99 protein-coding genes and 1 tRNA gene (2 of these 100 cut by a window edge) are annotated in these 115,343 nt (G+C 66.0%); 28 read left to right on the plus strand and 72 right to left on the minus strand.

Going from position 1 to position 115,343, the window contains the following annotated elements:
- Positions 1 to 826, plus strand: partial view of a murein biosynthesis integral membrane protein MurJ gene (gene murJ, locus FHW83_RS22560; RefSeq protein WP_176648610.1) — the 3' portion only. The gene continues 713 nt to the left of window position 1, outside the view; the window shows 826 of its 1,539 coding nt (coding positions 714-1,539); the start codon falls outside the window, past its left edge; the stop codon is at positions 824 to 826.
- Positions 827 to 886: 60 nt separating this feature from the next.
- On the opposite strand, the gene FHW83_RS22565 is transcribed toward murJ, so the two are convergent.
- The 12 genes from FHW83_RS22565 to gspG form a co-directional block, all read right to left on the minus strand.
- Positions 887 to 1,390, minus strand: a complete 504-nt coding sequence (locus FHW83_RS22565) for an FxDxF family PEP-CTERM protein (protein ID WP_176648611.1) — start codon at positions 1,388 to 1,390, stop codon at positions 887 to 889.
- A 230-nt stretch (positions 1,391 to 1,620) separates the two neighbouring features.
- Positions 1,621 to 2,343 (minus strand): type II secretion system protein, encoded by a 723-nt coding sequence (locus FHW83_RS22570; protein WP_176648612.1) that lies wholly within the window; start codon positions 2,341 to 2,343, stop codon positions 1,621 to 1,623.
- A 1-nt stretch (position 2,344) separates the two neighbouring features.
- Positions 2,345 to 2,716 carry a type II secretion system protein gene (locus FHW83_RS22575; RefSeq protein WP_218106408.1) on the minus strand — a complete coding sequence of 124 codons (372 nt, stop codon included), beginning with the start codon at positions 2,714 to 2,716 and terminating at the stop codon, positions 2,345 to 2,347.
- A 2-nt stretch (positions 2,717 to 2,718) separates the two neighbouring features.
- Complete coding sequence (locus FHW83_RS22580; protein WP_176648614.1) at positions 2,719 to 3,189, minus strand: type II secretion system protein; 471 nt, start codon at positions 3,187 to 3,189, stop codon at positions 2,719 to 2,721.
- Between the two features lie 13 nt (positions 3,190 to 3,202).
- Positions 3,203 to 5,206, minus strand: coding sequence for a secretin N-terminal domain-containing protein (locus FHW83_RS22585; protein WP_176648740.1), 2,004 nt, complete (start codon positions 5,204 to 5,206; stop codon positions 3,203 to 3,205).
- Positions 5,206 to 5,766, minus strand: a complete 561-nt coding sequence (locus FHW83_RS22590; RefSeq protein ID WP_176648615.1) for a hypothetical protein — start codon at positions 5,764 to 5,766, stop codon at positions 5,206 to 5,208. Before FHW83_RS22590 ends, FHW83_RS22585 begins: the two co-directional genes overlap by 1 nt.
- Complete coding sequence (locus FHW83_RS22595; protein WP_229224316.1) at positions 5,763 to 6,326, minus strand: hypothetical protein; 564 nt, start codon at positions 6,324 to 6,326, stop codon at positions 5,763 to 5,765. Before FHW83_RS22595 ends, FHW83_RS22590 begins: the two co-directional genes overlap by 4 nt.
- The gene (locus FHW83_RS22600) at positions 6,311 to 6,859 is read right to left on the minus strand and encodes a hypothetical protein (RefSeq protein WP_176648616.1); all 549 of its coding nucleotides are present in this window, start codon (positions 6,857 to 6,859) and stop codon (positions 6,311 to 6,313) included. The genes FHW83_RS22595 and FHW83_RS22600 overlap by 16 nt, the downstream gene beginning before the upstream one ends.
- A complete protein-coding gene (locus tag FHW83_RS22605) occupies positions 6,856 to 7,650 on the minus strand; it encodes a hypothetical protein (protein ID WP_176648617.1) in 795 nt (264 codons plus the stop codon). The genes FHW83_RS22600 and FHW83_RS22605 overlap by 4 nt, the downstream gene beginning before the upstream one ends.
- Positions 7,643 to 9,313: a GspE/PulE family protein gene (locus FHW83_RS22610; protein ID WP_176648618.1), complete on the minus strand. Its 1,671-nt coding sequence runs from the start codon at positions 9,311 to 9,313 to the stop codon at positions 7,643 to 7,645. Before FHW83_RS22610 ends, FHW83_RS22605 begins: the two co-directional genes overlap by 8 nt.
- Positions 9,310 to 10,506: a type II secretion system F family protein gene (locus FHW83_RS22615; protein ID WP_176648619.1), complete on the minus strand. Its 1,197-nt coding sequence runs from the start codon at positions 10,504 to 10,506 to the stop codon at positions 9,310 to 9,312. Before FHW83_RS22615 ends, FHW83_RS22610 begins: the two co-directional genes overlap by 4 nt.
- A 12-nt stretch (positions 10,507 to 10,518) precedes the next feature.
- Entirely contained in the window at positions 10,519 to 10,950 is a 432-nt protein-coding gene (gspG, locus tag FHW83_RS22620; RefSeq protein ID WP_176648620.1) for a type II secretion system major pseudopilin GspG, read from the minus strand.
- A 323-nt stretch (positions 10,951 to 11,273) separates the two neighbouring features.
- Between gspG and FHW83_RS22625 the strand changes: the two genes are divergently transcribed.
- Positions 11,274 to 11,990 carry an NF038120 family PEP-CTERM protein gene (locus tag FHW83_RS22625; RefSeq protein WP_218106409.1) on the plus strand — a complete coding sequence of 239 codons (717 nt, stop codon included), beginning with the start codon at positions 11,274 to 11,276 and terminating at the stop codon, positions 11,988 to 11,990.
- A 24-nt stretch (positions 11,991 to 12,014) separates the two neighbouring features.
- A complete protein-coding gene (locus tag FHW83_RS22630; protein ID WP_176648621.1) occupies positions 12,015 to 15,179 on the plus strand; it encodes a S8 family peptidase in 3,165 nt (1,054 codons plus the stop codon).
- Between the two features lie 14 nt (positions 15,180 to 15,193).
- Here FHW83_RS22630 and epsA read toward each other — a convergent pair whose 3' ends face one another.
- From epsA to FHW83_RS22650, 4 genes are all read right to left on the minus strand, one after another.
- Entirely contained in the window at positions 15,194 to 15,994 is an 801-nt protein-coding gene (epsA, locus tag FHW83_RS22635; RefSeq protein ID WP_176648622.1) for an XrtB/PEP-CTERM-associated transcriptional regulator EpsA, read from the minus strand.
- Between the two features lie 2 nt (positions 15,995 to 15,996).
- The gene (locus tag FHW83_RS22640) at positions 15,997 to 16,695 is read right to left on the minus strand and encodes a winged helix-turn-helix domain-containing protein (protein ID WP_176648623.1); all 699 of its coding nucleotides are present in this window, start codon (positions 16,693 to 16,695) and stop codon (positions 15,997 to 15,999) included.
- 110 nt (positions 16,696 to 16,805) lie between these two features.
- On the minus strand, positions 16,806 to 17,450 hold the full coding sequence (locus FHW83_RS22645) for an NF038129 family PEP-CTERM protein (protein WP_176648624.1): 645 nt from the start codon (positions 17,448 to 17,450) through the stop codon (positions 16,806 to 16,808).
- A 15-nt stretch (positions 17,451 to 17,465) separates the two neighbouring features.
- Positions 17,466 to 20,456 carry an ExeM/NucH family extracellular endonuclease gene (locus tag FHW83_RS22650; protein ID WP_176648625.1) on the minus strand — a complete coding sequence of 997 codons (2,991 nt, stop codon included), beginning with the start codon at positions 20,454 to 20,456 and terminating at the stop codon, positions 17,466 to 17,468.
- Positions 20,457 to 20,644: 188 nt separating this feature from the next.
- On the opposite strand from FHW83_RS22650, the gene FHW83_RS22655 reads away from it, so the two are divergent.
- Complete coding sequence (locus FHW83_RS22655; protein ID WP_176648626.1) at positions 20,645 to 21,247, plus strand: hypothetical protein; 603 nt, start codon at positions 20,645 to 20,647, stop codon at positions 21,245 to 21,247.
- Here the strand turns inward: FHW83_RS22655 and FHW83_RS22660 are convergent.
- From FHW83_RS22660 to FHW83_RS22670, 3 genes are all read right to left on the minus strand, one after another.
- On the minus strand, positions 21,210 to 22,232 hold the full coding sequence (locus FHW83_RS22660) for a TIGR03790 family protein (protein WP_229224317.1): 1,023 nt from the start codon (positions 22,230 to 22,232) through the stop codon (positions 21,210 to 21,212). The genes FHW83_RS22655 and FHW83_RS22660 overlap by 38 nt on opposite strands.
- A 171-nt stretch (positions 22,233 to 22,403) precedes the next feature.
- On the minus strand, positions 22,404 to 23,819 hold the full coding sequence (locus tag FHW83_RS22665; protein ID WP_176648627.1) for a mannose-1-phosphate guanylyltransferase/mannose-6-phosphate isomerase: 1,416 nt from the start codon (positions 23,817 to 23,819) through the stop codon (positions 22,404 to 22,406).
- Positions 23,816 to 24,985: a sugar phosphate nucleotidyltransferase gene (locus FHW83_RS22670; protein ID WP_176648628.1), complete on the minus strand. Its 1,170-nt coding sequence runs from the start codon at positions 24,983 to 24,985 to the stop codon at positions 23,816 to 23,818. The genes FHW83_RS22665 and FHW83_RS22670 overlap by 4 nt, the downstream gene beginning before the upstream one ends.
- Positions 24,986 to 25,255: 270 nt before the next feature.
- On the opposite strand from FHW83_RS22670, the gene FHW83_RS22675 reads away from it, so the two are divergent.
- Entirely contained in the window at positions 25,256 to 27,136 is a 1,881-nt protein-coding gene (locus FHW83_RS22675) for an acyltransferase family protein (protein ID WP_176648629.1), read from the plus strand.
- A gap of 61 nt (positions 27,137 to 27,197) precedes the next feature.
- On the opposite strand, the gene FHW83_RS22680 is transcribed toward FHW83_RS22675, so the two are convergent.
- The 21 genes from FHW83_RS22680 to FHW83_RS22780 all read right to left on the minus strand — a co-directional run bounded on the left by FHW83_RS22680 (position 27,198) and on the right by FHW83_RS22780 (position 53,736).
- Positions 27,198 to 28,343, minus strand: a complete 1,146-nt coding sequence (locus FHW83_RS22680; protein ID WP_176648630.1) for a sugar phosphate nucleotidyltransferase — start codon at positions 28,341 to 28,343, stop codon at positions 27,198 to 27,200.
- A gap of 91 nt (positions 28,344 to 28,434) precedes the next feature.
- A complete protein-coding gene (locus tag FHW83_RS22685) occupies positions 28,435 to 29,916 on the minus strand; it encodes a hypothetical protein (RefSeq protein ID WP_176648631.1) in 1,482 nt (493 codons plus the stop codon).
- The gene (locus FHW83_RS22690) at positions 29,900 to 30,877 is read right to left on the minus strand and encodes a glycosyltransferase family 2 protein (RefSeq protein ID WP_176648632.1); all 978 of its coding nucleotides are present in this window, start codon (positions 30,875 to 30,877) and stop codon (positions 29,900 to 29,902) included. Before FHW83_RS22690 ends, FHW83_RS22685 begins: the two co-directional genes overlap by 17 nt.
- Before the next feature lie 36 nt (positions 30,878 to 30,913).
- Positions 30,914 to 31,912 carry a UDP-glucose 4-epimerase GalE gene (gene galE / locus FHW83_RS22695; RefSeq protein WP_176648633.1) on the minus strand — a complete coding sequence of 333 codons (999 nt, stop codon included), beginning with the start codon at positions 31,910 to 31,912 and terminating at the stop codon, positions 30,914 to 30,916.
- Positions 31,909 to 33,057, minus strand: coding sequence for a glycosyltransferase family 4 protein (locus tag FHW83_RS22700; protein ID WP_218106410.1), 1,149 nt, complete (start codon positions 33,055 to 33,057; stop codon positions 31,909 to 31,911). The genes galE and FHW83_RS22700 overlap by 4 nt, the downstream gene beginning before the upstream one ends.
- Complete coding sequence (locus tag FHW83_RS22705) at positions 33,057 to 34,079, minus strand: polysaccharide pyruvyl transferase family protein (RefSeq protein ID WP_218106411.1); 1,023 nt, start codon at positions 34,077 to 34,079, stop codon at positions 33,057 to 33,059. The genes FHW83_RS22700 and FHW83_RS22705 overlap by 1 nt, the downstream gene beginning before the upstream one ends.
- A gap of 466 nt (positions 34,080 to 34,545) precedes the next feature.
- Positions 34,546 to 36,801, minus strand: a complete 2,256-nt coding sequence (locus tag FHW83_RS22710) for a hypothetical protein (protein WP_176648636.1) — start codon at positions 36,799 to 36,801, stop codon at positions 34,546 to 34,548.
- A gap of 309 nt (positions 36,802 to 37,110) precedes the next feature.
- Positions 37,111 to 38,241 (minus strand): glycosyltransferase family 4 protein, encoded by a 1,131-nt coding sequence (locus tag FHW83_RS22715; RefSeq protein ID WP_218106412.1) that lies wholly within the window; start codon positions 38,239 to 38,241, stop codon positions 37,111 to 37,113.
- Positions 38,238 to 39,353 (minus strand): glycosyltransferase family 4 protein, encoded by a 1,116-nt coding sequence (locus FHW83_RS22720; protein ID WP_176648637.1) that lies wholly within the window; start codon positions 39,351 to 39,353, stop codon positions 38,238 to 38,240. Before FHW83_RS22720 ends, FHW83_RS22715 begins: the two co-directional genes overlap by 4 nt.
- Before the next feature lie 6 nt (positions 39,354 to 39,359).
- Entirely contained in the window at positions 39,360 to 41,651 is a 2,292-nt protein-coding gene (locus FHW83_RS22725; RefSeq protein WP_176648638.1) for a hypothetical protein, read from the minus strand.
- The gene (locus FHW83_RS22730; RefSeq protein WP_218106413.1) at positions 41,648 to 42,883 is read right to left on the minus strand and encodes a glycosyltransferase family 4 protein; all 1,236 of its coding nucleotides are present in this window, start codon (positions 42,881 to 42,883) and stop codon (positions 41,648 to 41,650) included. The genes FHW83_RS22725 and FHW83_RS22730 overlap by 4 nt, the downstream gene beginning before the upstream one ends.
- A complete protein-coding gene (locus tag FHW83_RS22735) occupies positions 42,876 to 44,378 on the minus strand; it encodes a hypothetical protein (RefSeq protein ID WP_176648639.1) in 1,503 nt (500 codons plus the stop codon). The genes FHW83_RS22730 and FHW83_RS22735 overlap by 8 nt, the downstream gene beginning before the upstream one ends.
- Before the next feature lie 54 nt (positions 44,379 to 44,432).
- Entirely contained in the window at positions 44,433 to 45,122 is a 690-nt protein-coding gene (gene epsI, locus FHW83_RS22740; protein WP_176648640.1) for an exosortase-associated protein EpsI, B-type, read from the minus strand.
- Positions 45,119 to 46,018 carry an exosortase B gene (gene xrtB, locus FHW83_RS22745; protein WP_176648641.1) on the minus strand — a complete coding sequence of 300 codons (900 nt, stop codon included), beginning with the start codon at positions 46,016 to 46,018 and terminating at the stop codon, positions 45,119 to 45,121. The genes epsI and xrtB overlap by 4 nt, the downstream gene beginning before the upstream one ends.
- Before the next feature lie 13 nt (positions 46,019 to 46,031).
- The gene (gene epsG, locus FHW83_RS22750; RefSeq protein ID WP_176648642.1) at positions 46,032 to 46,898 is read right to left on the minus strand and encodes a chain length determinant protein tyrosine kinase EpsG; all 867 of its coding nucleotides are present in this window, start codon (positions 46,896 to 46,898) and stop codon (positions 46,032 to 46,034) included.
- A gap of 14 nt (positions 46,899 to 46,912) precedes the next feature.
- Complete coding sequence (gene epsF / locus FHW83_RS22755; RefSeq protein ID WP_176648643.1) at positions 46,913 to 48,319, minus strand: chain length determinant protein EpsF; 1,407 nt, start codon at positions 48,317 to 48,319, stop codon at positions 46,913 to 46,915.
- A 60-nt stretch (positions 48,320 to 48,379) separates the two neighbouring features.
- Positions 48,380 to 49,168, minus strand: coding sequence for a polysaccharide export protein EpsE (gene epsE, locus FHW83_RS22760; protein ID WP_176648644.1), 789 nt, complete (start codon positions 49,166 to 49,168; stop codon positions 48,380 to 48,382).
- A 35-nt stretch (positions 49,169 to 49,203) separates the two neighbouring features.
- Positions 49,204 to 50,166, minus strand: a complete 963-nt coding sequence (locus FHW83_RS22765; RefSeq protein WP_176648645.1) for an EpsD family peptidyl-prolyl cis-trans isomerase — start codon at positions 50,164 to 50,166, stop codon at positions 49,204 to 49,206.
- Positions 50,167 to 50,428: 262 nt separating this feature from the next.
- Positions 50,429 to 51,796: an undecaprenyl-phosphate glucose phosphotransferase gene (locus tag FHW83_RS22770; RefSeq protein ID WP_229224318.1), complete on the minus strand. Its 1,368-nt coding sequence runs from the start codon at positions 51,794 to 51,796 to the stop codon at positions 50,429 to 50,431.
- A gap of 11 nt (positions 51,797 to 51,807) precedes the next feature.
- Positions 51,808 to 53,040, minus strand: coding sequence for an XrtB/PEP-CTERM-associated polysaccharide biosynthesis outer membrane protein EpsL (epsL, locus tag FHW83_RS22775; protein WP_229224319.1), 1,233 nt, complete (start codon positions 53,038 to 53,040; stop codon positions 51,808 to 51,810).
- Positions 53,041 to 53,079: 39 nt separating this feature from the next.
- On the minus strand, positions 53,080 to 53,736 hold the full coding sequence (locus FHW83_RS22780) for a CAAX prenyl protease-related protein (protein ID WP_176648646.1): 657 nt from the start codon (positions 53,734 to 53,736) through the stop codon (positions 53,080 to 53,082).
- Positions 53,737 to 53,939: 203 nt separating this feature from the next.
- On the opposite strand from FHW83_RS22780, the gene FHW83_RS22785 reads away from it, so the two are divergent.
- The 4 genes from FHW83_RS22785 to FHW83_RS22805 all read left to right on the plus strand — a co-directional run bounded on the left by FHW83_RS22785 (position 53,940) and on the right by FHW83_RS22805 (position 57,946).
- Positions 53,940 to 55,847 carry an ATP-binding cassette domain-containing protein gene (locus FHW83_RS22785; protein ID WP_176648647.1) on the plus strand — a complete coding sequence of 636 codons (1,908 nt, stop codon included), beginning with the start codon at positions 53,940 to 53,942 and terminating at the stop codon, positions 55,845 to 55,847.
- A 4-nt stretch (positions 55,848 to 55,851) separates the two neighbouring features.
- Positions 55,852 to 56,580 (plus strand): hypothetical protein, encoded by a 729-nt coding sequence (locus FHW83_RS22790; RefSeq protein ID WP_176648648.1) that lies wholly within the window; start codon positions 55,852 to 55,854, stop codon positions 56,578 to 56,580.
- 43 nt (positions 56,581 to 56,623) lie between these two features.
- A tRNA-Arg gene (locus tag FHW83_RS22795) sits at positions 56,624 to 56,698 on the plus strand.
- Between the two features lie 393 nt (positions 56,699 to 57,091).
- The gene (locus FHW83_RS22805) at positions 57,092 to 57,946 is read left to right on the plus strand and encodes a hypothetical protein (protein ID WP_176648650.1); all 855 of its coding nucleotides are present in this window, start codon (positions 57,092 to 57,094) and stop codon (positions 57,944 to 57,946) included.
- A 56-nt stretch (positions 57,947 to 58,002) separates the two neighbouring features.
- Here the strand turns inward: FHW83_RS22805 and FHW83_RS22810 are convergent, their stop codons facing one another.
- The 22 genes from FHW83_RS22810 to FHW83_RS22915 all read right to left on the minus strand — a co-directional run bounded on the left by FHW83_RS22810 (position 58,003) and on the right by FHW83_RS22915 (position 83,735).
- Positions 58,003 to 59,406: an oligosaccharide flippase family protein gene (locus tag FHW83_RS22810; RefSeq protein WP_255490502.1), complete on the minus strand. Its 1,404-nt coding sequence runs from the start codon at positions 59,404 to 59,406 to the stop codon at positions 58,003 to 58,005.
- Positions 59,407 to 59,557: 151 nt separating this feature from the next.
- Positions 59,558 to 59,947 (minus strand): RidA family protein, encoded by a 390-nt coding sequence (locus tag FHW83_RS22815; protein WP_176648748.1) that lies wholly within the window; start codon positions 59,945 to 59,947, stop codon positions 59,558 to 59,560.
- The gene (locus tag FHW83_RS22820; protein WP_176648652.1) at positions 59,947 to 61,107 is read right to left on the minus strand and encodes an acyl-CoA dehydrogenase family protein; all 1,161 of its coding nucleotides are present in this window, start codon (positions 61,105 to 61,107) and stop codon (positions 59,947 to 59,949) included. The genes FHW83_RS22815 and FHW83_RS22820 overlap by 1 nt, the downstream gene beginning before the upstream one ends.
- Positions 61,107 to 61,907: an enoyl-CoA hydratase family protein gene (locus tag FHW83_RS22825; RefSeq protein ID WP_373997253.1), complete on the minus strand. Its 801-nt coding sequence runs from the start codon at positions 61,905 to 61,907 to the stop codon at positions 61,107 to 61,109. Before FHW83_RS22825 ends, FHW83_RS22820 begins: the two co-directional genes overlap by 1 nt.
- Positions 61,908 to 61,916: 9 nt before the next feature.
- On the minus strand, positions 61,917 to 62,393 hold the full coding sequence (locus FHW83_RS22830) for a MarR family winged helix-turn-helix transcriptional regulator (RefSeq protein ID WP_176648654.1): 477 nt from the start codon (positions 62,391 to 62,393) through the stop codon (positions 61,917 to 61,919).
- Entirely contained in the window at positions 62,383 to 64,698 is a 2,316-nt protein-coding gene (locus tag FHW83_RS22835) for a bifunctional salicylyl-CoA 5-hydroxylase/oxidoreductase (protein ID WP_176648655.1), read from the minus strand. Before FHW83_RS22835 ends, FHW83_RS22830 begins: the two co-directional genes overlap by 11 nt.
- Position 64,699: 1 nt before the next feature.
- Complete coding sequence (locus tag FHW83_RS22840) at positions 64,700 to 66,313, minus strand: AMP-binding protein (protein ID WP_176648656.1); 1,614 nt, start codon at positions 66,311 to 66,313, stop codon at positions 64,700 to 64,702.
- Between the two features lie 94 nt (positions 66,314 to 66,407).
- Positions 66,408 to 67,121 (minus strand): response regulator, encoded by a 714-nt coding sequence (locus tag FHW83_RS22845; RefSeq protein WP_176648657.1) that lies wholly within the window; start codon positions 67,119 to 67,121, stop codon positions 66,408 to 66,410.
- 78 nt (positions 67,122 to 67,199) lie between these two features.
- On the minus strand, positions 67,200 to 72,137 hold the full coding sequence (locus tag FHW83_RS22850; RefSeq protein WP_176648658.1) for a two-component regulator propeller domain-containing protein: 4,938 nt from the start codon (positions 72,135 to 72,137) through the stop codon (positions 67,200 to 67,202).
- A gap of 3 nt (positions 72,138 to 72,140) precedes the next feature.
- Positions 72,141 to 73,316 (minus strand): patatin-like phospholipase family protein, encoded by a 1,176-nt coding sequence (locus FHW83_RS22855; protein WP_176648659.1) that lies wholly within the window; start codon positions 73,314 to 73,316, stop codon positions 72,141 to 72,143.
- Between the two features lie 39 nt (positions 73,317 to 73,355).
- Positions 73,356 to 75,134 (minus strand): gamma-glutamyltransferase, encoded by a 1,779-nt coding sequence (ggt, locus tag FHW83_RS22860; protein ID WP_176648660.1) that lies wholly within the window; start codon positions 75,132 to 75,134, stop codon positions 73,356 to 73,358.
- Between the two features lie 14 nt (positions 75,135 to 75,148).
- Positions 75,149 to 75,493 (minus strand): SMR family transporter, encoded by a 345-nt coding sequence (locus FHW83_RS22865; RefSeq protein WP_176648661.1) that lies wholly within the window; start codon positions 75,491 to 75,493, stop codon positions 75,149 to 75,151.
- 26 nt (positions 75,494 to 75,519) lie between these two features.
- Positions 75,520 to 76,278, minus strand: coding sequence for an SDR family NAD(P)-dependent oxidoreductase (locus FHW83_RS22870; RefSeq protein WP_176648662.1), 759 nt, complete (start codon positions 76,276 to 76,278; stop codon positions 75,520 to 75,522).
- 46 nt (positions 76,279 to 76,324) lie between these two features.
- Entirely contained in the window at positions 76,325 to 77,011 is a 687-nt protein-coding gene (locus FHW83_RS22875) for a YjjG family noncanonical pyrimidine nucleotidase (RefSeq protein ID WP_176648663.1), read from the minus strand.
- Positions 77,012 to 77,113: 102 nt separating this feature from the next.
- A complete protein-coding gene (locus tag FHW83_RS22880; RefSeq protein WP_176648664.1) occupies positions 77,114 to 77,551 on the minus strand; it encodes a hypothetical protein in 438 nt (145 codons plus the stop codon).
- A gap of 71 nt (positions 77,552 to 77,622) precedes the next feature.
- On the minus strand, positions 77,623 to 79,761 hold the full coding sequence (locus FHW83_RS22885; protein WP_176648665.1) for a sodium-translocating pyrophosphatase: 2,139 nt from the start codon (positions 79,759 to 79,761) through the stop codon (positions 77,623 to 77,625).
- A 127-nt stretch (positions 79,762 to 79,888) separates the two neighbouring features.
- Positions 79,889 to 80,545 (minus strand): adenylate kinase, encoded by a 657-nt coding sequence (adk, locus tag FHW83_RS22890; RefSeq protein ID WP_176648666.1) that lies wholly within the window; start codon positions 80,543 to 80,545, stop codon positions 79,889 to 79,891.
- 175 nt (positions 80,546 to 80,720) lie between these two features.
- Positions 80,721 to 81,467, minus strand: a complete 747-nt coding sequence (gene kdsB / locus FHW83_RS22895; RefSeq protein ID WP_176648667.1) for a 3-deoxy-manno-octulosonate cytidylyltransferase — start codon at positions 81,465 to 81,467, stop codon at positions 80,721 to 80,723.
- A 4-nt stretch (positions 81,468 to 81,471) separates the two neighbouring features.
- Positions 81,472 to 81,648, minus strand: coding sequence for a Trm112 family protein (locus tag FHW83_RS22900; protein WP_008446346.1), 177 nt, complete (start codon positions 81,646 to 81,648; stop codon positions 81,472 to 81,474).
- A complete protein-coding gene (lpxK, locus tag FHW83_RS22905; protein ID WP_176648668.1) occupies positions 81,629 to 82,699 on the minus strand; it encodes a tetraacyldisaccharide 4'-kinase in 1,071 nt (356 codons plus the stop codon). Before lpxK ends, FHW83_RS22900 begins: the two co-directional genes overlap by 20 nt.
- The gene (locus FHW83_RS22910) at positions 82,686 to 83,120 is read right to left on the minus strand and encodes a biopolymer transporter ExbD (protein WP_176648669.1); all 435 of its coding nucleotides are present in this window, start codon (positions 83,118 to 83,120) and stop codon (positions 82,686 to 82,688) included. The genes lpxK and FHW83_RS22910 overlap by 14 nt, the downstream gene beginning before the upstream one ends.
- Positions 83,121 to 83,129: 9 nt before the next feature.
- A complete protein-coding gene (locus tag FHW83_RS22915; RefSeq protein ID WP_176648670.1) occupies positions 83,130 to 83,735 on the minus strand; it encodes a MotA/TolQ/ExbB proton channel family protein in 606 nt (201 codons plus the stop codon).
- A 1,088-nt stretch (positions 83,736 to 84,823) separates the two neighbouring features.
- Between FHW83_RS22915 and xseA the strand changes: the two genes are divergently transcribed.
- Entirely contained in the window at positions 84,824 to 86,161 is a 1,338-nt protein-coding gene (gene xseA, locus FHW83_RS22920; RefSeq protein ID WP_176648671.1) for an exodeoxyribonuclease VII large subunit, read from the plus strand.
- 113 nt (positions 86,162 to 86,274) lie between these two features.
- On the opposite strand, the gene glk is transcribed toward xseA, so the two are convergent.
- Entirely contained in the window at positions 86,275 to 87,270 is a 996-nt protein-coding gene (glk, locus tag FHW83_RS22925; protein ID WP_176648672.1) for a glucokinase, read from the minus strand.
- Positions 87,271 to 87,495: 225 nt separating this feature from the next.
- On the opposite strand from glk, the gene FHW83_RS22930 reads away from it, so the two are divergent.
- From FHW83_RS22930 to FHW83_RS22945, 4 genes are all read left to right on the plus strand, one after another.
- Positions 87,496 to 88,476 carry a LacI family DNA-binding transcriptional regulator gene (locus FHW83_RS22930; RefSeq protein WP_176648749.1) on the plus strand — a complete coding sequence of 327 codons (981 nt, stop codon included), beginning with the start codon at positions 87,496 to 87,498 and terminating at the stop codon, positions 88,474 to 88,476.
- A gap of 108 nt (positions 88,477 to 88,584) precedes the next feature.
- Entirely contained in the window at positions 88,585 to 89,163 is a 579-nt protein-coding gene (sodB, locus tag FHW83_RS22935) for a superoxide dismutase [Fe] (protein ID WP_176648673.1), read from the plus strand.
- 77 nt (positions 89,164 to 89,240) lie between these two features.
- Positions 89,241 to 90,281 carry an L-glyceraldehyde 3-phosphate reductase gene (gene mgrA / locus FHW83_RS22940; RefSeq protein ID WP_176648674.1) on the plus strand — a complete coding sequence of 347 codons (1,041 nt, stop codon included), beginning with the start codon at positions 89,241 to 89,243 and terminating at the stop codon, positions 90,279 to 90,281.
- Complete coding sequence (locus FHW83_RS22945; RefSeq protein ID WP_176648675.1) at positions 90,281 to 91,183, plus strand: LysR family transcriptional regulator; 903 nt, start codon at positions 90,281 to 90,283, stop codon at positions 91,181 to 91,183. The genes mgrA and FHW83_RS22945 overlap by 1 nt, the downstream gene beginning before the upstream one ends.
- On the opposite strand, the gene FHW83_RS22950 is transcribed toward FHW83_RS22945, so the two are convergent.
- Positions 91,176 to 91,412, minus strand: a complete 237-nt coding sequence (locus FHW83_RS22950) for a hypothetical protein (protein ID WP_176648676.1) — start codon at positions 91,410 to 91,412, stop codon at positions 91,176 to 91,178. The two genes, FHW83_RS22945 and FHW83_RS22950, sit on opposite strands and share 8 nt — an antisense overlap.
- A 152-nt stretch (positions 91,413 to 91,564) precedes the next feature.
- Between FHW83_RS22950 and FHW83_RS22955 the strand changes: the two genes are divergently transcribed.
- The 7 genes from FHW83_RS22955 to FHW83_RS22985 are packed head-to-tail and all read left to right on the plus strand — an operon-like array spanning position 91,565 to position 97,978.
- Positions 91,565 to 91,882: a DUF4148 domain-containing protein gene (locus tag FHW83_RS22955; RefSeq protein WP_176648677.1), complete on the plus strand. Its 318-nt coding sequence runs from the start codon at positions 91,565 to 91,567 to the stop codon at positions 91,880 to 91,882.
- A gap of 3 nt (positions 91,883 to 91,885) precedes the next feature.
- Positions 91,886 to 93,313, plus strand: coding sequence for an efflux transporter outer membrane subunit (locus FHW83_RS22960; RefSeq protein ID WP_373997254.1), 1,428 nt, complete (start codon positions 91,886 to 91,888; stop codon positions 93,311 to 93,313).
- A gap of 48 nt (positions 93,314 to 93,361) precedes the next feature.
- The gene (locus FHW83_RS22965; RefSeq protein ID WP_176648678.1) at positions 93,362 to 93,859 is read left to right on the plus strand and encodes a MarR family winged helix-turn-helix transcriptional regulator; all 498 of its coding nucleotides are present in this window, start codon (positions 93,362 to 93,364) and stop codon (positions 93,857 to 93,859) included.
- 10 nt (positions 93,860 to 93,869) lie between these two features.
- Entirely contained in the window at positions 93,870 to 96,011 is a 2,142-nt protein-coding gene (locus tag FHW83_RS22970) for an FUSC family protein (protein ID WP_176648679.1), read from the plus strand.
- On the plus strand, positions 95,989 to 96,201 hold the full coding sequence (locus tag FHW83_RS22975) for a DUF1656 domain-containing protein (protein WP_308936765.1): 213 nt from the start codon (positions 95,989 to 95,991) through the stop codon (positions 96,199 to 96,201). The genes FHW83_RS22970 and FHW83_RS22975 overlap by 23 nt, the downstream gene beginning before the upstream one ends.
- Before the next feature lie 24 nt (positions 96,202 to 96,225).
- Entirely contained in the window at positions 96,226 to 97,086 is an 861-nt protein-coding gene (locus FHW83_RS22980) for an efflux RND transporter periplasmic adaptor subunit (RefSeq protein ID WP_373997255.1), read from the plus strand.
- Positions 97,079 to 97,978, plus strand: coding sequence for a LysR family transcriptional regulator (locus FHW83_RS22985; protein WP_176648680.1), 900 nt, complete (start codon positions 97,079 to 97,081; stop codon positions 97,976 to 97,978). Before FHW83_RS22980 ends, FHW83_RS22985 begins: the two co-directional genes overlap by 8 nt.
- Here the strand turns inward: FHW83_RS22985 and FHW83_RS22990 are convergent.
- The 6 genes from FHW83_RS22990 to FHW83_RS23015 form a co-directional block, all read right to left on the minus strand.
- On the minus strand, positions 97,938 to 98,420 hold the full coding sequence (locus tag FHW83_RS22990; RefSeq protein WP_176648681.1) for an ester cyclase: 483 nt from the start codon (positions 98,418 to 98,420) through the stop codon (positions 97,938 to 97,940). The two genes, FHW83_RS22985 and FHW83_RS22990, sit on opposite strands and share 41 nt — an antisense overlap.
- Positions 98,421 to 98,531: 111 nt before the next feature.
- Positions 98,532 to 99,278 carry an SDR family oxidoreductase gene (locus tag FHW83_RS22995; RefSeq protein WP_176648682.1) on the minus strand — a complete coding sequence of 249 codons (747 nt, stop codon included), beginning with the start codon at positions 99,276 to 99,278 and terminating at the stop codon, positions 98,532 to 98,534.
- Entirely contained in the window at positions 99,278 to 99,610 is a 333-nt protein-coding gene (locus FHW83_RS23000) for a hypothetical protein (protein ID WP_176648683.1), read from the minus strand. Before FHW83_RS23000 ends, FHW83_RS22995 begins: the two co-directional genes overlap by 1 nt.
- Before the next feature lie 22 nt (positions 99,611 to 99,632).
- On the minus strand, positions 99,633 to 100,289 hold the full coding sequence (locus tag FHW83_RS23005) for a thiol:disulfide interchange protein DsbA/DsbL (RefSeq protein WP_176648684.1): 657 nt from the start codon (positions 100,287 to 100,289) through the stop codon (positions 99,633 to 99,635).
- Positions 100,290 to 100,370: 81 nt separating this feature from the next.
- On the minus strand, positions 100,371 to 101,252 hold the full coding sequence (locus FHW83_RS23010) for a cobalamin-binding protein (RefSeq protein WP_176648685.1): 882 nt from the start codon (positions 101,250 to 101,252) through the stop codon (positions 100,371 to 100,373).
- The gene (locus tag FHW83_RS23015) at positions 101,252 to 103,186 is read right to left on the minus strand and encodes a TonB-dependent receptor (RefSeq protein WP_176648686.1); all 1,935 of its coding nucleotides are present in this window, start codon (positions 103,184 to 103,186) and stop codon (positions 101,252 to 101,254) included. Before FHW83_RS23015 ends, FHW83_RS23010 begins: the two co-directional genes overlap by 1 nt.
- A gap of 137 nt (positions 103,187 to 103,323) precedes the next feature.
- On the opposite strand from FHW83_RS23015, the gene FHW83_RS23020 reads away from it, so the two are divergent.
- A complete protein-coding gene (locus tag FHW83_RS23020) occupies positions 103,324 to 104,118 on the plus strand; it encodes a class III extradiol ring-cleavage dioxygenase (RefSeq protein WP_176648687.1) in 795 nt (264 codons plus the stop codon).
- A gap of 146 nt (positions 104,119 to 104,264) precedes the next feature.
- Here the strand turns inward: FHW83_RS23020 and ylqF are convergent, their stop codons facing one another.
- Positions 104,265 to 105,188, minus strand: coding sequence for a ribosome biogenesis GTPase YlqF (ylqF, locus tag FHW83_RS23025; RefSeq protein WP_229224324.1), 924 nt, complete (start codon positions 105,186 to 105,188; stop codon positions 104,265 to 104,267).
- Between the two features lie 127 nt (positions 105,189 to 105,315).
- On the opposite strand from ylqF, the gene FHW83_RS23030 reads away from it, so the two are divergent.
- Complete coding sequence (locus FHW83_RS23030) at positions 105,316 to 107,304, plus strand: OPT family oligopeptide transporter (RefSeq protein ID WP_176648689.1); 1,989 nt, start codon at positions 105,316 to 105,318, stop codon at positions 107,302 to 107,304.
- A gap of 53 nt (positions 107,305 to 107,357) precedes the next feature.
- A complete protein-coding gene (locus tag FHW83_RS23035) occupies positions 107,358 to 109,328 on the plus strand; it encodes a S9 family peptidase (protein WP_176648690.1) in 1,971 nt (656 codons plus the stop codon).
- On the opposite strand, the gene FHW83_RS23040 is transcribed toward FHW83_RS23035, so the two are convergent.
- Positions 109,325 to 110,251: a histone deacetylase family protein gene (locus tag FHW83_RS23040; protein ID WP_176648691.1), complete on the minus strand. Its 927-nt coding sequence runs from the start codon at positions 110,249 to 110,251 to the stop codon at positions 109,325 to 109,327. The genes FHW83_RS23035 and FHW83_RS23040 overlap by 4 nt on opposite strands.
- A gap of 67 nt (positions 110,252 to 110,318) precedes the next feature.
- Here FHW83_RS23040 and FHW83_RS23045 point away from each other — a divergent pair, with 67 nt between their 5' ends.
- The 4 genes in view from FHW83_RS23045 to mltB are tightly spaced (at most 6 nt apart) and all read left to right on the plus strand, a layout consistent with a single transcriptional unit that may run on beyond the window.
- A complete protein-coding gene (locus FHW83_RS23045) occupies positions 110,319 to 111,239 on the plus strand; it encodes a MoxR family ATPase (RefSeq protein ID WP_176648692.1) in 921 nt (306 codons plus the stop codon).
- Positions 111,240 to 111,245: 6 nt separating this feature from the next.
- Entirely contained in the window at positions 111,246 to 112,253 is a 1,008-nt protein-coding gene (locus FHW83_RS23050) for a DUF58 domain-containing protein (RefSeq protein WP_176648693.1), read from the plus strand.
- Entirely contained in the window at positions 112,250 to 114,274 is a 2,025-nt protein-coding gene (locus FHW83_RS23055) for a DUF3488 and transglutaminase-like domain-containing protein (RefSeq protein ID WP_176648694.1), read from the plus strand. Before FHW83_RS23050 ends, FHW83_RS23055 begins: the two co-directional genes overlap by 4 nt.
- Positions 114,265 to 115,343, plus strand: partial view of a lytic murein transglycosylase B gene (gene mltB / locus FHW83_RS23060; protein ID WP_176648695.1) — the 5' portion only. The gene runs 67 nt beyond the window's last position; 1,079 of the gene's 1,146 nt are visible here — the first part of the coding sequence; it begins with the start codon at positions 114,265 to 114,267; its stop codon lies off the right edge, out of view. The genes FHW83_RS23055 and mltB overlap by 10 nt, the downstream gene beginning before the upstream one ends.

Genomic DNA, 115,343 nt, shown 5'->3' on the forward strand with positions numbered 1-115,343 from the left:
CGCGGTCTCGGCCGCGCAGATCAGCCTGATGATCAACACCAGCATCGCCTCGCGCCTGGTCGACGGCAGCATTTCATGGCTGTCCTACGCCGACCGCCTGATGGAATTCCCCACCGCCCTGCTGGGCGTGGCGCTGGGCACCATCCTGCTGCCCAGCCTGTCCAAGGCCCAGGCCGACGACGACAAGCAGGAATACTCGGAACTGCTGGACTGGGGCCTGCGCCTGACCTTCCTGCTGGCGCTGCCGGCGGCGGTCGGCATGGCGGTGCTGGCCGAGCCGATGATCGCCACCCTGTTCCACTACGGCGCCTTCAGCGACGAAGCCACCACGCAATCGGCGCGGCCGCTGATCGCCTACTGCGTCGGCCTGCTGGGCATCATCCTGGTGAAGACGCTGGCGCCGGCGTTTTACGCGCAGCAGGACATCCGCACGCCGGTGCGCATCGCGCTGATGGTGCTGGTGGCCACCCAACTGATGAATTTACTGTTCGTGCCCTATCTGCAGGTCTCGGGCCTGGCGCTGTCGATCGGCATGGGCGCCTGCCTGAACGCGGCCTTCCTGTACACCGGCCTGCGCAAGCGCGACATCTACCGCCCGCGGCCGGGCTGGCCGCTGTTCTGCGTCAAGCTGGTGATCGGTTGCGGCCTGATGGGCGCGGCCGCCTGGCTGGGCGCGCGCCAGATCGACTGGATCGGCCTGCAGCACCACGCCTTCCTGCGCGCCGGCGCCCTGCTGCTGCTGGTGGGCGTGTGCGCGGCGGTGTACTTCGGCGCGCTGCTGGCGATGGGCTTCCGGCTGCGCGACTTCAAGCGCATCGCGCGCTGAACACCAGACCGCAGGACGAAAAAAAACCCGCCGAGGCGGGTTTTTTAACGCGAGCCTGACTTAGGCTTTTTTGCGGCGAGCAGCAACAGCACCAACCAGTGCCAGGCCGCCCAGCATCATGCCGTAGGTGGTTGGCTCTGGAACTGGCAGGGCCGACACGGTAGCGGTGTAGGTGGTGTTTTTCAGCACGGTCGTGCCCCAGATGTGCACGGTGTAGGTGCCAGCGCCCAGCGAACCAGCCCACGACAGGTTCTGGGTCGAACCGGTGGTGACTGCTGGGCCGAAGGTGCCGACGCCAACCAGTTCACCGCCGAAGCCGGTGATCGCGCCAGCTGGAGCAGCGAAGGTTTGCTGCGCGCCGAACGAGGTGGCCGATGGCACGTCGATGGTGAAGGTCCAGGTGTCCAGGAAGCTAACATTGGCGCCGTACTTGGCCGAACCTTCCGACACGGAGTCAAAGCCGGTCGAATCCAAGGTGCCCAGATCCTTGGTGGTGCCTGCTGCGAATGCGCCGAACGAAGCGACTGCCAGCACTGCGCCAGCTGCGAAAGATTTCAATTTCATAAGGTTATCCTTAATCAAACGAATTGTGACTGTGCTTGCGCCAGCCACTTGTGGGTTAATAGGAGTGCTGCTAGGACGAACAATAACATAAAAACATTAATTACGATTGTAAATATTCTACTTTTAATTCCTTTTTTGCAATTTCTTTCGCATCGCAAAAAAAATCTATCCGCAGCGCACCATTTTGGCAATGCCTGCGTCCACTTTTTGGTGAGAAAGTTGACTTTTACTCATATATCTTGCGGCTCGGCAGGGGGTGTTTCGGGGGGCGTTGGTATAACGTTTTCATAGGGAGAGGCGGGCTCTTCCTTAGGGGGCGGGGCCTCTTTTTCGGGCTCGGGCTGGTCCGTTTTGGGGGGCGATATTGGTGCGGGTAAATTTTGTTGTCGCGAGCCCAAACCTTGTTGTAAATCAGATACAGGCTTGATAGTTTGTGCTTGATTTTCCCCTTTGGGACTGTCGGCCGCCATGGCGAATTTCCATTCGGAAATTCGAGTCTTGCCCTCAAACCCAGAATATCGTACAGGAAAGTTGCTTATTTTCACGGGTTTTGCATCGGACAGGCTGTAGACCGCCAACACCCCCACTTTGTCTCCCAGGTAGACGATGCCCCACTCCGCCTTGCGGGTCATCGGATCGACAAAAATCTTGCGCAGATGCCGGCGCGTGCCCGGGAAGCGCGGATCCTTGAGCAATTCCTTCAACGAGGGCGGCTGCGTCGGCTGGCCTTGCGGCGTGGCGTCCGCGTAGCTCTTCAGGGCGTCGCTAAAGGCGCCGCCGATATCGAGCAATTCCTGCTCCGCCTTGCTGCGCTGCAGCACCGAACCCAGTTTAATGGCCGACGCCGTTATCAAAGCGATAATGGCAACCAGGATAATCAGGCTCAGATAGGTGAAGCCGCGCGCGTTCCCGATGCGCCGCGCCCCATTCGGCAATGTTGACGCTTCGGCCATATCACCAGTCGGCGTAAGGCTTGCCGGTGCGGTCGTTGCCGGCGGCGCCGCTGCGGATGTTGTAGACGCCGCCCTTGCTGCTGTCCTCCGGCGGCACGATGATCCAGCTGCTGTCGCTTTCGGTGATCGGGTCGTAGGGCAAGGCGCGCAGGTAGCGTTTTTCCACCAGTTGGTCGAGCGAGTCCGGATAGCGGCCGGTGTCGCCGTAATATTGGTCCAGCACCTGGCGCACGTTGCGCAGGTTGTCGGCCAGCACCACCTCCTTCGACTTGTCGATGCTGGGGAAGTAGCGCGGCACGGCCAGCGTCAGCATCAGGGCCACGATGCCTAGCACCACCAGCAATTCGATCAGTGTGAATCCTTTGCGCTTCATGCTCACCACTTCTTGTAAGGTACGCCGTTCAGGCCGGTCTTCTCGCTGAGGCTGTAGACGTCGTAGACGTCCTCGCCCTCCTTCGGCTGGTCGGCCTCGCTGGCGTAGCTGCGTTTGCCCCAGGTCTGGGCGTCGCTCAGCATGCCGTCGGGATTGAACGGGTCGCGCGGCACGCGGCGCAGGAAGAATATCTTGGCATGCTTGGGGTTTTGCAGGTCCGGCACGCCCTCCACCAGCGTTTCCAGCGTCTTGGGATAGCCGCTGGCGCCCAGCGTCTTGGCGATGCGGCCCTGGTCGTAGGCCAGCTTGTAGGCGTCCAGCGCGTGGCGGATCTCGCGCAGCGACTCGCGCAGATCCTGCTCCTGCCGCCGCTGCACCACCACTTGCGCGGTCGGGATCACCAGGGCGCTGAGCAGGCCAAGGATGGCCAGCGTCACCAGCAGCTCGATCAAGGTGAAACCGCGCGTGCGCATCGTCAGGCCCGGATTACTGCTGCACCGGCGGCGCGGCTTCGGTGGCAGGCGATGGCTCGGTGGCGGGCGGCTGCACGGCCTGCGGCTGCGCGCCCTGGGTGGCCGGCAGCGGCGCGGGCTGCGACTGCGACAGCGGTGTGGCCTGCACCGGCGAAGGCTGCGGCGCGGCCGGCACGCCGCCGGATGGCGCGCCCGCTGGCGCTGGCGCTGGCGCGGGACGGGCCGGCGCCGAAGCTGGCAGCGGCACGGTGGCGCGCGGCGTCAGGTCCGGGCGGCGGCGGAAGCTGGCCTCGGTGCCGGCCGAGAATTCCGAAGCCGAAGCTTCCGGACGCTGCACGTTGCGGATCAGGTGCGGTGTGATCGACAACACGATCTCGGTTTTCTGGTTGTCGTCGCGCTGGCTGCCGAACAGGCGGCTGACGATCGGCAACTCGCTGAAGCCCGGAACCTTGTTGGACGAGTTGCGCTCCTCGTTGTTGATCAGGCCCGCCAGCACCTGGTTCTCGCCGTCCTTCAGCTGCAGCATGGTGGAGGCCTGGCGCGTGCCCAGTTGATACGCGGTGGTGCCGTTCTTGGTGGTGATGGTGCTGACCAGGTTACTGACCTCCAGCTGCATGCGGATCGCCACCTCGTTATTGAGGTAGATGGTCGGCTCGGCGTTCAGGGTCAGGCCGACGTCCACGTAGGTGACCGAGTCGCTGGCGAAGCCGCCCACGCCGGAGGACACGGTGGAGGTAATCACCGGCAGCTTGTCGCCGATGACGATCTTGGCCTTCTCCTTGTTGCGCACGCGGATGCGCGGGTTGGCCAGCAGGTTGGAGTCCGAGTCGTTCTTGTTGGCGTTGATCGACAACTGCGCGCCGGTGACGCCGATGGTGCGCTGGTTCAGGTTATTCAGGTCGCGGATGGTGATGCCGGTGCCGCCCGAGGTGGACAGGGGCGCGAAGCCCAGCGTGGTCGGCCACACCACGCCCAGGTCCATCAGGCGCGAGCGCTTCACCTCGAGGATCTCCACCTCCAGCATCACCTCCGCTTCCGGCGCGTCCTGCAGCGTGATCAAACGCTCGGCCAGGCGGATCGCCTCGGGCGTGTCGCGCACGATGATGAGGTTCAGCTTTTCATCCACCACCACGTCGCGCGACTTGAGGATGGTCTTGAGCGTGTTGGCCACCAGCTTGGCCTCGGCGTTGGCCAGGAAGAAGGTCTTGACCGTCATCTCCTGATATTCCTTCAGCTTGGCCGCGACGTTGGGGTAGATCAGGATGGTGTTGGCGTCCATGACCTGCTGCTCCAGCTGATTGGTGAGCAGCAGGAAGTAGATCGCCGATTCCACCGTGCTGTTCTTCAGCAGCACCGTGGTTTTCTGGTCGGTCTTCACGTCCTTGTCGAACACGAAGTTCAGGCCCGAACGGCGCGAGATCACTTCAAACACCTGCTTCAGCGGCGCGTCGCGGAACTCGATGGTGATCGGCTGCTTGTAGGCTTTCGACAGGCCCGACTCCACCGCCGGCGGCGCGGTCTTCTCGGCCACCTCGCGCAGCATGGCGCGCGCCTTGTCGTTGGTCGGCGATTCGGTCAGGATGGCGTTGAGCTTTTGTTTGGCCAGTTCGTATTCGCCCTTGTTGAAATGCTGGATGGCGGCTTCCATCAAGTTGGCCTGGCGCCCGTCGCGCTCCAGCGCTCGCAGGCCGGCGACGGCGCGCTCGTTCTGCGCGTCGAGACCCAGCACGCGGCGATAGCCCTGCTCCGCCTGCGCGGTCCGTCCCTCGGCCTGGTCGCGCTCCGCCGCCTCGAGGATGCGCTGGGTGGCGCGCTCCCGTGCGCTCAGGTAGGCGCTGCGATACTGCGCATTGGTCGGATCGGCCTGCACGGCCTCCTGGTACTTGGCGAGGCCGGCTTCGACCTGGTTCTTCGCGATCAGGTCATTGCCGTCGCGGTAGGCCATTTGCGCGGCGCAGCCGCTCAGCAGGATCGCCAGCGCAGCGCAGCTGCCGAGTTTCTTCAGAGGGCTAGCCATCACTCAAGAGCTCCAATATTCATCTGTTGTTGCTGATTCAAAGGCAGGTAGGTCAGGGACATCATTGGCGGCGCAATCTTCTCCACGCGATAAGTGCCATCGATGACGGTCTGGTTGCGCACCGAGTAGGTCTTGTCGCCGCGCGCCAGGAACACCTCCCACGCGCCATCGGCCAGCGCCTTGCCGATGTAGGTGAACGGCACCGGCGGCGCCATCGGCGGTGGCGGCGGCGCGTTCGATGGCGGCGGCGGTGGCGGTGGCGGCGGATTCCAGTTCTGGCCCATGAACACGCCCTCGCCCGCCGCGAAGGTGGCGTCGCCGGCCTCCCCCACCAGCTGCGCGCGCGGGATCAGCGCGAGGATAGCGGTGTCGCCCGCCGGCGTGGCGTCCTTGCCGGCGGCGCGCGGCGTGGTGGACTCCGGCGCGGGGGAAGGTGCGCCGGCGCGCCCGGCGCGCGCCACCGGTTCGGCGATGCCGCCGGATGGCGAGTTATCGCCAAACAGCACCAGCCCTGCCGCGCCCACCAGCGCCAGCGCCATCACGATCTGATATGGCTTCATGGCTCGGCGTCCTTCAGGTACAACGTGAAGCGCAGGCGCGCCTCCACGGTGGGATCGGCGATGGTATCGCGGCGGAAGCCCACTTCATCCAGCGAGGCATACGGCATCGCGCGCAGTCCCTGCATGGCGAACTGCCAGATCGATTGATACGGCCCTTTCACAGGCAGGATGATCTGGTAGGTGCTGACGCGGCTGGCCTTGTCGTAGCCGGCCTTGTACTCGCCCTGGTTCAGCGTCAGGCTGGATTTGGCGGCCAGGTCGAACAGCACTTTCACCTGCTGTTCGGCGTAGCGTTTTTCGCCCAGGGTGTCATAGAAGGCGGCCAGGTTCTGATTGGCCGACGGCGGTGGCGGCGGCGTCACCAGCGTGGACGGCGCGGGCAAAGGCTGGGCCATCACCCGCGCCTGCGCCGCCCGTTGCGGCAGCAGCCATGCCCACGCCGCCGCGCCGGCCACGCACAAGACGATCGCCACGCAGGCCGGCACGCCGAGGCGCAGCACGGCGATGCGGGCGCGCAGCAGCAACGCCGGGACGTTCACATTGTTCATCGCGCCAGCCATGTGGCCTCCAGCTGGAAACGCAGCGGGCGGTTCGGGTCCGCGTCGTTGATTTCATGACGCGTCAGCACCACGCCGCTGAAACTCTCCTGCTCCTTCAGGGCGGCGACATAGTCGACCATATCGTCGCTGGTTTTGGTCTCGGCGGTGATCTTGAGGATGCGCTTGCGCGGATCGGGCTCCATCGCCACCAGCGCCACGGTGCGCGGCGTGGCGGCCAGCACGGCGTCCTGCAGCTCGCGCCACGGCAGGTTCAATTGCAGGATGGCGCCGTTGACGAAATTGGCCTGCGCCTCCGGAATGGCCACGCGTGCCACCTCCGCCGCAGGACGCGCCGACAGCGCGTTCACGCGTTCCCGCAAATGCTGCAGCTGATGCTGGCGCTCGCGCTGTTGCTCGACCAGTTGCCAGCCGCCGAAAGCGGCGCCGGCGCACAGCAGCACACCGGCGCCGGCCAGCGCCAGCACGGCCGGATGGATGTGGAACAAGGTGCGGCGCGCGCTGCGCGGCGCGAAATCGATCTTCATGGCTTTCATGCGGCGCCGCCTTCCAGCGCGCGGCAGGGGATGTGCGCCGCGCTACCCACCGGCTGAGTCCACGCGGCCGGCGCGCCGCCGTTCACTTGCAGCAGCGACGGCGCTTCCATGTCCAGCAGCAGCGCCTCGCGTTGCAGGGTTTGCGTCAGCCAGTGTTGATCGGCGCCTTGCGGAATCGGCAGCGCGCGGATGGCGCGCAGCTTGCGGCCATCGGCTTCGGCGGCGGCCAGCGTCAACAAGTCTTCGTGCACATGGCCGAACCATGCGCCCGGCTTCAGCCCGCGACGGCCGCGGTTCCACGCGCTGACAAAGCGCGGCTCGATGGCGACGATGGACAACTTGCAGTCCCGCGCCACCACGTCCAGCTCCGCCAGCAAGGTGCGCGGCACGGCGGCGGCGAAGAACGGCTGCGCCGCGTCCCAGTCGGCCGCCACCCGCCACGCCGAGGGCGGCTCGCCGTACAGCGACTGGAAGCGCAGCGCGGCGGCGGCCTCCAGGTCGGCCATGCGCGCGGCGCCGGCCGGCGGCGTCACGCGCCACATGCGTGTCAGGTCGTCGGCCAGCACAAAGCTGACCGGCCAGCCGTCCACCGACAACTCGCCCAGCACCGCGCGCAAGGCGTTGGCGATGGCGTCGAACGGATGCTCGGCCGATGGCGCGATGGGCTGCGCCGCCAGCGTTTCCGGCGCGGCGGCGGCGCGCCCCGGCAAGCGCCATCCGCCCACGCGCTGCACCTTGACCGCGTGCGGGGCGACGTCGATGCGCAGCGATTGTCCGATGGCTCTACGCATGCAGGGTCACCCGTTTAATCTCGGTCAGCGTGGTGGCGCCACGCTTGACCACCTCCAGCGCGGCCTGGCGCAGGCTGCGCGTGCCGTTGTCGTAGGCGGCCTGCTTGATCTGGCGGATCGGCCGCTTGTCGACGATCAGTTCGCGGATCTCGTCGTTCAGCGTAAGGATCTCCGCGATCGAGCGGCGGCCCTTGTAGCCGGTGCCGCGGCAGTCGCCGCAGCCCTTGCCCTGCATGAAGCGGTAATCGCGGACGTCGGCGCGCGTCATGCCGACGCTGGCCAGTTCGTGATCGTCCGGCGTGTATTCGGTGGCGCAGTGCGGGCAGTTGGTGCGGATCAGGCGCTGGGCCCAGATGCCGTTCAGCGCCGACACGAAGGCGTAAGGATCGATGCCCATGTGGGTGAAGCGGCCGAACACGTCGAACACATTATTCGCGTGCACGGTGGTCAGCACCAGGTGGCCGGTCAGCGCCGACTGCACGGCGATTTCCGCCGTCTCACGGTCGCGGATTTCACCGACCATGATCTTGTCCGGGTCGTGGCGCAGGATGGAGCGCAGACCCTTGGCGAAGGTCAGGCCCTTCTTCTCGTTGACCGGGATTTGCAGGATGCCGGGCAGTTGGTATTCCACCGGATCCTCGATGGTGATGATTTTCTCGCGGCCGTTGTGGATCTCGGTCAGCGCCGCGTACAGCGTGGTGGTCTTGCCAGAGCCGGTCGGTCCCGTCACCAGCAGCATGCCGTAGGCTTCCTGCGCCAGCGTGCGCAGCGTCGACAGCGACGGCGCGTCGAAGCCCAGCGCCTCCAGCGTCAGCGAGCCGTAGGCCTCGATCATGGCGCGCTTGTCGAGGATACGGATCACCGCGTCCTCGCCGTGGATGCTCGGCATGATGGAGACGCGCAGATCGATCTCGCGGCCATTGGCCTCGACGCGGAAGCTGCCGTCCTGCGGCACGCGGCGTTCCGCGATGTCCAGCTCCGCCAGCACCTTCAGGCGCGAGATGATTTGCTCGGCCACGTCCACGCCGTTGACGGCGGTGGCGTGATCGAGCACGCCGTCCACGCGGTACTTGACCGCCAGGCCGCCGGCCGTGCTTTCCAAGTGGATGTCGGAGGCGCCGGCCTTCAGCGCGTCGTACAAGGTCGAATTCACCAGCCGGACCGCCGGGCTGGCGCCTTCCGAGACCGAGGCGAACGACAGCACCGCCGCCGTCTTGCCATCGCGCCGGCCTTCGCTGGCGCCGGGCAGCAACGAGTCGGTGGCGCGCGCGGACTCCTCCTGCTTGGACAGGTAGGCCTGGATGTCGGCCTGCAGCGCCAGCCGCGTGGCCAGCGGCGCGGCCGGCGTGGCGCGCGCCTGCGTGCCCAGCCAGGTCTGCAGGTCGAGGTCGAACGGATCGGCGATCACGCCGATCACGCCCTCCTGCCCGCGCAGCAGCACGCAGTGGCGCGCCATCGCCTGCGACAGCGGCAGCAGGTCCCAGGCCGGCTCGTAGGACAGCATGTCGACCGTCTCCAGCACCGTCATGCCGAACGGCTGCGCCAGGTCACGCACCAGCAGGCGCGGTTCGGTGCCGGTCAATGCCTCCAGTTCTTCCACCAGGGTGCGCTTGGACTGCTGGCGCAAGTGGCGGGCGCGCGCCAGTAACGTGGTATCGATCATGACATGTCTCCCGCCAGATCGAAGATCGGCATGTACAACAACACCACGATGGCGCCGACCACCAGGCCGATGGCCGCCATCAGCAGCGGTTCGAAGGTGCGGGTGAAGCGCTCGATCCAGCGGCTGATTTCACCGTCGTAGAACGCCGCCGACTGCGTCAGCATCGGCCCCATGTCGCCGGTGCGCTCGCCCACGCGCAGCATGCGCAGCGAGATCGGCGTGGTCAAATGCGCGGCCTCGAACGCGGTCGACAGCGGCAGGCCCGATTCCACCGCCGCGCGCGCCGCCTGCAGGTTGCCGCGCATCGCCGGCGACACCATGCCCTGCACCGTCTCGATCGCGTGCACGATGGTGATGCCGCCCTCGCTCAGCATGCCGAGCGTGAGATACAGGCGCGATAATTCATAGATGCGTACCCGCTCGCCGATGCCCGGCAGTTTGCCCAGCAGGCGCGCGACGCCGCCATTGGCGATCATTTGGCGCACGCCCAGCACCAGCGCGGCCAGCACGGCGGCGATGCCGGCCAACAGCAGCGTGGTGTGGGCGCCGGCGAACTGGCCCCAGTTGAGCATCTGCTGCGACAGCCACGGCAGGTTGCGGCCGGCGCCCTGGTACACCTCGGCGAAGCGCGGCACCACGTAGCCGATCAGGAACAGGCTGACGCCGCCGCCGACCAGCAGCAGGATGCAGGGATAAATCGCCGCCGACACCAGCTTGGCGCGCACCAGGTCGATGCGCTGCTGGTAATCGATGAAGCGCGACAGCGAGCGCGGCAGGTCGGAGGTGCCCTCGGCCGCCTTGACGATGCCGACGTACAGCGGCGGGAACAGGTCCGGCTGCTCGGCCAGCACGGCGGAAAAGCGCTGGCCCTCGCGCAGGCCGCCCAGCAGGCGCTCCAGCACGCCGCGCGTGGCCGGGTTGGTTTCCTTTTCCAGCAGCGCCTCCAGCCCCTCGACGATGCCGAGGCCGGCGGTCAGCAGCGCCAGCAGCTCCTGGCTGAACAGGACCAGCGAGAGCGCGCGGCGCTTGCCGCCGCGGCCCGGCAGGCCAAGCCGACCCTGCACCGGCGCGATCGAACTGACGAACAGCCCGCGCGCCTCGACCTGGCGGCGCGCGTCCGCCTCATCGCGGCCATCGACCACCATGTGGGAGATGACCATATCGGCGGACAAGGTGCGGACGTCGAACTGCATGGAAGGGAGGGATCAGCGCGAGGTGATGTCGGCGTCTTCGCCAGTGCCGCCCGGCTGGCCGTCGCGGCCTTCCGAGGTGATGATGAATTCCGCGCCGGCCTCCGGCCCCTTGTACTTGTACTGGTGGCCCCATGGATCGGGCGGAATGCCCTTCTTCAGGTAGGGGCCGTTCCATTTGGCGCCGGCGGTGGCGGGCGCCGTCACCAGCGCGCCCAGGCCCTCCTCGGTGGTCGGATAGCGGCCGACGTCGAGCCGATAGGTGTCGAGCGCCTTCTCAAACGCCTCGATCTGCGCCTTGGCGATGGTCACTTCCGATTTGCCCAGTTGGGCGAAGTATTTCGGCCCCACGTAGGCGGCCAGCAAACCAATGATGACGATCACCACCAGCAGCTCCAGCAAGGTGAAGCCGGCCGCCTTGCGCACGCCATTTTTTACCACGTTCATCCAGCCAACTCCTCTGCGATCATCCTGCGAATGCAAAGCCAGAGGCTACCACGCGGTTTGCTTCTACGACAATCTTTTCTTCGCGTGACGGGGACGTTTCACGCTTGTGGCTTTTTTCGTACAAGCCGGCGCGTGTTTTTCGCATCACGTTTTCATTCTTGCAACGGAACAAAAACGGCCTGCCTGATCGAATAAACAAATTTAATGCGTTAGCACAATAGCCATCGAATTAATAATAACAATATACTTACTGACAATCTCGTCCGTAACACCCCGCCGCACCGCCCGTGTTGTTTTACCTACCTACCCTGAAGGAAAGACTCATGAAACGCGCTTTGCATGCACTTCTGTTGGGCTTGATGACCCTGGCGGCGCTGCCGTCCGCCTCGGCCAAAGACATTACGCTGGATTTCGAGAACATGCCGCCCGGACCGCTGTTCCAGGGCGACGCCTTCGACATCGGCCACGACGTCTACTTTGAACCGTTTTCCGTCTCCAGCTCGGCGCAGCCGGGCGACTACGTGGGCGAGGTGGTGGAAAGCGCCTGGGCCGGCGAGCAGTGCGGCCAGGTGCAGTGCCCCGGCACCGGCGGCACCTACCTGGCCGCGCTGAACGACAGCGCGATGTACTTCTCCACCTTCTCCGGCCAAGCCTTCAGCGTCAAGTCGCTGGACGCCAGCTTCCTCGGCCCGCAGGCCGCCAGCTACTATCCCACCATGGGCGCGCTGCGCATCCAGGCCAACCGTGCCGACGGCAGCTACGCGCTGGCCACCTTCTACCTCGGGCCGCCGGGCGACAACGGCTATGAGTTCACCCACTTCACCACCAGCAGCGCGTTCGCCAACGACCAGTTCGTGGAGATCTATGTGTTCGGCCTGGCGTGCAACAGCGCCGGCTCCTGCTCGGCCTTCAACAGCGACCGCGGCCAGTTCGCGCTGGACAACCTGGTGCTGACCTCGGCCGTGCCGGAACCGTCGACCTGGCTGCTGCTCGGCGGCGGCCTGCTGCTGATCGGCGCCGTCCGCCGCCGCCGCGCCTGAACCCACCCGAACCCGGAGACCACCATGAAACTACGCCCAGTTCCCGCAGCCATCCTGCTGCTGTCCAGCGTGCTGTCGCTGGCCCACGCCGCCGACGAGCGCCGCTCCTATCTGGTGCTGCTGGCCGACAAGCCGGCCGCCACCTACACCGGCGGCGTCGCCGGCCTGGCCGCCACCCAGCCGATCGCCGGCGGCCGCATCGACCCGAACAGCGCCTCGCTGCAGTTGTACGCCGACTACCTCGGCCAGAAGCAGGACGCGGTCAAGGCCACCGTGCCGTCCGCCGAGATCGAATACCAGTACAAGGTGGTGCTGAACGGCTTCTCGGCGCGCCTGACCGACGACGAGGTGCGCACGCTGCAGGCCAACAGCGCCGTCAGCGCCATCCGCGCCAACACCGAGCGCCACCTCGACACCAGCTACACCCCGACCTTCCTCGGCCTCGACGGCCCCGGCGGCCTGTGGGAGAAGGCCGGCGGCAGGCAGCACGCCGGCGAGAACGTCATCATCGGCGTGATCGACAGCGGCATCTGGCCGGAAAACCCCTCCTACGCCGACCGCGTCGACAGCGACGGCCGCCCCACCTTCGACAACAGCGGCACGCTGGCCTACAGCGCGCCGCTCAACTGGAACGGCGTGTGCCAGAGCGGCGAGGGCTTCACCACCGCCCACTGCAACAACAAGCTGATCGGCGCGCGCTACTTCCGCGACGGCTTCGAGCGCTCCGGCAACACCCAGCACTGGAGCGAGTTCATCTCGCCGCGCGACTCGATCGGCGGCGCGCTCGGCCAGGGCGGCCACGGCACCCACACCTCCACCACCGCCGGCGGCAACTACGGCGTGGCCGCCACCCTGGGCGGCATCGACATGGGCTCGGTGTCCGGCATGGCGCCGCGCGCGCGCCTGGCCGCCTACAAGGTGTGCTGGACCTACGTCGACGGCACCACACCCGGCAAGAACAGCTGCTGGGAGCAGGACAGCATCGCCGCCATCGAGCAGGCCGTGCTGGACGGCGTGCACGTGCTGAACTACTCGATCAGCGGCGGCGCCACGCCCACCGACTCGGTGGAGCTGGCCTTCCTCAACGCGGCGGCGGCCGGCGTGTTCGTGTCGGCCTCGGGCGGCAACGACGGCCCGGGCCAGGCGGTCAACCACGCCGGCCCGTGGCTGACCACGGTGGCGGCGGCGGCGCACGACCACTTCCGCGTCGCCAACCTGTCGCTCGGCAACGGCGCCAGCTACCGCGGCGCCTCGCTCAGCAACGCCGTGCTGCCGAACACCACGCCCATCGTGCGCTCGGAGGACGTGGCGCTGGCCGGTGCCGACCCCAGCGCCGCCCAGCTGTGCTTCAGCGCCAGCTGGGCCGGCAAGCCGGTGCTCGACCCGGCGCTGGTGGCCGGCAAGATCGTCACCTGCGTGCGCGGCACCAACGACCGCGTCGACAAGAGCCTGGCCGTCAAGCAGGCCGGCGGCGTCGGCATGGTGCTGGTCGACAACGGCAACGGCCTGGTGGCCGAGCTGCACTCGGTGCCGACCGTACACGTGACGGCCGCCGACGGCGCCGCCATCAAGACCTACGCGGCCGCGAGCGGCCACACCGCCGGCCTGTCGCACTTCTTCGAGGCCACCGGCGTGGGGCCGATCATCGCCGGCTTCTCCTCGCGCGGCCCGAACAGCGGCGACGGCAACATCCTCAAGCCCGATCTGGCCGCGCCCGGGGTCGACATCCTGGCCGGCGCCACGCCCGAGCTGAGCGCCGCCCAGCAGGCCAGCCTGAACACCGGCACCCTGGCCAATGTGCCGCGCGCGTGGGAGCTGATGAGCGGCACCTCGATGGCCGCGCCGCACGTGGCCGGCGTGGCCGCGCTGCTGCGCCAGGCGTATCCGGACTGGTCGCCGGCCGCCATCAAGTCGGCGCTGATGACCTCGGCCACGCAAACCTTCCCCGACACCCAGACCGGCATGTCGGCCGGCGTGCTGGTGTGGTCGCAAGGCGCCGGCCACATCAACCCGCGCGGCGGCTTGCCCAACTATGGCGACCGGGTCACCAACGCGGGCGGCGCCATCAGCCCGGGGCTGGTGTACGACATCGCGCCCACCGACTACCGCAAATACCTGTGCGGCGGCGGCGTCAGCGCCTATTGCGGCAGCGGCGCGCTGGCCGGCTACAACCTGAACGTGCCGTCGATCACGCTGTCCAACGTGCTGGGCAACGTGACTGTGGCGCGCAGCGTGACCAATGTCGGCCCCAGCGCCGCCACCTACACCGCGCAGATCTCGGTGCCCGGCTACAGCGCCACGGTGGAGCCCGCCAGCCTGGCGCTGGCGCCCGGCCAGAGCGCCAGCTTCAACGTCAAGCTGAGCCGCACCACGGCGGTGGAAAACACCTGGCAATACGGCGCGCTGGTGTGGAGCGACGGCAGCCACGTGGTGCGCATCCCGGTCACCGCGCGCAGCGGCAAGCCGATCAGCTCGACGCCGCTGCTGACCAGCGTGCGCGCGTCCGGCAGCACGGTGATCACGGCCGGCACCGGCTACGCCGGCCGCATGAGCGCCAAGACCGGCGGCTTCAAGCCGGTGGTCAAGGGCGGCGCGCTGACGGTGGGCCAGGCCGAGGCCGACGTCGACACCGCCGAGCAGATCGCCGCCGCCTGCACCAGCAACGACCCCGGCATCACGCGCATCCCGGTGACGATCCCGGCCAACGCGGTGGTGGCCTCGTTCGAGCTGTTCAACGACGACACCACCCACGGCAGCCAGGACGACCTCGACCTGGCGCTGCTCAACAGCGCCGGCCAGCTGGTCGACTACAGCGGCCACGGCGGCTCCAACGAGGCGCTGCTGGAACTGTCGCCGGCCGCCGGCAGCTACAACGTGTGCGTGATCGGGTATAAAACGCCGGGCGGCGGCTCGACCAGCTTCAAGCTGTCGTCGGCCATCTCCAGCCGCACCGACACCGGCGGCAACCTGCGCGCGGCCGTGCCCAGCCAGATCTATCCTGGCAGCACGGCCAGCGTGAGCGCCAGCTGGTCCGGCCTGGCGACCGGCCAGCGCTACTTCGGCGGCGTGCAGCTGCTGGACGCCAGCGGCAACGTCAGCACCACCACCGCGCTGCTGGTGCAAACCAACAGCCCGATTCCGCTGGTGGAAGCGGCCGACCGCAGCGCCAGGCGCATCAGCACCAAGTAGCGCCAGGTAGCACCTCAGGCGGCCCGCGCCAGCGCCAGCGGCGGGCCGTCAAACAACTGCAAGGCCATGCCGCGCGCAATCGCTTGCGCGCGGTTGGACACCTCCAGCAGCCGGTACAAGCGCTGCAAGTGATTCTTCACCGTCAAACCCGAGATGCCGAGGATCAGGCCGATCTCCTCGTTGCTCTTGCCCTCGCGCACCCAGTGCAGGATTTCCGCCTCGCGCGCGCTGACCGGACGCGCCAGCGCCCCCGCCCTCGCCTGCGCCTGCTGGCGGTTGACCCGCTGCAAACTCATGTGCAGGTACGGCAGCAGCAACTCGAGGAAATAGCCGTGGCGCGCGCGCGGCCGGTGCGGCAGGCCGAACAGGGCGAAGAAGGTGGCGCCGCCCGGCAGGCGCTCGCTGCCATGCACCAGCAGGTTCTCCAGTCCCAGCTCGCGCAACTCGCCCTGGAACGGCGCCAGCCCCGGGCCGGCCTTGCGCGGATCGGCGCCGGGGCCGGCGTCCAGCATGGCGGGCAGGCGCAGCGCCGGCCGGCAATGGCGCGCCAGGCGCAGCGCCAGGCCATCGTCGCGATGGCTGAGGCGGTCGCGCAGGCCGGCGTCCAGCACCGTGCTGTGCAGGCACTCGACGTGCAGCAGCTCGTCCTGCGCGCCGAACTGCAGGCACACCATCACCTGGTGCGGCAGCAGCGCCTGCAGCTGCCCCTGCGTCCACAGGAAGAACTGGCGGGCGTCGCGCACCGGCAGCGCGGCCTCGATGGCGTGCAGCAGGTATTCCTGCTCCAGCTTGCTGAGTATGACCAGCTGCTCCATGTTCACGCCTGCGCGGCGACGAAGCGGTAGCCGCTGCCGCGCACGGTCTCGATGCGCCGCTGGTAGCCGCTCGGCTGCAGCGCGTTGCGCAGGCGGCCGACGTGGGTGTCGACCGTGCGCTCGTCCAGATAGACGGCGCTGCCCCACACCTGGTCGAGCAGCTGGGCGCGCGTATGCACGCGCTCGGGATGGCTCATGAGGAAGTTCAGCAGCTTGAATTCGACCCGACCCAGCGCCAGCTCGCGCGCGCCGGCCGTGACGCGCCGGGTGCCGGGGTCGAGCCGCAGGCCGGCCAGCTGCACCGGCGCCTCGGCGCCCGCGCGCGGCGCCCAGCGCCGCAGCAGGCAGTGCACGCGCGCCACCATCTCGCGCGGGCTAAAGGGTTTGGTCATGTAATCGTCGGCGCCGCTTTCGAGCGCCATGATCTTGTCCGGCTCGCCGCAACGGGCGGTCACCATCATGATCGGCAGGCTGCGCGTGCTGGCTTGCGCGCGCAGGCGGCGCACCAGCGACAGGCCCGATTGGCCGGGCAGGTTCCAGTCCAGCAGCACCAGGTCGGGCAGGCCGTCCTCCAGCATCAGCAAGGCGCTTTCCGCGTCGGCCGCGCGGCTGATCTGGTGGCCCGCCATGCCCAGGTTAAGCGCGATCAGCTCCTGGATCGCGGGCGTGCTTTCAATGACGAGGATATGGGCGGCTGGCATAGTGTTCCCCTGTAAAGGAAACACTATGCATTAAGCAATGTGGCTTTACTAATATGATTTCCATCGGCAATTCAGAGCTTTGCGATATAAATCCAGCCGTTTTTCCCCGCTTACGCTTGCCGGCGGCGGCGCGCCAGACCCAGCAGCGCCAGGCCGCCGGCCAGCATGGCCCAGGTCGACGGTTCCGGCACCGGCGCGGCGATGGCCGGGATGGTGTTGACCAGTGGCGTGGCCGCCACAGCGCCGGCGTCGGCGGTGATGCCGGCGGTCCAGTTCAGCTGCACCAGCGCGCCGGACGGGTCGGTCGCGCCGAGGTAGGCGCTGGCGTCGGCGTTCATCAGCGACACCGCGAACACCGAGCCGGGCGAGCTCTGCGCCGGGTCGGCCGCGCCGCTGAAGCTGACGTTGAAGCCGACCTTGCCGCCGCTGAAGACGACCTCGTGGAACAGGTCGTTCCAACCGCCCGGATCGTCGTTGGTGATGGTGTAGCCGCTGGCCAGCGAGCCGACCACGTTGCCGGCGATTTGCGCGGTGGCGCTGTCGCCAAAGCCGATGAAGTCGGTCAGCGTGACCGAGGCCAGCGCGGTGCCGGCGTTGCCCGGGTTGAACTGCAGGTCGATCCAGCCGTTGCTGCCCAGGGTCGAGGTGTCGAACTCGACGTGGTAGGTGGCGGCGGACGCCAGGCTGGCGCAGGCGCTCAGGGCCAGCGCCAGCAGGCCGCGGCGCAAGGAGATGGAGGTGTTAGCGAAAAACATGATGATGATCCTTACTTAGAAAGTGCCGCTGTAGACTTGGGTGGTGTAGCTGATCGCCGCCGTACCGGTCTTGGTGAAGCTGACCGGCACGCTCAGGGTGGCGCCGGCCGCCAGGCTGCCGGTGTTGGCGGTGATGTACGGCACGCCACTACGATTGCCGCTGGCGTTGACCAGGGTGACGCCGGCCGGCAGGCCGCCCAGCGCGATCTGGAGCGGGCCGTTCAGCGCCGCGCCGCTGGTGTTGGTGATGCTCAGCGTGCCGCTCCACTGTCCGCTCAGGCGCGAATAGGTCAGGCCAGAAGGCACCGCCTTGACGCTGGCGCTGACGTCGGTGTACGGCGCTTGCAGGTTGAGGCTGATCACCACCGGATCGTGGTCGGACGCGCGGTACGGAGCGCTGGTGTACTTGTCCTGCGGCTTGCCGTCGGTGTTGTAGTCCAGCACGGTCGGCTCGTCGGCGTTGTTGTGCCACTCGGCGGCGTCCACCACCTGCGGGCTCAGCGCGGCGCTGGCCAGCGCGTGGTCGAGGTAGCCCGCCTCGCCGTTGAACACGAACGAGTACGGCATGTTGCCGCTGCCGCGCACGAAGCGCTCCAGCTGGTTGACGTAGCCGGTGGCGGTGATGGCGGCGATCGGGTCTTCGAAGCCGTAGGAGTTGAAGTCGCCGATCAGCAGCACCTTGGCGTCGCCGGCGGCGGCCACCACTTGCGGCACGAAGGCGTTCACCAGGCGCTGGGCCTGCTGGACGCGCTGCGCGTTCCAGCAGCTCTGGCCGTCGCCCTGGTCGGCGTTGGCGCCGCTGGTCGGGCAGCTGCCCTTGGACTTCAGGTGGTTGACCACCAGCGAGAACTTGGCGCCGTTGGCGGCCTGGAAGGTCTGCGCCATCGGCGGACGGTTGTTGATGGCGTCGGCGTCGGACAGCGCGCCGCCGACCAGCGTCAGCGCGGATGGCTTGTAGATCATGGCCACGCGGATGGCGTCGGTGCCGGTGGCGGCCGGCTTGGGCACCACGGCGTAGGTCTTGATGCCGGTGCCCGGCGAGATGGCCTCGTTGAGCGCGTCGACCAGTTTGGTGACGGTGTACTCGCCGCTGTTCTGGATTTCCATCAGGCCGTAGACGTCGGCGTTGATGGCCTTGAGCTCGCCGACGATCTTGGCGGTCTGGCGGTTGAACTCGTTCAGGTTGTCGGCGCCGCGGCAGTTGGACGCCAGCACCTTGCCATCCAGCAGGCAGCCCTGGCCGGTCTGGCCCTGGTCGTTGCTGCCGTTGGTGAAGGTGGTGAAGTAGTTCAGCACGTTGGCGCTGGCCACCTTGACGTTGCCCGGGGTGAGCGCCGGCACGTCGGCGCGCGGATTGTCTTGCGAGAACACCGGGGCCTCGGTCGGCTGCAGCTTGAAGCCGGCGCCGCCACCGCCCTTGGCGCCAAAGTCCACCACGCCGGTCAGGTTGGAGACGCTGTCGCCCGCGCGCAGCGAGCCATCGGCGGTCAGGTAAGGAATGGTGGTCGGCGCGACGAAGATGCCGTCGTCGAGCACGATCTGGTTGAGCTGGTTGGCGGCGGCCTGCGCCACCGCTTCCGGCGTGCCCGGACGATAGTGGTTGGAAGCGATTTCCAGGCGGCCCGAGGACAGCGTTATCTCGCCGCGCGAGCCGAGGAATTCCAGTTGCGACACGGTCAGCTTGCCGAAGCGCACCAGCATGCCCTCCACCTGGCCCAGGTTCGGGTGCGGCAGCGCGACATTGGTCGGCGTGATGCTGATGCCGCCGGCCAGCTTGGCGATCGCGCTCACATTGGTCAGTTCGGTGTACGAGCGGGTGGCGGCGGTCGGCGTGTACTCGCTGACGGTAGCGGTGATGCGGATGCGGTCGCCCACCTGCACGGTGCCGATGTTGGCGGCCGTGGTGAACACGAACACGCCGTCCGAGGTGTTGGGGTTGCCGTCGCCGTTCTCATCCTGGATGAAGAAGCCGGAGCCCACCTTGGCCGTCACCACGCCCTCGGTGGTCTGCACCGTGTTGGCGTACGGGCTGCTGTCGCCCTCGCCCTGGATTTGCGGGATGGTGTGAGTGACGGCGGCCGGCGCCGCCACGCTGATGCTCACGCTGCAGCTGGCTTCCTGCGACTGATCGTTGCCGAACTTGATGCTGACCGGATAGGTGCCCGCCGGCACGCTGGCCGCCACGTTCAGGCTGGCGGTGGCGGTGCCGCCGGCGGCGCTGGCCGCGAGGAAGTTGACCAGGCTGATGCCCGGCACGGCGGCCGAGGTCAGCACGGCGCTGTTGACCGTGCCGTCGGCGTCGGTGGCGCTGATGTCGGCGCTGCCGTTGACACCCAGCGCTAGCGCCAGGTTGGCCGGGCAGGTGGCGACGATAGGCGGTTGTTGCGCGCCGCAGGCGTTCAGCGGGCTGGCGCTGTTGCGCGCGGCCGGGGTGCCGACGCTGAAGTCGACGCTGTTGTTGTCGGTGTCGCCGCAGCCGCCGTTGGCGCGCAGTGCGGCGGTGCTGTTGCTCAGGGTGCCGGTGGCGCTGCCCTCGGCGTAGTTGGCGCTGCCGAAGCCCACCAGGTCGACAAAGCTGCCGGCCGCCGGCGACGCGCCCGACAGCGCGGCCGTGCCATGCACCAGCGCGACCTTACCCGCCGTCGCGCTCATCGGAATGGCGCCGGTGGCGTCGGCGCCCGGCAAGGCCGGCGCGCTGCCGGTGCCGGCCGCTTCCTGCACCAGATAGTACTGGCCCGGCTGCAGCACCTTGCTCAGGGCGGTCACCTGCCAGCTGCTGCCGCTGGCGCTCGCGTATTGCACGCTCCAGCCGGTCAGGTCGACCGGGGTGCTGCCGCGGTTGAACAGTTCAATAAAGTCGTTCTGATACTTGGCGCCGCTGTTGCCGCCGCCGCCATACACCTGGCTGATGACCACCGACGAGTCGGCAAAGGCTGGCGCCGCCAGGGCGCCGATCAGCGCGGCGGCGATCGTGGTACGCGCCGGCGGAGGAAGAATTTTTTTCATGAACAGTCCTGAAATATGAACAAACAGTTGGAGATCTTGCTATTTGCATATTAATGCCAGCGATTGACGCCTTCATGACATGGCTTTAGTCCATTCGGACTAAGAAAAAGTTTAACTGGTAAGTTGAAAAACCCGTGCTATACTTGAATTAAGGCAATAAATATTATTTATAGACACTAAACGTTGCCATGAAAATAATCTCTCGCCCATCGCTGCTTTGCTGTCTGCTGCTGGCTGCCCACGCCGGCGCGGCCACGTCTCCGCCACCACCGCAACCACAGCAGCAACCGCCCGGCGCCTGCGCCCAGGCACTGCAGGAACAGGAACAGCAACGCCAGCATGATCCGGCGCCGCCTCCGCGCAAGGTCAACCCCGACGCCGCTTACGATCCCTGCCGCCTCAGCGACGGCGTTCCCAACCATGACATCGGCAACAACGAGGGGGCGACGCCGCAGGATGTGTACGGCAAGCTGGACGAATGGGTGGAGTGGAACCGCCGCCTGACGGAAAGCAACGAGGCCGCCCTGCTGTCATGGCCCGGTGGCGAGGATGGCGGCACCGCACAGCATGGCGCTGCGCACGGCGGCGAGGCCTGGGACTACTGGCGGCTGTCCGAGCGCTACGGCCGCGAAGGTGGCCAAGCATGGCTGGAGCCGACCGGCGCCGCGCCGGCGGTGCCGGAGCCGGCCGGCGTGCTGTCGTGGGCGGCCGGTCTCACGCTGCTGGCGGCGTGCCACTGGCGCCGCCGTCTGCTCAATGGCGGTAAGGCGCGGCCAGCGGCTCGCCGATGAACACGCCCTGCGCCGGCCAGGACACACTCTTCCAGTACGCCTCGATGGCGGTATTGCCGCGCAAATAATTCACCAGCAGCACGTTAGAATTGGGGAACTTCTGCCAGTGGTTGCACGGCTCGGTGACGGTGCCATAACTGGCCGTGGCGCCCGCCTCCAGCCATTTCAGGCTGCTCATCTGCGCCGTGCTCAGCAGATCGCCCCCCACCGAGGTCAGGTGGTCGGCCAGCGCGCCGGGCAGGAACTTCAGCGTGTCCAGCTTGGGCACGAAATCGCGCCCGGTCTGGTAAATCATGATGTCGCTGACGTTCTCGATGCTGTCGGCCTGCAGGGTCTTGATGGTCAGCTTCTTCTGCGGCAGCGTGACCGAGCGCGGGAAGAAGCGCGCCCGGCTGCTGCGGGCGACGTCGCTGGTCTGCAGGAAATAGGCGGTGGCGGTCGGCGTCGCGAAACCGCTCAGCACGCCGCGGTCGATCAGCGCCTTGCTGGCCGCCACCGACTCGGTCGGCATCTGCATCGAGATGCGCATCTTGAAGTCCGTCATCGGCTGGCGCGACTGCGAATTGAAGTACGGGCTCGGCTTGCTGGGATTGCAGGAGTTGGCGCACAAGCTGGTGTCCAGCCCCACAGTGTAGGCCGCCGTCAGCGCGTTGCACTCCACCGCGTAGGGCGCGGTCCACACCATCAGCACGGCCTGGATGTTGGGGCCCAGCTTGCTGTCGATCTGGGCCTTGAGCGCCTCGAACTGCTCGGCGTCGAGCTTGCGCGGGCGGTTGGGAATGCGCACGTGCACCATGTTGGCGGCCGGGATGGAGCGCGCCTTGCGGTAGTACTCGGCAATCTCGACACTATTGGGTTCGTCGTCGTTGACGATCACCGCCAGCTGGCTGGCGGTCAGGCCGATCGGCGGCGCGCTGGGGCCCTGGGCTTGGGCGGCGGTGGCGGCGCACAGCAGCGCGGCCAGCAGAAAGGTGAAAAGTCGCAAGAGTCGTTATCAGTAATAGGGTCGCAAAAAAGAACTGTCGTTCCGGCGAAGGCCGGAACCTATGGAACGCGTGAGCTGCGGTAACTCCGGCCTTCTATGGATTCCGGCCTGCGCCGGAATGACAATTCCAATGCTGACGGAGGCCGCAGCCTCCGCTTCATTATAGCGCCCTCAGGTGCGCTGATACACGTCCTCGATGCGGACAATATCGTCCTCGCCCAGGTAACTGCCCGACTGCACCTCGATCAGGTGCAGCGGCAGCTTGCCCGGATTCTCCAGCCTGTGAGTGGCGCCGATCGGGATGTAGGTCGACTCGTTTTCGGTCAGCAGCGTGACGGTGTCGCCACAGGTCACGCGGGCGGTGCCGCTGACCACGATCCAGTGCTCGGCGCGGTGATGGTGCATCTGCAGCGACAGCTTGCCGCCCGGGTTGACCGTGATGCGCTTGACCTGGAAGCGCTCGCCGACGTCGATGCCCTCGTAGCAGCCCCATGGGCGGTACACCTTGGTGTGGTGCAGGTGCTCGGTGCGCGACTGCGACTTCAAATGCTGCACCACGTCCTTGACGCGCTGCACCTGGTCCTTGTGCGCGACCAGCACGGCGTCGGCGGTTTCCACCACCACTAGGTCCTGCACGCCGACCACGGCCACGATGCGGCTCTCGGCGCGCACCAGCGAGTTCGACACGCCGTCGAGGAAGACATCGCCGCGCGTCGCGTTGCCGCGCTCGTCCTTGGCCTGCACTTCCCACAGCGCCGACCACGAGCCGACGTCGCTCCAGCCGATATCGGCCGGCACCACGATGGCGTGCTTGGTGTGCTCCATCACCGCGTAATCGATCGAGTCGGACGGGCAATCGGTGAACGCCGCTTCCTGCAGGCGGCAGAAATCGAGGTCGCTATAGCCTTCCCGCACGGCCCGTTCGGTGGCGCTGGCGATGGCTGGCTGCAGCTCGCGCAACTCCTGCAGATAGCTGGCGGCGCGGAACAGGAACATGCCGCTGTTCCAGTAGTAATTGCCGGCGGCGACGAAGCCCTCGGCGGTGGCGCGGTCCGGTTTCTCGACGAAACTGTCCACCTTGTAGCAATGGGGGGCGTCGGCCGGGGCGCCGCTGCGGATGTAGCCGTAGCCGGTCTCCGGACTGGTCGGCACGATGCCGAAGGTGGCCAGCGCGCCGCCCGCCACCGGCGCGGCCGCTTGGCTGATGGCCTGGTAGAAGGCGTCTACATCGTTGATGACGTGATCGGCCGGCAGCACCAGCATCACCGCCTCCGGATCGCGCTCGGCCAGGTAGTGGGCGGCGGCGGCCACCGCCGGCGCCGTATTGCGGCCCACCGGCTCCAGCAGGATGGCCAGCGGGGTGATACCGATGTCGCGCAGCTGCTCGGCAACCAGGAAGCGGTGCTCGTTACCGCACACCACCAGCGGCTGCATCAGCCCCGGCCGCCCGGCCAGGCGCAACGCGGTGTCCTGCAGCATCGTGCGCTCGCCCATCACCGGCAACAATTGCTTGGGCAATACGGCGCGCGACAAAGGCCACAGGCGCGTTCCCGCGCCGCCTGACAGGATGACCGGATAAATCTTCATGCAATAAGTCTCTTCTCTATATGGGCTGTTAAATCGGTGACGTCCGCCGTGCGGCGCTTGTTGCGGCGGTCGCGGGCGTTGGACCACACGTCCACCGGCAGCTCCGAAACATGCTTCATGACGCCGGCACGGTCGACACTATAATCCTTGAAGACGATAATTTCTTCCAAAGAAACATTCGGTAACACCCGAGTATATTCGAATAGCACGCTGCGCACTATCTTGGCGCCATGGCAAATGTGGCTGCCGTGGCCGATCCAGGCCGGGCCGATGATGGTGGTGCCGGCCTCGATGCGCACGCCCGAGCCAATATACACCGGTCCCTCGATACGGGTATCGGTCCAGTCAATACTCGTGTTCAGGCCGACCCACAGGCCGTCTTTCAACTGGATGCCGGGCACGTCGAGGTGGGCCACTTCGCCCCTCAGCACGTCCTGGCACACTTCCCAGTAATCGCGCACGGTGCCGATGTCGATCCAGTTGAACGGGCGGGTCTGGGCGTAGAACGGCAGGCCCTTCTCCACCAGCAACGGGAACAGGTCGGAGCCAATGTCGAAGGTGACGCCGGACGGGATCAGGTCCAGCGCTTCCGGTTCAAAGATGTAGATGCCGGTGCTGGCAAAGTTGGACAGCGCCTCTTCCTGCGAAGGCTTTTCCTGGAAGGATTTGACGCGGCCATCGGCCTCGGTCACCACCACGCCATAGCTGGACACCTTGTCCCACGGCACTTCCTTGGTGATGACGGAGGCGATCGCGCCCTTGCGCTTGTGCTCGAACAGGGCGGCATTCAGATCGAGGTCGATCAGGGCGTCGCCGCACAGCACGATGGTGGTCTTGTCAAAGAAGCCGCCGAGATCCTGGATCTTCTTCATGCCGCCGGCCGAGCCGATCGGCTGCGGCACCACTTCCCCGTCATCCTTGGTGTAGCCCTCGAACGAATAACCGATCTGCACGCCATACTGGTGGCCTTCGCCAAAGTAATTCTCGATCTTCTCGTGCAGGTAGGCGACGTTGACCATGATTTCCTTGACGCCATACTTTTCAAGGTATTCGATCAGGTAGGCCATCACCGGCTTCCCCAGCAGCGGAATCATGGGTTTGGGCAAATCATACGTCAACGGACGAACCCGCGTACCTTTACCTGCGGCCAAAATCATGGCTTTCATAGCTTAGCTCCTGAAAATGTAATAAAAGGGTTATCCGCTGTAAAATTTATGCCGCAGTGCAGCACTTAACCATCGTACAATATTTTATGGAAATTGCCCACACTTTTGCTTTTTACTGTCTTCACATGCAGAAAAGAAGCTGCCCTGCCCCGACCGCTACGGCACGCATGCTTTGCTGCGATGCGAAAGAGGACTAGACCGGTTCAATTGTTTGCCTCAAATGTGCCGACACAGGCATAATCGTTTCCCATCAGACAACTGGAAGGTAAGATGGACTTTAGAAGAGATATCAATGGATTGCGGGCATGGGCCGTGCTGGCAGTCATCCTGTTTCACTTCAACCCGGCCTGGCTGCCCGGCGGCTATGCCGGCGTTGACGTTTTCTTTGTCATCTCCGGCTATCTGATGACCTCCATCATTTGCCGGGGACTGCAACAGGATAAATTCCGTGTGTTTCAGTTTTACCTGGCGCGCGGGCGCCGCATTATTCCTGCGCTGCTGGCGCCTTGCCTGCTGCTGCTCGTGCTGGGCTGGTGCTTCCTGCTGCCGCCCGAGTACCTGGCGCTGGGCAAGCACGTGGCAGGCAGTCTGGCCTTCGTCTCCAACATGGTGTACTGGAAGGAAGCCGGCTATTTCGCCGCCGGCGCCCACGAGAAATGGTTGCTGCACACCTGGTCGCTGTCGGTCGAGTGGCAGTTTTACCTGCTCTATCCGCTGGCCTTGATGGCGGTGCGCCGCCTGTTGGGTCTGCGCGCGCTGCGCTGGGCGGTGCTGGCGGGTGCGCTGCTGTCGTTTGCGCTGTCGGTGTACGCCACCCCGCGCTTCCCGGATGGCGCGTTCTTCCTGTTGCCAACCCGTGCTTGGGAAATGATGATGGGCGGACTGGCGCTGCTGTTCCCGCTGTCATGGCTGGCACAACGACCGCGCCTCACTGAAGCGCTGGGCCTGGCCATGATCGCGGCCAGCTACGTCCTGATTTCCGAGAGCAACCCTTGGCCCGGTTCACTGGCGCTGGTGCCCGTGGCGGGCGCCTTCCTGGTGATCCAGGCAAACCGTCAGCAAGGTCTGCCTACCAATAACCCGTTGTTCCAATGGTTGGGCAATATTTCGTATTCGCTGTATCTGTGGCATTGGCCGATCGTGGTGTTGCTGGCCTACTGGGGCGTGCTGACGGAGCCGGCATGGCAGCTTGGCGGCATCGCGGCGTCACTGGCCGCGGCCCACGCCTCCTACTTGTGGGTTGAGCAACCGATGCGCACGCGCACGCAGCCGCGCTGGTCGGCCTCGTGGGCCGGCGCCTCGGCCGCCCTGCTGGCGATGGGCGCGGGTGTGGCCCTCACGAACGGCATGATCGGCGCGTACCGCCCGGTCAGCGTCTCGGACCGCGCCAGCTTTGTGGCCGCCTACGGTGAAAAATACAAACACCTGACGGTGTCGCATTGGATCGACAAGTGCAATGTGGTGGACGTGTTGTCGCGCACCGGCAAACCTGATACCGATCCCATCTGCACCACCAAGCATGGCGAAGGCGGCGTATTCCTGTGGGGTGATTCCCATGCCGAGGCGCTGTCGTTCGGCTTGCGCGCCCAATTACCCAAAGGGACGCCGTTCTACCAGGTCACGTCGGCGGGCTGCCGTCCCAGCCTGCATGACGACATCAAGCAAAAAGGCTTGTTTGCCGTGGCGTGCAAATACTCCAACCAGTTCGCCATGAAAAAGATCGCCGAGCTGCGCCCGACCACCGTGGTCATGGCGCAGCAACGCGACCATGAAAAGACCGACTGGCGCGAGATCGGCGCGGCGCTGAAGGCGGCCGGGGTGCGCCAGGCCATCCTGGTCGGGCCGGTGCCGCAGTGGCAACCGTCGCTGCCGATTGTGATCGTCAACCGCCACTGGACCGACCCGCAGCCTTACATCCAGGACGCGGCGCTGGACCAGAGCATCCTGCGCACCAACGCAAAAATGCGGGCGCTGACGGCCAATACCGGCGTGACGTTTGTGTCCGTCATCGATCAGCTGTGCCGCGAGCAGGCCTGCCTGGCCCGCGTGCCGCCGGCCAGCGATCTGCTGCTGGTTGACTATGGCCATCTGTCGGAGGAAGGCTCCTCCTACGTGGTGAAGAATCTGCTGGTGCCGCAGTTGATGCGCTAAACACGCAACACAAAGCAAAAGGGCGACCACATGGTCGCCCTTTTTGTTTGCCGCGCTCCGCTTAGGCGGCCGTGCCGCCGCCCTCTTTGCTGCGCCGCTTGTTACGGCGGTCGCGGGCGTTGGCCCAGGCATCCGGCTCGTATTCGGAGATGTGCTTCATCTCGCCGGCACGGTTGACGCTGTACTCCTTGAACACGATGATCTCGCTCAACTCCACCGCCGGCAGGATGCGGGTGTATTCAAACAGGATGCTGCGCTCGACCGTGGCGTCCTTGCAGATGTGGCTGCCATGGCCGATCCAGGTCGGGCCGATGATGGTCACGCCCGACTCGATGCGGGTGCCGGAGCCGACGTACACCGGCCCCTCGATGCGGGTGCCGTGCCAGTCGATGCTGGTGTTGAGGCCGACCCACAGGCCGTCGTTGATCTGGATGCCGGGCACGTCCATGTGGGCCACCTCGCCCATCAGCACGTCCTGGCACACTTCCCAGTAGTCACGCACGGTGCCGATGTCGATCCAGTTGAATGGACGGGTCTGGGCGTAGAACGGCAGCCCCTTCTCCACCAGCAGCGGGAACAGGTCGGAACCGATGTCGAAGGTGGTGCCGGACGGGATCAGGTCCAGCACTTCCGGCTCGAAGATGTAGATGCCGGTGCTGGCGAAGTTGGACAGCGCCTGCTCCTGCGATGGCTTTTCCTGGAACGATTTGACGCGGCCGTCGGCCTCGGTCACCACCACGCCATAGCTGGACACCTTGTCCCACGGCACCTCCTTGGTGATGACGGAGGCGATCGCGCCCTTGCGCTTGTGCTCGAACAGGGCCGACTTCAGGTCGAGGTCGATCAGGGCGTCGCCGCACAGCACGATGGTGGTTTCATCGAAGAAGCCGCCGAAATCCTGGATCTTCTTCATGCCGCCGGCCGAGCCGATCGGCTGCGGCACCACCTCGCCGTCGTCGTTGGTGTAGCCCTCGAAGGAATAACCGATCTGCACGCCGTACTGGTGGCCCTCGCCAAAGTAATCCTCGATCTTCTCGTGCAGGTAGGACACGTTGACCATGATTTCCTTGATGCCGTACTTTTCCAGGTGCTCGATCAGGTAGGCCATCACCGGCTTGCCCAGCAAGGGGATCATGGGTTTGGGCAGGTCGTAGGTCAGTGGCCGCACCCGGGTTCCCTTGCCTGCGGCAAGTATCATCGCTTTCATGTCGTAACTCCCAAATTTTTTTAATGTCACAGCATCTTAAAACACTCCGGGTGGCAATGAGCGCCGTGTTGGCTCAAATGCGCACCCCGGCCTACAACAAGCCGCGGAAATCGGTCAGGCGGGCGGCAAAACCACCCAGCAGGACCAGCCCCAGCAGGACCGCGCTGACCAGCACCACCGGATGGCGCTGGCGCAGCGTGGAGTGCATCTGAGGCGCCAGCAACAGGCCGGATAGCAAAATGGCCAGGATGCTCCAATAAGCATAACGGACATCCGAGGCCACCCCGACCACAACGTAAGCCAGCAGATACAACTCGCCCGACACCAGCAAGGCCAGCCCGGCGCGGCCGGCGACGCTGCTGCGGCCGTCGCGCGCCATCAACCAGAAGGCAATACCTGCCGCGACCCAGACGATGGGCCAGCCGAGGAAGTTCTTCTTGATGTAGTCGGCGCGCACTTCGCGCGCCACCTCGGCGGCGCTGGCGCGGCTCCAGGGATAGACCCACGGCGCCTCGACGCCGCAGCCGGGCGCATAGCGACAGTGTTTTGCCGGCACCAGGAAGAACATTTCGGAATTAAACACACGCAGGCGATGGTCGAGATAAGCCAGCGGGTGGCTCAGCACGGCATGCATCCATTGCCGACCCAGTTCCTGGCGCGCCGGCGAACCGGTCGGTCCCAGCCGCTCGGACACCTCGCGGCAATATCCCCACGGGCTGAAGGTATCCCAGAAATACGGGGTATAGCAGCGTTGCACGTCCGCCAGACGCAGTCCGGCGACTGGCGGCAACACACCGGCATCACCAGACTGGCGGGCGATGCCGGCCATGTCAAATAATTGCAGGGAGTTGACGGCGCCGGAATCCTGCGCGCCGATCACCCGATGATTGATGACGCCGGAAATCGCTACTGCCAGCACGGTAATCAGCGCCGACCACAGCACGGTCGCCCACAACTTGCGCTCCGGTTTGTCAAAGAACAGGAACAGCAGCAAGGGGCCCAATGCAAACACGGCGTTGGTCCGCACCAGCGCGCCGTAAGCCAGCAGCAACAAGGCCGTCGCCAAGGCCGCCAGCGGCGGACGTCGCCCTTGCACGCGATACCAGGCCAGCAGGCCGAAACCGGCAATCAATGCCGACGCCATGCCGACGTCTTTCCAGATGCCGCCGTTGTAGAACACCAGTACCGGAAAGGCCCCGGCCAGCACCACCAATAAAGCGGTCCGCACGCGGCCAGCGCGCGCCAGGCCGTCCGCCAGCAAGCCCAGGCCCAGCCAGTGCAGCCCCAAGTGCAGGATCAGCATCGGCGCCGGCCCGTGTATTACGCGGTCCAGCAAAGTCCACAACACCGCCATGACAGGTGGATGCCAGTCCGTATAGATGCCGGAGCGCACCTCGCCATACTGCAGCCATGAATCGTTGTTCATGGTGCCCGGGTAATGCAGGCCCAGATTGATGAAGAACAGCAGCACCGTCAGCGCGGCCAACAGCCCGCTGCGCGCACGCGGGGTGCGCTCAGTCCAGAACTGCGTCAGCAGCGGCCAGCGGCCGCCGCGTTCAGCTACGGTAGGCATCCGTGCCCGCCAACAGGCTGCGCTCGAACTGCAGGCGCTGCTGGTGACTGAGGGAGTCGAGTATCAATCCGATCGCCAGCAGCACGATGGCGAAGATCTCCAGGCTGGCCGCCAGCACGGCCAGCGGCACGTGGTAGATGTACTTGTAGGAGAACCAGTCGATCAGCACCGGCACCGCCGACAACACACCCAGCAGGCTGGCCAGCAAGGCCAGCGAGCCGAAGAACATCAGCGGGCGGTAGTAGCGCAGGATCTGGGCGATGGTGAAGATCACCTTGGCGCCGTCCGACAGCGTGTTGAGCTTGGAAAACGAGCCGGCCGGGCGATCCTTGTACTCGACCGGGATCTCGACGATGCGGAAGCGCTTGTGCAGCGCGTGCAGGGTCATGTCGGTCTCGATCTGGAAGCCCTCGACCAGGATCGGGTAGCTCTTGACGAAGGCGCGGCTGAACACGCGGTAGCCGCTCATGATGTCGACCAGCTTGGCGCTGAACAGGGTGTTCACCGCGTGCTGCACCAGCGCGTTGCCGAAGCCGTGCAGCGAGCGGGTGTTCTCGCGCGCGTAGTGGCCGCCCGAGTGACGGTCGCCCACCACCATGTCGGCGCGGTTTTCCACGATCGGCGCGATCAGGTCGCGCGCGCGGCTGGCCGGATAGGTCATGTCGGCGTCGGCCAGCACGTAGACGTCGGCGTCGATGCTGTGGAAGGCGCGGCGCAAGGCGTTGCCCTTGCCCTGGCGCAGCTCGTCAATCACGCCGCCGGCGTTGCCCAGGCCGGCCAGCACCTCGCGCGCGATGGGGCCGGTCTTGTCCTTGGAGTTGTTGTTGATGACGTAGATACGGGCTTCCGGCAAATGCGTGGCGAAGTCCCGGATGGTATCGGCGATGGTCAGCTCTTCATTGTAGGCTGGCAGCACCACGGCGATCCGCGGAACAGCGCTACTGACATTTTCTTTTTGCATTACACCCTCTCGTTCAGTTCATAGTCATGCCGGCGCTTAGCCGGCGTGCGATTGCCAGCGCCAGGAATCGGCGCACATCTGGTGGATATCCCGCTCGGCCTTCCAGCCCAGCTCGCGCTCGGCCAGCGCCGCGTCGGCGTAGCAGGCGGCGATGTCGCCCGGACGGCGCGCCACGATCTGGTACGGCACCGGACGGCCGCTGGCCTGCTCGAACGCGCGCACCATGTCCAGCACGCTGTAGCCGCGGCCGGTGCCCAGGTTGTAGGTGTACACGCCCGGGCCGCTTTGCAGCTTGTCGATGGTCTTGACGTGGCCCAGCGCCAGGTCGACCACGTGGATGTAGTCGCGCACGCCGGTGCCGTCCGGGGTCGGGTAGTCGTTGCCGTACACCGACAGCTGCGGGCGGCGCCCCACCGCCACCTGCGCCACGAACGGCAGCAGGTTGTTGGGGATGCCGTTCGGGTCTTCGCCGATCAGGCCGCTCTCGTGGGCGCCCACCGGGTTGAAGTAGCGCAGCAGCGCGATGCGCCAGGCGGCGTCCGAGCGCGCCAGGTCGCGCAGCAACTCCTCCACCATCAGCTTGCTGCGGCCATAGGGGTTGGTCGCGCCCAGCGGGAAGTTTTCCAGGATCGGCACCGAGGCCGGATCGCCGTACACGGTGGCCGAGGAGCTGAACACGATCGACTTGACGCCGAACTTGGCCATGGTCTCCAGCAGCGCCACGGTGCCGCCGACGTTGTTGTCGTAATAGCGCAGCGGCTCGGCCACCGACTCGCCCACGGCCTTGAGGCCGGCGAAGTGGATCACCGAGTCGATCTGGTGCTGGCCGAACAGTTGTTCCAGCACTGCGCGGTCGCGCACGTCGCCCTCCACGAAGGTGTAGCGCTGGCCGCTGATCTGCTCGATGCGCGGCAGCACCGAGGCCTTGGCGTTGCACAGGTTGTCGAGGATGACCACCTCGTGGCCGGCCTTGCTCAGCTCGACGCAGGTGTGCGAGCCGATGTAGCCCATGCCGCCCGTTACCAGTATTTTCATGACGATGCTCCTTGTTGTTCAGTCAGTGTGCGGTCGACCAGGCCGAGGAATTGCGGCGCCAGCGCCGACCACAGGTATTTCTTGCCCGACGCGTGCGCCGCCTGCGACACCGCCGGCAACTGCGCGCGCTGCGCGGCCACGGTGCCGATCACGTTGGCGAAGGCCTGGGCGTCGTAGTCGAAGATCCAGCCGTTGCGGCCGTCGACCACGTAGTCCGAGTGGGTGCGGATGCGGCTGCCCAGCACCGGCAGCCCGGCCACCAGGTATTCGAACAGCTTGGTGGGCGGGTTGAAGCGCCACCAGATGCGGTCTTCCCAGATGCAGATGCCGACGTCGGCGTCGGCCAGGTAGCGCGGGATCTCGCTGCCCGGCACCCGTCCCACCACCTGCACGTGCTCGGCGATGCCGAGCTCGGCGGCGCGCTGGCGGCAATACGCCAGTTGGTCCTCGGCGGCGCCGACGATGGTCAGGGTGGCGTCGTGGCCCTGCTGGCGCGCCAGCGCCAGGCCTTCGAGCATGACGTCACGGCCGCGCTCGCGCATCACGGTGCCGGTGTACACCAGCCGCAGCGCGGCAGCGCGGTTGACCTGGGCCAGGAAGCCGAAACGGTCCTCCACGCCCATGTAGATCAGTTCGGCGCGCCGTGGATCGACGCCGTGGTTCAACAGGTCTTCCAGGTGGGCCTCGCCGATCGGCATCACCTTGCTGACCCGGTTGGCGGCCGCGTAGTTCAGGCGCAGCAGCAACCGCGAGGCCAGGCGCTTGATCGGGTGGCGGTAGTCCGGGAAGAAGAAATGGGTGGGATGCTCGTTCCAGTACAGCAGGGTCGGCAAGCCCTTGAGGCCGTAGGCGGTGATCGCCAGCTGCGAGCCGAGCAGCACCACCAGGTCGACCGGCTGGCTGCGGCAGAAGCGCGCGCAGGCGCGCATGAAGCGCAGCTGGTCCAGCACCGACGTGCCCTTGGTGCTGAACACGCGGGTTTCCAGCGGCAGGCCCTCGAATTCCTTTTCAAAGAAGGCGTTGCGCAGCAGCAGCGTCACGCGGTAGCGCTCGGCCAGCGCCTTGATGCGGTACTTGAAATCCAGGTAACCGGGCTGCCCCTCGTAGAACCAGGTGGCGATCACGATATGCACAGGCTTCCCCATCAGGCCACCGCAGCCGCTTCCTGCTGGCCGACCTTGGCCACCGCGTCGTCGAAGTCGCGCGCGAACACGGCGATCTCGGACGGATGCGTCCAGGCCTGGTGGAAGGTGGAGATTTTGCCGTAGTCGTTGTCCAGCACCACGTGCGGCTTGTTGAGCAGCAGGCACAGGATGTGGGCGTGCAGGCGGTCGGTCAGCACCACCTTGCCCTGCGACAGCAGGCGAATGCCGCGCTGCAGGCGCGCCTGCGCGGTCATGTTGGCCAGGCCCACCATCAGCTTGCGGCCGACGGCGTGGCGGTTCCAGCGCGTGTTGAACTTGCACAGCTGGTTGGACAGCTTTTGTTCGAACCAGTCCGACGCCAGCCAGTCGTCGCTTAGCCAGCGGCCCGGCAGGCGCTCCAACGGCAGGTGGCGCACCGCGCCGGCGCCGGCCGCCTCGATGTCGGTGCGTGCCAGCACGAAACCGTCGGACTGCGGACGCTGCGGCGTCACCGCGCCGATGAAGAAGGCCATGTCGGGGGACAGGTGGATGGCGCAGCTGTCGCCGAAGTATTCGCGCGCCTGGCGGTCCGAGACCTGATCACGCGTGAGCAGCACGAACTGGCCGTGCTCGCGGATAGCCTGCTGCGTTTCAGCGATATTGGCGGGGTTGTCAAAGCGCACGGTCTGCGGGAACTGCAACATGCGGCAGCCCTTGAGCTCGCGCAGCGCCTTGAGACGCAGCTTATGCGGTTCCGGCCAGCGGTCGCCAAAATTGCCGCCGCCGTGGAACAGCACCAGGCCGTCGTTGCCGATCACGCGCCTGATCAATGCAGGATCGAAGGCTTCGTGCCAGCAGATGTATTCGATGCTGGCGCCGCGCTGCTGCAGGTAGGCGATCTGGCCCAGCCAGATATAGGAGTCGCCGGCGTTGGCGTGGTGGGGAAAGTCGATGACGGCCACCTTCTGGCCAGGCTGGATGTAACGATCCAGCACCTCGCCGGCATTTTTTTGCAACTGAGAAATTAATTCCATCTGTTTCATACTTGTTTATCCTGTGATTTCTGCAGTTATCCACACACGCGCCATCCGTCCCCGCGCACAGGCGAGGCGGACGCGGGCTTTCCCGGCCATGCCCAACGCCCGGTTGTACTGGTCCAACGGGAAATGGCCTCCCAGCCACGCAGAAACTCAGCAAGACCCTCACGCGCCGGCCCGTGCCGGCCGGACAGCGGCCGCCCACGGCGGACGGCATGCCGGCGGCCAAGGCGCCCGCCCGCTGTCGCGTTGACCAGGCCCGACTGCGCAAGACATGCGGTTTCTGTCATCCCACCGGCGATCGCTGGTCACTGCCGATAGTATCGCCGCTACCCACGGCATGGTCAATCGAAATGTTGCCCAAACGTCCATGTTCATGGCGCAGGCATTGCGGAGGGGAAATTAAGTGCGCGCGAGGCGCTGGCGGAAGGAGAAAACCCGGCCGCGCAAGGCGGCCGGGCGGGTCGGACAATTAAGGCGCGACGATTTCAAAGTAGGTGGTCGGGCCGTGCGACAGCTTGGACGTATCCAGCGTGAAGCTCAGCGTGCCGCCGCTCACGGTGGAGGCGATCAGGTCCTTGCGCACGCCGTTCAGGGTGTTGGAGTACACCTTGAGCGTGCCGGCGTTGCTGTTGGTCAGCGTCAGGTTGACGTTGCCGGTCTTGATCAGGACCGGGCCGGTGCCGTTGTCCAGCATGGTGGTCTCGTTGGCGTCCGAGAATTTCATGTTGGTGTTCCGGGCGTCGGTGGCAAAGATCACCAGCATGCGCTTGCTGGTGCCGATCGGCTGGCCATCCATCGACGAGACCGACACCAGGGCCGGGCCGCTGGCGGTGTTGACGCGCAGGCTGCCAATCGTCAGCGCTTCCGGCGTGGCGAACACCACCCCCTCGGTGCGCGGGGTCTTGACGATCATGCGCTTGCGGGAGGCGTCCACGTTGAGCTGGCCGCTATCGCTCTGGAACACGCCGGAGACCACGTTGTCGCGCGCATTGGTGATGTCAAACAGGTGCGGTGCGTTGCCGGTCCCGGTGGCGGCCTTGCGCATACTGGTCACGCGGTTGTTGAACACGTCCAGGTCCCAGTTGCCGGTGGCGCTGGACTCGGCCGGGGCCACCCATGGTGTGTTCGTGGTCGGGGCCGACAGCAGCGTCGACGAGGCCGAGTCAAGTGGCGTCTTGGCCAGCGCCGGGTCGAGGCTCGGGTTGTAGATCACCTTCAACTGGTAGTTGTTGGGAATCAGTTCCGCGTCGTACAGGTTGCGGCCGGCGGCGGTGCCGTTGTAGTCGATGCCGATCTGGCTGATCATGCTGATGCGGCGCATGTCAAAGTTGACGTTGGTGTATGGGGTGCTCACGTCCACGTTGGCCGGCGTCATCTTGATCGCATAGCGGCGGCGCGCCGGCGACACGTCGCCGCGCAGGAACAGCAGCGCCGCCAGCGTTTCATTGGCGCGCTGGATCGGGTCGGGACCGACCATGTAGGGATAGATACGGTCCTTGCGGCCGCTACCCTCGTCATAGCCCAGGATGACGGCTCCGGTGTGCTGCGAGATCATGCTCCATTGCTGGAACGCGGCCACTGCCGGCAACGCCAGGCCGGTTTCGCGCCGGAACTTGTTCCAGAAGATCTGGCCATACTCCGACACCGTAAACGCCTTGCCATACACACGGCTGGTGCTCAGGTCGACGATGTACTGTCCCCAGGTGGCCAGCATGCTGTCCTGGCTGCCTACCGAGCCGGGGTCGGTGAAGTTGCTAGGCGCGCCGGCGAAATAACTATGCATGTCGATCCAGTCGAACTGGGCGCGCGACGCGGTTGACTGCGCGGACACCCACGCGTCGTAGGCCGTGACCAAGCCCTTGTAGCCGTAGTTCGGAAGGTCCTGGCGCAGATAGGCGGTCATCCAGTCGGCGGTGGATTTCTCCAGCTCGGTCAGGAAGCGCAGGGTGTCAGCCATGCGCGGGGTCGAGCCGGCCGAGAGGGAGGCCAGCGCCACCGTGTTGGCCTCGATGGTCTCGGTCGATTTCAGCTCGGTCTTCCAGGTGGTGGCCATCGCGCTGGTGGTGCCGTATTTCTTTTTCAGCCAGGCGTTGAACAATGGCGTCAAGCCTGGCGAGAAGCCATAGCGGTTGACGAAGATGCTGCCCCCCTCGTTGACCAGGATCAGGCCCGCGAGCGCGGGGTCCTTCAGCAGGCTCGTGCCGGTGTACGGGTTGATCGAGGCGAACAGCTTGTCGACCATCTTCTTCCAGTGCGCCTGGGCTTCCGGATCGAAGAACACGCGCTTCGTGAGGTACTTGGAATCGATCCAGCGCTTGGTGATGTTGCCGTAGCCGCCATTGCCGGACGTGATCACGTCCATGATGTAATAGATGCCGTTTTTTTTCATCTGCGCCAGCAGGTAATACAGATTGTCCAGCTGGGTAGGATTGAAGTCGAAGTCGCTCAGTCGGTTATCCATGAGGATGGAGTCGACAAAATGCAGGCGCACCATGTTATAGCCGTGCAACCGCCACTGTTGGATGTACAGGTCGGTCTTGGCCTTGGAGGGAATGCCACCGGTGGCCGGATCGAAGCCCGACGAGGCCATCAGGAAACGCTTGGGCACGGTGGGTGCGCTGGCGACGGCGAACTGGCCGTTTTTGACGATCAGCGGGCTGGTGATGGCCACGGCCGGCGGCGCCAGCGAGGAAAAGTCGAGAATGCTACCAGAGCTGATCTGCAACGATACGTCTTTGACAGGAGCCCAGGTATCCTGCGCAAAACTGACAAGTGGTAATGCTGCCAGCAATAGCGACGCGATTTTATTCATTTAAAACTCCTGTTTCGAAGTAGCGGGAAACGCCGTGCGAAGCCGCGCCGTCATTTCGAGTCATGCTGTGAACGTTGGGACGTGGGACTGAATGTTTTTTTTTAGGGCCCGGACTGGGCAAGTAAATCGAGTTTACATCCAATTTTCGGCAATAACCAGCGAAGAATTACTTATATCCGGGCCGCAACTATACTTATAAACAATGATACAAATCAAACAGGGTTAGCGCTTGTCCAAGCCACTTGCCTGCCTGTACACGTCCAGCGTGGCGGCGGCAATGGCGTCCCAGTCGTAGCGTCCACTGACCCACTGGCGCCGCTGTGCGCGCAGTTGATCGGAGTTGGGTTGCGCCGCAAACGCTTTCATGCGCTCGGCCAGCGCCGCCACGTCGCCAAGCGGAGTGTAGTGTTCTTGCGACAAACCAACTTCCAAGTTGGCAGGAATGTCGCTGGCGATCACCGGCAAGCCATACGACAACGCCTCCAACAGCGCAATTGGCAAGCCCTCATGTGATGACGGCAAGACAAACATGCCAGCATGACCATACAGTTGCGCCAGCGCGGCCCCGCCCTGGGAACCGGTGCAGACGATGGCAGGCGACGCCTCGGCGCGCGCCAGCACGGCGCGCTGGTACTCGTCCGGGTGGTCCGAGCCGCCGACGATGGCCAGCTTCCAGCCGGGCAGCGCGGCGCGCTCGAACGCGTCGATCAGGTCCAGATGGCGCTTTTCCGGTACCAGCCGGCTGACCAGCACCACGTACTTGCCGGCTTCCAGGCCGAATTTTTGCAGCGTGTCGGTGGCCTCGGGCAAGGCCGGCAGCACCACGCCGTTGGGCACCAGCGTGCTGTCGCGGCCGTGCTTGTCGCGCACGATGGCGGCGATCACGCGCGAGATCACGATACGCCCCTGCGACAGGCGCATGCCCCAGCGCTCGCCGGTGCGCAGGGCCCAGCGCGCGAAGCCGCCCCACTTTTGGCGGTCATAGTCGGGGCCGTGGTGGGTCACCACCACGCGCAAGCCGAGCAGGCGCGCCGGCAGCGTGACGATGGCCGGTCCGATGGCCTGGATGTGCAGAATGTCGGGACGGCGCCAGGCCGCGTACAGCACGCCCAGCATGCTGTGCGCGATCGCCTCCAGCCCCTTGGACTTGGGCGCCCACAGCGAGACGAACTTCACGCCGCGCCACACGGGGCCGGTGTCCGGCAGCTGGTAGGGCTTGCGCGCCAGCACCGTCACGTCGCAGCCCAGCGCCGCCAGGCGCGGGCACAGGTGCTCGGCATGGGTTTCCACCCCGCCCTGCACGCCCGGGAAGCCGCGCAGGCCCAGCATCATCACACGCAATGGTTTGCTCACGCGCGCGCTCCGTCAAACACCGCCAGCACCTGGCGCGCCAGCACGGTCCAGCTGTAGTCGGTCTCCAGCAACCGGCGGCCATTGCGTCCCAGCTCGGCGGCGCGGGCCGGGTCGGCCAGTAGCGCCACGATCTTGTCGCGCATGGCCGCGAAGTCGTCGGGCGCGGCCAGCGCGCCGGTCACGCCCTCGGTCACCAGGCCGCGATAGAACAGGAAGTCCCACACCACGGCCGGCAGCTGCATGGCCATCGCCTCCAGGCAGGTGCCCGGCAAGCCCTCGTAGTACGAGGTGGCGGCGTACACGTGGCTGCGGCGGTAGTAGTTCACCATCTGCTCGAACGGCACCTTGCCGGTCAGGGTGACGTTGGCCGCCAGCGGCGCCAGCTCGCTTTGGACCCAGGCGTCATCCTCGCCGTAGCCGACGATGCAGATGCGGATGTCGGGCTTGGCCGCGACCAGCTCGCGGCACAGGCGCACCATCGGCACGCTGCCCTTGCGGCGCTCGATGCGGCCGGAGAACAGCACGTCGATGTCCTTGGCCACGCTGTCGTCGGGCTGGAACTTGCGGGTGTCGGCGCCGTTCGGGATCACCGTGATCGGGCCGCGGTAGCCATAGGCCTGCACTTCCTGGCGGCCCTGCTCGGTCAGCGTGATGACCTTGGCGCTGTGGGCGAAGATGCGCTGCTCCATCCATTTCTTGATGGTCAGCGACAGGCCTTTCCACTGGCTGTCGAAATGGCGCACCGGGTAAAAGTCACCCGACATGCCGAGGTAGGTGGTGTGCGCGGTCAGCACCATGGGGATGTGCGGCGGCAGGAACAGGCCCGGGATCAGCGGCGGGAAGTGGAAGTTGACCCACTGGATCTTGCCCTCGCGGTGCAGCTGGGTCAGCACCTTGCGCGCCTGCCAGGCCCAGGTGAACAGGCTGAAGCGGCCGCCGCGCAGCGGCAGGTGGATGATCTCCACGCCCGGATAGCTGCGCGGCGTCTGGTAATCGTCGCCGGTCACCAGGTACACCGGTGGGTGGCCGGCCGGCAGGTTGGCCAGGAAGGAGTCGACATAACGGGCAATCCCGTGCACGCCATAAAATTGCGGGAAAGCGATGGCTATCATACGGCCTTAATCCTTGGAGGTGATTTCGAAATAGGTGGTCGGGCCTTGGGTCAGCGCCCCGGTGTCCAGTGTGAAGGTCAGGCGCTGGCCGTCGCGCGTGGTCGGGATCAGGTCGCCGCGCTGGCCGCGCAGGTCGACCGCGTACACCTTCAGCTTGGCGGCGTTGGCGTTGTCCAGGGTGAGTTTGATGCGGCGGCTTTGCAGCAGCACCGGACCGGTGCCCAGCTCGCGCAGCGTGGTCTCGGCGGCATCCTCGAAGCGCATGCCGGAGTTGCGCGCGTCGGTGGCCAGCACCAGCAGCATGCGCTGGCTGGAGGCCAGCGGCTGGGTGTCCACCGACGACACCGCCACCATGGCGGGGCCGTCCGCTTCCTGCACGCTCAGCTGGCGCAAGGTTTGCGGCTCGGGCGTGTCGAACACCACGCCCTCGGTGTGCGGCGTGGTGACGCTGAAGCGGCGGCGCTGCACTTCCATCAACAGCTGGCCGGTGTCGCTCTGGTAAATGCCTTGCATGGCGTCGCTGGTGTTGGCGGCCGGCAGCAGGCCGCCGGCGCGCAGCGCGGCCAGGCGGCGGCTGATGCGCGCCAGGATGGCGGGACGGCTGTTGTCGACCTTGTCGCCCAGCTTGCCGCCATAGTCGCGCGCCAGCGCGCCCAGTTTCTCGGTCACGCTGGCCGGCGCGTCCACCGTCTTGTTGCTGCCGCTGAGCACGATGCTGCCGACGCCCGGCTTGATCGAGGCCTCGTAGCGCGCGGTGGCGCCGGCGCGCGCGCCGGTGTCGAGCGCGAAGCCGGTCACCAGCGCCATGCGCGCGACGTCGATGGCCAGGTTGCCGTAGAACGGATTGTCCTCGAACGCGTACGACGGGGTCAGCTGGAAGGCCACGGTGGACTTGGCGGGCGCCACGTCGCCGCGCAGGTAGAGCAGCGCGGCCAGCGTCTCGCCGGCGCGCGCCACCGGGTCGGGGCCGACCATGAAGGGATAGATGCGGTCCTTGCGGCCGCCGCGCTCGGCGTAGCTGAGCGTGACCGGCGCGTTGTGCTGTGCGATCACGTCCCATTCCTGGAAGGCGGCGTAGGCCGGCAGGGCCAGCGCCGATTCGCGCCGATAGCGGTTCCAGAACACCTGGCCGTACTCGGACACCGAGTAGGCGCGGCCGAGCTGCTTGCCGGTCGCCAGCTCGGTGATGTAGCGGCCGCCCTCCCCGATCATGCTGTCCTGGCGCATCACCGAGCCGGGCGAGACGAACTTGCTCGGTTCGGAGAAGTAGGCGTGCAGGTCGACCCAGTCGAACTGCGCGCGCGCCAGATGGGCCGCCGGCGATGGCCAGTTGTCGTACGCCGTCACCAGGCCCTGGTAGCCGAGCTGGCGCAGGTGCTGGGTCATCCAGTCGGCGGTGGATTTTTGCAGCGCCACGTAGAACTGCTGGGTGTCGGCCATGCGCGGGCTGTTCCATGCGGACTGCTTGAGGAAGCCGACCGACTTCGCCTCCAGCGCCTCGCCGGCCGCCAGATCGCTCTTCCACGCCTTGGACAGCGCGCCGGAACCCGGATATTTCTTTTGCAGCCAGGCCGCGAACGGCTCGCGCAGCTCGTCCGCCACGCGGCCGCGGGTGACGAACTCCAGCCCGCCCTCGTTGACCAGGATGATGCCGGCCAGCGCCGGATCGGCCAGCGTGCTGATGCCGGTGTAGGGATTGACCGTGCCGTAGATTTTCTCCACCAGCTTTTTCCAGTGCGCCTGGGCCTCGGGGTCGTAGTAGACGCGCTGCTTGAGGCTGACGGGGCGGGTCATGCCGTTGTTGCCGTAGCCGCCGGTGTCGGCGGTCATGCCGTCGACGATGTAGTAGATGCCGGCCTTCTTCAGCGCCGCCAGCAGGTAGTGCATGCGGTCGAGCTGGGTCGGGTTGAAATCGAAGTCGGCCTGGCGCCCGGCCATCAGCGAGGCGTCGGTGAAGTGCAGGCGCAGCATGTTGTAGCCGCGCATGCGCAGCTGCTTGACGTACAGGTCGGTGGTCATGCGGTCCGGGAAGGCGCCGGTGGCCGGGTCGAAGCCGGCCGAGGCCATCAGGAAGCGCTGCGGGCGCGACGGCGAACCGGCGCGCGCCAGCTGCCCGCCCGGGGTCACCACCAGGCGCTCGGTCACCGGCGCCGGCGGCGTCGGCAGCAGGTCCGAGAAGTCCAGCACGCTGCCGGGCGCCACCATGAGCGAATTGTCGCGCAGCGGGCGCCAGCCGTCCGCCGCCTGGGCCGACAGCAGCACCACGCCGGCCAGCATCATCACCATCTGTTTTTTCATGCCGTGCTTTCCACTGGCGCGCGCTCGGCCTGCAGCCGGCGATAGGTCGCGGCCACGGCGCGCGCGATGCTGTCGTAGCCGCGCTGGCGCAGCACGTAGTCGCGACCCTTGCGGCCCATCTCGCGCATCGCTTCCGGTTGCGCCAGCAGCTCGATCACCGCCTGCGCGAACGCGCCGGCGTCCAGCGGCACGCAACGGCCGGCGCCACTTTCGCGCACCACCTGTTGTTGATCGGGATTGTCGTTGACCACCACGGGCAGGCCCAGCCCCATGTATTCCACCGCCTTGGTCGGCGAGGCGCTGTCGAGCAGGTAGCCGCGCGGGAACGGCGACAGGCCCAGCTCGGCGGCGCGCACGTAGGACCATGCCTCGGCCGCCGGCCGCCAACCCAGCCACAGCACGTGCCCGGTCAGGTCCAGGCGTTCGAGCTCGGCCTGCAGCCAGGCGTGGTGGGCGGCATCCTCGGTGTCGCCGGCCAGCACCAGCAGCACGTCCGGATAGTGTTGGCGTACGATCAGCAGCATGTGGAACAGCACGTCGATCTGGCGCACCGGGTCCATCACGCCCAGGTAGGCCAGCACGCGCCGGCCCCGCAGGCGCGGATCGGTGCTGGCGGCCACCTGGTCGGGCCCGGCCACTTCGGTGTCGACGCCCATCGGCACCGGCGTCATCTTGTCCATCGGCACGCCGCGCGCGGCCAGGTCCAGCTGCATCTGCCGGCTTTGCACGAACACGTGGTCGGCGCGCGGCAGGACCAGCCGGTACAGCAGCCATTTGCCGACATGGCCCTGCAGCAGCGGGAACCAGAAGCGCATGCCGCCCTTGAGGCCGCGCTTGAGCGCGCGGTCGATCTGCCCTTCCGACTGCGGATAGGACAGCCAGTAGTAAAACGGCAGGCCGCGCAGGCGCGCCACCAGCAGGCCGGCCACGGCGGTGACCGACATGTCGCGCACCTGGATCGCGTCGTAACGGCGCGCGTCCATGCGCGCCAGGCCGCGCAGGCCATGCCACAGCTTGACGAAATACTGGGCCGCGCGGCCGCGCGGCGCTTGGCACAGCAGCGCCTCGCCGCCGGGCCAGTCCGGCGCCGGCGCTTGCAGTTGCTCGGTCAACAGGTCGCTGTGGATGCCCAGCCGCGGCAGGTATTTGCCGAACAGGGCGATCAGGTCGGCGCGGTGGGTGGGCCAGCCTTCCGCCGTCAGGTACAGCAGGCGCATCGGCTGATCAGGCATAACGCGGCACCTGGGCGCTCACCGCGACCTTGGTGCGCAGCAAGCCGTGCACATTCATCAGGTAGGCCAGGTAGCCCAGCACCAGCGCCACCACGATTTCCAGCGACACCAGGTTGACGATGGAGTCGGCATACACCAGCCCCAGTCCGAACAGCACGATGGCGGCCTGGATGGCCAGCGCGTCGGCCTTCACGCCGGGATCGCTGACCTCGTTGTGCAGGCGGCCGGCGGCGAACCAGGCGCTGACCAGGATGCCCACGAACAGCAGGCAGCCGATCATACCGACGTCCCACAGCAGGGTCGAAATCGCGGTCATGTTGATGCCGTAGTTCAGGTATTTCAGCGCCATGTGGCCGTTCGAGGTCAGCGACGAGAACGAGCTGCCCAGGCCGTTGCCGATCAAGAAGCTGACCATGTCGTCGCCCTGGCGACCGAACCAGAACGTCATCGAGGTGTAGCGGTTCAGCACCATGCCGGCCGAATAGCCCTGGTCCCCCATGTTATAGCGCAGCGAGGTGGCGATCACCTCGGCCGGCGTGCTCTTCATCATCACCACCACGTAGATATAGCCTAGCGCCATCGTCACCAGCGCCATCCCCAGCAAGGCGGGCAGATAGCGCAGCGGCGCCTTCATCAAATCCTTGCGCAGCAGGCTCAGGCCCACCAGCGGCAGCATCACCACGGCGATCTTGGTTTCGCCCATGCCCAGCGGCGCCATGCAGATGGCCGTCAGCAGCAACAGGCGGCCGGTCTTGAGCAGGCCGGCGCGCCAGCGCGCGAACAGGAAGCCCACGGCGATAAACAGGTACATGACCATCACCGCGTTCGGGCTGCCGCCGTCGAGGTTGGCGCCAAAGGTGCCGGCCACCACGTCGGTGGCGTCACTGCCATGCGCCAAGCCGCCGCGCATCGGCACCAGCACGAACAGCTCGAACGCGGCGAACGGGAATTGCAGCAGCGCCACCACCAGCAGGAACTTCTTCCAGCGCTCGTAGGCCTCGGGCGGGAACACGATCAGGCTCAGCGCCAGCATCAGGCCAAAGGCCTGGAAATAACGCTTGAAGCCGGCGATGAATTCGCCCAGCGAATACCAGCGCACCGCCGTCGCCAGCACCGCGTACACCAGGAACAGCACGGCCAGCTTCATGAAGGTCGGCAACCGGCGCTCCTTGCTCCACATCATGTTGATCAGGGCCGGCGGCAGCAGCAGCATGCTCAACAGCGAAGCTCCCCAGGCCAGCTTGCTGAACTTGGGGCTGCCGGTCAGGATGCCCAGCACCAGGCCGACGATCAGCAGCACCCAGATGGTCAGCTCCGGCACCAGCAGCAGCAGCGGGCCGACGATCATGGCGGCGGCCAGGCCGACCATCAGCGGGCTGCCGGTGACCGCGACCAGACCGAACAGCAGCGCCAGGCCGAGGCCGCCCAGCAGCAGGGCCGCCAGGGTCCAATTCCCCTTCGTGCGGCTGCGATATGTCGTAGAGAGGGTTCTCAAGTTACTGTCCTTAAAACTATGGGGTGAACCGGGCCGGCGGCGCGCCGGCCGCGCTTAGTCGGCGTTCGGCCCCAGCCCGGCCACGCGCGCCAGCGCATCGGGCGGCAGCACGCGCAGCATGGATTGGATGAATTCCTGTTGCACCGCGTAGGCGTCGTCGGCGTTGCCGTCGATCGAGGAAACGCGCACCAGCAGGCCGTCCGGCACCTGGCGGCGCACGGCGTAGCGCATCTGCTGCTTCTTGCGGTCCCAGTCGCTGTTGACGGCGTGCTCGCCGACCGTGAACCAGTAGCTCACCATCTCGTGGCGGGCGCCGCTCAGCGCCTCCATGCGGCGGATCGGCAGCTGGCCCTGCGGCAGGCTCAGCACGTCCTTACCCTTGGACATGATCTGGAAGCCCTGCGCCGGGTAGCAGCCCTCCGGGTCGTGCGCGGCCAGGCCGTCCGACTGGTTGGCGCCGTACGGCACGCTCAGCATGATGCGGTAGCCGGCCTTGTTGACGTAGGTGCGGGTCAGCACCTGGGTGTAGATCTTGGCCAGCGCGGCGCTGACGTCCGGGCTGACTTGCTGGTAGACCACCTTGTCGTCCACCACCCAGTCGCCGAACTGGCGCGGCACCAGCGTTTCCAGGTTGACCGCCGGCCCCATGTCGGCGATGCGCTGCGTCGGACGCAGCACCATGGCCATGGCCGACGAGCACACCATCAGCCCCAACAACACCAGGTTGCGTACGGATTTGTTCATAGTGCGGCCTCGCGCGCGGCCGGCTGGCGCCGGCGCACGATATATTGCAGGAAGGTGTCCAGGCCCAGGATCAGCAGCAGCGCGCTGATGAACAGGACCATGCCGGCGAAGCCGTGCAGGAAGCCCTGGCCGGCGGCGTCACCGAAGTAGTAGGTGATCAGGGTCAGCGTGATCACGCGGATCACGTTGGCGGTGAACGAGATCGGGATGATCAGGATCGCCAGCGCGATGTTGCGGAACGCCGAGGTGTGGCGCACCACGTTCAGGTAGAACAGGCCGAGCGACTCCAGCGTCAGCAGCGTCTGCAGGCCGGCGCAGGCGTCGGCCACCATCAGCTGGTACTGGCCGATCTGCAGCACCACGCCGGTGCGGGCGATCGGGTAGCCGAGCCAGAACAACAGGTGCTCGGTGGCGTACGACACCGCCATCTTCATCGGCATGGTGACGCTGTCGACGATCACGCTCGGCAGCGGAATCATGAACAACATGAAGAAGAACGGGAACCACTGGCGCTTGAGCGCCGCGCCGCCGTAGACCATCAGCATCAGGCCGGCCAGCATCACGATGAACGAGCCCATCTCGAACATCAGGATGTCCTGCGAGCGGCCGATGATGTACAGCAGCAGCGCGAAGCCCACCAGCGCCCAGCCGCCGCGGGTGGCCGGCGCCTTGCCGGCCGCCTGCTGCTGCATGTCGCCCCATTGGCGCTGCAGCAGCCAGATCGACAGGACCAGGATGATGGGCCCGTGCGCGTAGTTCTCGTTGGTCCAGATGCCGGTCAGCAGGTCGTACAGGGTCGGCAGATACATGATCAGCAGACCCAGCTGTACCGGCCACCAGGCCGACACGCGCTGCTTCCAGGCAGCGGCCGAGTGCAGGGCGGCGCCGTTGCTCATGACGTGGCTCATCTCACTTGTCGATCATGACCGCGCCGACCACCTCGGCGCCGCTGTGGCGGATTTCCTCGGCCACCGTGTTGATGTCGGCCAGCAGCGTGTGGTCCTTGCGGCCCACCAGCAGCACGCCGCCGGCGCGCGCGGCCACCGCCAGCGCGTCGGCGCCGAGCGCGAACGGCGCCACGTCGTACAGCGTGACGTCATGGTTGGCCTCGAGCTGGGCGTTGAGCGCGCTGAAGGCGGCGCGCCCCAGCAGCTCCTGCGGGTTGGGCGGCAGGGTGCCGGCGCCCAGCAGCGACAGCGAGACGAAGCTCGGGATGCGGGTCACCGCGCCGATGTCGGCGCGGCCGGCCAGGATGTCGGACAGGCCCTGGCCCGGACGCTGGTCGAACACCGTGTGCAGCGACGGCTTGCGCAGGTTGGCGTCCACCAGCAGCGTGTTCTCGCCCAGTTGCGAGAACACCACGGCCAGGTTGGCGGCGAACATGCTGGCGCCGTCCGACTCGTTGACCTGCACCACCGCCAGCGACTTGCGGCCGCGCGCGAACCAGCGCAGCATCAGTTGGCTGCGCACCGCGCGCAGCTGCTCGACCTGCGGGCTGAACGGCTGATACGCCGCCAGCAGCTCCTCCGAGAACTTGTTCTCGCCGGCCTGCAGGTAGGGATAGTCGAACTGGCGCGCCAGCACCTGCTGGATGTCGGCCTCGGTGATGAGGCCCAGGCGCTGGGCCGCCTCGCCGAAGCGGATGCCCAGTTCTTTTTGCATGCGCAGCACGCGCTCGGCGCTCTCTGGGGTGATCTTGCCCGAGGCGAGCAGGATGCCGCCGATGCTGGAATCGGCCGAGCTTGGCATGGTCGGAATCGACATTGGAGAATTCATGGCAGTGTCTTTCATTAGTTCAAACGCAGGCGGCGCGACAACAACAACTGGGAGCCGCCAAAGCGCGGCTTGCGCTTGGCGTGCATGTCCAGCACGCCGAACACGGGGATGCCCAGCACGTCGCTGAGGTCATCGGTCGAGCGCAGGCGGCGTTCCAGCATCTCCGCCACCAGGCCCAGGCCCACGCCCAGCATGGTGCCCAGCACCAGCGCCAGCGCGGTGTTCAGCAGCACCTTCGGACCGCTCGGCTGGGTCGGCACCACGGCCGGGTTCAGGATGGCGATGTCGGCCTGCTCCGACTGGCCCTCGATGCGGGTCTGCGACGAGCGCTGGGCCGCCGAGTCAAACGCGCGCTGGGCGCTCTCCACGTCCTTCAGCAGCACGCCCATCTCGTCGCGGGTGCGGTTCAGTTCCAGCACCTTGGTCTTCTGCACCGCCAGGGCGGCGCGGATCTCGGCCTCGCGCTGGCGCATGATCTGCTCGCTGTTGGTGACCGAGTTGGAGGTCGCCTTGATCTGACTGGCCAGCTCGGCGCGCAGCTTGTCCAGCTCGGCCTTGGTGCTCTGGTATTGCGGGTGGTTCTTGTCCAGGCGCTGGGACACGTCGGCGAACTTGGCCTCGGCGTTGCTGACCGCCATGCGCAGGTTCTGGATCAGCGGGTTGTTGGCCACGTCCGGCGACTCGCCGGCCTGGCCGGAGGCCACGTGGCGGCGCGAGCTGGCCTCGATCAGCTGGCTTTGCGCGACCACCAGCTGCGACGACAGGTCGTTCAGGCGCGCCGACTCGACGTCCAGGCGGTTGTCGACGCTGACGATGCCGTGCTCCTGCTGGTACTTGGACAGGCGGCCCTGCGCCGCCTCCAGGTTGTCGCGCAGGATCTTGATCTGGTCATTCAGGTAGACCGACACCTTCTTCATCGGGTCGACCTTGAGCTGGATGCTCAGGCGCTGGTATTCCTCGGCGAAGGCGTTGGCCACGGCCGCCACGAACTGCGGGTCGGAACCCTTGAAGCTGATCTCGACCAGGCTGCTCTCCTTGGCCGGCATCGCCTCGATCTTGCGCAGCAGCAGGTCGGCCAGCCAGTCGCGCACGCTGCCGGCGCCGCCGGTGGCGTCGTTGAACTGTTCCACCACGGCCGGGCTCTCGGCCAGCTTCAGGCGGTCCACCACGCGCAGCGCGACGTTCTTGCTGGTGATGATGTCGACCTGGGTGGCCATGTAGCCGGGCAGCATCTGGCCTGGCATGCTGAGGCCGGTGATCGGGTCCACGCCCTTGGCGTTCAGCAGAACGGAGGAGCTGGCCGTGTAGGTCTTGGGCAGCAGCTTGCTGACCACGAAGGTGGTGACCACCGTCACCAGTACGGTGGCCAGGATGATCTTGTAGCGCGCGCGCAAGATGAGCAGGAACTGGGACAGATTCATGGCGTGTTTCTCTTAGGTAAGACTCCCGGGCGGCGGGCGCCGCCCGGTCGGATGGGACGGTTAGAACCAGCTTTCGCTGACATAGACTACATCATCGTTGCGCAGCAAGTCATCATGCTTGGCCTTGATGACCTCCAGCTTGCCGCTGGCGTCGCGCCGCTTGATGCGGATGTCGCGCTCGGTGCCGCGCGCGGTCAGGCCGCCGCCGGCCGACAGCGCCTGCACCACGGTCATGCCGCGCTCCAGGCGGAAGAAGCCCGGACGCTGCACCTCGCCGTAGATGTAGACGCGCGGCGCGCGCTCGACGTACAGCACGTCGCCGCCGGCCACCTCGAGGTTGCGCGTGAGCTCGCCGTCGCGCACCAGGCCGACCACGTCGATCACCTCGCGCGTGCTCTTGCCGTCCTTGTTGCGGATCAGCACCACCGACTCGGCGCCATCCTGCGCCATGCCGCCGGCCTGGGCCAGCATTTCCAGCACGCTGCGGCGGCCGTCCAGCGGGTAGCGGCCGGGACGGTTGACCTGGCCCAGCACCGACACCTGCTGGCTGTTCAGCACGGTGACCAGCAGGTTGACCTGGGGCTTCTTGACGAAGCCGCCGCTTTCCAGCAGGCCGGCCACCTTCTTCTCGGCCGCCGCGGTCGACAGGCCGGCCACCGGCACGTCGCCGATCAGCGGCACCGTGATCGCGCCGTTCTCGCCGACGCGCGTCTCCAGCGACAAGTCGGGGTTACCGTACACCGACATCTTGACCACGTCGCCGGCGCCCAGCAGCACCTCGGCCGCCCCCGCGCCGCCGACCAGCGCCGCCAGCATCAACCCCACAGCCCAACGCAACAGTTGTTTCATGATCCACCTGACCTTTAATGTAAAAATTTATTTCTTTATTTCAAACCGGCGACGCCGCGCTCGTTGGCTTCCTGACTGGCGCTGCTGGCCGGCGCCGCCGCCGGGGCCGCCGCCGGCGCCGAGGCGGCCGGGGCCGCGCCGGCCGGCGCGTTCAGGTATTCGATCTTGGCGCTGGCGCGCAGGCGCTTGACCTCGGCCTCGGCCGCTTCCTTGTTCTTCTTGTTGAACAGGAACTGGGTGATCTGCGGCGTCGCCGTCTCCAGCGAGATCGATGGCGCGTCCTTGACGTCGGCGATGCTGATCAGCAGGCTGCGCTCGCCCTCGCGCACGATGAACAACTGCCCCTTCGGCATCGCCAGCAGCTTGTTCACCAGCTCGGCCGGCAGCTCGGAGCTGGTGCGCGAGACCTGGTTGCGGTTGTACTTGACGTGGTGGGCGTCGAACCACGCGGCGGCGTCCTCGAGCGACTTGGCGTTGTCGATGGCGGCCTTGGCGTCGGCGTCCAGGCTGGCCGTGGCCAGCACCAGCTGGCGCATGTCGAACTGCTTGCGGGCGGTGAAGAATTGCGGGTTCTTGTCGTAGTATTCCTGCACCTCGGCCGCGCTCGGCTTGGCCGGGGTGCCGATGCGCTTCTGCATGTACGCCTGGGCCAGCAGCAGCGACTTGGCGCGCTCCAGCGCCAGCAGCACCTTCGGATCGCGGTCCAGGTTCTCCTTGACGGCGGCGCTTTGCAGCAGCTGGCGGTCGATCAGCGACTCCAGCAGCTGCTTGCTGGCGGCGGCCTGCTGGCCGGCCTGCACGTTGGCGTGCGCCAGCTCGTCGTTAAGCTGCAACACGGTGATTTCCTCACCGTTGACGCTGGCCACGGCCTGGCCCGGCTTCTTGTTTTCCTTCGAGCCGCACGCAGACAGCGCGGCCACCGCGATCATGGTCGCGGCCCCCAGCCGCAGCGCGCGGCGTGGGAAACGGTTGGTCGAACGAACGGACTTGGTCTGCATCACAATTGCTTCCCCTAGTTGGTGATTACCCAAAATGTTTAATAAAATGGCAAATCCGTTGCACGCGAAGAAGTATGAAACTAGCCACGCTGATTGTCAACGGCATAATGATCCGCCCGCCACGGCGCCCCCGGCGCACGGCCGGATTTAACTAAACCTCAACACACTTGACGCCATTGTAACTGTTTAATCGCCCCGCACCGCTCACCTATCAATGCAAAAGCCGGCTTTAAGGCGTCTTTAAGCGCTCCCGCGCCCGCCGTCAGTGCGCGTTTTCGCGCTTGAGCACGGTCTTGACGGTGCACAGCACGATCCACAGGTCCAGCCACAGCGACCAGCGCCGCAGGTAGTCGAGGTCGTAGCGGATGCGCGCCTCCATCTTGTCCAGCGTCTCGGTCTCGCCGCGCAGGCCGTTGACCTGGGCCCAGCCGGTGATGCCGGGCTTGACCTTGTGGCGCAGCATGTAACCCTTGATCAGCTTGCGGTACTGCTCGTTGTGGGCGACCGCGTGCGGACGCGGGCCGACGATGCTCATGCGCCCCTGCAGCACGTTGATGAACTGCGGCAGCTCGTCGAGCGAGGTGCGGCGCAGGAAGGCGCCGACCCGGGTCACGCGGGCGTCGTCCTTGGTGGCCTGGGTCACCTTGCTGCCATCCTCGGTCACGCGCATCGAGCGGAACTTGTAGACGATGATCTGCTCGCCGTACAGGCCGTAGCGGCGCTGGCGGAAGATCACCGGCCCCGGCGAGCTGAGCTTCACGGCGATGCCGACCGCCAGCATGATCGGCAGCAGCAGGATCTGGATCACGGCCGCCAGCAGGATGTCGCTGCCGCGCTTGACCAGGCGGTTGAAGCCGGTGAACGGGCTCTCGCAGATGGCGATCACCGGCATGCCCACCACGTTGTCGAAGCGCGCCTGCATCAGGTCGAAGGCGTAGATGTCGGGCAGGAAGTAGACCGAGGCGGTGGTGTCCTGCAGCTCGTCGAGCAGCTTGCGGATGCGCGGCTGGGCCGAGATCGGCTGGCTGATGAAGATCATCTTGATCTGGTGCTTGCGCACATAGGCCGCCACGTCGTCCATCGCGCCCAGCGTCGGGTGCTGCATGCCGGGCGGGCGGCGGTCCTCGGAGCGGTCGTCGAAGTAGCCGTGCACCTGCATCGGCAGGTGGTTGTAGGCCATGATGTTGTTGGCGAACTTGATGCTGACGCCGTTGGCGCCGACGATCACGATCGAGCGCACCTCGCCGTCGCCGCCGAGGCGGTGCGCCAGCATGTGGCAGCCGAGCAGGATCAGCGGCGTCACCAGGAACCAGGTCAGCACCACCTCCTTGTGGTAGTGCGCGGTCATGCCGGCCGCCGAGCCGAGGAACACCAGCACGGCGGCGGTCACCACCCAGCCGGCCAGGGTGTCGCGCGCGAACGCCAGCATCTTGCCGCTGTGCCAGGCGCGGTAGGGATCGATGTTCTGGTACACCGCCGAGGCGATGAAGAACGCCAGCACCATCAGCACCAGCGCGTAGCCGTCGAAGCGCACCCCGTACAGCCACGACACCAGCAACAACGTCCCCATGATGATCAGTGGATCGAGTACACGCTGAAAAAATGAGATCAGGGGGATATCGTTAACCATATGTCGACTTCTTAGAATTGAACGCGGGCGCTGAGCGACACGCCGTGCGAGCGGAAGGTATTGCTGGCGGCGCCGCTGCGGTTTTCGCGGAAGGCGCCGAGGTAAAGGCGCACCGGCGTCACGGGCGCGTAGCTCAGGCCGGCGTTATAGGACTTGGTGTCGTCATCCAGGCGGGTGAAGGTGGTCACGCCCGGGATGGCGATGAAATCGCGGCGCTCGCGGCGCGCGCTGAAGTCGGCGCTCATCTTGCCGGTCAGCTCCCATTGCGCGTTGAGGCTGACGCCCTTGTTGAAGCTGTTGCTGACCTCGTTGCTGTCGACCGCCGCGTACTCGCGCCACGCGGTGGCGGTCATGCGCAGGCGGCGCAGCATCGACCAGTTGAAGGTGCCGCGGCCGTTCAGGCCGCTGGAATCGCGCGCCGCGAAGTAATTGTGCTTGCGCTCGACGCGCCCGGCCAGCATCTGGAACTGCGAGGTGGCGCTGAAGATCCACTGGACGTTGAGCTTGACCTCGTCCTGGGTATAGCTGTCGTCGATCGGCTGGCCGTTGGCCAGGAAGTGGTTGTCGTAGCGGCCCTTGGCGCGCGCCACCTGCAGGCCGACCCGGCTGCCGGTGCTGGCGATGTAGTCGAGGCCGACGTTGTTGTAGTCCTCGGTGCGGTTGTTGAATTGCTGGGCCGGCAGGTCGTAGGTGAACTTCTGCGTGCTCCAGCCGGCGCGCACGCGCCAGCTCGGGTGGAAGCGCCAGCCGCCGTCGAAATTCTCGCGCTGCTGCACCTGCAGGTTGCGGGCGGCCTGGCGGAAGTCGGCGAACGAGGTCAGCGACTGGGCATAGGCGCCACCCAGGTGGCCGTCCAGATTATTGCCGATGTGCCATTCGAGGTCGGCGTTGAAATCCTTGCCGGTGTAGTCGAGCATGTCAAAGCGGTCGAACGCCACCTTGGACACCTTGAACTGCCCGGTCAGGCGCTGGCGGCTGATCGGCTGATCGAGGCTCACCCCGGCCATGGTCTGGGTCAGGTAATCGGACCGCTGGTCCTGCGGCACCGGCGAGTTGTCCGCATAGCGCAGCAGGTTGGCGTCGTAGCTGCGCGTGACCGACACGAATGGATGGATGGTATCGCTGATTTCAGCGTAAGCGGCGCCGCTGGCCGCCATGCCGAGCAGCACGCCGACGGCGGCCGCCACGGGGGTCACGGGCGTTGCCCAGCGCGCGCCCGAATTGCTAAAAAGGGAACTCAGCATGTGAATTTTCTTTTAATAGTCGATAATTAGGAAGCAATACTACCAGTAAGACCAGTTTCCGGTACAGGTAATCCACACCCCCAGTGCGCCGTTGGTGACCGCGTGCGCCACAACCGGCGACCACAGGTTACCGCTGCGCATATACAGCCAGCCGTAAGCCACCCCGGCCACCACCCCGGCAAACCACAGATTATGCTCCACCCCGAACAGCAGCGCGGTGATCACAAAACCACGCAGGCCCACCCGTGCAGGATGAACTTCAAGAAACTTCGGCGCCGCCAGCCAGCGCATCACGAACGAGCGCCAGAACAATTCCTCCATCACCGGCACCACCAACGCCGCGCCGGCGATGCGCATCAGCACCAGCGGCCACTGGATCGCCCCGTCCGCGGTCGGATCGAAGCCGGCCGACTGGCCGATCACCATCCAGCCGGCGTCCAGGTTGACCCACAGCACCAGCACCACCAGCCCCACGGCCAGCGCCTCGAGCAGCGCGCGCGCGCCCGGCAAGGGCACGCGCAATTCGTCGTAGCGGCGCCACCAGTACAACAGGGCCAGCAGCACCACCCCCACCTTCACCCCGTACAGCCAGCGCGGCGCGGCCGCCGCCCAGCCAAGCAGGTCGGCCAGCGCGATGAAGCCCATGTACAGCGCGAACGGCACGATGCGCGGCCACGCCGCGCGCTCAAACCCCATCTGACGCTCCGCTGCTTGTGGCTAAGAAATGCATGTATCCCCGGTGTAGGCCCAATCCTCCCCATTGTAATTGCAGCAAGTTTAACTGTCCACACACAATGCGACCCTTGCACGGAGGCAAGCGACGGTGGGCCGGCCGGCCATTTGCCGGTACAATGCGCCTTTCCCCATCCACCGCGGCGCGCCGCCGCAACCGTTAGCATATGGCAGTTATATCTCTTTCCTCCGCACAATTGGCATTTGGTCACGTCGCCCTGCTCGACCAGGCGGAATTTTCGCTCGAGGCCGGCGAGCGCGTCGGCCTGATCGGCCGCAACGGCACCGGCAAGTCGTCGCTGCTGAAAATCCTCGCCGGCCGCACCAAGCTCGACGACGGCCTGCTGGTGATGCAGCAAAACCTGCACATCGTGTACGTCGAGCAGGAGCCGGTGTTCGCGCCCGACATGAACGTGCACGACGCCGTGGCCGAGGGCCTGGGCGTGCTGCCGGCCCTGCTCAAGGAATATGAGGCGCTGACCGGCCAGTTCGGCCAGGGCGACGACGACGCCCTGATGGCGCGCATGCACGACATCCAGGTGCAGCTGGACGCGGCCGACGGCTGGAACCTGGCCAACAAGGTCGAAACCGTGCTCGACAAGCTGAACCTGCCGGGCCAGCTGCTGATGCGCGAGCTGTCGGGCGGCATGCAAAAGCGCGTGGCGCTGGCGCGCGCGCTGGTGTCGGCGCCGGACGTGCTGCTGCTGGACGAGCCGACCAACCACCTCGACTTCAGCTCCATCATGTGGCTGGAGGGCCTGCTGCGCGACTTCAAGGGCAGCGTGTTGCTCATCACCCACGACCGTTCCTTCCTGGATAATGTGGCGACCCGCATCATCGAGCTCGACCGTGGCCGCCTGCTGTCCTTCCCCGGCAATTTCAGCACCTACCAGGCGCGCAAGGCCGAGCTGCTGGAGAACGAGGAGGTGGAAAACGCCAAGTTCGACAAATTCCTGGCGCAGGAGGAAGTCTGGATCCGCAAGGGCGTCAAGGCGCGCCGGGTGCGCGACGAGGGCCGCGTGCGCCGGCTGGAGGCGCTGCGCGTGCAGCGCGCCGCGCGCCGCGAGCTGCAGGGGCAGGTCAAGCTGGAGGTGGCGGTGGGCGAGCGCTCGGGCAAGATCGTGGCCGAGCTGGACAACATCAGCAAGTTCTACGGCGAACGCGCCATCGTCAAAAATTTCACCGGCACCATCCTGCGCGGCGACAAGGTCGGCCTGATCGGCGCCAACGGCGCCGGCAAGACCACCATGCTGAAAATGATCCTGGGCGAGCTGGCGCCGGACAGCGGCGTGGCCAAGCTCGGCACCAAGCTGGAGGTGGCCTACTTCGACCAGATGCGCACCCAGCTCAACGAGGAGGCCAGCCTGATGGACACCATCTCGCCCGGCAGCGACTGGGTGGAGGTCAACGGCCAGCGCAAGCACGCGATGAGCTACCTGAGCGACTTCCTGTTCTCGCCGGAGCGCGCGCGCTCGCCGGTCAAATCGCTGTCCGGGGGCGAGCGCAACCGCCTGCTGCTGGCGCGCCTGTTCGCCAAGCCGGCCAACTGCCTGGTGCTGGACGAGCCCACCAACGACCTCGACATCGACACCCTGGAGCTGCTAGAGGAACTGCTGGAGGACTACTCGGGCACCGTGTTCCTGGTCAGCCACGACCGCACCTTCCTCGACAACGTGGTGACCCAGGTGATCGTGGCCGAGGGCGAGGGCCAGTGGCGTGAATTCGTCGGCGGCTACAGCGACTGGGAACGCGTGCGCGACACCGTGCCGGCCGCGCGCGCGCCGGCCAAGGCGGCCACCCCTGCGCCGGCTCCCGCCACCTCGGCCGCCCCAGCGCCCGCCAAGCAGAAAAAGCTCAGCTTCAAGGAACAGCGCGAACTGGAGGAACTGCCCAAGCTGATTGCCAGCCTGGAGGACGAGCAAAGCGCGCTGACGCTGCAACTGTCCGACCCGGACTTCTACAAGAAGAACGCGGCCGAGGCGCGGCGCGTCAACCAGCGCATTGAAGAAATCGAAACCGAGCTGCTGACGGCGCTGGAGCGCTGGGAACAGATCGAAGCGCGCGGCAACGGCTAAACCCATGACGGCCCGCCCCCGCTCCCGACAACAAGGCGCAGCCGTGCTGATCCTGCTGTTGATGCTGAGCCTGGGGGCGGCGGCCCTGCTAATGAACGGCTTCGGCGCCGAGCAGGCCGACACCCGGCGCCAGCGCGAAACCATCGCCGCGCTGGCACAGGCGCGCGAGGCCTTGATGGGCTATGCGCTGGTCCACGGCCGCCTGCCGCGTCCGGCGATCTCGGCCGCCAACGGCGCCGAGGCGCCGCAGGACTGCGCCGACGCCGCCGCCTGCACCGGCTTCCTGCCGTGGGTCACGCTGGGCATCAGCGGCACCGACAGCTGGGGCAAGCTGTTGCGCTACAGCGTGACGCCGGCATTCACCCGGGTGCCGCTGCGCGAGAACACCAGCGTGGCCGACAAGCGCGTGGTCGGGCGCCATCCCAACGGCAGCGTCTATTTCGTGGCCGGCCACCCCAGCTGCGACCTCCAGCACCAGTGCGCGCCGGCGGTGATTTTTTCCAGCGGCCGGCACAACCCGTCGGTCAACGCCAACGGCATCCCGCAGGTGAGCGACAGCGCCAGCAATCTGGACGAGATCTACAACTACAGCGCCACCAACGATTTCATCCAGCGCCCCGCCACCCTGCCCGGCGACAGCGCCGCCCTCGGCGGCGAATTCGACGACCTGGTGATCTGGCTGCCGCTGGTTTCGCTGTACCAACGCATGGGCGTGACCGGGGTATTGAACTAAGGCTGCCCAAGGCAGCACGTCTCGGCTATAATCTCGGCGCGTCCTCCCCGTAGCACAATGGATAGTGCACATGCCTCCTAAGCGTGGGATACTGGTTCGATTCCAGTCGGGGGGACCAGCACGATTTCCTACTTGCCCCCGCTTAATACCACTTCCTCTTGTATTTCAAAGGATCACAGCGCTTTTACATCCCCATGTGATGTACGGCTAGAAGCGCGCCTTTGAGATTGTCGTGGCGGCGTTTCGCCGCCGCCCTCGCTGCACAGTCGAGAGCGATGCAAATGCGCCTTGTCCAGCTTTGATAAAAATCATCTGCGAGAAAGGGGGCGTTGAATTTAAGCAGGGATGAAATATACTCCAACAATGACGTCCAAATTCTTCAAAACCGTGAAAAAGTTTATGGCATCGGGGAAAGCTATTCCGAAGCCGGAAGTGGACATGCTCACATCCATCGCAACTGACCTTCGCTCAAAGGAAGTAGAAGCCCAACAACATCGCGAAAAGGTCAAAGATGAAATTAACAAAGGAACAAAAATCACCAAGCGAAGAATACCTCTCTGACTTCCTTTATATCGATACCGCCAGGTTATCTCATTATTACAGCCAATTATCGGCGGACGGCCTCGTTACCCAATCAAAGCGATTATCCAAAGACACGCACAAATCGACTGACAATGTCGGTTTAAAAGCAGTAGTCACTGGTTCTCGCCAGTCCGAGGCCGGCAGTGAAACGTCTATTGAGTTGCAGATAGACCCCACCTTTTCACGGCCGCAAGATACCCTCGACGCGCTCTACTCCGCTGGGTACATCGGCGATAGCCTAACTGATGCGGGAATCGGCACATTATTCCTGACACATGGTTCTATTTCGATGTTCGATGTCCGCATGCTTAAAACGATGTGGCCTCATTTGGGGGAAGTAGTAGCCGAAGAGGGGGCGAAAAATGTAGTCGGGCACGCACAGAGACAAAAAGCTCGCGCCGCTGCAAAGAAAGAGTACAGCGCGATTATGCAGCTTATTTCCAATCTGCCACATTCTTTGCATGGAAGCATCATAAGCGCGGACCATAGCTTGGCATGGTTTACGCTCAAGCCAGAGTGCATGCTCGTCAATCCGGATGACCTGGCGTTCAAGCACGGTTGCGATCTTCCTGGGGAATGGCACATGCTCGGGATCGTGGACGCGAAACCGAACGACACAATTGAAAACATTGTGAAAGCAGACGCGCTCAACGCCCAGCTTGAAGGTGCAACGAGAGTTATGCTGCTCCATATTCGCCAGTTCTTCGGCAGGCCTGAAGACCGGTACGGGGTCACGCCAGTCCTAATTTTCCGGACCATAAAGAAATCGCAGAACCCAATTTAGCGATTGCTTTACGATAAGTTACGACTCCCTCTAACCGCTCCGCTCAGCCGCCTGCCCTATTTCTTCAAAGTCCTGAAACTCTTCACCATCCACAGGTAGGACAGGCCAATCATCGCGCCCACCACCGCCATGTGCAGCAGGATGCCATGCACGTCCGCCGGGACATGGTCTTTCATGCCCAGGTAAGCCAGCACCGCCAACGCGGCCGTGACCACGCCGGGCACCAGCGCCAGAACCACCTGGCGCACCGAGAATTCCACCACGCCACGGATCAGATACCACCCCAGCAGCATGCTGATGATGGCGCGCGCCGCCTGTGACATGATGAAGATGAACATGCCGAGGTGGATGGTCACCACCATCAGGGCCGCGCCGCTCAGGTTGCGCAGCACCGCGTAGTAGAAGGTGCTGGTGGCATCGGCCCTCAGCATCACCATCGACCAGTTGAACTGGTGCAGCGGGAACAGCACGCCGACGATGCAGAAGTACTGCAGGATCGGCGCGGAACCGTCCCAGCGCGCGCCAAACATCAGCTGCACCACTTGCGGCGCGAACAGATACAGGGCCGAGTAGAACGGCACCACCAGCCAGGCGCAATAACGGATCGCGCCGATGAACATGGACGACAACAGCGGCTTGTCGCCCTTGGCCTGGTAGAAGATCGGCCCGGCCACCTGGGCCGCGATCCCATTCAGCAGCTCGCTGCTGATCAGATACAGCTTTTTACCGATCGAGTACAAGCCCAGCTCAGCCTGGCCGATGAGCGAACCCACCAGCAAGTCGTCGATATTCGCAAACAGCATGTCGCACACGCGGCTGCCGACCATGTAGCGGCCGTAGTGGAATATCTTGGTGAAGCCTTCCCAGCCGGCGCCCCATTTCGGCCGCCAGTCGCTGGAGCGCCACAACAAGGCCGTCATGACGGTGGTTTCGGTCAACTGTTTGAACACCAGGCTCCACATGCCGGCGCCGGCCAGAGCCAGGCCGACACCGACCACGGCGCCGGCCAGCATGCCACACAGGGAACGCACGGCGATGCTCTTGAAGTTGAGGGCGCGCCGCTGCAACGCGTCTTGCACCGCCGACAAGGCGGCCAGCGGCAGGATCAGCGCCAGGTAGGGCGCGACGGTGGCGGCGTCGGCCTGCCCCATCGAGCGCAGCAAGGCCGGGCCGCCGAGGCAGGCCAGCACCGCCACCCCGGCCGCCAGAAACAGCTGGAACCAGAAAATCTGATTGCGCGAGCGGTCGCTGTCGTCGACGTAGATCAGGTATTCGGCCAGCCCCATCTCGGTCAGGGCGACCAGGATGGCGATCGCGGCGCTGACGAAGGCGACGGCGCCGATGGCCCTGGCGTCCAGCAGGCGTGTCAGCAGCATGAACACCAGCAAGGACGTCAGGCGCCCACCCCAATTTTTAACCAGCGACCACAATAAACTACTGATGATTTTATTTTGTAACATCGGAGACGGGATATGAACGATAGGAACGGGCGCGAAAGCAGAGTATCGCTGCTGTGCACAACAGGGTCAATCGAAAGTTGTGTAAACGCCTAGTTTTCTTCCCGGACGCCTAGGAGAATATTGCCCATACTCATCTTCCGCATAGCAGCATTCAGGGCACGACGGCGGTCACCTCGATTTCCACCTTGGCGTGGTCCTCCACCAGCGCCGCCACCTGCACCGCCGTCATGGCCGGGTAGTGGGCGCCGATGATTTCGCGGTAGGCGCGGCCGATTTCCTTGTAGGCGGCCACGTATTCGTTCTTGTCGACCACGTACCAGGTCATGCGCACGATGTGCTCGGGTCTGGCGCCGGCCTCGGCCAGCACGGCCACGATGTTGAGCAGCGCCTGGCGCACCTGGCCGGCGAAATCGTCGGTGTGGAATACGCCCTGCCCGTCCCAGCCGATCATGCCGCTGACGCACACCATGCGCCCGCTGGCGGCGACGCCGTTGGCGTAGCCGCGCGGACGCGCCCAGCCTGGTGGTTGCAAGATTTCCATCATATCTCCTTCAACAGCTCGCGCGCGATGATCAGTTGCTGCACCTCGGTCGCGCCTTCGTAGATGCGCAGCGCGCGGATTTCGCGGTACAGGCTTTCCACCACCTGCCCGCTGACCACCCCAAGGCCGCCGAACATCTGCAGCGCGGCGTCGATCACCCGCTGCGCGGTTTCGGTGGCGTGCAGCTTGGCCATCGCCGCTTCTTTCGTGACCTTGCCGCCCTGGTCGCGCTGCCAAGCGGCGCGATAGGTCAACAGGGCCGAGGTATCGATGCCGGTCGCCATCTCGGCCAGCCTGGCTTGCGTCAGCTGGAAATCGGCCAGCACCTGGCCGAACATCTGGCGCTGGGTGGCGCGCTGCAAGGCCTCGTCCAGCGCGCGCCGCGCGAAGCCCAGCGCCGCCGCCGCCACCGAGGTGCGGAACACGTCCAGCGTGGCCATCGCCACCTTGAAGCCCTGCCCCGCTTCGCCCAGGCGCTTGGCCGCCGGCACGCGGCAATCGGTGAACGTGAGGCGCGCCAGCGGATGCGGCGCGATCACGTTGATGCGCTCCGCGATTTCCAGCCCCGGCGTCGGCGCGTCGACGATGAAGGCGCTGATGCCGCGCGCGCCGGGCTGCTCGCCGGTGCGCGCGAACACCACGTAAAAGTCGGCGATGCCGCCGTTGGAGATCCAGGTCTTTTCGCCGTTCAGCACATAGTGGTCGCCGTCCCGCACGGCCCCGCACTGCATGGCGGCGACATCGGAACCGGCTTGCGGCTCGGACAGCGCGAACGCCGCGATGGCCTCGCCGCGCGCCACGCGCGGCAGGTATTCGGCGCGATTGGCTTCGCTGCCGAACAAGCTGATGGCGCCGGAGCCCAGGCCCTGCATGGCGAACGCGAAGTCGGCCAGGCCATTGTGGCGCGCCAGCGTTTCACGGATCAGGCAAATGGCGCGGGTGTCGATGCTGTCGGACGCGCCGCCATGCGCGGCGCCGCCAATCGCGTGACGCAGCCAGCCGCCCTCGCCCAGCTGGCGCACCAGGCGGCGGCATGCCGCGTCCACGTCATGCACGTGGCCATGCGCCACGTGCTGCGCGGCCCAGGCGTCGAGCGCCTGCTCCAGCGCGGCGTGGCGCGGCTCAAAAAACGGCCAGGCCAGATAATTTTTATCGCTCATCAGTTGCCCTCGAACTGCGGTTTTTGCTTGGCCACGAAGGCGTGATAAGCGCGGTGGAAGTCTTGCGTCGCCATGCAGATGGCCTGCGCCTGCGCCTCCGCTTCGATGGCTTCGTCCACGCCCATGTTCCATTCCTGCTGCAGCATCTTCTTGGTCATGCCGTGCGCGAAGGTCGGGCCGCTGGCCAGCGCCTGCGCGTAATCGCGCGCCGCGTCCAGCAACGCCGCCGGCTCCTGCACGCTGTTGAAGAAGCCCCAACGCTCCGCCTCGACGCCGGACATCGAACGCCCCGTGTACAGCAACTCCGCCGCCCTGCCCTGACCGATCACGCGCGGCAGCAGCGAGCAAGCGCCCATGTCGGCGCCGGCCAGGCCCACGCGCGTGAACAGGAACGCCGTCTTGCTGCGCGCCGTGCCGATGCGGATGTCCGACGCCAGCGCCAGGATGGCGCCCGCGCCCGCGCATACGCCATCCACCGCCGCGATGATCGGTTGCGGGCAGTGGCGCATGGCTTTCACCAGATCGCCGGTCATGCGCGTGAAGGCCAGCAGGCCGGGCATATCGAGCTTGGTCAGCGGGCCGATGATGTCGTGCACGTCGCCGCCGGAGCAGAAGTTCTCGCCGGCGCCGGTCAGCACCACGGCCTTGATGTCGTTGTCGTAGGCCAGCGCGCGGAACAGGTCGCGCAGCTCGGCGTAGGATTCAAAGGTGAGCGGATTCTTGCGCTCGGGGCGGTTCAAGGTCAGCGTGGCGACGCCGCCGCTTACCTCGAACAGAAAATGCTGGGGGGTGTACTGCATGGTCATTCCTTATTTCAGTTTCTGCTTGATGGAGGACAGCATGTCGATCAGCTGCGCCTTATCGGCGCTGGAGACGTCCCGCAGCAGCTCCTCGATCCAGCTTTCATGTTCGGCCGCCATGGTGGCGAAGGCCTTGCGGCCGGCGGCCGTCAGCTTGACGCTGTAGGCGCGGCCGTCCTTGGGGTCTGGCACGCGCACCACCAGCTTTTCCTGCTCCAGCTGGTCCGTGATGCCGGTGATGTTACCGCCAGTGACCATCATGCGCTTGGACAGCTCGCCCATGCGCAGCCCTTGCGGATGCCGCTCCAGCTGCGCCATCAGGTCGAAGCGCGGCAGCGTGATGCCGAACGTGGCGCGCAACCTGCTGCGGATTTCGTTTTCGATCTTGACGGTGCACGACAACATGCGCAGCCACAGTTTCAGCGACTGGTGGTGGTCTTGCGTCAGGCGGCTGGCGAGATCCAGCTGTTCTTCTTCATCTTCCATCGGTTCCTCTTGCAAGATTTCTTTCCATTTGCTGTTTGCCCGCCAGGTATTGCTTGGGCCATGCCACCGCCGTGTAGCCGATGCGCGCCGCTTCGGCCAGCGTCCATGCCGGATTGGCCAGGTGCGGCCGCCCCACCGCGCACAAGTCGGCGCGGCCGGCGGCGATGATGCTGTTCACGTGGTCCGCCTCGTAAATCGCGCCGACCGCGATGGCGCCGATGCCGGCCTCGTTGCGGATGCGGTCCGCGAACGGCGTCTGGAACATGCGGCCATACACCGGTTTCTCAAGCTTGCTGACCTGGCCGGACGAGCAGTCGATCATGTCGGCGCCGGCGGCCTTGAACAGGCGCGCGATCCGCACCGCGTCGTCGGGCGTGATGCCGCCCTCCACCCAATCGTGCGCGGAGATGCGCACACTCATGGGCTTGTGCGACGGCCACGCCGCGCGCATGGCCTTGAAGATGCGCAGCGGGTAGCGGCAGCGGTTCTCCAGGCTGCCGCCGTATTCGTCATCGCGCTGGTTGGTCAGCGGCGAGATGAAGGAGGACAGCAGGTAGCCGTGCGCGCAGTGCAGCTCCAGCCAGTCGAAGCCTGCCACATCGGCGGCCAGCGTGGCGCGCACGAAGTCGTCCTGGACGCGGTCCATGTCGGCGGCCGTCATCTCGCGCGCGGTTTGCGAGACGCCTTGCAGGTATTGCTGCGGCGAGGCGGACAGCAGCGGCCAGTTGTCCTTGTCCAGCGGCTGGTCGATGCCGTCCCACATGGCGCGGGTGGAGCCCTTGGCGCCGGCGTGGCCCAGTTGCAGGGCGATGGCGGCATCGGTGTGCTGATGGACGAAATCGACGATGCGCTTCCAGGCCCGCGTGTGCTCCGGCGCATACATGCCGGGGCAGTATGGCGTGATGCGGGCGTCGGCGGAGACGCAGGTCATTTCCGCGAACACCAGCGCCGCACCGCCCAGCGCGCGGGCGCCGAGGTGGGCCAGGTGGTAGTCGCCGGCCACGCCGTCCACCGCGCTGTATTGCGCCATCGGGGATACGGCGATGCGGTTCTTCAGCGTGAGGCCGCGCACCTTGAATGGCGTGAACATCGGCGGCGGCGCGGCGTCGGATGGCATGGCGTCGGCCGGCAGTCCGGTTTGCGCGGCGGCGCGTCGGGCGAACCAGCGTTCGTAACCGGCCACGTAGGCCGCGTCGCGCAGGCGCAGGTTTTCGTGCGACAGGCGCTGGCTGCGCGTCAGCATGGAATAGGCGAACTGCGGCGCCTCCATGGCCGTGTAGCGCTCCACGTTCTCGAACCACTCCATCGAATTGCGCGCCGCGCTTTGCAGCTTGAGCACCTCGACCGCGCGCAAGGCTTCATACGCTTGCAACGCGCTGGCCGCGTCGGCATGCGCGCCGAAGCAACGCGCCAGCTCGATCGCATCCTCCAGCGCCAGCTTGGTGCCGGAGCCGATCGAGTAATGCGCGCTGTGCGCGGCATCGCCCATCAGCACCACCGGCACGTCGCCGTTCCAATGCACCCAACGCCCACAGACGATGCGCGGGAAGGTGATCCACATCGCCGAGCCGCGCAGATGGGCCGCGTTGGACATCAGCTTGTGGCCATCCAGCTGCTCGGCGAACAGCTGCTCGCAAAACGCGATCGACTCCTCCTGCGTCATGGCATCCAGGCCGGCAGCGCGCCACACCGTTTCCGGCGTTTCGACGATGAAGGTCGAGGTGTCGGCGTCGTACTGGTAGATGTGGGCCTGGAACCAGCCATGCGCGGTCTGTTTGAAAGCGAAGGTGAACGCATCGAACTTCTTGCGCGTGCCCAGCCACACAAAGCGGCAGCGGCGCGGCTCGATCTGCGGCTGATAGCTGTCCGCATAGCGCGCGCGGATGCGGCTGTTCAGGCCATCCGAGGCGATGATCAGGTCCGCGTCGTACTGCCGCTCGTCGGTCACCTCGGTTTCAAACACCAGCCGCACGCCCAGCTCCTCGCAGCGGTGCTGCAGGATGTTGAGCAGGTGCTTGCGGCCGATGCCGCAGAAGCCATGCCCGCCCGACGTCACCTTCTCTCCCTTGAAGAAGACGTCGATGTCGTCCCAGTGATTGAAGGAGGATTCGATCGCCTGCGCGGTCGGCGCGTCCGCCTCGGCCAGGTTGCCCAGCGTCTGGTCGGAGAACACCACACCCCAGCCGAACGTATCGTAGGGCCGATTGCGCTCCACCACCGTGATCTCGTGGGCCGGATTCTGCTTCTTCATCAGCAGCGCGAAGTACAGGCCCGCCGGGCCGCCGCCTATGCAAGTGATCTTCATATCATTCGGTTCGCAGTTTGAAGCGTTGCAGCTTGCCGGTTTCCGTTCGCGGCAAGGTCTCCAGGAATTTCACCGAGCGCGGATACTTGTACGGCGCGATCTGCTGCTTCACGAATTCCTGCAGCTGCGCGGCCAATTCCGGCGACGGCGCGAAGCCGGCACGCAATACCACATGCGCCTCCACGATCTGCCCGCGTTCCTCGTCGGCCTTGCCGATCACTCCGCACTCCGCCACCGCAGGATGACGCAGCAGCGCGTCCTCCACCTCCGGCCCGGCGATGTTGTAGCCGGCGGAGATAATCATGTCGTCGGTGCGCGAGCGGTAGTAGAAATAGCCGTCCGCATCCATCTCGTACGCATCGCCGGTCAGGTTCCAACCATTGAGCACATAATCGCGCTGGCGTTCGTCGTCCAGATAGCGGCAGCCGGTCGGCCCTTTCACCGCCAGCCTTCCGACCACGCCCGGCCCCACCGGCCGCCCGTCCCGATCGAGGATGCAAGCCTGGTAGCCGGGGATAGGCTTGCCGGTGGCGCCCGGGCGCACCTGGTCGCCGGCGGCGGATATAAAGATGTGCAGCAGCTCAGTCGCGCCTATGCCATCGATCATCACGATGCCGGTGGCCTGGCGCCAGCTTTCGCGCGTGGCCTGCGGCAGCGCCTCGCCGGCCGATACGCTTTTCTTCAGGCTCGATAAATCGAACTGCCCCGCCAGCGCCGCCATCTGGCGATACAGGGTTGGCGCGGTGAAGCACACCGTGGCGCGGTAGGTCTCTATGGCTTTGAGCAGGGCATCCGGCGTCAGCTTCTCCAGCAGCACCGCCGTCGCGCCCACGCGCAGCGGGAACAGCAGCAGGCCGCCCAGGCCGAAGGTGAACGCCAGCGGCGGCGTGCCGATGAACACATCGCTGCGCTGCGATTGCAGCACCGAGCGCGGGAAGCAGTCGCAGATCACCATCACGTCGCGATGGAAATGCATGGTGCCCTTGGGGATGCCGGTGGTGCCGGAGGTGAAGCTGATCAGGCAGACGTCGTCCGCCGCCGTATCCACCGCCTCGTAATGCGCGGGCTGCGCCGGCAGCAGTTTTTCCAGCGAGGTGTCGTCAGCGCCGAACCACAGCGTGTTGGCGCGCGCGGCCGCGGGCAGCGCCGCCGCTTCCATTTCGGCGCGCAGGTTGTCGGCGCACAGCACGGCGTTGACCTGCGCCTTGCCGGCGATGGTGCCCAGCTCGCGCGCGCGCAGCAGCGGCATGGTGGGCACGGCGATCAGCCCGGCCTTGATCACCGCCAGGATGCAGGCCGCCATCATCGGCGTGTTGGCGCCGCGCAGCAGCACGCGGTTGCCGGCCTCCAGCCGCATCGGCCCGCGCAGCACGTGGGCGATGCGGTCGACCTGCTCGCGCAGCTGCGCGTAGGTCCAGTCGCCACGGGCGCCGCGCAGCGCCAGCCGCGTTGGATCCACCGCCGCGCCTTCCAGCAGCTCGGCCGCGCAATTCAGGCGTGGCGGATACCGCAGCTCGGGCAGGTCGAAACAAAGTTCCGGCCACAATTCCGGCGGCGGCAGGTGCTCGCGCGCGAAATGGTCGGTGTAGGCGCTGGCTGCAAGAGATGAGTTCATGGTCGCCCTGAAGTTGGAAGTCAATGAGGTATCCGCCGCACTGCGCAGATACTTTAAACTTAAACTATCTCAACATCAAGCGTTTATGCGGTGTTTATGCCGATTCCTGCCGCACCAGGCCGGCCTGGTGGATGACGGCGCGCAGCACGTCCGACAGCACGGCCTGCACCGCGTCGTTGGACAGCTGACCCGGCGCGATGCTCTTCAGGGCGTCGGCGGCGCCGTGCAGGCCGAGCGTGATGCAGCCCGCGTGCAGGCGGTCGATGCGCGCCTGGGCCTCGGCCTGCTCGCCCTTGGCCAGCATGGTTTGCAGGTCGCCGGCGGCGGCGGTCAGCTGGTTCTGGAAACCGCTCAGGTAGACCAGCAGGCGCTCGCCGTTGATGCCGAGGCGGCGCAAGGTGTCGGCCGGGGCTTCCGCGTGGTGGTCGTAGCCGCTGGCCGCCTGGTCGAGGAAATTCGTCAGGTGCACGCGCACCTGCTCCGCCTGGAACGGCTTGACGATATAGCCGGCGGCGCCGGATTTGGTGGCCTCCTGCACGGTGTCCTTGTCGTTGGCCGAGGTGACCAGCACGAACGGCATGCTGTTGAGTTCAGCGTGCGACTTCACCCGCTGCAGCAACTCCATGCCCGACAGGCGCGGCATGCGCAAGTCGCAAAAACAAATGGCAGGACGCAAACCGTCTTCCAGCTGTTGCCAGGCATCGGCGCCATCTTCCGCCTCAACGATGTCGAAACTGCCGCAGCTATCGATCAGGTGCATCAGCACCATGCGCGAGACGACATCATCGTCCACTACCAGAACTTTCATGTGGCTCCCTGTGTCGTTTTGTCTGATCTTACATCAATCAGTATTTCTTGCAACGTCCCGGACATTAAACGTTGCGCCTTACTGCGTGCTAGCCGCGCGCACCCGCTCCAGCAGGCGGCGCAACTGCGGCATGGCCGATTCCACCTGCGCCCAGTTGCCATGGTCCGCCTCCATTTCCAGATCGCCGCACAGCGCCTGCAGTTCCTGCTCTTCCAGATAGCCGGCGCTGCCCTTCATCCCGTGCAGCAGGCGGCTGGCCACTTCGCAGTCGCGGTGCAGCAGCGCCAGCTCCAGGTCCGCCAGCCGCAGCGGCGCGTCCTGATTGAACACGCTGCGCAGCCGGGCTTTCAGATCGCTAGCGCCGCCGCTGTGCTGCGCCACGCGCGACGTCTCCAGCGAGGCCGGCGCCACGCCAAACATCGCATCCAGCTCCGGCGTGCCCAGCGCCGGATTGCGGCGCGGCTGCATGCGCGGCAGCTGGAAGCCGCGCTGCAGCTGGCGCTCGATCGCGCGGCTCAGCTGGAAGTGCAGCTTGTCCTCGTCGATCGGCTTGGTGAGGAAATCATCCATGCCCGAGGCGAGGTAGCGGCTGCGGTCTTCCTCGCTGGCGTTGGCGGTCAGCGCGATGATCATCAGTTCCTGGTCGCGCACCGGCGCGCCATCCGGGCCGCCGGAACGGATCAGCCGCGTGGCGCTGGCGCCGTCCATCTCCGGCATGCGGCCGTCCATCAGGATCAGGTCATAACGGGTCAGCGAGCAGGCTTTCACGGCCAGCGCGCCATTGGCCGCGATGTCCACCTTGTGGCCGAGGTCTTCCAGCATCATGCGGATGATGATCTGGTTGGTCGGGAAGTCCTCCGCGCACAAGACCTTGAGCTGGTGGCTGTGCGGCTCGCGCGGCACGTGCGGCACCACCGGCGGCGGCACGCCGTTCGGCAGCGGCACTTCAAACATGAACACGCTGCCCTCGCCCGGCGTGCTGACGGCGTTGATGCTGCCGCCCATCAGCTCCACCAGCTGGCGACAGATCGCCAATCCCAGGCCGGTGCCGCCGTAGCGGCGCGTGGTGGAGGCGTCGGCCTGCTCGAACTGCTGGAACAGGCGTGGAATGGCATCGGCCTCGATGCCGATGCCGGTGTCGGCCACGCTGAAGCGGATGAGATTCCGCTGGCTGTCGTCCGGCACGCGCTCCACCCGCATCCTGACCGAGCCTTGCTGGGTGAACTTGAAGGCGTTGCCCACCAGGTTGACCAGCACCTGGCGCAGGCGCGTCGGATCGCCCACCACGAATTGCGGCAGGTTCTCGTCGAATTCCAGGCTGAAGCCGACGCTGTGCGCCGCCGCCTGCTCCTCGAACAGGCTGACCACGTTCTCCACCGCCGCCGGCAGCGAGAAGTCGATGTTCTCGATGGTCAGCTTGCCCGCCTCGATCTTGGAGAAGTCCAACAGGTCGTTGATGATGGACAGCAGCGACTGCGCGTTGGCCTGGCCGCGCAGGATCTGCTCGCGCGTGCCGGCCGCCAGGCTCGGGTCGCGCAGCGCGAAGCCAAGCATGCCGATCACGCCGGCCAGCGGGGTCCGCATCTCGTGGCTCATATTGGCCAGGAATTCGGATTTCTGGCGGGTCGCATCCTCCGCCTTCTGCTTGGCGTAGCGCAGGCGCTCCTCGTTGTCCTGCAAGGCGCGGTTGGCCAGCGCCAGCTCCTCGGTGTGCAGCCGCACCTGGCGTTCCTGCGCCAGCAACTGGTCCTGCGTCTGGCGCAGGGTTTGCAGCGTGTCCTCCAGCTGCTGGTAGGCGCGCGCGTTTTCCAGACCGGCCGCCGCGTGCGAAGCCAGCGTTTGCAGCATGTCCATGTGCACGCGCTGGTAGCTGTTGCGCTCCGTGCTTTGCACGCAAATCAGGCCGACCACGCGGTCGCCCACGATCAGGGGCGCGTACATCATCGAATGGGCCGGCGCCACCGGCATGCCGTCCTCGCGCACGCAGGGCACCAGCGTGTCCAGCCCCGATTCGTCCATGTAGTCGCGGAACTCCTTGTGGAAGTCGTTGATGAAGATCGGCTTGCGCTGGGTGACACACCACACCGCCAGCTGGTTGGGCTGGTCCAGGCGGCGCTGGTATGGCAAGGTGCGCACGCCGCCCTCGATCGCGAACGGGAAGTCGATCACGCCGTCGTCCTCGCGCACGAAGCCGATGCCGAAGATCTGCGCGTTCATCAGGTCATTCACGTGGCGGTACAGCGTCTGCATGGTGGTTTCCATGTCCAGCGAGGCGCTCATCTCGCGCCCCAGCTCGCTCAGCACCGAGATGTTGCGGTGCGCCTGCTCCACCTCCTCCTTCTGGCGCTCGGTGTCGATGCGGCGCTGCTCGGCCTCGGCGCGCTGCGCTTCCGCCTCCAGCCGGCGCCGCTCCAACTCATGTTTTTGCTGTTGCAGCTGCTGGTTCTTGTACTCGACTTCCGCCGTGCGCGAGCCGACCAGGTGCTCCAGCCGCCACTGCTGATGGCGCAGCGCGCGCACGCGCGCATGGTAGGCGGCGTAGGCGGCGCCGGCCGCCAGCACCGCCAGCACGCTGCGGAACCACCAGGTTTTCCAGAACGGCGGCTGGATGGTGATTTCCAGCGTGGCCGCGTTGTCGTTCCAGATGCCGTCCTTGTTGGCGGCCTTCACGCGGAACACGTACTTGCCCGGATCAAGGTTGGTGTAGGTGGCGAAGCGCTTGGTGGAATCGGTCACCACCCAGTCCTCGTCGAAGCCCTGCAGCTGGTAGGCGAAGCGGTTGCGCTGCGGCGCGGCGTAGTGCAGCGCCGCGAACTCCAGCGAGAACACCGAGTCGGCCTCCAGCAGCGTCAGGGCGCTGGTGTGCTCGATCGCGGTTTTCAGCACCTCGCCATGCTCGCCCTGCCCCGGCTTGAGCGACTTGTTGAAGATCTGGAAGTCGGTGATGGCCACCGTCGGCGCCACGCTGTTTTCGCGCACGTCGGCCGGCGAGAAGGCGGTGATGCCGTTAAAGCCGCCGAAGTACAAGGTGCCGTCGGCGGTGCGCAGCGCCGCGCCGTCAAAGTAGGCGCCCTCGATGGTGCCGTCGGCGCCGCTGTAGTTGCGCACCAGCCCCGTCTCGATGTTCAGGCGCGACAGGCCGCTGTTGGTGCTCATCCAGAGATTGCCGGCGTCGTCCGGCAGGATCGAGGCGATGGCGTCGTCGGCGATGCCGTCCTTGCGCAGGTAGCGGCGGAACTTGACGCTGCCGTCGGCCGCCACCTCCATCTTGTTCAGGCCCGCCGCCGTGCCGACCCATATCGCGCCGCGCCCGTCCTCGTACAGGTAATGCACCTCGTCGTGACTGAGGCTTTCCGGATCATTGGGGTCGCGCCGGAAGTGGCGGAACTTGCCGCTCTTGCGGTCCAGCAGATCGAGGCCGTTGAAGGTGCCGACCCACAGCTGGCCGCGGCGGTCCTCCAGGATCGGCCGCACCACATTGTCCGACAGGCTGCCCGGATCGGCCGGATCGTGGCGGTAGGTCTGCGACTCCAGGGTGACCGGATCGAGCCGGTGCAAGCCGCCGCGCGAGGCGATCCACAGCATGCCGCTGCGGTCACCGACGATATTGCGGATGGTGTCGCTGGCGGGATCGCCGCGCACGAAGGACAGCGAGCGGATCGCGCCGGTCGCGACGTTCAGGTGATTGACGCCGGCCGGCCCGCCCAGCCACAGGTTGCCGTTCTTCTCGCGCCACAGCGCGGTCACCTGGTCGTCGCTGATGCTGTTGGCGTTTTGCGGATTGTGGCGCCACACCTTGCTTTCGCCGGTGAGCGGGTCATACAGATTGAGCCCGCCGCTGCTGCCCAGCCACAGCTTGCCGCGGCCATCCGAGATGATGCTGCGGATCTTGTTGTCCGACAGCGAGTTCGGTTGCTCGGCCAGGCGCACGATGCGGGCGAAACCGCCGCTGCCCATGTCCACCCGGCTGACGCCATCGTTCCAGGTGCCGACCCAGAAGGTGCCGACGCGGTCGCGGTACAGCGAGGAGATCTGGTTGTCGGCCACACTGTGGGTGTCGCCGACCTGGTGCCGGTACTGCACCAGCCGTTCCTCGCCCGGCATCCAGCGGAACAGGCCATCGGCCAGCGAGCCTACCCACAGATTGGTTTCGGCGTCCTCGTACAAGGTGGTGATGCTGACGCCGGCCCTGAGTCCCTCGCGCGCGCCGAGGCGGCGGCGCTGCGGCTCGGCGCCCAGCAGCCGCCATTGTTCAAGGCCGGCCTGCGTGCCGACCCACAGCGTCTGCGCGCTATCGACCTGCAGCGCGACCACGGAATTGAACTTGCTGTCGCCGCTGGCGTCGATGGTGTAGTGCTGGAAGCGCGTGCCGCCCGGCGGCAGCATGTCGAGCCCCGACGCGGTGCCCACCCACAAGCGGCCGGTGGCGTCGCGCGCCAGCGCGTTCACATGGTCGTTGGCCAGGCTGCCGGCATCGGCCGGATCGTGGTGCCAGCTGGTGAAGCGCTTGCTGGCCGGGTCGAAGTGATGCAGGCCGTCGGTGGTGGCCACCCACAGGCCGCCCAGGCCATCGTCGGCGATCGCGCGCACGTGGCGGTTGCCGTTGCCGCGCTGGCTGGATTCGCGCGGCAGGAAATGGGTGAAGGTCCTGGTGGTGGAGTCGTAGCGATCGAGGCCGCCGTCGGTGCCCACCCACAGCTGGCCGGAACGGTCCAGGTGCAGCACGCGCACCCAGTTGTCGACCAGGCTGCGCGGATCGGACACCGCGCTTTTATAGGTGACGGTGCGGTAGCCGTCGAAGCGCGTCAGGCCGGCCTGGGTGCCCAGCCAGATGAAGCCCTGCTTGTCCTGCGCGATGGCCAGCACGGTTTCCTGCGCCAGCCCGTGCTCCACACTGAGCTGCTCGAAGCGCAGCGTGCGCGGCGGCGCGCCGGCCGATGCCACGCCGTGCCACAGCGCCAGCAATGGCAGCAACGGCAATAACACCCGGCGGCAAAGACGTTTAAGGCACCCCATGCATCACGATTCGAAGAAGGCCAGCACATCGCTCTTGCGCGCATGGGTGTCGCGCTGGCCGAGGCGAATCAACTCGCAGGTGTAGGTGGATTCAAACAGCAGGTAGGAGGCCAGCGCGGCGCCGCGCGTCTCGGTGGCGCCGATGCCCGACAACATGGTGCGGATCGGCGCCGGCAGGCTGGCGATGTGGCGGCTGGCGATATCGTCCAGCCGTTCGGACGGCGCGATCACCAGCAGCTTGATCGGCTTGAGCGGGGTCTTGTCCAGGTACTCCGGCGGCAGCAGGGACAGGGTCTTGTTGACCCGCTCCAGCCGCTCGATGTCGACCGCCAGGCTGTCGAGGAAGATCGAGGACATGGCGTGGCCGGCGATCTGCGCCAGGCTGGGATAGCGCGCCGCGTTCTTCTCGGCGGCGCTGCGCGGCGGTTCGGTCAGGCGGCCGGCGCCCACCACCAGCACCTTGCTGGCGCCAAGGTGGATGGCCGGCGAGATCGGCGCCAGCTGGCGCATCGAGCCGTCGCCGCAGTATTCGCGGTGGCCGCCCATGTACAGCGGCGTGGCCGGGAAGATGAACGGAATCGCCGACGACGCCAGCAAGTGCTCGACGCCGATCTGGTCCTGCAGCGCCACGCGCTGCATGCGGATCCACGGCGCGATGTCGGCGGCGGTCTGGTAGAAGGTCAGGTGGTTGCCGCCGGTGTAGGACGAGGCGGTGACGGCCAGCGCGTGCAGCAGGCCCTCGGACAGCACCGTGTCCAGGCGCGGCAAGTCCAGCATGCGGTGCAGCAGCCCGACCAGCGGCGTGTTGTCGAGCAGGGAGGCCGGCGGCGCGGCGCGCCATTTGCGCAGCAGCCAGCCGAACGACAGCAGCGACAACCAGCGCGCGCCGGAGCGGATCACGCCCAGCGAGTCGGCGCGGTAGACTTCCTCGACCTTGATGTGCTGCCAGACGTCGAGCAGCTTTTGCACGCCCTCGCCGAAGTTGTCGGCGCGGCAGGCCAGCGCCGTGGCGTTGATCGCCCCGGCCGAGGTGCCGCAAATGATGTCGAAGGGATTGCGGGCCGGCGGCCAGCCCTCCTCCCACAGAATCTCCGATATCGCCTGCAGCACGCCGACCTGATAGGCGGCACGGGCGCCGCCCCCGGTCAGGATCAGGCCTGTTTTCTTATCTGGTCCCATGTTGCAAGATTAGCAGGGTCTATGCCGTTTGGGGAGGAATTAATCCCCTAAAACGACACCTTCGCGACGCGGATCGGCGCCGCCGAACCACTCATCCTTGCCGTTGACGGTGCGGCGCTGGATGCCCTGCAGACCGGAATTCTGGTCATATTCGCGGATATCGTGGCCGCGCGCCTTGAGCTGCTCCACCACCGCGCGGCCGACGCGCCCCGCTTCCAGCTCGGTCGGGCCGTTGCGGCTGCCGATGTTGGGCAGGCTGATGGCCTGCTGCACGTCCAGCCCCCAGTCCAGCGTCCCCACCAGCACCTTGGCCACGTAGTTGATGATGGCCGAGCCGCCCGGCGAACCGGTGGCCAGCACCAGCCTGTGGGTGCCCTTGTCGAACACCAGCGTCGGCGACATGGCGCTGCGCGGGCGCTTGCCCGGCTGGACGCGGTTGGCGATCGGGCCGTTCTCGTCCTGCGAATCGAAGGAGAAGTCGGTCAGCTGGTTGTTCAGCATGAAGCCGTCCACCATCTGGCGCGCGCCGAAGGCGTCTTCCACCGAGGTGGTCATCGACAGGCCGCCGCCGAAGGCGTCCACCGCCACCAGGTGCGAGGTGGATGGCTTGTCGATGGCGGTGTCGGCGCCCCATGCCACCTGCATGGTGGCCGGCGTGCCGTACTTGGCGCGGCCCATCGACTGCTCGCCGATCAGCGCCGCGCGCTGTTTCAGGTAGCCCTTGTCCAGCATGGCGCTCACGCCCTTGCCGGGCAGCGGCACGAAGTCGGTGTCGGCCACGTAGCGGTTGCGGTCCGCGTAGGCCAGGCGGCCGGCCTCGGTGAACAGGTGGATGCCTTCGGCGGTGAGCTGTCCGTTCACCGGCTTGTAGGGGCTGATGTCCTTGTTCTCCAGGATGCCCAGCATCTGCGCGATGGCGATGCCGCCGGACGATGGCGGCGGCGCGCCGCACACCGTCCATTTTTTATAGTCGCCGCAGACCGGATCGCGCTCCTTGGCCTGGTAGCCGGCGATATCGGCGGCGGTCAGCTTGCCCGGGTTGGTGGGATGCGAGGCCACCTTGGCGGCGATGTCGCTGGCGATGCGGCCCTTGTAGAAGGCGTCGGCGCCGCCGTCGGCGATCTCGCGCAGGGTGCGCGCCAGTTCGGGGTTCTTCAGCAGGTAGCCAACGGGACGCGGCTTGCCTTGCTCATCGAAGAAATAGGCGCGCGCCACCGGGTCGCGCGCCAGGAATTTATCGTACGAGATCAGCGCGTTCAGGCGCGGGCTGACCGCGAAGCCATTCTCCGCCAGCTGGATGGCCGGCTGGAACAGGGTTTTCCACGGCAGCCTGCCGTGCTGCTTGTGCGCCAGCTCCAGCATGCGCAGCACGCCGGGCGCGCCGGTGGAGCGGCCGCCCACCACGCCCACTTCGCGCGACACCGGCTTGCCGTCCTTGTCCTGGAACAGGTGTTCATCGGCGGCGGCGGGCGCGGTCTCGCGGCCGTCGTAGGATTGCACGCGCTTGCCGTCCGAGTACATCAGGAAGGAGCCGCCGCCGATGCCGGACGATTGCGGCTCCACCAGCGTCAGCACCATCTGTACCGCGATGGCGGCGTCGATCGAGCTGCCACCCTGCTTGAGCATCTGGTAGCCGGCCTGCGTCGCCAGCGGATTGGCGGCGGCCACCATGAATTTTTGCGCGGACTTTCCGGCTTTTTCCGCGTAGCCGGTGGCGATTTCCGGCGCGGCGTCCGGGGTGGCACGCTGCGCGTGAACCGGCGCGTGCAACGCGCCCATGAGTGCGGCGCTCAGCGCCAGTGTCGTCAACCGGTACATGGATACTCCAGCGATCAGCGAGCGACCACGAAGGCGCCGGCGCCGATCAAAATCAATCCGATGATTTTGGTCGGGGTCAGCGCTTCCTGCAGCAGCATGGTGCCGAGCAGCGTCACCATCACGATGGTCACCGCCGTCATGAAGGGATAGGCGAGGCTGATCTCCAGCCGCGCCAGCGCAATGGCATAGCAGACGAAGCCCAGCACATAGGCGCCGCCGGCCCCGCCCAGCCAGGCGAGACGCGCCAGATTGATGCCGGTGCCGGCCTGGCTGGACATCTTGATGAGGAAAGTGGCGGCGGCACTCGCGACGGAGGCCAGCACCAGCCAGAGATAACCTGCGATAGGAGTTGTATTCATGCGCAGATTATACAGCCCTCCTCGGTTTACTTCGGCTGCATGCGAATCGCGCCGTCGAGGCGGATGGTTTCGCCATTCAGCATGGGGTTCTCGATGATGGCTTTGGCCAGCAGCGCGTACTCGCCCGGCTTGCCCAGGCGCGGCGGGAACGGCACCATGGCGCCCAGCGCGTCCTGCACTTCCTGGGGCATGCCCATCAACATCGGCGTCTCGAAGATGCCGGGCGCGATGGTCATCACGCGGATGCCGTTGCGCGACAGGTCGCGCGCCATCGGCAGCGTCAGGCCGGCCACGGCGGCCTTGGAGGCGGCATAGGCGGCCTGGCCGATCTGGCCGTCGAAGGCGGCCACCGAGGCGGTGTTGATGATGACGCCGCGCTCGCCGGTGTCCAGCGGCGCGTTCTTGCTCATGGCGTCCGCCGCCAGGCGCGCCATGTTGAAGGTGCCGATCAGGTTGATGCCGACCACGCGCTGGAACAGTTCCAGCGGATGCGGGCCTTCCTTGCCGACCGTCTTGGCGGCGGGCGCCACGCCGGCGCAGTTGATCACGCCGCGCAGCGTGCCTTGCGCCAGCGCCGCCGCCACCACCGCCTGGCCGTCCGCTTCCGAGGTGACGTCGCATTTGACGAAGGTGGCCTTGAGTTCGTCGGCCAGCGCCTGGCCGGCCTCGGCCTGCACGTCCGCCAGCACCACCTTGCCGCCCTGCTCCACGATCATGCGCGCCGTGCCGGCGCCCAGACCCGAGGCGCCGCCGGTGATGATGAATACCTGATCCTTGATTTGCATGCCTGTCTCCTGTTTTTGCTATTTGACGTTTACGTAAACGTCAGCATTATAGCAAGGCAGGCGGGATCGCATCCAAGCGGGCGGCTTCATAGGTGGGGATGGCTTCCGAGGTGTTCGGCAGGCGGTCCGGATTGAACCAGCAGCTGTCGATGCCATAGCGGTTGGCGCCGAGGATGTCGGCGTCCAGGCGGTCGCCGACGATGATGGTTTCGGCCTTGCCGACCGGCCGCGCCATGCCGACCGCGTAGTCGAAGAAGCGGCTGTCCGGCTTGGCGTGGCCGCAGGCTTCGGAGGTGGCGATGAAGGAGATGTACTGGCCCAGCCCGGAGGCGGCGATGCGGCGCTGCTGGATGGCGTCCACGCCGTTGGTGATGATGCCCACCTCGCCCACCGCCGCCAGTTGCGCGCACAGCGCCTGGGCGCCGTCGATCAGCACCACGGTTTCGGACAGCGATTCGAGGTATAGCGCGCTGGCCGCCGCCGGATCGAGCGCCAGCCCGTTGGTGGCGAAGGTCTGGCGGAAGCGCTCCACCTTGAGGAAGTCCTTGGTCACGCCGCCGGTTTCAAAACTGCGCCACAGCGCGGTGTTGATGGCCTGGTATTGCGTGAACAGGCTGTCGGTCACCTCCTGGTGGCCCAGTTGCTGCAGGGTGCGTACAAAAGACAGCTGCTCGGAAGCTTTGAAATCCAATAGCGTGTCGTCGAGGTCGAAAAGGAAAAGTCGGTAGCTCATGGCGCGACAGTATAGCCGACCGACCGCCGGCGCAGGCCGGAATCCAGGTTAGGTATGGGCGGACGGTCTATGGATTCCGGCCTGCGCCGGAATGACGGTCGCCTAGCATTGGATGGTCGCGCCTGAGCGGTTGCATACCTTGCCCGACGGCGTGACCACGGCGCCGGCGCCGAGATTGTTGTAACGCACGCCGTTGGCGCCGAAGCAGCCGGCGGCGTCGCAACTGGTGGTCGGCACGGGCGGCTTGACCAGCGGATCCAGCGCCGGCAGTGGCGGCGAGGTCGGCATGGCCACCTTGGGCGGCGGCTTGGTCTGCGGCATGCGTTGTATGATTTGCGGCACCGGACGGCGCGGCATCGGCACCTTGGCCGGCGCGGTGCGGCACGGCTCGACCGCGAGCGACTTGCCGTCCTCGCTGAGCGTGCAGACCGGCAGCTTGGCGTATTCCTCGCTGTCCACCGGCTCGGCCCAGGCGTTGGCGCAGACCAGCATGCCGAACACGAGCGTGGCCGTCATCGCCGCTGGCTTGATGATGTGCATGGCATTCCCTCCCTTGCTTCATTATTAGCCGCGCAAACGCGGGAGGGAAGCCACGGAAACAATTGGTAACCTTACTGCTGGATAGGCGGCGGTGGTGGCGGCGGCGCCTCGGCCGGCGCCACCACGGCCGGCGGATGGGCCGCCGGCGCCGATACCGCCAGCCAGCCGGACGCCGGCAGCAGCGGCACCAGCAGCAACGCCACGATGTTGATGATCTTGATCAGCGGATTGACCGCTGGGCCGGCCGTGTCCTTGTACGGGTCGCCCACGGTGTCGCCGGTGACGGCCGCCTTGTGCGCATCCGAACCCTTGCCGCCGTGATGGCCATCCTCGATGTATTTCTTGGCGTTATCCCAGGCGCCGCCGCCGGTGGTCATGGAAATCGCCACGAACAGGCCGGTGACGATGGTGCCCATCAGCATGCCGCCCAGCGCGGCCGAGCCCAGCAGCATGCCCACCAGGATCGGCACGACCACCGGCAGCAGCGACGGCACGATCATTTCCTTGATGGCCGAGGCGGTCAGCATGTCGACCGCCTTGTCGTATTGCGGCTTGCCGGTGCCCTCCATGATGCCCTGGATGTCGCGGAACTGGCGGCGGACCTCGACCACCACCGCGCCGGCCGCGCGCCCCACCGCCTCCATCGCCATGGCGCCGAACAGATAAGGCACCAGGCCGCCGATGATCAGGCCGACGATCACCATCGGGTTGGACAGGTCGAAGGTGATGCTGCGCCCGGCCGATTCCAGCGCGTGCGTGTAGTCGGCAAACAGCACCAGCGCCGCCAGCCCGGCCGAGCCGATGGCGTAACCCTTGGTCACCGCCTTGGTGGTGTTGCCCACCGCGTCCAACGGATCGGTAATCGCGCGCACCGAATCCGGCATGCCCGACATCTCGGCGATGCCGCCGGCGTTGTCGGTGATCGGGCCGTAGGCGTCCAGCGCCACCACGATGCCGGCCATGGACAGCATCGAGGTGGCGGCGATCGCCACCCCGTACAGCTGACCCAGCTGGTAGGACACCAGGATCGCCGCGCACACCGCCAGCACCGGCCACGCGGTCGACTTCATCGACACGCCCAGGCCGGCGATGATGTTGGTGCCATGGCCGGTAGTGGACGCCTCGGCGATATGCTTGACCGGATGGAAGTCAGTGCCGGTGTAATACTCGGTGATGTAGACCATCAGACCGGTGAGGACGATGCCGACCACGGTGCAGCCCAGCATTTTCATGCGCATGGCCGGGTCCGGCCACAGCTGCCAGGTGACCACCACAAAGCCGATCAGCGACAGCCCGGCCGCCCACCACAGGCCAGTGTACAGCGCCGACATGATTTTCTTGCCCGGCTTGGCCTTGACCATGGCGCAGCCGATGATGGAGGCGATGATGGACACCGCGCCCAGCAGCAAGGGATAGGTCACGGCGGTAGCGCCGGCGCTGCCCATGAGCAGCGCGCCCAGCAGCATGGTGGCGATCAGCGTCACCACATAGGTCTCGAACAGGTCGGCCGCCATGCCGGCGCAGTCGCCGACGTTGTCGCCGACGTTATCGGCGATCACCGCCGGGTTGCGCGGGTCGTCCTCCGGAATCCCGGCCTCGACCTTGCCGACCAGGTCGGCGCCGACGTCCGCGCCCTTGGTGAAGATGCCGCCGCCCAAGCGGGCAAAGATGGAAATCAGCGAAGCCCCGAACGCCAGGCCGATCAGCGGCTTGATGATGTCATGCAGCGTCAGCGACGGATGCGGGTAGGCCGACGAGGCCACGCCGGTCAGGAACAGATAGAACAGCGCCACGCCCAGCAGGCCCAGGCCGACCACCAGCATGCCGGTGATGGCGCCGCCCTTGAAGGCCACGTCCAGCGCCTCGTTCATGCCTTTGGCCGCCGCCTGCGCGGTGCGCACATTGGCGCGCACTGAAACATTCATGCCAATGAAGCCGCAGGCGCCCGACAGCACCGCGCCGACCAGGAAGCCGATGGCGGTATAGATGTCGAGCAGAACACCGATGAGGATGAGCAGCACCACCCCGACGATGCCGATGGTGCGGTATTGGCGCGCCAGGTAGGCGGCGGCGCCCTGTTGTATCGCCAGCGCGATTTCCTGCATGCGCGGATTGCCCGCGTCCTGTCGCAATATCCAGCTTCGCGACCAAAGTCCATAAACCACGGCAATGATGCCGCACGCAACCGCAAACCATAAGCTGCCTGCCATAGTGTCCCCTTATTTTTGTTGAACAAGCCGTACAACCACACTACAAGTGCGAACTGCAAAACTTCAAAAAAACGGGATGGCGCTGGCGAAAAAAAAAGCGGACCATCGGTCCGCTCTACTTTAACGCTTATTTCGATAGCGCGGCAAACGCGCTGTCGCGAATTTGCTCAACCGGGCCGACGCCCTCGATGCGGCGATACTTCGGCGCGCCGGGCTCGCCCGATTGTGCCCAGGTATTGTAGTAACCCAGCAGCACCTCGGTCTGGTTGTGGTAGACATCCAGGCGCTTCTTCACGACCTCGGCCTTGTCGTCGTCGCGCTGCACCAGCGGCTCGCCGGTGACGTCGTCCTTGCCCTCTTCCTTCGGCGGATTGAACTTGACGTGGTAGACGCGGCCCGACGCCGGGTGGCAGCGGCGGCCATCCATGCGTTCGATGATCTGCTCGTCCGGTACGGCGATTTCCAGCACGTAGTCCACGGCCACGCCGCCATCCTTCATGGCGTCGGCCTGGGCGATGGTGCGCGGGAAGCCGTCGAACAGGTAGCCGTTGGCGCAGTCCGGCTGGGCCAGACGGTCCTTGACCAGGCCGATGATGATGTCATCCGAAACCAAACCACCCGCATCCATGACCTTTTTAGCAGCCATGCCCAGTTCCGTGCCAGCCTTGATGGCCGCGCGCAGCATATCACCAGTGGAAATTTGCGGGATGTTGTATTTTTCTTTGATGAAATTTGCCTGGGTGCCCTTGCCGGCACCTGGTGCTCCTAACAGAATGAGACGCATGAAGTTTCCTAAAACAGATATGGGGATATGGGTTAGTTAGTGTCAGATCGTACGAAACTTACCACAAAACTTAGTCTTTACGCCAATTTCTGGTTGATATCCCGTGTGAATATCGCACAGTTACAGACGTTATAACAGCGGTAGCTGACTCGTGGCTGACGCTTTTGAAACTGGTTTAATAGTGGCGACGGACCCGTTCCAGGTCTTCCGGCGTGTCCACGCCGGCGGCCGGGGCCGAGTCGGTCACGTGCACGGCGATCGGGTAGCCATGCCACAGCACGCGCAGCTGCTCCAACGCTTCGATCGATTCCAGCGGCGACACTTCCAGCGCCGGATAGGCTTGCAGGAAGTCGTTGCGATAGGCGTACAGTCCGATGTGGCGGAGCGGTACGTAGCCGGCGGGCAGGTGATCCTTGGACTGCGCAAAGGCGTCGCGGTTCCACGGTATGGTCGCGCGCGAGAAATACAGGGCCCGGCCGTTTTTATCCAGGACGACTTTCACCACGTTTGGATTGAAGGCGTCGGCGGCGTCGTGCAGCGGGTGGGCGCAGGTGGCCATCGGCACCTCGGCGCCGATGCGCGCGGCGGCGGCCTGCAACAGGGCCGGGTCGATCAGCGGCTCGTCGCCCTGCAGGTTGACGATCACGGCATCCAGAGGCAGATTCAGCTTGTGCGCCACCTCGGCGATGCGGTCGGTGCCGGACGGGTGGTCGGCGCGGGTCATGCACACCTCCACGCCGTGCTGTTCGCAGGCGGCGCGGATGTCCTCGTGGTCGGTGGCGACGATGATGCGGGACGCGCCCGACAGCTGGGCGCGCTCGGCTACGCGCACCACCATCGGCTTGCCGCCGAGGTCGGCCAGCGGCTTGTTCGGCAGGCGGGTCGAGGCCAGACGGGCCGGGATGATGACGATGAAGGACACTGGCTTATTCCGCCTTGTCTTGCAGCGTGCGCGCCTCGTCGGCCCACATGATGGGAATGCCATCGCGGATAGGATAAGCCAGGCGGTCGCCTTTGCAAATCATCTCCTGCGCCTTTTTATCGTACTCCAGCGGGCCTTTGCAGACCGGGCATACCAGGATATCAAGCAATCGAGCGTCCACGACATTTCTCCACAATTTGGTCGGCCAGCGCGCGGTCGATGTGCGCTGTCACCGGGACGACCCACAGGCGCGGATCGTCGTTGAGTTCTTCAATTTGCGCACATTTTACTGCATCCTTCTCGGTCATCAAGATAAGGTCGGCCTCCAGGCCGGCAAAAGGGCGGTCCTGGAAGTCGTGATGATCGGGCAAAGGCAGCTCGGTAATGTGCAGGCCGGCGGCCTTCAACATGCCGAAAAAGCGCGCTGGATTGCCAATGCCGGCGGCGGCAACGATGCGCAGCCCGCCCTCGGCCTGCCGCAGCGCCAACCCGGCCAGCGGCAGGCGCTGCGTGCGGTCGCGCAGCTGCTCGGCCACGTCGCCGGCCAAGGTCATCTGCACCGCCGCGCCGCCGGGCGGCACGCCGACCGACGCGGCCAGCCCGGCCGTCAACTGCGGCGCGTTGATCACGGTGAAATCGCGCCGGCGCGAGACCGGTTCGCGCAGCGGGCCGGCCGGCAGCAGCCAGCCATTGCCGGCGCCGCGCCCGTCGAACAGGATGATTTCCACATCGCGCCGCAGCTTGTAGTGCTGCAGGCCGTCATCGGTCAGCAGGATATCCACTTGCGGATGGGCGGCCAGCAGCGCGCGGCCGGTGGCGGCGCGGTCGCGCCCCACCATCACCGGGGCGCCGGTACGCTGCCGGATCAGCAGCGGCTCGTCGCCCACCTGGGCCGGCGTCGAAGCGGCCGTCACCTCGCGCGCGCCCTGCTCCGCGCTGCCGAAACCGCGCGAAATCACGCCGGGCGTCATACCGGCCGCCTGTAACGCCTGCACCAGCCAGATGGTGAGCGGCGTCTTGCCGGTGCCGCCGATATAGATATTCCCCACCACCACCACCGGCACCGGCAGCCGCGACGACTTCAGCACGCCGGCGCGGAACAAGGCCGCGCGCAAGCCGCTCAGCAAGCGGAACACCAGGGAGAGCGGCCACAAGGCACAGGCCAGCGGGCCGCGCCGCAGCCAGTTGCGTGTCAGCGTGGATTCCAGCGCCGACGAATTATTTTGAGCCACCGGTTTGCGCCGCGAAAGTCAGTTTCTCGTAGCCGGCAAGGCGCGCGGCTTCCATCACATTGATCACCATCTGATGCATGGCGAACTGGTCGGCGTTGACGATCACCACCGGCGACTTGCCGGCCTCGCCGCCCTTGGCCGCCGCGTCGCGCAGCGCCTGCGCGAAACCGTTCACGTCGCGGAACGAGATGGGCTCGCCGTTGATGGTGTAGTTGCCCTTGGCGTCCACCGTCACATCCAGCTCAAACGGCTTCTCGGTGGCCTTTTGCGCATCGGCGGTCGGCAGCGTGATCTGCAGCTCGGTGAACTTGCTGTAGGTGGTGCTGACCATCAGGAAAATCAGGATCACCAGCAGCACGTCGATGAACGGGATCAGGTTGATCTCCGGATCCTCGCGGCGCTGGCCTTTGCGGAAATTCATGGAACGTCCTTATTTGCGCTTGCTGTGGACGATGTCGACAAACTTCACCGCCTGCTGCTCCATGTCGATGATGAAGCTGTCCACCAGCGCGCGGAAATGACGGTAGAACACCAGCGTCGGCATGGCGATCGCCAGGCCGAAGCCGGTGTTGTACAGCGCCACCGAAATGCCGTGCGCCAGCTGTGCCGGGTTGGAACCGGCCGCGTTCTGCGAACCAAAAATCTCGATCATGCCGACCACCGTGCCGAACAGGCCCATCAGCGGCGCCAGGGTGGCGATGGTGCCCAGCGTGGTGAGGAAGCGTTCCAGCGTGTGGGCCACGCCGCTGCCGGCCTCCTCGATGGATTCCTTCATCACCTCGCGCGGCGCGTCCACATTGCGCAGCGCGGCCGACAGCACGATGCCCAGCGGCGAGCTCTTTTCCAGCTTGTCGATGATGTCGGGCGTGATGTTGTTGTTGCGGTAGACCTGCACCACCTCGTCCAGCAGCTTCTTGGGAATGATCTTGCCGCGGCGCAGATACATCAGGCGTTCGATGATCAGGGCGGTTGCGACGATGGAAGCAATCAACAGCAGCCAGATAGGCCAACCTGCAGCTTGGAATATGGCGAGCAAAACGAACTCCTGAATATGAACAACCGAATGGCGCAATGTATCGTGTTGGGCCGCTGTCGGCAAGTGTCTGGTGGAGTTCTCAACATTTTCTGTGGACAATAATGTGCGCAAGCCAACAGCTTCATCCCTAAACCATTGATCTGTAAGGAAATAATTGTTCAGCTTAAAAATCGCGCAGCTGCTGTCGAGCTTATCCCAGTTATGCCCAATTTCTGTGGACAAGATTGTGAGCAAGGAGTTGAACTTATCCCAAGCGCTTGATTTTTAAAGAAAATTTCTCGCTGCGCAAAAAACGCGCAGCGTTTTCGTAGCCAGACTACGCTGTGCACTTCTACACACTTCGTGTGGATAAGATTGTTAGCAAGCACTTTCACAACATGAAATGTCCTTGATTTATAAGGACTTTTTTGCCTTGAGTAAAAATTTAGCACGCGGGTGTTTTTAGCCGTTTTCCCGAGGGAGAACAGGCTTATCCACTGGCTGCGGCGCAAACGCGATTGATCGCTTTCAGCTATCGTCGGCAACTGTGCACTTCTGCACATTTTGTGTGGATAAGATTGTTAGCAAGGCGCAAGCCTGTCAAGCAAGTCATTGATTTGAAATATTTTTATTGCCGTGCGCAAAAATAAAGCAGCCGATTTCACCGGCCCGGCGCTGCATCCGCATGCAGTTGACATCGCCGTCGTCGCGCCTCATCCGCGCAACCGGCGCTGGGACAACTCCCGAGTTTTGCACAAATTCTGTGGATAAAAGTGTGCGGAACAGTACACTCCTCCACTTAAGTCATTGATTTGTCACAAAATAATTTCTCTGCGTAAATTTTAAGCATGATAAAATCAGCAACAAGAAAAAGACTATCGCTCACCAAAGTTTCACACATCTTTTGTGGATAACTTTGTGCGTAACCACCGTGGGCAAGCGCAAAGTACTTGATCCGTAAGGACTTTTCCGCCGTGCACGCAAATACGGCAGAAATGTTTACCCTTTAAAATCATAGACCTACCTATAATACCTACCGCATTTACTACTCTGTGACCGCTATGTGACCGAACTCACATAGTGTGGATAGTTTTCTTTTTTGAAATCTTATGAACCCTGAACCCCGCCAAGATTCCGCTCCCGTGCTCACCGTGAGCGCGCTCAACCAGGCTGTCGCGCGGCTGCTGGAGCGCAGTTTTCCACTGACGTGGATCTCGGGCGAGGTCTCCAACTTCACGCGGGCCGCGTCCGGGCATTGGTACTTCACCCTGAAGGATGACGGCGCCCAGGTGCGGGCCGTGATGTTCCGTGGCCGCGCGCAATACGCCAACTTCGTGCCGCGCGAGGGCGACAAGGTCGAGGTGCGGGCGCTGGTCACCTTGTACGGGCCGCGCGGCGATTACCAGATCAATGTGGAAGCGATCCGCCGCGCCGGCGTCGGCTCGCTGTTCGAGGCCTTCCAGCGCCTGAAGGAAAAGCTCGACGCGGCCGGCCTGTTCCATCCGGACCGCAAGCGCGCCCTGCCGATGTTCGCGCGCACGGTGGGCATCGTCACCAGCCCGCAGGCGGCGGCGCTGCGCGACGTGCTGACAGCGTTGCAGCGGCGCGCGCCGCACGTGCGGGTAGTGCTCTACCCGACCCCGGTGCAGGGCCAGCTGGCGGGCGAGAAGATCGCGGCGGCGATCGACACCGCGTCGCTGCGCGGAGAATGCGACGTGCTGATCGTATGCCGGGGCGGCGGCAGCATCGAGGACCTGTGGTCGTTCAATGACGAGGAAGTGGCGTACGCGGTGGCGAACTGCCGCATGCCGGTGATTTCCGGCGTCGGCCACGAGACCGACTTCACCATCTGCGACTTCGCCGCCGACCTGCGCGCCGCCACGCCGACGGCGGCGGCCGAACTGGCGGTGACGCCGCGCGCCGACTGGATCGGCTCCTTGAAGGCCGACGTGATCGACATCCGCCGCGCCATGCGCCGCGCGCTCAACGACGCGGAGCAAACGCTGGACGGCTACACGCGCCGCCTGCTCAATCCCGGCGCTCAAATCGACCAGCAGCGCCACAAGCTGCGCGCGCTGGCGACCAACCTGACGCACGCCAACCGCGCACCGCTAACGCAAGCACGCCATCAGCTGGATCGACTGAGTGGAAGACTGAGTGCGCGCAGGCCGGATGTGACGGCCTCGCGCTCCGTGCTGGCCAGCCTGCGGCACCGGGCCGTTACCAGCATCGGGCGCCAGCTGCACCAGAAGCGCGACGCGCTGGCCGCGCTGTCCTCGCAACTGGAGTTGCTGAATCCGCAGCGCACGCTGGAACGCGGCTACGCCATCGTCACCAACGACGACGGCGCCATCGTGCGCGCGCCCTCGCAACTGAAGCCGCAAACCGCCATCTCCGTGCGCCTGGCCGAAGGCAGCGCCCAAATCGCCATCAACACCGTCACCTGAAAGTCGGGGTCAGAGTCGGGGTCAGCTCTGACATTCGGACAATCGGGAACTTAATTTTTTTCGAAAGTTCCCCAAACGGCGGCAAATGTCCGAATGTCAGAGCTGACCCCGAATTATGCGGCGGAAAGCATGGCGGACATGCCGGTCAGCACGGGGTTCTGCTCGATGATGACGTAGGTGGGAATGTGCGCCAGGTAGTCGGAGAAGCGCCCCTTTTGCTCGAAGCGCGCGCGGAAGCCGGAGCGCTCGAAGAAGTCGCTCATCTTCAGCACCGTGCGGCCGCCGATGTAGATGCCGCCCTTGGCCCCCAGGGTCAGCGCGACGTTGCCCGCCACCGTGCCCAGCATTTCGCAGAACGCCAGCAAGGTCTCTTCGCATACCGGGTCCAGCCGGTGCAGGCCGCGATCCATGATTTCGGCCGTGCTCAGGTTCTGCGGCTCCACCCGCGCGCGCTCGCACAGCGCGCGGTACACCAGCGCGATGCCGATGCCCGACACCAGCCGCTCGCTCGACACGTGCTCGTGGTAGCGGCGCGCGTAGCGCAGGATGTCGATCTCGCGCTCGTTCATCGGCGCGAAGGTGGCGTGGCCGCCCTCGCTGTCGATGGCGATCCAGCGGTCGCCGGCCGGCACCAGCCCGGATACGCCCAGCCCCGCGTCCGCCCCCACCAGGCCGATGGTGGCGCCGCCGCGCGCGACGCCGCCGCCGACCTGGTGCTTGTGCTCCGGCGCCAGGTAGGGCAAGGCGCTGGCCAGCGCGGTGAAGTCGTTCACCACCACCAGCGATTTCAGGCTGAATTGCGAACACACGGCCTCGATCGAGAACGACCAGTGGTGGTTGGTCATGGTGACCCAGTCGCCGTCGATCGGGTTGGCGATGGCGATGCCGGCGAAACGCGCCTGGTAGCCGCCCGCCGCCACCGTCGCCGCCTGCGACAGGTAGGCCACCAGCGCCGCCCCCAGCGTCGGATACGCCTGGCACTCGGTCACCCAGATCGCCTCGATCCGGTTGGGCCCGGTCTCAAGCCCGAAGCTGGCGCTGCTGCCGCCGATGTCGGCCAAGATGCGCGGGCCGTGCGCGAGGTGCGAAAAAGAAGCGTCGCGTTTCATGTCTCTGTCCGTTCTGTCTCTTGTAGTTCTTGCAGGCGCTTGAATTATATGACACAGGTTGTCATGAAAACGTTTTCAAGCACCTGTTTATTAAATACCGCCAGCCGCCGAAAGTCAATCCGCGGCGAGATTTATGGTACCCTTCGGCGAAAAGGTTTTCATAACTACATCGATAAAGGAAGTACCTTGGCAGACACACCCTACTCCTCCGGCCCGTCGACCCTGATGGATGTCGCCCGCCAGGCTGGAGTGTCACCGAGTACGGTTTCACGCATCCTGAACGGCACCGCCAGGGTCTCGGACGACAAGCGCCAGGCCGTGCTGGCAGCCATCGAGCAGATGAATTTCGCGCCCAACCAGATGGCGCAGGGCCTGAAAAAGGGCCGCTCGATGACCATCGGCATCGTGGTGCAGGATATCTCCTCCCCTTTCTTCGACGAAACCCTGCGCGGCGTCGACGACGGCCTGAAGGGCACCGGCTTCGCCTCGGTGATCGTCAGCGGCCACTGGAACGCCGAGGAGGAGGCCGACCGCATCCGCCTGCTGCTGGCGCGCAAGGTGGACGGCATCATCCTGCTGTCGGGCCGCATGGCCGACGACACGGTGCTGAAGTTCTCGGCCCAGCGCCCCATCGTCTCGACCGGCCGCGCGCTGCAGACCCGCAGCGCGCTGGGCTTCAAGATGGACAATGAGTACGGCGCCTACCTGGCGGTGCACCACCTGATCGAGCTGGGCCACCGCCAGATCGCCTTCATTTCCGGGCCATCCAACAACAGCGACGCCGACGAGCGCCTGGCCGGCTACAAGCGCGCGCTGCACGAGGCCGGCATCGCGCTGGACGACAACCTGATCGTCGAGGGCAATTATCACGAGGCCAGCGGCATGCTGGCCATGAACCGGCTGTTCGACACGCACCAGATCTTCACCGCCGTGTTCGCGGCCAACGACCTGAGCGCCTATGGCGCGCGGCTGGCCCTGTACCGCAAGGGCATCCGGGTGCCGGACGACATCTCGCTGGTCGGCTTCGACGATCTGCCGGGCTCGTCTTACACGACGCCGCCCCTGACCACCATCCGCCAGCCGCTGTACGACATCGGCCGCATCGCCACCCAGGCCTTGCTGCGCATCATCAACGGCGAGGAGGCGCGCGGCGAGGTGCCGCCGCTGGAGCTGATCGTGCGCGAAACCACCCGCCGGGTCCGTTGACGCCTATAGTATCCACACGAAAAAGCGGGCCTTTTCAGCGATCCACGCCCATCCGTTTTACAATGGTGGGCGTTTCGACATTTTTAACACCTACACAAAGGAAGAACAATGGAACATACCCTGCCACCTCTGCCCTATGCCATCGACGCCCTGGCGCCGCACATTTCGCAAGAAACGCTGGAATACCACTACGGTAAGCACCACCAGACGTATGTCACCAATCTGAACAACCTGATCAACGGCACCGAGTTCGAGAACCTGTCGCTGGAAGAGATCATCAAGAAATCGTCGGGCGGCATCTTCAACAACTCGGCGCAGATCTGGAACCACACCTTCTTCTGGAACAGCCTGACCCCGAACGGCAAGGGCGCACCAAGCGGCGCGCTGGCCGACGCCATCAACGCCAAGTGGGGCTCGTTCGACAAGTTCAAGGATGAGTTCACCAAGTCGGCCGTGGGCAACTTCGGTTCGAGCTGGACCTGGCTGGTGAAGAAGGCCGACGGTTCGCTGGACATCGTCAACACCTCCAACGCCGCCACCCCGCTGACCACCGACGCCAAGGCGCTGATCACCATCGACCTGTGGGAACACGCCTACTACATCGACTACCGCAACGCCCGTCCGAAGTTCATCGAGACCTTCTTCAAGCTCGCCAACTGGGACTTCGCTGCCGCCAACTTCGCCTGAGCGAACCCGGCAGCGTAAGCGAGAAGCCCGCAGCGCCCCGCGCCTGCGGGCTTTTTTATCATCTCGGAGATTCACTCATGACCTACCTCGCGTCCCCGCACCGCTATGATGAGATGCAGTACCGCACCTGCGGCCGCAGCGGCTTGAAGCTGCCGGCCATGTCGCTCGGCTTGTGGCATAACTTCGGCGATACCAATACCCTCGCGGCGCAGCGCGAGATGCTGCGCACCGCGTTCGATCTAGGCATCACCCACTTCGACCTCGCCAACAACTACGGCCCGCCCTACGGTTCCGCCGAAACCAATTTCGGCCACCACTTCAAGCAGGATTTCAAGCCTTACCGCGATGAGCTGATCATCTCCACCAAGGCCGGCTGGGACATGTGGCCCGGCCCCTACGGCCAGGGCGGTGGCTCGCGCAAGTACGTGCTGGCCAGCCTCGATCAGTCGCTGCGGCGCATGGGGCTCGACTACGTCGATATCTTCTACTCGCACCGCTTCGATCCCGACACGCCGCTGGAGGAAACCATGGGCGCGCTGGCGCACGCGGTCCAGCAGGGCAAGGCGCTGTACGTGGGCGTGTCGTCCTACTCGGCCGAGAAGACCGCCGAAGCCGCGCGCCTGCTGAGGGAGTGGAAGGTGCCGTGCCTGATCCACCAGCCTTCCTACAATATACTGAACCGCTGGATCGAAACCGAAGGCCTGCTCGACACGCTGGGCCGGGAGGGCATCGGCTGCATCACCTTCACCGCGCTGGCGCAGGGCATCCTGAGCGACAAATATCTGAACGGCGTGCCGGCCGATGCGCGCGTCAACCGCCCGGGCGGCGGCTCGCTGCTGCCGTCGCACCTGAGCGAGGCCAATCTGGAGCGCGTGCGCGGCCTGAATGAAATCGCCAAGCGCCGCGGCCAGACGCTGGCGCAGATGGCGCTGGCCTGGGTGCTGCGCGATCCGCGCGTCACCTCCACGCTGATCGGCGCCAGCAACGCCGCGCAGATCCGCGAGAACGTGGCGGCCCTGAAGAACCTCAGCTTCAGCGCCGAGGAACTGGCGCAGATCGACGCGCAAGCGCAGGAAGGCGCCATCAATCTTTGGGCCGGATCCTCGTCGCACCGATAATGGACCGCTTCAACGCCATGCGCATTTTCACCCGCATCGTCGAGCTGGAAAGTTTCAGCAAGGCGGCGGAGGATTTGCAGATACCGGCCGCCACCGCCACCTACACCATCAAGCAGCTGGAGGCGCGCCTCGGCGTGCGCCTGCTGCAGCGGACCACGCGCCACGTCAGCACCACGCTCGATGGCCAGGCGTATTACGAACGCTGCGTGCGCATCCTGGCCGACGTGGAGGAAACCGAGGCGGGCTTCGGCAACAGCGGCGTGGCGCCGCGCGGCAAGCTGCGCGTGGACTTGCAGGGCACCCTCTCCCGGCATTATGTGCTGCCGCGATTGAAGGAATTCTTCGCGCGCTATCCGGAGATTGAACTGGAGATCGGCATGGGCGACCGCCTGGTCGACCTGGTGCGCGACGGCGTCGATTGCGTGCTGCGAGTGGGCGAGCTGCGCGACTCCAGCATGGTGGGCCGCCGCGTCGCCAGCCTGCAGCAGGTGACCTGCGCCAGCGCCGCCTATTTCGAGCGGCACGGCGTACCGCTCACGATCGAGGACCTGCACACGCAGGGCCACCGCGCGGTGAATTTCTTCTCGTCCGCCACCGGCAAGATGTTCCCGTTCGATTTCATCGTCGATGGCGAGCAACGCAGCATCCACCTGCCGGGCAGCGTCTCGGTGGGCAGCGCGGAGGCTTATGCCGCCTGCTGCGCCAACGATCTGGGACTGGTGCAGATGCCGCGCTACCACGTCGAACAGGAGCTGCGCAGCGGCGCCTTCCGCGAGGTGCTGGCCGAGTGGCGGCCGCGCCCCATGCCGGTATCGGTGCTGTACCCGCACCAGCGCCAGTTGTCGCCGCGCGTGCGGGTGTTTGTCGACTGGCTGTCGGACGTGATGAGCGCCGCTAGCTAGTGCGCGACCAGTCGCGGCGCTCTTCGCGCCGCGGTTTCAACGGCACATCGCTCTCGCCGGTGCCTTCGGCATCGGTATCGCTATCGAGTTCGCTGTCGGGTTCGCCCGCCAGGTCGCTGCCGCTGTCGGAAGTGTCGCTGGGGCCCAGCGCGCGCTTGTCGTGACCGGTGCCGAGCGTGCGGTCCGTGCCGGCCGGGATGTTGTCCGGATCCAAGGTACTGTCAGCCATGACTGCCTCCTTATCAAAGAACCATTAAAACATCGCGGGGCCCCCGGCGTCGGTGTGCCACCGTACATAAGGCTATCGGCCTCATAGGAATTTTTTACTTTACAAATGTAATGTTCATCCCTATAGTTAACCCATCAACCAAGGAGAACACCATGAGCACCACGACCAAACACCTGCTGTCCGCCGCCGCCACCGTCGCTTTCGCGATCGCCGCCACCACCACCACCGTGACCAGCGCCTTCGCGCAGACCACGACCACTCCGGCCGCCACCACTGCCGCCGCCACCAGCACCGCCGCCCAGAACACCGTGGCCAACAGTGCGCTGGCGTCGGTCAAGGTCCAGCCGGTGGGCAAAACCCGCGCCGAAGTGCAGGCGGAATTCCTGGAAGCCCGCAAAAACGGCACCCTGCTGGAAACCGAAGCCGACTTCGACGTCGCCCAGACCCGCAAGCACACCGTCGCCAAGTAAGCAGTGAAGCGCGCGCCCGCCCTGATCCTCGTCGCCTCGGCCCTGTTGGCCGGTTGTGCGGACATGGGCAAGATTCAGCCGCAAGCCGTGCAGTTGAAGGCCGCCGAGCTGAATCCCGGCCGCGCCCTGAGCGCCGCCAGCGCCAACGTCGATTGGCCGCATGAACGCTGGTGGGAAGCGCTGCACGACGAGCAGTTGAACCAATTGGTGACCACCGCGTTGAGCGACAATCCCTCGCTGCGCGCGACGCAGGCGCGCGTACGCCAGGCCGAAGCGCTGGCCGGCGTCGCGCAAGCCGCCACGCTGCCGCGCGTGGATGCCGCGGCCAGCGCCGACCGCGAGTTGTACCCGGCGCACAGCACCATCCCCGCACCGCTCGCAGGGAACTACGCGAGGAAAAACACCGCCACGCTATCCGGTTCCTACGACCTGGATCTGTGGGGTCGCCATCGCGATGCGCTGGCCGCCGCGCTGGACGACGTCCACATGGCGGCCGCCGAAGCGCAAATGGCGCGCCTGACGCTGGAAACCTCCATCGTCCGCGGCTACATCCAGCTGTCGCTGGCTTACGCGCTGCAGGACAGCGTGGCGGACAACCTGGCGCAGCGCCAGCGCATCCTGGACATCACGCGCCGCCGCCAGGCGGCCGGCCTGGCCAGCGAGCTGGAAGTGGCGAACATCGAAACAACGCTGCCAGCGGCACGGCGCGAGCATGAGCAATATGGCGAGACCATCGCTCTGCTGCGCAACCAGCTGGCGGCACTGATCGGCAAGGGACCGGGCGACGGCGATACGATCGCCCGGCCAACGCTGGCCTTGCAGGCGGACGCTCCGGCGGCGGTGCCAGCCAACCTGCCGGCGGAGCTGGTCGGACGGCGGCCCGATATCGTGGCGCAGCGCTGGCGCGTGGAAGCCGCCGGCGCGCGCATCGAAGGCGCGAAGAAGGACTTCTACCCGAACGTCAACCTGGCCGCGTTCGCGGGCATGCAGTCGCTGGGCTTCGGCCACTTTCTCGACGCCAGCTCGCGGATGCGCGGCATCACGCCGGCCATCAGCCTGCCGGTGTTTGACGGCGGACGACTGCGCAGTCAACTCGGCAACCAGACCGCGATCCGCGACGGCGCGGTCGAGCAGTACAACGCCACGGTGATCCAAGCCATGTCGGACGTGGCCAACGCCGTGGTGAGGATGGAATCGGTCAGGCAGCAGGACCTGCTGGCGCAACGCGCGCTGGCGTCGGCGCGGCGCCAGCAGCGGCTGGCGGAACAGGCCTACGCCGCCGGCATGACGGACTCGCTGAACGTCATCAACGCGCAACTGACCTTGTTGAACGAACAGCGGCAAATGGCGCAAGTGGCAAGCAAACAACTCGATAACTTCGCATTGTTGATGTCCGCGCTTGGTGGAGGCATAAATCTGGATTCACATTGATACATAAATAGTACAATCAATCCTTTCCAAAATATTAGAGGAGTGGCAATGAGTAGTTTTGAAGCGACTAAAAAGCGCCTAAAAAACATCCATGGCCGAATACCGGAATTCCCAGAGGAGTTGATGCGCCTGGTGCGCATGACTTACCACATCCAGAAACGGATGAAAGATTTGAGCAACGCCGCGCTGCGCAAATACGAACTGGTGGATGCCAGCTACATGGTGCTGGCGGTGCTGTACGGTTCGGACAACGAGACGTCGACCGCGTCCACGCTGGGCGAAGCCTGCATGGAAAAGCCGGCCAACCTGACGCGCGTGTGCAATGACCTGGAAGCGCAAGGCCTGATCACGCGCGGCAACCGCCCCGGCGACCGCCGCTGCGTGATGATCTCGCTGACCGACGCCGGCCGCGCGCTGGCCGAGAAGGTGCTGCCGGAAGTATGGAACAAGACCACGCGCGCCTATGACGGCTACAGCGCGGAAGACATCAAGCTATTGGAATCGCTGCTGAAACGGCAGCTGGATAATTTAGAATCACTTACCTGAACCTCAGCATATGAACACCTCTCCCGCCGCCCAGCCCTCCCAGGAACACAGCGCGGCGCGGAGAGTCCTCAACTGGGTGCACGCCCAAACAGCCGACTGGCTGCGCACCGAGGGCGAACGCTGGATCTTTGTCGCCAGGGCCATGCTGGCCTCCTTCTCGGCCCTGTGGCTGGCCTTCCGCCTCGGGCTGGACGCCCCCTACACCGCGCTCGCCACCACCATCATCCTCGCGATGCCCAGCAGCGGCATGGTGCTGGAAAAGGCGTTCTACCGTTTTCTCGGCACGCTGGTGGGCTGTTCGGCCGCGCTGGCGCTGGTGGCCTTGTTCCCGCAGGCGCCGATCGTGCTGTTCATCGGCCTGGCGCTGTGGGTGGCGCTGTGCACCGGCGGCGCGGCCATGCACCGCAACCAGCAGTCCTACAGTTTTGTCCTTGCCGGTTACACGGCGGTGATGATCGCGGTGCCGGCGGTGGATGCGCCGGACCACGTGTTCACGCTGGCGGTCACGCGCGTGACCGAGGTGGGCCTGGGGATTATCTGCTCGGCGGTGGTGCATGACGTGTTTTTCCCGCGCCGCCATTCGCGCGCGGTGATGCGCACGGTTCAGGCGCGCTATGCGGGCTTCATCGATTTTTGCCGGCAGGTGCTGGAGCACCGCATCACACCGGCCGACGCGGAGCTCAGTCATTTGAAGTTCGCCGCCGATATCGCCGCGCTGGAATCGGGCCGCGCCGCCGCCTTCTTTGAAGCGGGCCATTCGCGCTCGCATACGCGCCAGCTGCATGCGTTCAATGCCGCCTTCATGACGGCGCTGACCACCTTCTACACGCTGCACCGCCTGAGCCACCGCCTGCGCACGGCCGGCGAAGGCCCGGTGCCGGCGCTGGTGGAACCGATGTATGCGCACATGGCCGGCGCGCTGCGCAACGAGCTGACCTCCGCGCGCCTGGCGCGGATGCGGCACGAGCTTGCCAGCGATATCGCCGCCGCGCGGGCGCGGCTGGCCGCCGGCCCGGCGCTGGAACGCGCGCCGCGGATCGACTTCGACACCGCTGTGGAACTGCTGGAACGCTTCGCCGGCAATCTCGCCGACTTCGCCGCGCTGTACCACGGTCTGACGCAGCGCAAGCGCCAGCAGATCAGCGATCCCGGCGCCTACTCGCCCAGGACGCCGCCGGCTATCATCGTCGCCAGCGGTTTCCGCGCCGGCGTCACGCTGCTGGCGACAGCCGCCATGTGGTACTGGCTGGCGTGGCCCGCGACCGTCAACGCCGTGCTGATGGCGACCATTTTCTGCGCGCTGGCCTCGTCCTCGCCACGCCCGACGGCGCTGGTGCGGCAGGTGCTGATCGGCTTCCTGATCGCCATCCCGGCCGCCTTCGTCACCGAATTCCTGCTGGTGGCCAAGGCCGACAACTTCTACCCGCTGGTGCTGGCCGCCCTGCCGCTGTTCGCCTGCGGCGCCTACCTGAGCAGCGGCCCGCGCTGGGGTGGCGTCGGTGTCGGCCTCGGCATGTTCTCGGCCACGCTGGTGGTGCCGTCCAACCTGATGCGCTACGACGTCGAATCGTTCATCGGCAGCGAACTGTCGTTGACCATGGGCGTGGTGGTGGCCTACCTGATGTTCAAGGTGGTGCTGCCCGAGCACACCATGGGGCATCGCGGCCACGTGGCGGCCGCGTTGTGGCGCGAGGCGCAACACGCATGCGGCGCGCGCCTGCATCGGCTCAAGCGCCGCTTCGACAACCGCGTGCGCGACCTGCTCAGCCAATTGAACGCGGCGGCCGGTCCCGCGCCCAACGCGGAAACCCGCGCGGTGGTGCGCCAAGGCCTGACCTTGCTGGAGCTGGGCCACGCCGTCATCGAACTGCGCCAGCTGCTGGCGGCCTCGCACGCGGGTCGCGCCCGCGACAGCCTGGAGGCGGTGCTGCGCCAACTGGCCGCTTATCTGCGCGCGCCGTCGCGCCGGGGTGGCGAGCTGGCGCTGCAAGCGGTGCTGGACGCCGGCACCGCGATACGCGCCGCCCTGCCCGACGCCCATCCCGAACGGCGCGCGCGCCTGCACACGGCGCTGACCGATCTGCATTCCATCTACACGTCCTTGCTGGACCAGCTTTCAGGAGAACCGCATGTTCCATCCCCTGCCGCGTGAAGTCGATTTCTTTGGCGTGCTGCTGCCCGGCGTGCTGCCGGTGTTCCTGGCGGCCGTGCTGCTGCAATTGGTGCTCGATGCGGGCCTGAGCCACGTCGGCGCTTATCGCCGCAGCTGGCACCCGGCGCTGGTGCGGCTTTGCGTGTTCGTCTGCATCTTCAGCGCCCTGCTGGTCACCCTGTACCAATAACTTCATCTACCGAGAGAGCCTTCTGTGAGCGCATCCAAGATTTTTCGATTTTGCCTGACCATGCTGTTGCTGGCGGCGGCCCTGTGGATGGGCCGCTCCGCATGGGACCATTACATGGAATCCGCGTGGACCCGCGACGGCCGCGTCAAGGCCGACGTGGTCAACATCAGCGCCGACGTCGCCGGCGCCGTGACCGAAGTGCTGGTGCACGACAACCAACTGGTGCGGAAAGGCGATGTGCTGTTCGTGGTCGATAAGGCGCGCTACGAAAACGCGCTGGCTCAGGCGCAGGCCATGCTGGCGTCGCAGCAGGTGGAGAAAGGCCGCCGCGCGCAGGAAGCCAACCGCCGCGCCGCGCTTGACAACGCCGTGGTGTCGGCCGAGAGCAAGGAGATGGCGCAGGCGGCGGCCGGCACCGCGTCCGCGCAGTATCAGGCGGCGCTGTCGGCGCGCAATCTGGCGGCGCTGAACCTGGAGCGTACCGTGGTGCGCGCGCCGGTCAGCGGCTATGTCACCAACCTGAATGTGCACGCGGGCGACTTTGCCGCCGTGGGTGCGGCCAAGCTGGCGCTGATCAACGCCGATTCGTTCTACGTGGTCGGCTACTTTGAAGAGACCAAGCTGCCGCTGCTGAAAGTGAACGACAAGGTGGAAGTGCGCATGATGAGTGGCGCCGCGCAACTGCAAGGTCACATTGAAAGCATCGCGCACGGGATCACGGACCGCGACGCCAGCATGGGCCGCGAAATGCTGGCCGATGTGAATCCGACCTTCAACTGGGTGCGGCTGGCGCAGCGCGTGCCGGTGCGCATTCATATCGACGAAAAGCCAAGGAATCTGGATCTGGTGGCCGGCACCACCTGCACGGTGGTCATCCATGGATAACAATCTGATCCGGCTGTTTCTCGATGCCGCGCAGCTGGGCAGCTTTTCGGCGGCTGGCCGCAAGCATGGCTTGTCGCCGGCGGCGGCCAGCGCCAGCATCCAACGCCTGGAGGCGTCCTTGCAGGTCAAGCTGTTCGAGCGCACCACGCGGCAGCTGCGGCTGACCGAGGAAGGCCGTTTGTATCGCCACTTCAGCGAGCAGGCCATGGCGTTGATGGCGGAGGCGGAAGCCAGCCTGCACGCGGGCACTGGCGCGGTGCGCGGCGTGGTGAAGATTTCAGCGCCATCGGATTTGGGGCGCAACGTGCTGTTGCCCATGCTGGACCAGTTCCGCGCGCGGCATCCCGAGGTGCGGTATGCGCTCACGCTGACCGACAACACCGCCAACATGGTGCAGGACGACATCGACCTCGCGCTGCGCTACGGCCAGCTGGCGGACAGCGAGATGGTGGCGCGCGTGCTGGCGCCGAGCCGGCGTGTGGTGTGTGCGGCGCCGTCGCTGATCGCCAGCGATGGCGGCCCGGCCACGCCGGAGGCGCTGGCCAGCCTGCCCACGCTGGTGCTGGTGACCGCGCTCGGGCCAATGCAGGAATGGCGCTACCGCGGCAACGATGCCGACGACGAGCGCCTGTCCGTACGCGTGCGCCGCACGCAACAGAGCAACGACGGCGAAGTGATACGCAAATGGGCGATCGCCGGCCAGGGCTACGCGTACAAGTCGATCCTCGATATTTCGGACGATCTTCGTTGCGGGCGGCTGGTGACGGTGCTGGACGAATATTTCACGGACAGCGCGCCGCTCAATCTCCTCTACCACCGCAACCGCTATCAGCCGCCGCGCATCGCCCAGCTTATTGCGTTTTTGATGGAGCGCTTTGCGGATCTGACATAAGTCCCATTTGCCGCAGCAGCGTGAGGTTGTCCTCAAGATGCCAGTTTTCCGCGATGCGGCCGTCCACCACCCGGTACAGGTCGAAGGCCTGGAAATCGATGGCCTGGCCCTGGCCTTGTGTGCCGCCAAACCGGCCGGTGAAGTGGCCCGTGAAGTGCAGGCGCACCGACACTTGATCGCCGTGCGGCACGATGTGGGTGGCTTCGGCCTTCAGGTCGGGGACGGCGGCGCGGAAAGCTTGGGAGGCCTGCAGCGGGCCGCCCGGACCTTGCTCGCGGCCTGGCGGCAAGGTGCGGTCGATGAAGTTGGGCGCCAGCGCCTTTTGCGCCAGCGCGGGGTCGCCGGTATTCCAGAACGCGGCGTAGGTGCGCGCGGCGTCAACGACAGGATCGGCGTGGGCGGTGCCGGCGGCCAGCAGACTGGCAATGAGAAGTGCTTTCATAGGGGCTTCCTTTTCGTGAGTGAATGGAAGCCATTGTCCGCGCCGCGCGCCTGCGGCGGAATGCGGCCGGCGCTTGAAGCACCTTCAACGCCAGCTTGAATATCGCCGGGGCTAACGCGCGCCGGCGGCGTCGATGATGGCGCCGCTGACGTAGGAGGACTGCTCGCCGAGCAGCCACAAGATGGTTTCGGCGATTTCCTCCGGCTGGCCGCCGCGCCCCAGCGGCACGGTGGACGCCAGCTTGTTCACGCGGTCGGCGTCGCCGCCGCTGGCGTGGATGTCGGTGTAGATGATCCCCGGCCGCACGCAGTTCACGCGGATGCCTTCCGGGCCCACCTCTTTCGACAAGCCCAGCGTCAGCACATCCACCGCGCCCTTGGAGGCGGCGTAATCGATGTACACATTGCCGCCGCCATGGCGCGCCGCGCCGGACGACACGTTGACGATGCCGCCGCCCTGCCCGCCGCGCGCGGTCGACATGCGCTTGACCGCTTCTCGGCTGCACAGGAAATAGCTGAGGATATTGGTGCTGAACACCCGTTGCAGGCGCTCGGCCGACATGTCGGCCAGCTTGCCCCGCTGTTCCAGCACACCGACGTTGTTGACCAGCGCCGTCAACGGTCCCAGTTGCCGGTCGACCGCAGCGAACAGCCGCAGCACGTCCGCTTCCACGCCGACGTCGGCCTGCACGGCGATCGCCTCGCCGCCTTCGGCCACGATCTGCGCGCGCAGGCGCTCGGCCGCCGCCGCGTTGCTGTGGTAGTTGATGCAGACCGCGTAACCTCGGCGGCTCGCCAGCAAGGCCGTCGCCGCGCCGATACCCCGGCTGCTGCCGGTGACCAGCATCACCTGCTTCATTACTTCTCGGGGCTGAGATGACTCAGCGCATAGGTCAGGTGCTGCCACCAATGCTCACGCGACTGCACGGTGCGCAGGCATTTGCGGTCCAGCTCCGTCTTGAAAATCGGATCCACGCACTGCTTGGTCAACAGCGCGTTGCGCTGGTTCTCGGCATTCACCAGCGCAACGCATAGCCAGAAGATCACGCCCAGGAACACAATCACCAGGCTCCACGCCAGATGATTGATGTAAGTCCATTCAAACAAGTTCTCCAGCATCGGCGAAGATTCCTTGTAGATCTTCATGACCTGGCCTTCGACTTCCTCTCGTTCGTTTCGTGGGAATTTCATCGTCTTACCCGTCCTTCCTTGATTACTTCTTGCCGGCGCGTTCCTGCAGCGACTTCGCCACCAGGCTGTCCACCACCTGGAACATGACCTTGTGCGCCGCGTCAGCCGACGTCAAGCCGTGGCCCGCCACCGCCGGCGAGGTGGTGTAACGGCCGTCGATGACCAGTGCCGGCACACTATCCAGTTTATACTGAGTTGCCACTTGCTGCGCGCGTTTCAGCTTGGTCTGCACACCGAAGGAATTGAACGCCTCCAGGTACTTTGCCTTGTCCACGCCGTTCTTCACCACGAAGTCCAGCAGCGCGGCGTCGGTGTTCAGGCGGTTGCGCTCGACGTGGATGGCGTGGAACAGTTTTTCGTGCAGGTTGGTCACGTTCAGCGCTTCCAGCGTGTAGAACGCCTTGGCTTGGGCGTCGTCACCCATGTGCATGCGCTTGAAGACGATCTTGTCGCTGTTCTTTTTCACCCAGTCGGCCAGCACCGGATCGAGCACGTTGCAATGCGGGCAGTGATACATGAAGAACTCTAGCACCTCGACCTTTTTGCCGGTATCCGGGCGCGGGCCGTTGACGGTGTTGTAATCCAGGCCATCCTTGAAGTCGGCGGCGGTGGCGCCAGCGGCGGCCGCCACGAAGGCGACGGTGGCGAGCAGTGGGCGCAGGAAGCTCAGGAAACGCATATCTATCCTTCATATGAGATAAGTGGAAACGCGGGGAGATTACCACCTTTTTCACCTTAGGGCCCAGGGGTTAAGCCGGACTTAAGGCCGATGGCGGCGCGCCGTCTCCAGTTTTTCACACAGCACGGCCAGGCCGTCGGCGATGCGCGGCGTGGCCCGCACCAGCAGTTCGCTGTCCAGCATGAACAGGTTGTCGCGCTGTACCGCCAGCAGGCCTTTGTACGGCTTCCAGATGTTGACGCCGGACTGGCCGTCATGCTGCTCGCCGCCGATGATGGCTTCTGGATTTTCCTGCAACACGGCCTCGGTGCTGACTGAGGGCGCCGTCACCTTCAGGCCGGCGAACACATTGCGGCCGCCGCAAGCGCGCAGCGCGTCGCTGACGATATGCTCGCCGTTGAGTGTGAACAGCGGCTTTTCCCAGATCTGGTAGAACACCTTGACCGGCGCGCGTTGGGCGTAGGCGGCGCTCAGCTTGCCGATCTTCTGGCGATAGTCGCGCGCGGCCGCCTGCGCGGTGGCGTCGGTGCCCAGCAGCTGGCCGAGGCGGGTCAGGCTGGTGGCCACGTCGTCGAGCTTTTTCGGTTCGCTATAGAACACAGGAATGCCCAGGCTTTTCAGTTGCGCCAATTGGGGGCCAGTGTTCCCTGTCTGCCACACCACCAGCAAATCCGGGCGCAGCGCCAGCAGGCGCTCCATGTCGATCCGCGCGTCGCTGCCGATGACCGGGATGCGCTTGGCCGCTTCCGGGTAGTCGCTGTAGCTCATGGCGCCGACCACGCGCTCGCCGCCGCCGGCCGCGAACAGCAGCTCGGTGATGTGCGGCGCGGTCGAGATCACGCGCTGCGCCGGCCTGGTTAGTGTGACGCTGTTGCCGGCGTCGTCCCGCACGGTGATCGCGGCTTGCGCCGCGCCGCCGGCCAAGGCAAGCATCAGCATCAGCATCGGTAGCGCGCCGCGCATCAGAAGTCGTAGCGCGCCGAGATTTTCAGCTGGCGGCCGTTCGACGGATAGATGTAGCCCTTGCAGGCGAAGGCCTGCGAGAAGTATGCCTTGTCCGCCAGGTTCTGCCCCGACACGGCCCACTCCCACTGGCCGAATTTACGCGCGTAGCGCGCATCCAGGGTGGTGTAGGATGGGATCTCGCCGGCACAGGTGTTATTGAAGTCGTCGCCGTAGCGCTGCTTGTCCACCCATTGCGCGCCGATGTCGGCGGTCTGGCCGTCGCCGGTCCAGGCCAGGCGCGCGGTCAGCGTGTTGTTCGGCACCAGCACCATCTCCTTGCCGTTGTTGACGCCTTCGCGGAACTTGGCCTGGACGTGCTGATAGTGCGCGCTGACGGCCCATGCGGCGTCGATCCTCTGTTCCGCGTCCAGCTCGAAGCCCTGGCGGCGGGTCGGGTCCAGATTGGTGTTGACGCCGAAGTTCACGGTCGGATCGTAGAAGATTTCGTTGGTCAGGTTGTGGCGGAACACGCGCGCCGTGATCTTCCGCATGGCGGTGGCGTAGCTCAGGCCCAGTTCCGCGTCATGCGATTGCTGCGGCGCCAGCGGCTTGTTGACGCTCGGGGTCAGCGCGTTGTCGTCCGAGTTGGCGACGCGATAGCTCTGTCCCAGCTTGCCGAACACGGTGACGTCGCTCACCGGCATGTAGCTCGCCTGCAGCTCCCACGCGTTCAAACCCTGCACCACGTTATAGCCGGTGGTGGCGTAGCCCAGCGGATTGGCGAAGTCCTTGTCGAAGATTTCGCGGCGCACGCCGGCCGAGACACGCCCTTCATGCGCGGCGTCGAAGCGCAGCTCGTCGCGCAGGTACAGCGCCTTCGATTTCTGATTGGCGTCGGCGCGGGAATAATCGGAGACCGTGGTGCGCTCCCATTTGATGAAGTCCACACCGGCCACCAGTTCATTCACCATGCCGTTGATCGCGCCCAGTTTGCGCACGCGCGGCGAGAACTGCAGCTGCTTGCTTTCGTAGGTGCCGACCGATGGCACGCCGCCGTAGAAGTAGGTCGACTCCACGGTTTTCTTGCGGTACGAGAGATCGGCGGCGAGATCGTGGCCTGCCACGCGGTATTGGCCGGCCACGGTCAGGCGGTCACTGTCGAGCGAGCCGTTGTCATTCGGCGTTTTGGTCTGGCGCGGATTGGCGTTGAATTCCGCCTCGGTCAGCGAACCGGCCAGGCGCATGTCCTGGCGCGCGCCCTCGTAGCGGAAGCCGATGCGGTCGAACTGGTTGGCGAACCATTGCGCGCCGCCGCTGAAATGGGTTTGCTTGAAGTCGTTGTTGTCGCGGTAGTTGTCGCTGCGCTGAGTGTCGAGCGTGGCGTCGGCCGCGAAGTTGTTCCAGGCCTGTGCGCCGGACACGCGCACCTCGCCGGCGCGGAACTGGCCGCCCTCGACGAACACGCTGCCACGGCGGCTGTTGGCGCTCGGACGTTTGGTGACGATATTGATGACGCCACCGGTGGCGCCGTCGCCGTACAACACGCTGGCGCCGCCGCGCGTGATTTCGATGCGCTCCACGGTGTCGATCGGGATGGTGGACAGGATGGCGGTGGCCTGTTCGCTTTCCGACAAGCGCACGCCGTCCAGCACGATCACCAGATTCTGGCTGCTGTTGACGCCGAAGCCGCGCAGGTCGAGGCCGAAGTCGGGGCTGCCGTCCAGCGACTGGCGGCCGTACACGCCGCCGATCTTGCGGATGGCCGCGTTGACGTCGCCCGCGCCGGCGCGGCGGATCTCATCCGCGCTGATGATGGTGGCGCCGATCGGAGCCAGCGCCGGGTCGGCGTCGAAGCGCGAGCCGGTGACGGTCACGGTGCCGACATCTTCGGCGTGCGCGGCGAAGCACAGGGATACGGCGGCGGCCAGCAGGCAGGGACGGAATGCGGTCATGTGTCATCTCTCAGAATTTAGGCCCCGGCATTATACGCCGGTCAAGATCATTCAGCTTTTAGATATGATCTATCTATATTTACCGCATTGATGGCGCGGGCATCGGTGCTTATAGTGAAGCCTGAAAGGAATTCGCCATGAAACTACCTACTTACTTCCTGTCGCACGGCGGCGGCCCGTGGCCGTTCATGATGGACCAGGTCGGCCATTTATACGGCAAGCTGGATGCCTCGCTGCGCGATATTCCGCGCCAGATCGGCGTGACGCCCAAGGCGGTGCTGGTGATCACCGCGCACTGGGAGGGCCGCGATTTCACGCTCTCCTCGTCCGCGCAGCCGCCGATGATCTACGATTACGGCGGCTTCCCGCCGCACACCTATGAGGTGCAGTACCGCGCGCCCGGTTCGCCGGAACTGGCGGCGCAGGTGCAAGCTTTGCTCGACGCCGGCGGCCACAAGGCGTTGCTCGATCCGCAGCGTGGTTTTGACCATGGCACTTTCAGCGCCATGTATCCGGTGTATCCGCAGGCGGATGTGCCGATTGTGCAGTTGTCGCTGAAGTCCGGGCTCGATCCGCGGACGCACCTGGAGGTCGGCCGCTTGCTGGCGCCCCTGCGCGAACAGGGCGTGCTGATTGTCGGCAGCGGGCTGAGTTTCCATAATCTGCGCGCGTTCAACGCGGCTGGCGCGGCGGCATCGCATGCGTTTGATAGCTGGCTGCGCGAGACCATGGCCTTGCCGCCGCAGGAGCGCAGCGCGCGGTTGCTGGAGTGGGAAAAGGCGCCGGCCGCGCGCATGGCGCATCCGCGTGAGGAGCATTTGCTGCCGTTGATGGTGGTGCTGGGCGCGGCGGAGGATGAGGCGGCCAGTATGCCGTATCACGAGAACGCCTTCATGGGCGGCCTCGCCGTCAGCAGCTTCCGCTTCGGCTAACCCCGCCCGTCATTCCGGCGCAGGCCGGAATCCATGCTGAGGGTGCTGGCCGGCGGCCTGTGGATTCCGTTCGGGGCTGCGCTGGAATGACGTCTGGGGGTGCAGGTCGGCGTTCTATGGATTCCGGCCTGCGCCGGAATGACGTGCTAGGTGCCGCGTTTGCCGTTGGCGGCGGCGCGGGCTTTCTCTTCGGCGATGGCGGCTTTCTCGGCCGCTTTCTTCGCCATCTCGGCTTCGTGCTGCTCCAGGCGTACCTTGCGCGTCTCCGGCGTCTCCAGCGAGATGCGTCCCAGCACGCCGCTGCGGTAGTCGCCCAGGAAGGTGTGCGCGGCCTTCTCGTAATCCAGGTCGCCGCCCTTCTGGCGGAAGCCGCGCTTGATGCCCACGCCCTCCACCACGCCGATCGCGTCGAACTTCTCGATCTCCTTGAACCCGTAGCGCGCCACCAGCAGCTCCGGATAGTGCACCAGCAGCTCGCCGGCCAGGAACTCGGCCACTTCCTCCTCGATCAGCGCGTTCGAGCCGATGGCGTGGCTGGCGGCCAGCATCAGGCCATCGCTCGGCAAGGCGATCTTCGGCCACAGCATGCCGGGCGTGTCGACCAGCACGGTGTTCTTGTCGAGGTAGAGCTTTTGCTGCTGCTTGGTCACCGCCGGCTCGTCGCCCACCTTGGCCACGCGCTTTTTCAGCAGCGCGTTCATCAGCGTCGATTTGCCGACGTTGGGAATCCCCATGATCATGATGCGCAGCGGCTTGGTCGGCACGCCGCGATGCGGCGCCAGCTGCTTTGCCAGGTCCGGAATGCGCGCCACGTCGGCCGGCTTCTTGGTGGTCATGGCGTAGGCGGTCACGCCCTCCTGGGCGTTGTAGTAGGCGCTCCAGGCGGCCGTCGCGGCCGGGTCGGCCAGGTCGATCTTGTTGAGGATCTTCAGGCATGGCCGCTGGCGGAACTTGCGCAGCTCCTCCACCATCGGGTTGGTGCTGGCTTCGGGCAGGCGCGCGTCGACCACTTCGATCACCAGATCGGTGTTCTCCATCTGCTCCGCCGCCTTCTTTTTGGCGGCGTTCATATGCCCCGGGTACCATTGTATCGACATGCTCTGACCTTCAAAAACGTTCTGACAACCCGCTATTTTACCTTTATCATGAGGCGCTTTACACCATAATTACACAAACAACAACTCCGGAGTGCTGAAGATGAGCATAGCTGCACCGTCCAACCCGAAGGAAATCACGCTTCGCGGGATTATTCTGGGCATTCTGATAACACTGGTATTCACCGCCGCCCAGGTCTACCTCGGTCTCAAGGTGGGCCTGACCTTCGCCACCTCGATCCCGGCCGCGGTGATCTCGATGGCGCTGCTGAGCGCCTTCAAGGACGCCACCATCCAGGAAAACAACATCGTCCAGACCATCGCCTCGGCGGCCGGTACGCTGGCCTCGGTGATCTTCGTGCTGCCCGGCCTGCTGATGATCGGCTGGTGGGCGCATGTGCCGTTCTGGCCCACCTTCGGCGCCTGCGCCGTCGGCGGCGTGCTGGGCGTGATGTACACGGTGCCGCTGCGGCGCGCGCTGGTGTCGCAATCCAACCTGCCCTATCCGGAAGGCGTGGCGGCGGCCGAGGTGCTGAAGGTCGGCATGGCCTCGCGCGAGGGCGCGGCCGAAGGCAAGGCCGGCCTGCGCGCGGTGATCTGGGGCAGCGTGACCTCGGCCCTGTTCGCCGCCGGCGGCGCGGCCAAGCTGATGGCCGCCGAGGTGGCGATCTTCTTCCGCACCGGCGCCGGCGCCACCGGCATCGGCGCCTCCAGCTCGCTGGCGCTGATCGGCGCCGGCCACCTGATGGGCATCACGGTCGGCATCGCCATGCTGGCCGGCCTGATCATCGCCTGGGGCATCCTGGTGCCGCTGATGACCAACCTGACGCCGATCGCGGCCGGGGTGGCGGTGGCCGACCATGCGCTGGGCATCTGGAAAACCGAGGTGCGCATGATGGGCGCGGGCGTGATCGGCATCGCCGCCATCATCACCCTGGCCGGCCTGGCCAAGCCCATCCTGGGCGGGCTGAGGTCGGCCATGGAGACCGCGCGCAAGGCCAAGCTGGAAGGCGCCGCGCTGGAGCGCACCGAACTCGATATCCCGATCTTCATCGTCGGCCTAGTGACCCTGATTTCGATGGTGCCGGCCGGCTGGCTGCTGGCCAGCTTCCTGCAGGGCGGCCCGCTGGCGTCGCTGGCCGTGCCGCTGGTGGCGGTGGGCGTGGGCTACGTGCTGGTGGCCGGTATCTTCGCCGCCGCCGTGTGCGGCTACATGGCGGGCCTGATCGGCTCCTCCAACTCGCCGGTGTCGGGCATCGCCATCCTGACCATCCTCGGCGCCGCGCTCAGCGTGGGCATGGTCGGCCGCACCGTCATGGGCCCGGAGGTGGCGCAGGCGCTGATCGCCTTCGCGCTGTTCGTCACCACCGTGGTGCTGGCGGTGGCGGTGATCGGCAACGACAATCTGCAGGATCTGAAAACCGGCCAGCTGGTCAACGCCACCCCGTGGAAGCAGCAGGTCGGCCTGCTGATCGGCGTGGCCGCCGGTTCGTGCGTGGTGCCGCCGGTGCTGGAGCTGCTGAACCACGCCAACGGTTTCGTCGGCGCGCCCAATCTCGATTCGATCTCCGACCAGCCGCTGGCGGCGCCGCAGGCGCTGCTGATCTCGACCCTGGCCAAGGGCGTCATCGGCGGCAACCTGCAGTGGAACCTGCTGGGCTACGGCGTGCTGATCGGCCTGGCGCTGGTGCTGATTAACTTCGCGCTGAAGAAATCCAGCAACGACAAATACAGCCTGCCGCCGCTGGGCGTGGGCCTGGCGATCTACCTGCCGAGCGCGGTGATCACCCCAGTGGTGATCGGCGCCATCACCGGCTGGCTGTTCGACCGCGCGGTCGAGAGGAAGGTCGGCGGCGAGGCGGCCAAGCGCATCGGCGTGCTGGTGATGTCCGGCTTCATCGTCGGCGAGAGCCTGTTCAACGTGGCGCTGGCCGGCCTGATCGTGCTGTCCGGCCAGGGCGAGCCGCTGGCCATCGCCAACGGCATGGGCGAGGGGCAGGCCATGACCATCGCCCTGATCGTCGGCACCGCCATCGTCTGGGGCCTGTACCGCTGGTCGGCCAAAAATGGCCAGGCGGTACACCAGGCATAGACAAAACCGCCAGCGGACTCTATGATTGTCAAGTTTGCAATCATAGAGTCCACATGAAAACTTTTCTGCTGTCCCTGCTCCTGCTGACGGGCGCCGCCCAGGCCGCCGCGCCCGACGCCGCCAGCTTCTTCCGCTCCCCCAACATCAGCAATGTCGAGCTGTCGCCCCAGGGCGGCTATGTGGCGGCGGTGGTGGACCTGGCCGATGGCGTGACGGTGCTGGCGGTGCGCGACACCGGCGATCTGTCCAGGTACAAGGTGATTATCAAGACCACCGACCAGGAGCGCATCACGGCGGTGCACTGGATCAATGAGAACCGAATTGGCTTCACCATCAAAAATCTGCGCATCGAGTTCCTCGGCAACCAGGATGAAATGGCGGCCGACCGCGACGGCGCCAACCTGACCCACCTCATCTCCGGCAATTGGGAGCACCAGCGCGAAGCCACCGGCCGCGCGATCAAGGCCCAGCTGCTGACCGCCGACTACGCGTTCTTCGACGTGGCGCACGATGGCTCGGACGATATCCTGGTCGAGAAGTACAGCTGGAATGAAATCGACCGCACGCCCGACCATTCGCGCCTGTATCGCCTGAACACCCGCACGCGCCAGCTGCACGGCGCGCTGGAGGGCAACCAGCCGGCCGCCGTGCAGTGGTGGGGCACCGACACCTCGGACGTGCCGCGGCTGACGATCTCGCGGCTGAACGGCCGCTGCATCACCTCCTATCGCGGCGCCGCCGACAGCGCGTGGCGCGAACTCGATAACGGCGTGTGCTATCTGGACCGCCGCTTCACGCCGCAGTTCTTCGACGGCGACGACACGCTGTATGTGCGCGCCAGCCACCAGGGCTATGGCGCCCTGTTCCGCTACGACCTGAAGGCCATGAAGATGGACAAGGAGCCTTTCATGTCGGTGCAGGGCTTTGATTTCGATGGCAGCGCGGAGATCGATTACGACAGCCGGCGCCTGATGGGCGTTCATTTGCAAACCGACGCCGGCACCACCTACTGGCTCAATCCCGTGCTGAAAGCCGAGCAGGCGAAGATCGACGGCATGCTGCCCGCCACCACCAACACCCTCCACTGCGCCCGCGCATGCCTGAAGGCGCCGGTGGTGCTGGTGGTCGCTTCGTCCGACCGCCAGCCCAACCAGTACATCATCTACCACCGCGCCAGCGGCAAGCTGGAGGCGCTGGGGGTGACGCACCCCGACATCAAGGCAGAACAAATGGGACTGCGCGATTTCCACCGCTACCGCGCGCGCGACGGCCGCGGCATTCCGGCCTACGTGACGCTGCCGCCGGGCGAGGCGGCCGGCCCGCGGCCCACCGTGGTGCTGGTGCACGGCGGGCCGAATACGCGTGGCGCGTACTGGGACTGGGATGACGAGGCGCAGTTCCTGGCGACGCGCGGGTATGTGGTGATCCAGCCGGAGTTCCGCGGCAGCACCGGCTTCGGCTCGGAGCACTTTTCCGCCGGCCTGAAACAATGGGGCATGAGCATGCAGGACGACCTGGCCGACGCCGCGCAGTGGGCGGTCAAACAGGGCTGGGCCGATCCGAAGCGCATCGCCATCATGGGCGCCAGCTACGGCGGCTACGCCACGCTGATGGGACTCATCAAGCATCCCGAGACCTTCCGCTGCGGCGTCGAGTGGGCTGGCGTGACCGACATCGGGCTGCAATTCAACACTCCGCAATCGGACGCCTCGCAGGAGACGCTCAACTACAGCCTGCGCACGCTGATCGGCGATCCGGACAAGGACGCCGAGCAGTTCCGCCAGCACTCGCCGCTGCTGCGCGCGGCCGAGCTGAAACAGCCCTTGCTGATGGCGCACGGCCTGGAAGACTTGCGCGTGCCGGTCGAACACGCCCAGCGCTTCCACGACGCCGTCAAGCGCCACAACAGCCAGGTGGAACTCATCACCTACCACAACGAGGGCCACGGCTGGCGCCATCAGGAAAACCGCATCGCCTTCTGGCGGCGGGTCGAGGCCTTCCTCGACCAGTATCTGCGGCCCTAGATTTCGGCCAGCGCCTTGAGGTGGGCCACCACGCTGCGGCCCAGCGCCGACAGGTTGTAGCCGCCCTCCAGGCAGCTGACGATGCGCCCCTGCGCGTGCTGGCGCGCCACCGCCATCATCTGCTCGGTGATCCAGGCGTAGTCCGCCTCCACCAGGCCCATGCCGCCGATGTCGTCCTCGCGGTGGGCGTCGAAGCCGGCCGAGATGAAGATCATCTCGGGCTGGAAGGCGTGCAGCGCCGGCAGCCACTGCTCGGTCACGATCCGGCGCACCACGTCGCCCTTGCTGTGGGCCGGCACCGGCACGTTGACCTGGTTGGCGGTGACCGGCCGCGGCTCGCAGTACGGGTACAGCGGGTGCTGGTAGAAGCTGACCATCAGCGCGCGCGGCTCGTCGAGGAAGGCTTCCTCGGTGCCGTTGCCGTGGTGGACGTCGAAGTCGACGATGGCCACGCGCCGCAGGCCGCGCACGTCCAGCGCGTGCTTGGCGGCCACCGCCACGTTGTTGAACAGGCAGAAGCCCATCGGCTCGATCGGGCGCGCGTGGTGGCCGGGCGGACGCACGGCGCAGAAGGCGTTGTCGATCTCGCCGTCGATCACGGCGTTGGTCGCGGCCACGGCGGCGCCGGCCGCGCGCTGGGCCGCGCGCCAGCTCCAGGCGTTGAGCGAGGTGTCGGCATCGATCGGGTAGGTGTCGCCTTCGGCCGGCACGTTGTCGCGCACGATGGCGATGGCGTTGCGGCTATGGTTGCGTTCCAGGTCGGCCAGATCCACCAGCGGCGCTTCACGGTGCTCCAGCAGGTCGCTGATGTGCGAGCCGATCAACTGGTCGGCGATCGCCTGCAGGCGCGCCGGCGATTCGGGATGCCAGTCGCCCATGTCATGGCGCTGACAGTCGGGATGGCTGTAGATGGCTGTGGTCATGTTTTTTTACTGCTGCGAGCTGTTTCTCGCATAGAATCCCCTCAGGCGCTAATCTACCATACATATCATGTACACAAAATTGCATGCCGTGGCTCGCCAGGTGGGCGACATCGTCGTCGGCAAGGAGTCGCAGGTGCGGCAGGCGCTCACCTGCCTGCTGGCCGGCGGCCACCTGCTGGTGGAGGACGTGCCGGGCGTGGGCAAGACCACGCTGGCGCACGCGCTGGCGATTTCGCTGGGCCTGCGCTTCAACCGCGTCCAGTTCACCAGCGACCTGCTGCCGGCCGACGTCAACGGCATTTCGATCTACGAGCGCGAGCGGAACGGCTTCGTGTTCCATCCGGGGCCGATTTTCACCCAGGTGCTGCTGGCCGATGAGATCAACCGCGCCACGCCGAAAACGCAGTCGGGCCTGCTGGAGGCGATGGAGGAACGCCAGGTCAGCGTGGACGGCGCGACGCGCGCCCTGCCCGAGCCCTTCTTTGTGATCGCGACCCAGAATCCGACCCATCAGATCGGCACCTTCCCGCTGCCGGAGTCGCAGCTGGACCGCTTCCTGATGTGCCTTGCATTGGGCTATCCGGACGCCGCCGCCGAGCGCGCGCTGCTGATGGGCGAGGACCGGCGCGCGCTGCTCAGGACGCTGCCGGCGGCCATGACGGCGGACGAGCTGGCGCGGGCGCAGCAGGGGCTGCGGCACATCCACGCCTCGCCCGCGCTGATCGATTACGTGCAGGCGCTGGCGGCGGCCTCGCGCCGCAACGGCATGTTCGCCGAGGGCCTGAGCCCGCGCGCGGCGATCGCGCTGCTGCGGGCGGCGCGCGCCTGGGCAGCGCTGGAGGGGCGCGACCATGTGCTGCCCGAGGATGTGCAGGCGGTGCTGGTGCCGGTGTGCGCGCACCGCCTGCGGCCGCTGAAGTCGGCGCATGGCGTGGCGCTGGCCAGCCGCGATCTGGTCTTGCAGCTGCAAGAGTCGGTGCCGGTGTAGCACATCATGGTGGCGGAGCTGCAATCGCTGTATCGCAAGGGCCGCGACAAGCTGCGCGACCGGTGGCTGTTCCAGTTGCGCGACAGCGAGCCGGGCGAGGTGACGCTGACCATGCGGCGCGTGTTCATCGTGCCCACGCGCGCCGGGCTGGCGTTCGCGGCGCTGCTGCTGGTGATGCTGATCGGCGCCATCAATTACAACCTCGGCCTGGGCTTCGCGCTGACCTTTTTCGCCGGCGCCTGCGCGGTGGCCGACATGTACATGACGGCCAGGAACCTGGCGCTGCTGCGGCTGGCGCCGGGCCGCGTGCAGCCGGTGTTCGCCGGCGAGGAGGCGCGGTTCGAGCTGCATCTGCTGAACCGCGGCGGGCAGGATCGTTACGCGCTGTGGCTGGGCTTTCAGGCCGACGGCGAGCCGCGCCAGGTGACCGATGTGGCGGCCGGCGCCAGCAGCGCGGTGGTGTTGGCGGCGTCGACGCGCGAGCGCGGCTGGCTGGCGGCGCCGCGCGTGCGGCTGGTGACGCGCTTTCCGCTCGGGCTGTTCCGCGCGTGGAGCTACTGGCGGCCGGACGCGCGCGCGCTGGTGTATCCGGCGCCGGAGTCGCCGCCGCCGGCGCTGCCGTCCAGCGGCGCGGCCAGCGAGGACGGGCATGGCACGGTGGGGCTGGATAATTTTGCCGGCATCCGCAGTTATCAGCCCGGCGATCCGCTCAAGCACCTGGCGTGGCGGCAGATCGCGCGCCACGATCCGGCGCTGGGCGGGCAGCTGGTGACCAAGCATTTCGAGGGCGGCGCGGTGGCCGAGTTGTGCCTGGATTTCGCCGCGCTGCCGCTGCAGATGGACCTGGAGCGCAAGCTGTCGCGCATGGCGGCCTGGGTGCTGGAGGCCGAGCGGCGCGCGCTGCCGTACAGCTTCCGCCTGGGGCCGCACGACTACGGCCCGGCGCTGGGCGAGGCCCACCGCGCCGCCTGCCTGCGCGCGCTCGCGCTGTTCGGCCGCGAGGGCGCGCCATGAGCGCGGCGGCGGCCGGCGCGCTGGCGCGGCTGGCGGCGCGCCTGACGCGCGACAAGGCCGACACGCTGCTGTTGCTGGCGGCCGCGCTGATGGTGCTGGCGCCGCACGCGGCGCATCTGCCGCTGTGGATCAGCGCCCTGGCCGGCGCCACGCTGCTGTGGCGCGCGGCCATCACCTGGCTGGGCCGGCGCATGCCGCCGGTGTGGCTGCTGGTGCCGGTGGCCATGGCGGCGATGGCGGGCGTGTACGCCACCTACCGCACGCTGCTGGGGCGCGACGCCGGCGTCGCCATGCTGGTGCTGCTGCTGGCCTTCAAGCTGCTGGAGATGCACGCGCGGCGCGACCTGTTCGTGGTCACCTTCCTCGGCTTCTTCGTGCTGCTGACCAGCTTCCTGTACTCGCAGACCATGGGCGCCGCGCTGTGGGTGGCGGCCGCGCTGGTGCTGCTGCTGACGGCCCAGCAGTCGTTCCAGTACAGCGGCGCGGTGCCGCCGCTGCGGCGGCGCCTCGGCACCAGCCTCAGACTGTGCGCGCTGGCGGCGCCGCTGGCCGCGCTGCTGTTCATCGGCTTCCCCCGCCTGCAGGGCCCGCTGTGGGGCCTGCCCGGCGACGCGCTGGGCGGCAAGACCGGCCTGAGCGACAGCATGGCGCCCGGCAGCCTGGCGGCGCTGGCCCAGTCCGACGAGCCGGCGTTCCGCGTGCGCTTCCTCGACGCCGCGCCGCCGCAGCCGCTGCTGTACTGGCGCAGCATCGTGCTGGGCGACTACGACGGCCGCACCTGGACCCGGGTGCCGCGCAAGCGCGGCCTGCAGCGGCTGGAGATCGCCATCCACGGCCGCGGCCGGCCGGTGCGCTACGAGAGCACCATGGAGGCCAGCAACACGCGCTGGATCGCGCTGCTGGAGCTGGCCGGCCCCGAGGTGCGCCTGCCCGGCCACCGCGTGCGCGACACCGACGAGCTGGAGCTGTACGCCGCCGATCCCATCGAGCGCCGCCTGCGCTTCAGCGCCAGCGCCTATCTCGACTACACGCTGCAGGCCGGCGAGCTGCCGCAACGCATGGCACGCTGGCTGGAACTGCCGGCCGGCTACAACCCGCGCACGCTGGCGCTGGCGCGGCAATTGCGCGCGGCCCAGCCCGACGCCAGCGCCCGGCAACTGAGCGACGCGGTGCTGGCGCGCTTCCGCAGCCAGGGCTATGGCTACACGCTGGAGCCGCCGCTGCTGGGGCGCGACGCGGTCGATGAATTCCTGTTCGACAGCAAGGCCGGCTTCTGCGAGCACTACGCCGGCGCCTACGTGGTGCTGATGCGCGCCATGGGCGTGGCCGCGCGCGTGGTCACCGGCTACCAGGGCGGAGAGCTGAACCCGGTGGACGGCTACCTCACCGTGCGCCAGTCGGACGCCCACGCCTGGGCCGAGATCTGGACCCAGGCCGCCGGCTGGCAGCGGGTCGACCCGACCGCCGCCGTGGCGCCGGAACGGGTCCGGCGCAATCTGGCGCGCGCCCTGCCGCGCCCGGCCGCGTTCGGGCTGGCGCCGCTGCTGGCGCTGCGGAACGATCCCGATTCGTGGCTGGCGCAACTCAGATACCACTATGCCGCGTTGAATAATTCTTGGAATCAATGGGTACTGGATTACAATCCCGAGAGGCAGCGAAGTTTCCTTGAAGAACTAGGCGCCATCGTCGGCAACTGGCGCAGCGCGCTCGGCATGGGATTGGTGCTAGCCTTGCTGTTGGCGCTGCGCCGGCAGCGCCGGCGACGGCCCGCCGATCCGCTCGACGCGCTGTACGCGGCGTTCTGCCGGCAGCAGGCGCGCCGCGGGTATGGGCGCCGGCCGGCCGAGGGGCCGCGCAGCTATGCCGCGCGCCTGCGGGCGCTGCCGGCCAGCCAGGAACAACACGCTGCCATGGAGCAGTTTTTACACCTGTACGGCTTGCTGAAGTATGGCGCCGGCGGGACCGAATCACGCCCGGCGTCGCTGGCGACGCTGAAAACCCTGTTACCTTTATGCCGATGAAGACCTTGATCACCGCCCTGCTGCTCAGCGCAGCCACCCTCAGCGCCACGGCCGCGCCGGTAGACCGCTATGGCTACACGCTGCCGCCCAGCATGCAGAAAAAGAAGAAGCCGGCCGCCCCCAAGAAGAAACCCGTGCCGGCCATTGATTACGTCGGCGAATACGTCAACTTCGGCGACTGGAAAGATGTGCGCGCCTTCCTCGACGACGTCGCCGCGCGCGACGGCTTCGACCGCGCCGAGCTGAACACGCTGATGGCGCAGGTGCGCTATGTGGACGCCGCCGTGCAGCTGGTCAAGCCGGCGCCGCCCGGCAAGCCGAAGAACTGGCAGGCCTACAGCAAGCTGATGATCGACCCGGTGCGCATCGACGCCGGCGTCCGGTTCTGGAACGAGAACGGCGAGGCGCTCAGCCGCGCCGAATCGCTGTACGGCGTGCCGGCCGAGATCCTGGTCGGCATCATCGGCATCGAGACCGTGTACGGCCGCAACACCGGCCGCTTCCGCGTGCTGGACGCGCTGACCACGCTGGCCTTCTCCTACCCCGAGGCGCCGCAGCGGCGCGAGCGCATGGAATTCTTCCGCGGCGAGCTGGAGGCCACCCTGCTGTTCGCGCGCCAGACCGGCGTCGATCCGCTGTCGCTGAAGGGCTCGTTCGCCGGCGCCGTCGGCATGCCGCAGTTCATGCCCAGCAGCATGATGAAATATGCGGTGGACTTCGACGGCGACGGCAGGATCGATTTGCTCAACTCCAGCACCGACGCCATCGGCAGCGTGGCGGCCTTCCTGATCGCGCACGGCTGGCAGCGCGACCAGGGCGGCCCGCTGGTGTACGCGGCCACGGTCTCGCCCAACCGCGCCTGGGAGCCCATGCTGAACCAGGGGTTGACGGCCAGGTACGCGCCGGCGCAACTGACGGCGGCCGGCGTGACGCCGGCGGTGGCGCCGCCCGAGCAATTATATGGGCTGGTGGACTTGCAAAACGGCGCCGAGCCCACAGAATACTGGTTGGCCAACGCCAATTTCTTTGCGATCACGCAGTACAACCGCAGTTATTTCTACGCGATGTC

The sequence above is a fragment of the Duganella sp. SG902 genome, assembly GCF_013376005.1.
Lineage (GTDB): Bacteria > Pseudomonadota > Gammaproteobacteria > Burkholderiales > Burkholderiaceae_D > Rugamonas.

Coding starts and splice junctions, on each gene's coding strand:
- FHW83_RS22705 (WP_218106411.1), bottom strand. CDS start 34,079: ATGAAACAGATGGAATTAATTTCTCAGTTGCAAAAAAATGCCGGCGAG.
- FHW83_RS22565 (WP_176648611.1), bottom strand. CDS start 1,390: ATGAAATTGAAATCTTTCGCAGCTGGCGCAGTGCTGGCAGTCGCTTCG.
- FHW83_RS22835 (WP_176648655.1), bottom strand. CDS start 64,698: ATGAAGATCACTTGCATAGGCGGCGGCCCGGCGGGCCTGTACTTCGCG.
- FHW83_RS22790 (WP_176648648.1), top strand. CDS start 55,852: ATGACGGCCCGCCCCCGCTCCCGACAACAAGGCGCAGCCGTGCTGATC.
- FHW83_RS22665 (WP_176648627.1), bottom strand. CDS start 23,819: ATGAAGATTTATCCGGTCATCCTGTCAGGCGGCGCGGGAACGCGCCTG.
- FHW83_RS22725 (WP_176648638.1), bottom strand. CDS start 41,651: ATGAAAAAACAGATGGTGATGATGCTGGCCGGCGTGGTGCTGCTGTCG.
- FHW83_RS23010 (WP_176648685.1), bottom strand. CDS start 101,252: ATGCGCGGCGCGCTACCGATGCTGATGCTGATGCTTGCCTTGGCCGGC.
- epsL (WP_229224319.1), bottom strand. CDS start 53,040: ATGCTGAGTTCCCTTTTTAGCAATTCGGGCGCGCGCTGGGCAACGCCC.
- FHW83_RS22625 (WP_218106409.1), top strand. CDS start 11,274: ATGAAACGCGCTTTGCATGCACTTCTGTTGGGCTTGATGACCCTGGCG.
- FHW83_RS22840 (WP_176648656.1), bottom strand. CDS start 66,313: ATGAACTCATCTCTTGCAGCCAGCGCCTACACCGACCATTTCGCGCGC.
- FHW83_RS22780 (WP_176648646.1), bottom strand. CDS start 53,736: ATGGGGTTTGAGCGCGCGGCGTGGCCGCGCATCGTGCCGTTCGCGCTG.
- FHW83_RS22865 (WP_176648661.1), bottom strand. CDS start 75,493: ATGAATACAACTCCTATCGCAGGTTATCTCTGGCTGGTGCTGGCCTCC.
- FHW83_RS22945 (WP_176648675.1), top strand. CDS start 90,281: ATGGACCGCTTCAACGCCATGCGCATTTTCACCCGCATCGTCGAGCTG.
- FHW83_RS22685 (WP_176648631.1), bottom strand. CDS start 29,916: ATGCCTACCGTAGCTGAACGCGGCGGCCGCTGGCCGCTGCTGACGCAG.
- FHW83_RS22590 (WP_176648615.1), bottom strand. CDS start 5,766: ATGAAGCCATATCAGATCGTGATGGCGCTGGCGCTGGTGGGCGCGGCA.
- FHW83_RS22970 (WP_176648679.1), top strand. CDS start 93,870: ATGAACACCTCTCCCGCCGCCCAGCCCTCCCAGGAACACAGCGCGGCG.
- FHW83_RS22610 (WP_176648618.1), bottom strand. CDS start 9,313: ATGATCGATACCACGTTACTGGCGCGCGCCCGCCACTTGCGCCAGCAG.
- epsA (WP_176648622.1), bottom strand. CDS start 15,994: ATGGAGCAGCTGGTCATACTCAGCAAGCTGGAGCAGGAATACCTGCTG.
- FHW83_RS22810 (WP_255490502.1), bottom strand. CDS start 59,406: ATGTTACAAAATAAAATCATCAGTAGTTTATTGTGGTCGCTGGTTAAA.
- FHW83_RS22975 (WP_308936765.1), top strand. CDS start 95,989: ATGTTCCATCCCCTGCCGCGTGAAGTCGATTTCTTTGGCGTGCTGCTG.
- FHW83_RS22770 (WP_229224318.1), bottom strand. CDS start 51,796: ATGGTTAACGATATCCCCCTGATCTCATTTTTTCAGCGTGTACTCGAT.
- FHW83_RS22630 (WP_176648621.1), top strand. CDS start 12,015: ATGAAACTACGCCCAGTTCCCGCAGCCATCCTGCTGCTGTCCAGCGTG.
- FHW83_RS22815 (WP_176648748.1), bottom strand. CDS start 59,947: ATGGAAATCTTGCAACCACCAGGCTGGGCGCGTCCGCGCGGCTACGCC.
- FHW83_RS22670 (WP_176648628.1), bottom strand. CDS start 24,985: ATGAAAGCCATGATTTTGGCCGCAGGTAAAGGTACGCGGGTTCGTCCG.
- epsF (WP_176648643.1), bottom strand. CDS start 48,319: ATGAATCTGTCCCAGTTCCTGCTCATCTTGCGCGCGCGCTACAAGATC.
- FHW83_RS22805 (WP_176648650.1), top strand. CDS start 57,092: ATGAAATTAACAAAGGAACAAAAATCACCAAGCGAAGAATACCTCTCT.
- FHW83_RS22850 (WP_176648658.1), bottom strand. CDS start 72,137: ATGGGGTGCCTTAAACGTCTTTGCCGCCGGGTGTTATTGCCGTTGCTG.
- FHW83_RS22830 (WP_176648654.1), bottom strand. CDS start 62,393: ATGGAAGATGAAGAAGAACAGCTGGATCTCGCCAGCCGCCTGACGCAA.
- gspG (WP_176648620.1), bottom strand. CDS start 10,950: ATGAACGTGGTAAAAAATGGCGTGCGCAAGGCGGCCGGCTTCACCTTG.
- FHW83_RS22655 (WP_176648626.1), top strand. CDS start 20,645: ATGAAAATAATCTCTCGCCCATCGCTGCTTTGCTGTCTGCTGCTGGCT.
- FHW83_RS22615 (WP_176648619.1), bottom strand. CDS start 10,506: ATGCAGTTCGACGTCCGCACCTTGTCCGCCGATATGGTCATCTCCCAC.
- FHW83_RS22675 (WP_176648629.1), top strand. CDS start 25,256: ATGGACTTTAGAAGAGATATCAATGGATTGCGGGCATGGGCCGTGCTG.
- FHW83_RS22720 (WP_176648637.1), bottom strand. CDS start 39,353: ATGATAGCCATCGCTTTCCCGCAATTTTATGGCGTGCACGGGATTGCC.
- FHW83_RS23045 (WP_176648692.1), top strand. CDS start 110,319: ATGTACACAAAATTGCATGCCGTGGCTCGCCAGGTGGGCGACATCGTC.
- FHW83_RS22855 (WP_176648659.1), bottom strand. CDS start 73,316: ATGGGACCAGATAAGAAAACAGGCCTGATCCTGACCGGGGGCGGCGCC.
- FHW83_RS22650 (WP_176648625.1), bottom strand. CDS start 20,456: ATGAAAAAAATTCTTCCTCCGCCGGCGCGTACCACGATCGCCGCCGCG.
- FHW83_RS22640 (WP_176648623.1), bottom strand. CDS start 16,695: ATGCCAGCCGCCCATATCCTCGTCATTGAAAGCACGCCCGCGATCCAG.
- glk (WP_176648672.1), bottom strand. CDS start 87,270: ATGAAACGCGACGCTTCTTTTTCGCACCTCGCGCACGGCCCGCGCATC.
- FHW83_RS23020 (WP_176648687.1), top strand. CDS start 103,324: ATGAAACTACCTACTTACTTCCTGTCGCACGGCGGCGGCCCGTGGCCG.
- FHW83_RS22595 (WP_229224316.1), bottom strand. CDS start 6,326: ATGGCTGGCGCGATGAACAATGTGAACGTCCCGGCGTTGCTGCTGCGC.
- ylqF (WP_229224324.1), bottom strand. CDS start 105,188: ATGAACGCCGCCAAAAAGAAGGCGGCGGAGCAGATGGAGAACACCGAT.
- FHW83_RS22990 (WP_176648681.1), bottom strand. CDS start 98,420: ATGAAAGCACTTCTCATTGCCAGTCTGCTGGCCGCCGGCACCGCCCAC.
- mgrA (WP_176648674.1), top strand. CDS start 89,241: ATGACCTACCTCGCGTCCCCGCACCGCTATGATGAGATGCAGTACCGC.
- FHW83_RS23040 (WP_176648691.1), bottom strand. CDS start 110,251: ATGACCACAGCCATCTACAGCCATCCCGACTGTCAGCGCCATGACATG.
- FHW83_RS22950 (WP_176648676.1), bottom strand. CDS start 91,412: ATGGCTGACAGTACCTTGGATCCGGACAACATCCCGGCCGGCACGGAC.
- xrtB (WP_176648641.1), bottom strand. CDS start 46,018: ATGAGCAACGGCGCCGCCCTGCACTCGGCCGCTGCCTGGAAGCAGCGC.
- FHW83_RS22910 (WP_176648669.1), bottom strand. CDS start 83,120: ATGAATTTCCGCAAAGGCCAGCGCCGCGAGGATCCGGAGATCAACCTG.
- FHW83_RS22825 (WP_373997253.1), bottom strand. CDS start 61,907: ATGCAGTACACCCCCCAGCATTTTCTGTTCGAGGTAAGCGGCGGCGTC.
- FHW83_RS22955 (WP_176648677.1), top strand. CDS start 91,565: ATGAGCACCACGACCAAACACCTGCTGTCCGCCGCCGCCACCGTCGCT.
- FHW83_RS23005 (WP_176648684.1), bottom strand. CDS start 100,289: ATGCGTTTCCTGAGCTTCCTGCGCCCACTGCTCGCCACCGTCGCCTTC.
- FHW83_RS22690 (WP_176648632.1), bottom strand. CDS start 30,877: ATGCAAAAAGAAAATGTCAGTAGCGCTGTTCCGCGGATCGCCGTGGTG.
- FHW83_RS22765 (WP_176648645.1), bottom strand. CDS start 50,166: ATGCAGACCAAGTCCGTTCGTTCGACCAACCGTTTCCCACGCCGCGCG.
- FHW83_RS22875 (WP_176648663.1), bottom strand. CDS start 77,011: ATGAGCTACCGACTTTTCCTTTTCGACCTCGACGACACGCTATTGGAT.
- FHW83_RS23015 (WP_176648686.1), bottom strand. CDS start 103,186: ATGACCGCATTCCGTCCCTGCCTGCTGGCCGCCGCCGTATCCCTGTGC.
- ggt (WP_176648660.1), bottom strand. CDS start 75,134: ATGTACCGGTTGACGACACTGGCGCTGAGCGCCGCACTCATGGGCGCG.
- FHW83_RS22845 (WP_176648657.1), bottom strand. CDS start 67,121: ATGAAAGTTCTGGTAGTGGACGATGATGTCGTCTCGCGCATGGTGCTG.
- FHW83_RS22880 (WP_176648664.1), bottom strand. CDS start 77,551: ATGCACATCATCAAGCCAGCGGCGATGACGGCCACGCTCGTGTTCGGC.
- FHW83_RS22700 (WP_218106410.1), bottom strand. CDS start 33,057: ATGGGGAAGCCTGTGCATATCGTGATCGCCACCTGGTTCTACGAGGGG.
- sodB (WP_176648673.1), top strand. CDS start 88,585: ATGGAACATACCCTGCCACCTCTGCCCTATGCCATCGACGCCCTGGCG.
- FHW83_RS23050 (WP_176648693.1), top strand. CDS start 111,246: ATGGTGGCGGAGCTGCAATCGCTGTATCGCAAGGGCCGCGACAAGCTG.
- FHW83_RS23000 (WP_176648683.1), bottom strand. CDS start 99,610: ATGAAATTCCCACGAAACGAACGAGAGGAAGTCGAAGGCCAGGTCATG.
- FHW83_RS23055 (WP_176648694.1), top strand. CDS start 112,250: ATGAGCGCGGCGGCGGCCGGCGCGCTGGCGCGGCTGGCGGCGCGCCTG.
- FHW83_RS22930 (WP_176648749.1), top strand. CDS start 87,496: ATGGATGTCGCCCGCCAGGCTGGAGTGTCACCGAGTACGGTTTCACGC.
- FHW83_RS22600 (WP_176648616.1), bottom strand. CDS start 6,859: ATGAAAGCCATGAAGATCGATTTCGCGCCGCGCAGCGCGCGCCGCACC.
- epsE (WP_176648644.1), bottom strand. CDS start 49,168: ATGAAACAACTGTTGCGTTGGGCTGTGGGGTTGATGCTGGCGGCGCTG.
- FHW83_RS22985 (WP_176648680.1), top strand. CDS start 97,079: ATGGATAACAATCTGATCCGGCTGTTTCTCGATGCCGCGCAGCTGGGC.
- FHW83_RS22995 (WP_176648682.1), bottom strand. CDS start 99,278: ATGAAGCAGGTGATGCTGGTCACCGGCAGCAGCCGGGGTATCGGCGCG.
- FHW83_RS23035 (WP_176648690.1), top strand. CDS start 107,358: ATGAAAACTTTTCTGCTGTCCCTGCTCCTGCTGACGGGCGCCGCCCAG.
- FHW83_RS22580 (WP_176648614.1), bottom strand. CDS start 3,189: ATGCGCACGCGCGGTTTCACCTTGATCGAGCTGCTGGTGACGCTGGCC.
- FHW83_RS22570 (WP_176648612.1), bottom strand. CDS start 2,343: ATGGCCGAAGCGTCAACATTGCCGAATGGGGCGCGGCGCATCGGGAAC.
- FHW83_RS22680 (WP_176648630.1), bottom strand. CDS start 28,343: ATGAAAGCGATGATACTTGCCGCAGGCAAGGGAACCCGGGTGCGGCCA.
- FHW83_RS22605 (WP_176648617.1), bottom strand. CDS start 7,650: ATGCGTAGAGCCATCGGACAATCGCTGCGCATCGACGTCGCCCCGCAC.
- xseA (WP_176648671.1), top strand. CDS start 84,824: ATGAACCCTGAACCCCGCCAAGATTCCGCTCCCGTGCTCACCGTGAGC.
- FHW83_RS22965 (WP_176648678.1), top strand. CDS start 93,362: ATGAGTAGTTTTGAAGCGACTAAAAAGCGCCTAAAAAACATCCATGGC.
- FHW83_RS22730 (WP_218106413.1), bottom strand. CDS start 42,883: ATGCCTGATCAGCCGATGCGCCTGCTGTACCTGACGGCGGAAGGCTGG.
- epsI (WP_176648640.1), bottom strand. CDS start 45,122: ATGAACAAATCCGTACGCAACCTGGTGTTGTTGGGGCTGATGGTGTGC.
- adk (WP_176648666.1), bottom strand. CDS start 80,545: ATGCGTCTCATTCTGTTAGGAGCACCAGGTGCCGGCAAGGGCACCCAG.
- FHW83_RS22820 (WP_176648652.1), bottom strand. CDS start 61,107: ATGAGCGATAAAAATTATCTGGCCTGGCCGTTTTTTGAGCCGCGCCAC.
- FHW83_RS22870 (WP_176648662.1), bottom strand. CDS start 76,278: ATGCAAATCAAGGATCAGGTATTCATCATCACCGGCGGCGCCTCGGGT.
- FHW83_RS23030 (WP_176648689.1), top strand. CDS start 105,316: ATGAGCATAGCTGCACCGTCCAACCCGAAGGAAATCACGCTTCGCGGG.
- FHW83_RS22785 (WP_176648647.1), top strand. CDS start 53,940: ATGGCAGTTATATCTCTTTCCTCCGCACAATTGGCATTTGGTCACGTC.
- galE (WP_176648633.1), bottom strand. CDS start 31,912: ATGAAAATACTGGTAACGGGCGGCATGGGCTACATCGGCTCGCACACC.
- epsG (WP_176648642.1), bottom strand. CDS start 46,898: ATGAATTCTCCAATGTCGATTCCGACCATGCCAAGCTCGGCCGATTCC.
- FHW83_RS22575 (WP_218106408.1), bottom strand. CDS start 2,716: ATGAAGCGCAAAGGATTCACACTGATCGAATTGCTGGTGGTGCTAGGC.
- FHW83_RS22645 (WP_176648624.1), bottom strand. CDS start 17,450: ATGTTTTTCGCTAACACCTCCATCTCCTTGCGCCGCGGCCTGCTGGCG.
- FHW83_RS22585 (WP_176648740.1), bottom strand. CDS start 5,206: ATGGCTAGCCCTCTGAAGAAACTCGGCAGCTGCGCTGCGCTGGCGATC.
- FHW83_RS22885 (WP_176648665.1), bottom strand. CDS start 79,761: ATGGCAGGCAGCTTATGGTTTGCGGTTGCGTGCGGCATCATTGCCGTG.